The organism is Streptomyces sp. NPDC104367, assembly GCF_055583825.1.
The window spans coordinates 1-115,343 of the sequence record NZ_JBVJND010000009.1; the positions used below are offsets into that span (position 1 = coordinate 1).

General features: G+C 71.0%; 88 protein-coding genes, 3 tRNA genes and 1 pseudogene. 48 read left to right on the top strand and 44 right to left on the bottom strand.

The window, feature by feature from the left end; all coding sequences use genetic code 11:
* Positions 1–291 (top strand): annotated as a pseudogene (locus ACZ619_RS15290) (2-oxoacid:ferredoxin oxidoreductase subunit beta); the annotation flags it as partial.
* Positions 292–353: 62 nt separating this feature from the next.
* Here the strand turns inward: ACZ619_RS15290 and ACZ619_RS15295 are convergent.
* The 11 genes from ACZ619_RS15295 to ACZ619_RS15345 all read right to left on the bottom strand — a co-directional run bounded on the left by ACZ619_RS15295 (position 354) and on the right by ACZ619_RS15345 (position 19,636).
* Entirely contained in the window at positions 354–1,412 is a 1,059-nt protein-coding gene (locus tag ACZ619_RS15295) for a threonine aldolase family protein (protein WP_469598768.1), read from the bottom strand.
* A 52-nt stretch (positions 1,413–1,464) separates the two neighbouring features.
* Positions 1,465–2,745: a homoserine dehydrogenase gene (locus ACZ619_RS15300; RefSeq protein ID WP_469598770.1), complete on the bottom strand. Its 1,281-nt coding sequence runs from the start codon at positions 2,743–2,745 to the stop codon at positions 1,465–1,467.
* Positions 2,746–2,918: 173 nt separating this feature from the next.
* Positions 2,919–5,249, bottom strand: a complete 2,331-nt coding sequence (locus ACZ619_RS15305) for an amino acid adenylation domain-containing protein (RefSeq protein WP_469598772.1) — start codon at positions 5,247–5,249, stop codon at positions 2,919–2,921.
* Entirely contained in the window at positions 5,246–6,037 is a 792-nt protein-coding gene (locus ACZ619_RS15310; RefSeq protein WP_469598774.1) for a hypothetical protein, read from the bottom strand. Before ACZ619_RS15310 ends, ACZ619_RS15305 begins: the two co-directional genes overlap by 4 nt.
* Complete coding sequence (locus tag ACZ619_RS15315; protein WP_469598775.1) at positions 6,034–7,047, bottom strand: NAD-dependent epimerase/dehydratase family protein; 1,014 nt, start codon at positions 7,045–7,047, stop codon at positions 6,034–6,036. Before ACZ619_RS15315 ends, ACZ619_RS15310 begins: the two co-directional genes overlap by 4 nt.
* Before the next feature lie 2 nt (positions 7,048–7,049).
* Positions 7,050–8,333 carry a cytochrome P450 family protein gene (locus tag ACZ619_RS15320; RefSeq protein WP_469598777.1) on the bottom strand — a complete coding sequence of 428 codons (1,284 nt, stop codon included), beginning with the start codon at positions 8,331–8,333 and terminating at the stop codon, positions 7,050–7,052.
* A gap of 25 nt (positions 8,334–8,358) precedes the next feature.
* The gene (locus ACZ619_RS15325) at positions 8,359–9,630 is read right to left on the bottom strand and encodes an MFS transporter (RefSeq protein ID WP_469598779.1); all 1,272 of its coding nucleotides are present in this window, start codon (positions 9,628–9,630) and stop codon (positions 8,359–8,361) included.
* A complete protein-coding gene (locus ACZ619_RS15330) occupies positions 9,620–13,309 on the bottom strand; it encodes a type I polyketide synthase (RefSeq protein WP_469598781.1) in 3,690 nt (1,229 codons plus the stop codon). Before ACZ619_RS15330 ends, ACZ619_RS15325 begins: the two co-directional genes overlap by 11 nt.
* Entirely contained in the window at positions 13,306–16,749 is a 3,444-nt protein-coding gene (locus tag ACZ619_RS15335; protein WP_469598783.1) for a non-ribosomal peptide synthetase, read from the bottom strand. The genes ACZ619_RS15330 and ACZ619_RS15335 overlap by 4 nt, the downstream gene beginning before the upstream one ends.
* Positions 16,750–16,816: 67 nt before the next feature.
* Positions 16,817–18,469 (bottom strand): condensation domain-containing protein, encoded by a 1,653-nt coding sequence (locus tag ACZ619_RS15340; protein ID WP_469598785.1) that lies wholly within the window; start codon positions 18,467–18,469, stop codon positions 16,817–16,819.
* A gap of 36 nt (positions 18,470–18,505) precedes the next feature.
* Positions 18,506–19,636 (bottom strand): cytochrome P450, encoded by a 1,131-nt coding sequence (locus ACZ619_RS15345; RefSeq protein WP_469598787.1) that lies wholly within the window; start codon positions 19,634–19,636, stop codon positions 18,506–18,508.
* 520 nt (positions 19,637–20,156) lie between these two features.
* Here ACZ619_RS15345 and ACZ619_RS15350 point away from each other — a divergent pair.
* Genes ACZ619_RS15350 through ACZ619_RS15375 form a run of 6 tightly spaced genes read left to right on the top strand, consistent with a single transcriptional unit; the run spans position 20,157 to position 24,337 of the window.
* Positions 20,157–21,206 (top strand): aldo/keto reductase, encoded by a 1,050-nt coding sequence (locus ACZ619_RS15350; protein WP_469598789.1) that lies wholly within the window; start codon positions 20,157–20,159, stop codon positions 21,204–21,206.
* A 58-nt stretch (positions 21,207–21,264) separates the two neighbouring features.
* A complete protein-coding gene (locus ACZ619_RS15355) occupies positions 21,265–21,447 on the top strand; it encodes a hypothetical protein (protein WP_469598790.1) in 183 nt (60 codons plus the stop codon).
* 50 nt (positions 21,448–21,497) lie between these two features.
* A complete protein-coding gene (locus ACZ619_RS15360; RefSeq protein WP_469598792.1) occupies positions 21,498–21,977 on the top strand; it encodes a hypothetical protein in 480 nt (159 codons plus the stop codon).
* Between the two features lie 51 nt (positions 21,978–22,028).
* Positions 22,029–22,352, top strand: a complete 324-nt coding sequence (gene fdxA / locus ACZ619_RS15365) for a ferredoxin (protein WP_469598794.1) — start codon at positions 22,029–22,031, stop codon at positions 22,350–22,352.
* A gap of 15 nt (positions 22,353–22,367) precedes the next feature.
* Complete coding sequence (locus ACZ619_RS15370; RefSeq protein ID WP_469598796.1) at positions 22,368–23,144, top strand: thioesterase II family protein; 777 nt, start codon at positions 22,368–22,370, stop codon at positions 23,142–23,144.
* Between the two features lie 5 nt (positions 23,145–23,149).
* The gene (locus ACZ619_RS15375; RefSeq protein ID WP_469599215.1) at positions 23,150–24,337 is read left to right on the top strand and encodes an epoxide hydrolase family protein; all 1,188 of its coding nucleotides are present in this window, start codon (positions 23,150–23,152) and stop codon (positions 24,335–24,337) included.
* A gap of 193 nt (positions 24,338–24,530) precedes the next feature.
* Here the strand turns inward: ACZ619_RS15375 and ACZ619_RS15380 are convergent.
* Positions 24,531–24,614 (bottom strand) — tRNA-Leu (locus ACZ619_RS15380).
* Between the two features lie 405 nt (positions 24,615–25,019).
* On the opposite strand from ACZ619_RS15380, the gene ACZ619_RS15385 reads away from it, so the two are divergent.
* The 6 genes from ACZ619_RS15385 to pknB all read left to right on the top strand — a co-directional run bounded on the left by ACZ619_RS15385 (position 25,020) and on the right by pknB (position 33,188).
* Positions 25,020–25,901, top strand: a complete 882-nt coding sequence (locus ACZ619_RS15385) for an FhaA domain-containing protein (RefSeq protein WP_469598798.1) — start codon at positions 25,020–25,022, stop codon at positions 25,899–25,901.
* Between the two features lie 10 nt (positions 25,902–25,911).
* On the top strand, positions 25,912–26,433 hold the full coding sequence (locus ACZ619_RS15390; RefSeq protein ID WP_469598799.1) for an FHA domain-containing protein FhaB/FipA: 522 nt from the start codon (positions 25,912–25,914) through the stop codon (positions 26,431–26,433).
* A 98-nt stretch (positions 26,434–26,531) separates the two neighbouring features.
* On the top strand, positions 26,532–28,097 hold the full coding sequence (locus ACZ619_RS15395) for a Stp1/IreP family PP2C-type Ser/Thr phosphatase (RefSeq protein WP_469599217.1): 1,566 nt from the start codon (positions 26,532–26,534) through the stop codon (positions 28,095–28,097).
* A 27-nt stretch (positions 28,098–28,124) separates the two neighbouring features.
* The gene (locus tag ACZ619_RS15400) at positions 28,125–29,564 is read left to right on the top strand and encodes an FtsW/RodA/SpoVE family cell cycle protein (RefSeq protein WP_469598801.1); all 1,440 of its coding nucleotides are present in this window, start codon (positions 28,125–28,127) and stop codon (positions 29,562–29,564) included.
* Positions 29,561–31,036 (top strand): peptidoglycan D,D-transpeptidase FtsI family protein, encoded by a 1,476-nt coding sequence (locus tag ACZ619_RS15405; RefSeq protein ID WP_469598804.1) that lies wholly within the window; start codon positions 29,561–29,563, stop codon positions 31,034–31,036. Before ACZ619_RS15400 ends, ACZ619_RS15405 begins: the two co-directional genes overlap by 4 nt.
* A gap of 169 nt (positions 31,037–31,205) precedes the next feature.
* Complete coding sequence (gene pknB / locus ACZ619_RS15410) at positions 31,206–33,188, top strand: Stk1 family PASTA domain-containing Ser/Thr kinase (RefSeq protein WP_469598806.1); 1,983 nt, start codon at positions 31,206–31,208, stop codon at positions 33,186–33,188.
* Between the two features lie 116 nt (positions 33,189–33,304).
* Here the strand turns inward: pknB and ACZ619_RS15415 are convergent, their stop codons facing one another.
* From ACZ619_RS15415 to ACZ619_RS15440, 6 genes are read right to left on the bottom strand one after another with little or no spacing between them, the layout of a single operon-like run.
* The gene (locus tag ACZ619_RS15415) at positions 33,305–34,054 is read right to left on the bottom strand and encodes a class E sortase (RefSeq protein ID WP_469598807.1); all 750 of its coding nucleotides are present in this window, start codon (positions 34,052–34,054) and stop codon (positions 33,305–33,307) included.
* Positions 34,055–34,073: 19 nt separating this feature from the next.
* Complete coding sequence (locus ACZ619_RS15420; protein ID WP_469598809.1) at positions 34,074–35,189, bottom strand: class E sortase; 1,116 nt, start codon at positions 35,187–35,189, stop codon at positions 34,074–34,076.
* Positions 35,186–35,824: an aminodeoxychorismate/anthranilate synthase component II gene (locus ACZ619_RS15425; RefSeq protein ID WP_469598811.1), complete on the bottom strand. Its 639-nt coding sequence runs from the start codon at positions 35,822–35,824 to the stop codon at positions 35,186–35,188. The genes ACZ619_RS15420 and ACZ619_RS15425 overlap by 4 nt, the downstream gene beginning before the upstream one ends.
* Entirely contained in the window at positions 35,821–35,982 is a 162-nt protein-coding gene (locus ACZ619_RS15430) for a hypothetical protein (protein WP_469598813.1), read from the bottom strand. Before ACZ619_RS15430 ends, ACZ619_RS15425 begins: the two co-directional genes overlap by 4 nt.
* A 52-nt stretch (positions 35,983–36,034) precedes the next feature.
* A complete protein-coding gene (locus ACZ619_RS15435) occupies positions 36,035–36,724 on the bottom strand; it encodes a class E sortase (protein WP_469598815.1) in 690 nt (229 codons plus the stop codon).
* Positions 36,725–36,756: 32 nt separating this feature from the next.
* A complete protein-coding gene (locus tag ACZ619_RS15440; protein WP_469598816.1) occupies positions 36,757–37,545 on the bottom strand; it encodes a DUF881 domain-containing protein in 789 nt (262 codons plus the stop codon).
* A 151-nt stretch (positions 37,546–37,696) separates the two neighbouring features.
* On the opposite strand from ACZ619_RS15440, the gene crgA reads away from it, so the two are divergent.
* Positions 37,697–37,951, top strand: coding sequence for a cell division protein CrgA (gene crgA, locus ACZ619_RS15445; protein WP_469598818.1), 255 nt, complete (start codon positions 37,697–37,699; stop codon positions 37,949–37,951).
* A 264-nt stretch (positions 37,952–38,215) separates the two neighbouring features.
* Here crgA and ACZ619_RS15450 read toward each other — a convergent pair whose 3' ends face one another.
* Both ACZ619_RS15450 and ACZ619_RS15455 read right to left on the bottom strand, forming a co-directional pair.
* Positions 38,216–39,115, bottom strand: a complete 900-nt coding sequence (locus ACZ619_RS15450; protein WP_469598820.1) for a rhomboid family intramembrane serine protease — start codon at positions 39,113–39,115, stop codon at positions 38,216–38,218.
* Positions 39,116–39,211: 96 nt separating this feature from the next.
* On the bottom strand, positions 39,212–39,745 hold the full coding sequence (locus tag ACZ619_RS15455; RefSeq protein WP_469598822.1) for a peptidylprolyl isomerase: 534 nt from the start codon (positions 39,743–39,745) through the stop codon (positions 39,212–39,214).
* A 300-nt stretch (positions 39,746–40,045) separates the two neighbouring features.
* On the opposite strand from ACZ619_RS15455, the gene ACZ619_RS15460 reads away from it, so the two are divergent.
* From ACZ619_RS15460 to pglX, 7 genes are all read left to right on the top strand, one after another.
* Entirely contained in the window at positions 40,046–40,741 is a 696-nt protein-coding gene (locus tag ACZ619_RS15460) for a DUF5324 family protein (RefSeq protein WP_469598824.1), read from the top strand.
* Between the two features lie 433 nt (positions 40,742–41,174).
* Complete coding sequence (locus ACZ619_RS15465; protein ID WP_469598826.1) at positions 41,175–43,574, top strand: 2OG-Fe(II) oxygenase; 2,400 nt, start codon at positions 41,175–41,177, stop codon at positions 43,572–43,574.
* A gap of 217 nt (positions 43,575–43,791) precedes the next feature.
* On the top strand, positions 43,792–48,255 hold the full coding sequence (gene pglW, locus ACZ619_RS15470; RefSeq protein ID WP_469598828.1) for a BREX system serine/threonine kinase PglW: 4,464 nt from the start codon (positions 43,792–43,794) through the stop codon (positions 48,253–48,255).
* Positions 48,256–48,332: 77 nt separating this feature from the next.
* Entirely contained in the window at positions 48,333–48,827 is a 495-nt protein-coding gene (locus ACZ619_RS15475) for a hypothetical protein (protein ID WP_403367919.1), read from the top strand.
* The gene (locus ACZ619_RS15480) at positions 48,824–50,266 is read left to right on the top strand and encodes a KGGVGR-motif variant AAA ATPase (RefSeq protein WP_469598830.1); all 1,443 of its coding nucleotides are present in this window, start codon (positions 48,824–48,826) and stop codon (positions 50,264–50,266) included. The genes ACZ619_RS15475 and ACZ619_RS15480 overlap by 4 nt, the downstream gene beginning before the upstream one ends.
* Positions 50,263–51,747: a hypothetical protein gene (locus ACZ619_RS15485; protein ID WP_403367916.1), complete on the top strand. Its 1,485-nt coding sequence runs from the start codon at positions 50,263–50,265 to the stop codon at positions 51,745–51,747. Before ACZ619_RS15480 ends, ACZ619_RS15485 begins: the two co-directional genes overlap by 4 nt.
* 141 nt (positions 51,748–51,888) lie before the next feature.
* Complete coding sequence (pglX, locus tag ACZ619_RS15490; RefSeq protein WP_469598832.1) at positions 51,889–55,674, top strand: BREX-2 system adenine-specific DNA-methyltransferase PglX; 3,786 nt, start codon at positions 51,889–51,891, stop codon at positions 55,672–55,674.
* A 50-nt stretch (positions 55,675–55,724) separates the two neighbouring features.
* Here the strand turns inward: pglX and ACZ619_RS15495 are convergent, their stop codons facing one another.
* Positions 55,725–55,982, bottom strand: a complete 258-nt coding sequence (locus ACZ619_RS15495) for a winged helix-turn-helix domain-containing protein (RefSeq protein WP_469598834.1) — start codon at positions 55,980–55,982, stop codon at positions 55,725–55,727.
* A gap of 152 nt (positions 55,983–56,134) precedes the next feature.
* On the opposite strand from ACZ619_RS15495, the gene ACZ619_RS15500 reads away from it, so the two are divergent.
* The 8 genes from ACZ619_RS15500 (at position 56,135) to ACZ619_RS15535 (ending at position 68,195) form a co-directional block, all read left to right on the top strand.
* On the top strand, positions 56,135–56,503 hold the full coding sequence (locus tag ACZ619_RS15500) for a hypothetical protein (RefSeq protein WP_469598836.1): 369 nt from the start codon (positions 56,135–56,137) through the stop codon (positions 56,501–56,503).
* Positions 56,500–56,889, top strand: a complete 390-nt coding sequence (locus tag ACZ619_RS15505; protein WP_469598838.1) for a hypothetical protein — start codon at positions 56,500–56,502, stop codon at positions 56,887–56,889. Before ACZ619_RS15500 ends, ACZ619_RS15505 begins: the two co-directional genes overlap by 4 nt.
* A 29-nt stretch (positions 56,890–56,918) precedes the next feature.
* Positions 56,919–57,266 carry a DUF6247 family protein gene (locus tag ACZ619_RS15510; RefSeq protein ID WP_403367907.1) on the top strand — a complete coding sequence of 116 codons (348 nt, stop codon included), beginning with the start codon at positions 56,919–56,921 and terminating at the stop codon, positions 57,264–57,266.
* Complete coding sequence (locus ACZ619_RS15515; protein WP_403367906.1) at positions 57,263–57,589, top strand: hypothetical protein; 327 nt, start codon at positions 57,263–57,265, stop codon at positions 57,587–57,589. The genes ACZ619_RS15510 and ACZ619_RS15515 overlap by 4 nt, the downstream gene beginning before the upstream one ends.
* A 205-nt stretch (positions 57,590–57,794) precedes the next feature.
* Positions 57,795–61,841, top strand: a complete 4,047-nt coding sequence (locus tag ACZ619_RS15520; protein ID WP_469598840.1) for a BREX-2 system ATPase PglY family protein — start codon at positions 57,795–57,797, stop codon at positions 61,839–61,841.
* Complete coding sequence (pglZ, locus tag ACZ619_RS15525; RefSeq protein WP_469598842.1) at positions 61,841–64,654, top strand: BREX-2 system phosphatase PglZ; 2,814 nt, start codon at positions 61,841–61,843, stop codon at positions 64,652–64,654. The genes ACZ619_RS15520 and pglZ overlap by 1 nt, the downstream gene beginning before the upstream one ends.
* On the top strand, positions 64,651–66,042 hold the full coding sequence (gene brxD / locus ACZ619_RS15530; protein ID WP_469598844.1) for a BREX system ATP-binding protein BrxD: 1,392 nt from the start codon (positions 64,651–64,653) through the stop codon (positions 66,040–66,042). The genes pglZ and brxD overlap by 4 nt, the downstream gene beginning before the upstream one ends.
* Positions 66,039–68,195 carry a DEAD/DEAH box helicase gene (locus tag ACZ619_RS15535; protein WP_469598846.1) on the top strand — a complete coding sequence of 719 codons (2,157 nt, stop codon included), beginning with the start codon at positions 66,039–66,041 and terminating at the stop codon, positions 68,193–68,195. Before brxD ends, ACZ619_RS15535 begins: the two co-directional genes overlap by 4 nt.
* 278 nt (positions 68,196–68,473) lie before the next feature.
* Here ACZ619_RS15535 and ACZ619_RS15540 read toward each other — a convergent pair.
* A tRNA-Ala gene (locus ACZ619_RS15540) sits at positions 68,474–68,546 on the bottom strand.
* Between the two features lie 142 nt (positions 68,547–68,688).
* Here ACZ619_RS15540 and ACZ619_RS15545 point away from each other — a divergent pair.
* Positions 68,689–69,237 (top strand): helix-turn-helix domain-containing protein, encoded by a 549-nt coding sequence (locus ACZ619_RS15545; RefSeq protein WP_189262866.1) that lies wholly within the window; start codon positions 68,689–68,691, stop codon positions 69,235–69,237.
* A gap of 165 nt (positions 69,238–69,402) precedes the next feature.
* Complete coding sequence (locus ACZ619_RS15550; protein WP_469598848.1) at positions 69,403–70,902, top strand: serine/threonine-protein kinase; 1,500 nt, start codon at positions 69,403–69,405, stop codon at positions 70,900–70,902.
* Here the strand turns inward: ACZ619_RS15550 and ACZ619_RS15555 are convergent.
* Together ACZ619_RS15555 and ACZ619_RS15560 are read right to left on the bottom strand one after the other, a co-directional pair.
* Complete coding sequence (locus ACZ619_RS15555; protein ID WP_469598850.1) at positions 70,866–72,137, bottom strand: hypothetical protein; 1,272 nt, start codon at positions 72,135–72,137, stop codon at positions 70,866–70,868. The two genes, ACZ619_RS15550 and ACZ619_RS15555, sit on opposite strands and share 37 nt — an antisense overlap.
* A gap of 286 nt (positions 72,138–72,423) precedes the next feature.
* A complete protein-coding gene (locus tag ACZ619_RS15560; RefSeq protein WP_003999697.1) occupies positions 72,424–72,552 on the bottom strand; it encodes a DLW-39 family protein in 129 nt (42 codons plus the stop codon).
* A gap of 350 nt (positions 72,553–72,902) precedes the next feature.
* Between ACZ619_RS15560 and ACZ619_RS15565 the strand changes: the two genes are divergently transcribed.
* The 3 genes from ACZ619_RS15565 to ACZ619_RS15575 all read left to right on the top strand — a co-directional run bounded on the left by ACZ619_RS15565 (position 72,903) and on the right by ACZ619_RS15575 (position 74,980).
* Positions 72,903–73,244, top strand: a complete 342-nt coding sequence (locus tag ACZ619_RS15565; RefSeq protein WP_469598852.1) for a DUF6344 domain-containing protein — start codon at positions 72,903–72,905, stop codon at positions 73,242–73,244.
* A gap of 180 nt (positions 73,245–73,424) precedes the next feature.
* The gene (locus tag ACZ619_RS15570) at positions 73,425–74,213 is read left to right on the top strand and encodes a GntR family transcriptional regulator (RefSeq protein WP_469598854.1); all 789 of its coding nucleotides are present in this window, start codon (positions 73,425–73,427) and stop codon (positions 74,211–74,213) included.
* 8 nt (positions 74,214–74,221) lie between these two features.
* Positions 74,222–74,980 (top strand): glycosyltransferase family 2 protein, encoded by a 759-nt coding sequence (locus ACZ619_RS15575; RefSeq protein WP_469598856.1) that lies wholly within the window; start codon positions 74,222–74,224, stop codon positions 74,978–74,980.
* A 44-nt stretch (positions 74,981–75,024) separates the two neighbouring features.
* Here the strand turns inward: ACZ619_RS15575 and ACZ619_RS15580 are convergent, their stop codons facing one another.
* Complete coding sequence (locus tag ACZ619_RS15580) at positions 75,025–76,056, bottom strand: FkbM family methyltransferase (RefSeq protein ID WP_469598857.1); 1,032 nt, start codon at positions 76,054–76,056, stop codon at positions 75,025–75,027.
* 3 nt (positions 76,057–76,059) lie between these two features.
* Positions 76,060–76,263: a ferredoxin gene (locus ACZ619_RS15585; protein ID WP_469598859.1), complete on the bottom strand. Its 204-nt coding sequence runs from the start codon at positions 76,261–76,263 to the stop codon at positions 76,060–76,062.
* Positions 76,264–76,479: 216 nt separating this feature from the next.
* On the opposite strand from ACZ619_RS15585, the gene ACZ619_RS15590 reads away from it, so the two are divergent.
* On the top strand, positions 76,480–77,085 hold the full coding sequence (locus ACZ619_RS15590) for a helix-turn-helix transcriptional regulator (RefSeq protein WP_469599219.1): 606 nt from the start codon (positions 76,480–76,482) through the stop codon (positions 77,083–77,085).
* 37 nt (positions 77,086–77,122) lie between these two features.
* On the top strand, positions 77,123–77,596 hold the full coding sequence (locus ACZ619_RS15595; RefSeq protein WP_469598861.1) for a DUF3291 domain-containing protein: 474 nt from the start codon (positions 77,123–77,125) through the stop codon (positions 77,594–77,596).
* 63 nt (positions 77,597–77,659) lie between these two features.
* On the opposite strand, the gene ACZ619_RS15600 is transcribed toward ACZ619_RS15595, so the two are convergent.
* Positions 77,660–78,895: an amidohydrolase family protein gene (locus ACZ619_RS15600; protein ID WP_469598863.1), complete on the bottom strand. Its 1,236-nt coding sequence runs from the start codon at positions 78,893–78,895 to the stop codon at positions 77,660–77,662.
* Positions 78,896–79,121: 226 nt separating this feature from the next.
* Between ACZ619_RS15600 and ACZ619_RS15605 the strand changes: the two genes are divergently transcribed.
* The 3 genes from ACZ619_RS15605 to ACZ619_RS15615 all read left to right on the top strand — a co-directional run bounded on the left by ACZ619_RS15605 (position 79,122) and on the right by ACZ619_RS15615 (position 84,555).
* Positions 79,122–79,571, top strand: a complete 450-nt coding sequence (locus ACZ619_RS15605) for a DoxX family membrane protein (protein ID WP_469598865.1) — start codon at positions 79,122–79,124, stop codon at positions 79,569–79,571.
* A 91-nt stretch (positions 79,572–79,662) separates the two neighbouring features.
* Positions 79,663–80,130, top strand: coding sequence for a hypothetical protein (locus ACZ619_RS15610; protein ID WP_469598866.1), 468 nt, complete (start codon positions 79,663–79,665; stop codon positions 80,128–80,130).
* 414 nt (positions 80,131–80,544) lie between these two features.
* A complete protein-coding gene (locus tag ACZ619_RS15615; RefSeq protein ID WP_469598868.1) occupies positions 80,545–84,555 on the top strand; it encodes an nSTAND1 domain-containing NTPase in 4,011 nt (1,336 codons plus the stop codon).
* Positions 84,556–84,689: 134 nt separating this feature from the next.
* On the opposite strand, the gene ACZ619_RS15620 is transcribed toward ACZ619_RS15615, so the two are convergent.
* The 10 genes from ACZ619_RS15620 to dnaA form a co-directional block, all read right to left on the bottom strand.
* Positions 84,690–84,848 (bottom strand): hypothetical protein, encoded by a 159-nt coding sequence (locus ACZ619_RS15620; RefSeq protein ID WP_469598870.1) that lies wholly within the window; start codon positions 84,846–84,848, stop codon positions 84,690–84,692.
* 65 nt (positions 84,849–84,913) lie between these two features.
* Positions 84,914–84,990 (bottom strand) — tRNA-Ile (locus ACZ619_RS15625).
* 111 nt (positions 84,991–85,101) lie between these two features.
* Positions 85,102–85,866 carry a DUF3566 domain-containing protein gene (locus tag ACZ619_RS15630; RefSeq protein WP_469598872.1) on the bottom strand — a complete coding sequence of 255 codons (765 nt, stop codon included), beginning with the start codon at positions 85,864–85,866 and terminating at the stop codon, positions 85,102–85,104.
* Between the two features lie 19 nt (positions 85,867–85,885).
* Positions 85,886–88,480, bottom strand: a complete 2,595-nt coding sequence (gyrA, locus tag ACZ619_RS15635; protein WP_469598873.1) for a DNA gyrase subunit A — start codon at positions 88,478–88,480, stop codon at positions 85,886–85,888.
* A 42-nt stretch (positions 88,481–88,522) separates the two neighbouring features.
* On the bottom strand, positions 88,523–90,586 hold the full coding sequence (gene gyrB, locus ACZ619_RS15640; protein ID WP_469598875.1) for a DNA topoisomerase (ATP-hydrolyzing) subunit B: 2,064 nt from the start codon (positions 90,584–90,586) through the stop codon (positions 88,523–88,525).
* Positions 90,587–90,960: 374 nt separating this feature from the next.
* The gene (locus ACZ619_RS15645) at positions 90,961–91,500 is read right to left on the bottom strand and encodes a DciA family protein (protein ID WP_469598877.1); all 540 of its coding nucleotides are present in this window, start codon (positions 91,498–91,500) and stop codon (positions 90,961–90,963) included.
* Complete coding sequence (gene recF, locus ACZ619_RS15650) at positions 91,497–92,618, bottom strand: DNA replication/repair protein RecF (RefSeq protein WP_469598879.1); 1,122 nt, start codon at positions 92,616–92,618, stop codon at positions 91,497–91,499. Before recF ends, ACZ619_RS15645 begins: the two co-directional genes overlap by 4 nt.
* A gap of 42 nt (positions 92,619–92,660) precedes the next feature.
* Positions 92,661–93,542, bottom strand: a complete 882-nt coding sequence (gene gnd, locus ACZ619_RS15655) for a phosphogluconate dehydrogenase (NAD(+)-dependent, decarboxylating) (RefSeq protein WP_469598881.1) — start codon at positions 93,540–93,542, stop codon at positions 92,661–92,663.
* A gap of 180 nt (positions 93,543–93,722) precedes the next feature.
* Positions 93,723–94,853, bottom strand: coding sequence for a DNA polymerase III subunit beta (gene dnaN, locus ACZ619_RS15660; RefSeq protein ID WP_469598883.1), 1,131 nt, complete (start codon positions 94,851–94,853; stop codon positions 93,723–93,725).
* Between the two features lie 1,021 nt (positions 94,854–95,874).
* A complete protein-coding gene (gene dnaA / locus ACZ619_RS15665; RefSeq protein ID WP_469598885.1) occupies positions 95,875–97,776 on the bottom strand; it encodes a chromosomal replication initiator protein DnaA in 1,902 nt (633 codons plus the stop codon).
* Positions 97,777–98,150: 374 nt separating this feature from the next.
* Between dnaA and rpmH the strand changes: the two genes are divergently transcribed.
* The 9 genes from rpmH (at position 98,151) to ACZ619_RS15710 (ending at position 105,167) form a co-directional block, all read left to right on the top strand.
* On the top strand, positions 98,151–98,288 hold the full coding sequence (rpmH, locus tag ACZ619_RS15670) for a 50S ribosomal protein L34 (RefSeq protein WP_015659252.1): 138 nt from the start codon (positions 98,151–98,153) through the stop codon (positions 98,286–98,288).
* 21 nt (positions 98,289–98,309) lie between these two features.
* Positions 98,310–98,681, top strand: a complete 372-nt coding sequence (rnpA, locus tag ACZ619_RS15675) for a ribonuclease P protein component (protein WP_469598887.1) — start codon at positions 98,310–98,312, stop codon at positions 98,679–98,681.
* Complete coding sequence (gene yidD, locus ACZ619_RS15680; RefSeq protein WP_469598889.1) at positions 98,678–99,043, top strand: membrane protein insertion efficiency factor YidD; 366 nt, start codon at positions 98,678–98,680, stop codon at positions 99,041–99,043. Before rnpA ends, yidD begins: the two co-directional genes overlap by 4 nt.
* 3 nt (positions 99,044–99,046) lie before the next feature.
* Positions 99,047–100,330 carry a membrane protein insertase YidC gene (gene yidC, locus ACZ619_RS15685; RefSeq protein WP_469598891.1) on the top strand — a complete coding sequence of 428 codons (1,284 nt, stop codon included), beginning with the start codon at positions 99,047–99,049 and terminating at the stop codon, positions 100,328–100,330.
* A gap of 15 nt (positions 100,331–100,345) precedes the next feature.
* A complete protein-coding gene (locus tag ACZ619_RS15690; protein WP_469598893.1) occupies positions 100,346–100,861 on the top strand; it encodes a Jag family protein in 516 nt (171 codons plus the stop codon).
* 116 nt (positions 100,862–100,977) lie between these two features.
* On the top strand, positions 100,978–101,694 hold the full coding sequence (gene rsmG, locus ACZ619_RS15695) for a 16S rRNA (guanine(527)-N(7))-methyltransferase RsmG (protein WP_469598895.1): 717 nt from the start codon (positions 100,978–100,980) through the stop codon (positions 101,692–101,694).
* Between the two features lie 338 nt (positions 101,695–102,032).
* On the top strand, positions 102,033–103,106 hold the full coding sequence (locus ACZ619_RS15700; protein WP_469599221.1) for a ParA family protein: 1,074 nt from the start codon (positions 102,033–102,035) through the stop codon (positions 103,104–103,106).
* Positions 103,103–104,215 (top strand): ParB/RepB/Spo0J family partition protein, encoded by a 1,113-nt coding sequence (locus tag ACZ619_RS15705; RefSeq protein ID WP_469598897.1) that lies wholly within the window; start codon positions 103,103–103,105, stop codon positions 104,213–104,215. The genes ACZ619_RS15700 and ACZ619_RS15705 overlap by 4 nt, the downstream gene beginning before the upstream one ends.
* A gap of 334 nt (positions 104,216–104,549) precedes the next feature.
* Complete coding sequence (locus ACZ619_RS15710; RefSeq protein ID WP_469598899.1) at positions 104,550–105,167, top strand: GNAT family N-acetyltransferase; 618 nt, start codon at positions 104,550–104,552, stop codon at positions 105,165–105,167.
* Positions 105,168–105,264: 97 nt separating this feature from the next.
* On the opposite strand, the gene trxA is transcribed toward ACZ619_RS15710, so the two are convergent.
* The 7 genes from trxA to ACZ619_RS15745 form a co-directional block, all read right to left on the bottom strand.
* Positions 105,265–105,597 carry a thioredoxin gene (gene trxA, locus ACZ619_RS15715; RefSeq protein WP_089100462.1) on the bottom strand — a complete coding sequence of 111 codons (333 nt, stop codon included), beginning with the start codon at positions 105,595–105,597 and terminating at the stop codon, positions 105,265–105,267.
* Between the two features lie 46 nt (positions 105,598–105,643).
* Positions 105,644–106,612, bottom strand: coding sequence for a thioredoxin-disulfide reductase (gene trxB / locus ACZ619_RS15720; protein ID WP_469598901.1), 969 nt, complete (start codon positions 106,610–106,612; stop codon positions 105,644–105,646).
* A 193-nt stretch (positions 106,613–106,805) separates the two neighbouring features.
* A complete protein-coding gene (locus tag ACZ619_RS15725; protein ID WP_469598903.1) occupies positions 106,806–107,705 on the bottom strand; it encodes an anti-sigma factor family protein in 900 nt (299 codons plus the stop codon).
* Positions 107,702–108,427, bottom strand: coding sequence for an RNA polymerase sigma factor SigM (sigM, locus tag ACZ619_RS15730; RefSeq protein ID WP_469598905.1), 726 nt, complete (start codon positions 108,425–108,427; stop codon positions 107,702–107,704). Before sigM ends, ACZ619_RS15725 begins: the two co-directional genes overlap by 4 nt.
* 25 nt (positions 108,428–108,452) lie before the next feature.
* Positions 108,453–110,174: a protein kinase family protein gene (locus ACZ619_RS15735; RefSeq protein ID WP_469598907.1), complete on the bottom strand. Its 1,722-nt coding sequence runs from the start codon at positions 110,172–110,174 to the stop codon at positions 108,453–108,455.
* A 119-nt stretch (positions 110,175–110,293) separates the two neighbouring features.
* Entirely contained in the window at positions 110,294–112,615 is a 2,322-nt protein-coding gene (gene murJ, locus ACZ619_RS15740) for a murein biosynthesis integral membrane protein MurJ (RefSeq protein ID WP_469598908.1), read from the bottom strand.
* A 46-nt stretch (positions 112,616–112,661) separates the two neighbouring features.
* Positions 112,662–115,079 carry a DUF6049 family protein gene (locus ACZ619_RS15745; protein ID WP_469598910.1) on the bottom strand — a complete coding sequence of 806 codons (2,418 nt, stop codon included), beginning with the start codon at positions 115,077–115,079 and terminating at the stop codon, positions 112,662–112,664.
* Between the last annotated feature and the right edge of the window lie 264 nt (positions 115,080–115,343).

The window sequence follows — 115,343 nt, forward strand, 5'->3', positions numbered from 1 at the left end:
CGCGACCCGCAGACCGGCGACCTGACAGTGGTCGACGTCACCCCGGACAACGAGGCACAGATCGTGGTCCACGACGCCCACACCGCCTCCCCCACGACCGCGTTCGCCCTGTCCCGGCTCGCCGACCCCGACACCCTGCACCACACCCCGCTCGGTGTGTTCCGCTCGGTCCGACGGCCCGTCTACGACACGGAGATGGCCGAGCAGCTCGACACCGCCGTCGAACAGCACGGCAAGGGCGACCTGACCGCACTCCTCGCCGGCAAGGACACCTGGACCGTCGTCGGCTGAACCCGAGCGGAAGGCGGCGGCACCACCGGCCGAACCGGTGGTGCCGCCGCCTTCTGTTCGCCTCAGCCGGCCGCGAGTTCCTCCCCGACGGCGGCCGCGAACGTGTCCACGTCCTCCTCGGTGGTGTCGAAGGCGGTCACCCAGCGGACCTCACCGGTGCGCTCGTTCCAGACGTGGAACGGGAAGCGTTTCAGCAGCCGTCGCGTGGCGTCCGGCGGCAGGACGGCGAAGACGTGGTTGGTCTGGACGGGGCGGGTGACGGTGAGGCCCGGCAGCCCGCGCACCGCCCTGTGGAGCCGGTCGGCCATGGCGTTGGCGCGGGCCGCCGAGCGCAGCCACAGGTCGCCGTCGAGCAGCGCGTCCAACTGGGCCGAGACGAAGCGGGTCTTGGAAGCCAGCTGCATGACGGACTTCTGGATGAGTCCGACGCTTCGTACGGCCCGCGGCTCAAGGACGATCACCGCGTCCCCGAGGAGCAGCCCGTTCTTGGAGCCGCCGAACGACAGCACGTCCACGCCGGCGCCCGTCGTCATGTCGTACAGGGACACGCCGAGGTGGGCGGCCGCGTTGGCGATGCGGGCGCCGTCCATGTGCACCAGCAGGCCCAGGCCGTGGGCCTGCTCGCAGAGGGCGCGGATCTCGTCGGCGGTGTAGCAGAGCCCGGTCTCGGTGCACTGGGTGAGGGAGACGACCCTGGGCTGTGCCCGGTGCCGGTTGCCGAGATCCGCCGCGCGGCGGGCCACCAGTTCGGGGGTGAGCCTGCCGTCCGGGGTGGGCACGGGCAGCAGCTTGATGCCGCCCACCCGCTCCGGTGCGCCGCACTCGTCCACGTTGATGTGTGCCGACTCGGCGCAGATGACGGCCTGGCAGACGTCGAGCATGGCCTGGAGCGCCACCACGTTGGCCCCGGTGCCGTTCAGGACCGGGTGGACGTCCGCCGCGGGACCGAAGTGGCGCCGGACGGTCCGCCGCAGGCGTTCGGTGTGGACGTCACCGCCGTAGCTCGGCTGGTGGCCGCCGTTGGCGCGGGCGATCGCCACCAGCACCTCGGGATGGACCCCGGCGTGGTTGTCGCTGGCGAAACCACGCCGGGTGGGATCGTGGAGGGGGGCTGTCGTCATCGTGCGGCCCTTCCGGCCGGGAGCGTGCGGGTGGTGGTCGAAGGCCCCGCGGTCAGAGGGCCTCGGCGCGCATGGTGCGCGGTACGCCCCGCACCTGGCTCAGGCCGCGCAGTGCCGCCACGGCCGCGGAGAGCGCCCCGTCCAGGGCGCGCTGGGTGGACAGGAACAGCCGGGCGCCGCCGTCGGCACGCGTCTGCCGGAAGTCCTCGACGGACACCCCGTGGCGTTCGAGTACGGCGACCACGGCGCCGACGACGCCCGGCTCGTCCGTCACGTCCAGGGCGATGTGGTAGCGGGTGACCACGTCCCCGATCGGCCGGACCCGCAGTCGCGCGTACGCCGTGTCGTCGGACCCCGTGACCCCGGCGAGCCGGTTGCGGCAGGCGGCGACGAGGTCGCCGAGCACGGAGGCGGCCGTGGGCGCCCCGCCCGCGCCGGGGCCGTAGAACATCAGCTGCCCCGAGGCGTCGGCCTCCACGAACACCGCGTTGAACGCGTCGCGCACCGAGGCCAGCGGATGGCCGGCGGGCAGCATCGCCGGGTGGACCCGGACGGTGATGCCGCCGTCCGGGGCGCGGTCGCAGACGGCGAGGAGTTTGACCACGCGGCCCGCGGACCGGGCGGCGGCCATGTCCGCCGCGGTGATGTCGGTGATGCCCTCACGGTGCACCTGGTCGAGGCGGACCCGGGTGTTGAACGCGAGCCCGGCGAGGATGGCCGCCTTGGCGGCCGCGTCGTGGCCCTCGACGTCGGCGGTCGGATCGGCCTCCGCGTAGCCGAGGGCCATGGCTTCCTTCAGCGCCCTCGGGTACTCCCAGCCGGCGGTGTCCATGCGGTCGAGGATGAAGTTGGTGGTGCCGTTGACGATGCCGAGCACCCGGGTGACCCGGTCGCCGGCCAGCGACTCGCGCAACGGCCTCAGCAGGGGGACGGCACCGGCCACCGCGGCCTCGTAGAACAGGTCGACGCCGCTGTCGCGGGCGGCGGCGTGCAGTGCGGCGCCCTCGGTGGCGATCAGGGCCTTGTTGGCGCTGACGACGGAGGCGCCGTGCGCGAACGCCTTCGTGATCAGGTCGTACGGGCGGTCGATGCCGCCGATGACCTCGATCGCGACGTCGATGTCGCCCCGGGTCACCAGGGCGTCCGCGTCGGTGGTGACGAGGGGGGAGGGGATGCCGGGGCGCGGCAGGTCCGCGCGGCGGACCGCGACCCCGGCGAGCTCCACCCGGGCGCCGATGCGTGCGGTGAGGTCGGCTTCGTGAGCCGCCAGATACCGTGCGACATCGCTGCCGACGACGCCGCAACCCAGCAAGGCTACTTTCAGAGTGCGCATGTCGGACTGCTCCGTTTCCGAGACCGAGATGAGAGGGCCGTGGTCGGCCGGGGAGAGGAAAGGGCGTGGACGTCCGGCGGGCGGTCCCGCGTCCACGGTGGCGAGCCCGGGCGGTGCCGACAGGGATGTGCCGGCACCGCCGCGAGCGAGGCCCACGGGGTGATGTGGGCGGTCTACGGGGTGATGAGGCCGGCGATCGCGCCGACCGTGGGATCGTCGAAGAGCTGCCTGATCCGCAGGCGCACACCCGAGCGCTCGTGGATGTCGTTGATCAGCCGGCTGGCCAGCAGGGAGTTGCCGCCCGAGCTGAAGAAGTGCTGCCCGACGCCGACGTCCGGGATGCCGAGCAGCTCGGTGAACAGCTCGGCCACCAGGATCTCCCCCGTCGTGGCCGGTTCACGTCCCGCGCGGGCCACCTGGGACTCGGGCCGGGGCAGGGCTGCCCGGTCCAGCTTCTCGTTGGCGGTGAGCGGCAGCCGCTCCAGGACGACGAACGCGCTCGGCACCATGTAGTCGGGCAGCACCGACTCGGCCTGCGCGCGCAGCTTGTCCAGGTCGGGGGCCGTGTCGTGCGCGGAGACCACGTACGCCACCAGTCTCTGGTCGCCCGGAGTGTCCTCGCGCACGAGGCAGACCGCCTGGCCGAGCTGCCCGTTGCGCAGCAGGACGGACTCGATCTCCCCCAGCTCGACCCGGAACCCCCGGATCTTGACCTGGTGGTCGAGCCGGCCGAAGAACTCGATCACGCCGTCGGCCCGCCAGCGTGCCGCGTCCCCGGACCGGTACATGCGGGCGCCGGGCCCGCCGTACGGGTCGTCGACGAAGCGCTCGGCGGTCAGGTCCGGCCGGCCCAGGTATCCCTCGGCCAGCTGGACACCGGCGAGGTACAGCTCGCCGGTCGCCCCGGGCGGCAGTTGGCGGCGCTGCTCGTCGAGCACGTAGAGGCGGGTGTTCCACACCGGCCGGCCGATCAGCACCGGGCCGGGCTCGGGCTTCTTCGGGCACAGCATCGAGGTCACGTCCACGGCCGCCTCGGTGGGGCCGTAGACGTTGAACAGGTCGGCGTCGAGGACCGAGGAGAACCAGGCCTGCAGTTCGGCGGGCAGGGCCTCGCCACCGCACACCACACGGCGCAGGCTCGTGCAGGCGGCGGCGCCCGGCTCCGCCAGGAACACCTTCAGGCCGGAGGGCACGAAGTGCGTGATGGTGATGTTCTCGGTGACGATCGTCTCGGCCAGGTACGCGGGGTCGCGGTGCCCCTCGGGCTCGGCGACCACGATCGACGCCCCGGCGAGCAGCGGCCAGAACACCTCGCGCACGGTCACGTCGAACCCGGCCGGCGTCTTCTGCAGCAGCCGGTCGTCCGGGCCCAGCGGAATCTGGTGCTGCATGTGGTGCAGCCGGTTGGTGATGGCGCGGTGGGCGACCACCACGCCCTTGGGGCGTCCCGTCGAACCCGAGGTGTAGAGCACGTACGCCGGGGAGTCGGGGGTGAGCGGTGCGCGCCGGTCGGCGTCCGTGGGCGGGGCCGGGGTGGCCGCCGCGAGCCGGGCCACGGCGTCGGGGGTGTCCAGGACCAGCTGGCGCGCGGGCACCAGGACCGAGTCCGTCAGTTCCCGCACGGTCACCACATGGGTGACCTGGGCGTCGGCGAGGACCTGGTTGACGCGTTCCACCGGGTAGCTCGTGTCCACCGGCAGATAGGCGGCGCCCGTCTTGACGATGGCGAGGGCCGTGACGACGTAGTCGGCCGACCGGGGCAGCACCATGGCGACGATGTCCCCGTGGCCGGCGCCGTCGGCGATCAGCAGCCGGGCGATCCGGCTGGCGCGCCCGTCCAGTTCGGCGTAGCTGAGCCGCTGGTCGCGGTGGCTGAGGGCGGTCCGCTCCGGGTGCGCCGCGGCGTTCGCCTCGACCAGCTCGGGAAGCGTCAGGGTCGGCACCTGGTGCGCGGTGTCGTTCCACACGTGCATGATCTGGTGGTGCTCGGCAGGCGTGAGCAGCTCGACGCCGCCCACCTCGGCCGTCGGGCCGGCGTCCAGGAGGCGCCGGGTGAAGTGGCCGAGACGGTCGGTGTGCGCCGCCACCTCCTCGTCGCTGTGGCGCTCCGGGTTGCCCCGCGCCCGGGCGTCGAGGCGGCCGTCCGCGTCGAGGGTGAGGACGAAGGCGAGGTCGTCCACCGCCACCAGGCCCGCGTCGAGGAGCACCTGTGTGCCGCCGGACACGGCGCCGGCCCCGGCCGCCACCGGCGAGGTGCGCGCCGCGCGGACCCGCTCCACCAGCTCGGCCAGGGTCGTCGTGGGCTCGACACGGATCCTGAGCGGCCCGGCCAGGCCGGCCACCCTGAGCTCCACGTCCCTGTCCGAGGTCAGCCGGTGGCGGTAGGCCGCGGCGCAGGCGAGGGCGTGGTCGGCCCAGTCGGCGTCCGGCTCCGCGGTGCCGTCGTCGAGGACGGTCCCGCTCGCGGACGTGGTCCGCGACGCTTGTGTGTCGTACACGGTCATGCGCCACGCTCCAGCAGGAATCGGTGGACGGCCTCGGCCACGCCCGGGGTGTCGAGCAGCGCCGCGGTGTCCACGGGGAAGCGCCGTGCGGCGTGTGCGTGCACGGCACCCGGACCGCCGTGCGCGGAGGTCAGGGCGAGCGCCTCGGCCCAGCCCTCCTCCGGGTCCAGTTGCAGGGCCGCGTGCAGGTAGGAGACGTAGGACCGAAACAGGCCGAGCAGGTCCTCGGTGGTCTCCTCGTCAAGGCCGAGCAGGTCGAAGGCGCTGCCCGCGACGGTCTCGTAGACCTTGACGACCTGCGCCGCGACGACGGTGAAGTCGTCCTCGCCGGCCGTCACGCGGACGACCTCGGCGATGGCGCCGGCGCGCTCCTCCTCGGGGACCACCGTGAGGGTGTCGACGGCCTTGCGGAAGTCGCGGTACAGGCTCAGCCGGTCCACCGGCTCGGGGTCGAGCAGCAGCAGGGCCGGCCGCTCCCCCTGCTCCTCGGCGATCTCGTCGGCGAGGGCCGCGGCGAACACGGCGCCCACGCAGTAGCCCATGACGGTGTCGATCCGCCGCCGGCCCTCCGGGAGCCTGCGCCACCGGGTCAGGTAGTCGGCTGCCGACAGCAACTCGCGCTCGGACTCCAGGGGTTGGGTGGTGTGCCAGATCTCCCGGCGCGGTGTCAGACGCGCGGCGAGTCGGCGGAAGTCGGCCTCTGGCCTGCCGGTGGAGTCGAAGTCCACCGCGAGGACCGTACGGGACGGGTCGCCCTCGCCGATCCTGCGCCAGCTGTCTGTGCTCATCGCGGTTCGCCTTCCACATTCTTCAGCAGCTCGGCCTCCTCGGCCGGGGTGAGCCCCGCCTCGCGCTCGCGGTCGAGGCCGAGGTGGCGCTCGTGGGCGAGGACGTCGGCGACGACGTCCTCGATCGGGCGGTGGGTGAGGCCGGCGGCGACGGCCCGGGTGTGGTCGTGGGCCATGAAGCCGCGGTCCTCCGGGGGCACCCACAGCGGCAGCGACTTGGGTCCCCGCCACACCTGCACCCCGGCCCGGTCCAGATGCTGCTCGGCGACCGGGACGAGTTCGGTGTCCGGTGCGCCGACCGCCTTGACGATCAGGTCGAGCAGATCGCCGAAGGGCAGACTCGGGCCGACGCCGTTGAAGGTGCCTCCGACACGTTGTTCCCCCGCGTCGACGATCCACGCCGCGAGATCGCGTACGTCGACCGCCTGCGTGGGCTGCTCGGGGACGTCCGGTACGGCGACGCGGCCGCCGCGGGAGATCCGCGCGGGCCAGTAGCCGAAGCGGTCGGAGACGTCGCCGGGGCCCACGATGAGCCCGGAGCGCACGATCAGCGCCCGCTTGCCCAGGGCGGCGCGCACCGCGTTCTCGCAGGCGACCTTGATGGCGCCGTAGAGATGCGGGTGCTCGATGCGTTCCAGTGCCGCCGCACCGGACTCGGCGGGCTCGTGGAGGACCGCGTCCTCGTTCTGCCCGACGGTGACGGCGTCGGCGTACACGTTGATGGAGGACACGAACGTCCAGTGCCGGGCGCGCGTGCCGAGCACCCGCAGCGCCTCCTGGACCCACGGGTACGACATGGTGGCCACGTCCACCACCGCGTCGAAGTCGAGGCCCGCCAGCGGGGCGAGACCGTCGGGGGCGTCCCGGTCGACCTTGACCAGCGTGGCGCCGTCCGGGACGTTCCCGGAGGTGCCGCGCGCCGCGCAGCTGACCTCGTGCCCCCGGCGTACGGCTTCGGTGGCGACGGCGTGCGACAGGAACGCCGTACCGCCCAGTACGAGGATCCGCATGGTCAGGAACCCCCGTGGGCGACGGGGCAGCCGGTCATGGCCGGCTCCTCGGAGGTGTCGGCGGCGGAGCGGGGCCGCAGACGCTCGTACGACACCGGCAGCTTCGCCAGTCCGCGGCTGACCGAGTTGTCGTACACCCACTCGGTGCTCGCGGGGTCGACGGCCAGCGTCAGGCCCTCGAGCCGGCGGAGCAGCGTGGGGAAGACGACATGGCCCTCCAGGCGGGACAGCGGGGCGCCCGGGCAGAAGTGCGGACCGTGACCGAAGGTGAGGTGACGGTTGTTGGTGCGGGTGATGTCCAGGCGGTCGGGGTCCTCGAAGATGTTCGGATCGCGGTTGGCGGCGGCGATCAGCAGGTGGACGAACGCCTCCTTGCCGATGGGGACGCCGTCGATCTGCATGTCCTGCGCGGCGACGCGCAGGGTGCCGCGGTAGCTCGGTGACTCGTAGCGCAGGAACTCCTCGACCGCGGAGACCACCAGGTCGGGCCGGGAGCGCAGCAGGTCGAACTGGTCGCGGTGGGTGAGCAGGGCGTGGACGCCGTTGCCGATGAGGTTGGTGGTGGTGCGCTGGCCCGCGATGATCACCAGCGACATCGTCGAGGCGATCTCGTCGACGGTGAACGTGCCCTCCTCGTCGGCCGCGCGCAGAAGCTGGCTCACCAGGTCGTCGCCCAGGTCACAGCGGCGGGCCTCGAGGAGATCGAGGATGTACTGCTCGAAGGCGGAACTCACCTGCTTGAGACGGTTGTTGGCCTCCTCGTCGGCGTACGGGGCACCGCCGAGGATCTTGGACCAGTCGTAGAGCGTCTCGCGGTCCGAGACGTCCACACGCAGGTACTCGAAGATGACCATGACGGGCAGCACCCGGGCGAACTCCATCAGGTCGATCTCGCCCGACTCCGGGAACGCGTCGATGAGGTCGTCGGCGATCTCCTGGATGCGCGGACGCATCTTCTCCATGCGGCGCGGCACGAACGACTTGCTGACCAGCTTGCGCAGCCGCGAGTGTTCCGGGGCGTCCGCGATGAGCATGTTGCGGGCCTGGACAGGGCTGTTGTCGAAGAGCTGGTCGCGGAACCACTTCGGCGCGTTGTCCAGGGACTTGGAGATACGGCTGTCCCCGAACGCCTTCAGCGCCATCTCGTAGTCCGACACGATGTACGCCTCGGCGCCCGGCGGATGGTTGATGGCGCGCACGGGGCAGGCGGACCGCAGCTGCGCGTAGGTCGCGTTCCGGTCGTCGATCGGATGGGTGAAGAACTCCGGGGGCAGCACGTCTGTCATGACAACTCCTTGGTGGTGGTTCGGTTCACGTCAGGTCCTGGACCGAGGCCAGGGTCCGGATGCCCTTGGTCAGGGTGGGCAGGGCACCGAGGGTGGCGATGGCACCGATGACGGTGAAGACCCAGACCGGGCCCGCGGCCTGGAAGACGGCGCCGATCGCGAGGACGCCGAGGGGCGAGACGACCGTGGAGCTGAAGACGATCGCTCCGAGGACCCGGCCCTGGAGCTCGTCGGGCACGACTTTGGCCGTGTAGGTGAGGAACAGCGCGTTGATGATCGGTCCGCGGATGTAGACGCAGGCGACGACGATGCCGAGCGGTACGACCCCGGGCATGGTCGCGAGGAGTACGGCGGCGGCCGGCCCGATCCAGTAGCCCGCGATGAACACGGCCGACGGCCGGACCCGCTTGATGACGAACCGCGCCATCAGCGCGCCGGCCAGCCCGCCGGAGCCGGCGATCGCGAGGGTCAGCCCGATGAACGACTCGGACGCTCCGCGCGCGGTCCCGGTGGCGATGACGGCCAGGGAGATCCCGGTCGTGTTGAACGCCAGGTTGGACAGTGTGACGCTGACGATCAGCGGACCCAGCACCGGGTGCTTCGCCAGGTAGCGGAAACCGCCGAGGAGTTCCTTCTTCCCCCCGGCCACCGCGAGCGGCCGTGGCGTCCTGCCGACGAAGAACATCAGCACGGTCGAGACCCCGAAGGAGATGCTCGCGCCGATGAACGGCAGCACCCGTGCCACCCCGTACAGGGCACCGCCGACGGACGGCCCCACCGTGATGGCGCCGAACCACCGGATCTGGTTCTGCGCGGTCGCCTGCGCGAGCTGGTCGGGCCGCACCAACTGCTTGATCATCGCCATGCCGGCGGGCATCGACAGGCCGAAGCAGGCCGCCGACACGATGGCGATGCCGAGCGTCACCACCACGTTCACCGCGTCCGCGAGGACCAGCAGGGTGAACACCCCGAGCAGGGCCGCCCGCAGCAGGCTGCAGCCGATGAGCAGCTGCTTGCGGTCCATCCGGTCGGCGAGGATGCCGCCCCAGAAGGACATCAGGCCCTGCGCGAGCAGCTGGGACGAGCCGACGAGTCCGGCGGCGGCCGCCGAACCCGTCGTGGTCAGGATGAGCAGCGGATAGGCGACACCCGCGGCCTGCTCGCCGACACCGGCGAACGCCTCGCTGCTCCACAGCGCCTGGAAGGACCGGTTGCGCAGCAGCGCCGGCCCGGCGGACGGCCCGGGTGCCGCCCCGGGTGCGTCGGCCGTGATGGCTGTCGTCCGGTCACTCGCCATCGTGCCGCTCCTCGACCGAGTCGTCGGCCAGCAGGCCGCTGAGTTTCGCGGCGAGATCGCCCACGTGGGGCTCCCGCAGCATCGACCAGTGCTCACCGGCCACCGGCACCACGGTGACGTCGGGCCCGTACAGTCCCTTCAGGCCGAGGCGCAGATGCCGGGCCTCCCGGGCTCCGACGCCCACCTTGAACACCGCGGTCGGGCAGCCGACCGGCCGGGGCCGGTAACGCGTCAAGGCGCGGAACTTGTCGACCAGCAGCCTGCGCAGTGCCGGGTTGCGCCGGGCCTGCGCCCCCGCCTCACCCACGCCGAGTGCGGCGCGGGCCATGAGCCGCAGGTGCCCCAGCACGAACGAGGGGTCGGCACCGATGCGGCGGCCCGCCCGGCCGGGCATGTACGCGTCCAGGCAGACGAGCAGGTCGACCCGTGCCCCGCGCCGCGCCAGCAGACTCGCCATCTCGTGGGCCACGACGGCGCCGAAGGACCAGCCGCCGATGGTGTACGGGCCCTCGGCCTGGAGCCCGGTCAGCGTCTCCACGTGGAACGCGGCGATCTCCTCGATCCGCGCCCCGTCGACGCCCCTGGGCTCCAGCCCCAGCACCGGGCGCGCCGTGTCCAGGCCGTCGGACAGGGCGAGGTAGCTCAGCGTGGAGTCGACCGCGTCCGCCACCAGGAACACGGGCCTGCCCGAGCCCTCGCGCAGCCGGGTGAAGCGCGGCTCGGGCGGGGCGGCCGCCCCGGTGCCGACCGCGTCGGCGCCGGCCCCCTCGGACGGGGTCTCCCCGAGAGGACCGTCGCCCAGCTGCTCCTCCGCGACCCGGCGCAGACGGCCGAAGGTCGGCTCACGCATGAACTCGGCGACGGGGACGACGACGTGGGCCTTCTCCCGTAGCTGGGTCATCAGGTTCAGCACCACCAGCGACTCACCGCCGAGGTCGAAGAAGTTGTCCGCGTCGGAGGCCGACGCCACGCCCAGCGACCGGCACCACAGCTCCTCGGCCAGGCGCCGGGCCGCGGACCCCCGGTCGGCGCCGTCGGCCCGCGCGGTGTCGGGGCGCGGTGCCTCGGTCCCGGGGTCCCGCCCGGCGAAGGGGTGGCCCGGCAGCGAGCACCGGCGGACGGTGTCCGGCGCGCCGTCGTGGACCGCCCCGGCCGCGGCCAGGACGGGGCCGGCGACGTCCAGGCCGCGCTCCCACAGCGCCCCGAGGCCGCGCAGCAGCCCGCGCTCCTCGTCCTGCTCCCGGCCCAGCAGCGGCACCACGGCGCGGGCCGGGTCCCACTGGGGGGCGAGGCGCAGCACGCCCAGCATCGTGCTGCCCGGGCCGAGTTCGACGAACGTGTCGCAGTCGGAGGCGAGCAGGGTCGCCATACCGGCGTCCAGCTGGACGGGCCTGCGCACATGCGCACCCCAGTAGTCGGGGCCCGACACGGCGTCGGGGTCGGCCCAGTCGCCGGTGACGTTCGAGACCACCCGCAGGTCGGGCAGCCGGGTGGGCATGGCCGAGATCAGCTCCACGAGACGGTCGGCCACGGGGGCCAGCAGTTCGCAGTGAGCGGCCCGGTCGACGTTGAGCGGCTTCAGGTCCAGGCCGGCCAGCGCGTCGCTCTCGATCAGCTCCGTCATGGCCTGCGCGGGGCCGGAGAGCACCACGCCGCCCCGGCTGAACATGGAGACGGTCACCTCGTCGCCCAGCCGCACCCTGCGGGCCACTTCCTCCACGGGGGCGTTGACCGCGAGCATCCGGCCGGGTGCCGTGGCCCGCAGCCCTTCGGCGCGCTCGTGGACCAGGACGGCCGCGTCGGTCGGCGACCACACTCCGGCGAGCGCGGCGGCGGCGTACTCGCCGACGCTGTTGCCGAAGAGCGCCGCCGGCTTCACCCCCCACTCCTGCAACTGCCGGGCGAGTGCGTAGCCGAGCGTGTAGAGCCCCAGTTGCTGGTGCGCCCAGTCGTCGAACCACTCCGGTGCCACGGGGGTGCCGGAGACCATCGGGGACAGGTCGACCCCGAAGCGGGCCCTGGCGAAGCCGGCGATCTCGTCGAAGTGCTCACGGAACACCGGCAGCAGCCGGTACGGGGCCGCGCCCGCCGGATGCCGCAGCACTCCGTGCCCGGGGAAGAGGAACGCCACCTGTGACAGCGACCGCCGCTGCGGTGCGCGCACGCCACGCAGCAGCCGGGCCGCCTCGGCGTGGTCGCGCGCGACGACACAGGCCCGGTGCGGATGCCGCCTGCGGTCCGCCAGCGTCCGTGCCACCGCGTCGAGCGCGGGCGCGGGTTCGGCTTCGAGCCGCTCGGCGAGCTGACGGCCGTACGGTCCGAGGGCCTCGGACGTGGCGGCGGAGAGCAGCAGTGCCCGGGCCGACGAGCCCTCGGCGGGTGCCGGGAGCGGGGGCGCCGCGGCGAGGACGACATGGGCGTTGGTGCCGCCCACACCGAAGGCGCTGACCGCGGCGACGGGGGTCCGGCCCGCGGGCCAGGGGCGGCTGTCGACGCACACCTCGAAGGGCGACGTGTCCAGGTCGAGCAGCGGGTTCGGCCTGGTGTAGTGCAGTGTCGGCACCAGTTCCCGGTGCTCGATCATCAGCACCGTCTTGATGAACCCGGCCACCCCGGCCGCCGCGCTGGTGTGGCCGATGTTGCTCTTGACGGAGCCCAGCCAGGTCGGGTGGTCCTGCGGTGCGACGCCGAACACATCGGTGAGGGCCGCCACTTCGACCGGGTCGCCCATGGGGGTGGCCGTGCCGTGGCACTCGATGTGGTCGATGTCGCCCGGCTCGATCCCGGCGACCCGCTGGGCGTGCCGGATCACCTCGCTCTGGCCGGGGATGGAGGGCGCGGTGAAACCCAGCTTGTCCGAGCCGTCGTTGTTGAGGGCCGAGCCCCGGATCACCGCGGCGATCCGGTCGCCGTCCCGCAGCGCGTCCTCCAGCCGCTTGAGGACGACCACCCCCACGCCCTCGCTGGGCACCGTGCCCGCGGCCTTCTCGTCGAAGGGGCGGCAGTGGCCGTCGGGCGAGAGGATGCTGCCCTGTTCGTGCAGATAGCCCCACTCGCCGGGCGGCGACACGGTGACACCGCCGGCCAGCGCCGCGTCGCACTCGCCGGTCAGCAGCGCCTGGCGGGCCAGGTGGATCGCCGTGAGCGACGTGGAGCACGCCGTCTGCACGGTGATCGCGGGGCCGCGCAGCCCGAGTTTGTACGCCACGCGGGTCGCCACGAAGTCCTTCTCGTGGCTCACCATGCGGACCAGCGGGCTGAGTTCGCCGGAGCTGTCGAGCAGGGTCCGGTCGGACCCGGCGTACACCCCGACGCGTCCCTCGAACCGGGCGGCGTCGAGCGCGGCGTCGTCGAGGGCGGTCGCGGCGCATTCGAGGAACACCCGCTGCTGCGGGTCGATGTGCGCCGCGTCGGCCCGGTTGTAGCGGAAGTACGTCCAGTCGAAGTTGCGCGAGCCGTCGAGCACGCCCTTGGCCGGTACGAACTCCGGGCGCCGCACGAGTGCGGGGTCCGCGCCCTTGGCGATCAGGGCGTCGACGTCGAACCGCGTGATGCCCTCACGCCCGTCGCGCAGCAGGTGCCAGAACTCGCGTACGTCGGCGGCGCCCGGGTAGCGGCACGCCATTCCGACGACGGCTATCGCCTCGGTGGGCCGGGCCACCGCCTCCGTCCCGTTCACCGGTCCGCCGCCCTTCCGAGTTCCTCCACGAGGTGGCGCACCCGGGCAGCGGTGGGGGTGAGCAGGAAGTCGCGCAGCCGCAGCGTCAGACCGAACTCCTGCTTGACCAGGCGGATCAGCTGGACCGCGCCCAGCGACGTGCCGCCCATCGCGAAGAAGTCGGTGTCGGCGTCGACCGGCCCGGCGGTCTTCCCGGAGCGGTTGCCCGTGCGCTCGACGGCCGTGGCGAACAGCTCGGCGATCCGCGTCGCCACGTCGTCGGCGGGCGGCCGGGCCGCGGGCGCCGCCGGGGCGGGCGCCCGTCCCGCGGCCGTCGCGACGGCGGCCAGGGCCTTGCGGTCGACCTTGCCGTTCGCGGTCAGGGGGATGCGCTCGACCAGCGCCCACAGCGTGGGCACCATGTAGTCCGGGAGCGAGGCGGCCAGATACCTGCGCAGCTCGTCCGTGCCCAGGGTGACACCGGGATCCGGCACCACGGCCGCCACGAGCCGCTTCTCGGCGCTGTCCGACCCGGTGACGACCACCACGCAGTCCTTGACCTGCGGGTGTCCCGCCAGCACATCGCTGATGGCGCTCAGCTCGATGCGGTAGCCGCGCAGCTTGACCTGGTCGTCGGCGCGGCCGAGGAAGGCGAGCCGGCCCCGGGTGTCGAGGCGTACGACGTCGCCGGTGCGGTAGAGCCGCTCCGGCACGTCGGGCGAGAACCATCCGAAACGCCGCCGGGTCTCGGCCTCGTCGCCGATGTATCCGTCGGCCAGTCCCTCGCCTCCGGTGTACAGCTCGCCCACGGAGCCGGGCGGAACGAGCCTGGCCCGCTCGTCGAGGACATGGACGTGGGTGCCGGGCATCGGGGTGCCGATGGGGAGCGGCCCCGACACGTCCTCGGGGCGGGTGACCGTGTGCGTGGTGGTGAACGTGGTGTTCTCGGTGGGCCCGTAGCCGTTGGTGACCACCAGGTGGGGGTGGCGTGTCAGGGCACTGGCGACATGGTCGTGCGGTACGACGTCGCCGCCGGTCAGCAGCTGCTTCAGCGCGCCGAACGAGTCCGGAGCGAACTCCTCGACCAGCCGGAACAGGCCCGCCGTCAGCCAGGCGACGGTCACCTGCCGCTCGACGAGGAAGGCGCCCAGCTCGCTCGGGGAGGGCAGCGAGTCGGCGGGGTAGATCTCCAGCGTGGCGCCGGTGAGGAGCGCGCCCCACAGTTCGAGCGTGGAGGCGTCGAAGGGCAGTGGCGACAGCCGCAACATCCGCTCGCCGGGGCCGGTACGCACGTAGTCGGCCTGGTGGACCAGCCTGATGACGGCGCGGTGGGGGACGCTGACGCCCTTGGGCTGCCCGGTGGAGCCGGAGGTGAAGGCGACGTAGGCCCGGCGTCCGTTGTCCGCCGCGGGACGCTCGGCGCCGTCCGCCGTGTCGGCGGAGGCGGCCCAGGCCGCCTCCCAGGGCGCGACGGCCGGCACGTCCCGCAGCGCGGCGTGGTCGGCCTTGTCCGCCGGGACGATCACGGCCGCCGGCGCGGCCTTGCCCACGATCAGTTCGGTGTGCGCGAGGGGCAGACCGAGGTCCACCCCGACGTAGGCGGCGCCGGCGAAGAGCACGCCGAGGACGGCCACGGCCTCGGCGACGGAGCGTTCCACCGCGACGATGACGGTGTCACCGTCGCGGACACCCGCCCGCCGCAGCAGCCGGGCCTGCCGGTCGGCCGCCCGGGTCAGCTCCGCGTAGGTCAGTTCGACGTCTGCCTCGCGGACCGCGACCGCGTCGGGCGAGCGCCGCGCCGCCCGGCGGAACAGCTCGTCCATGGAGGTGGCCGGGAACTCCTCGCGGACGTCGTTGACCGCGGCCAGCTGCGCACGGCGCTCGGCGGACAGGCAGCGCACGTCCTCCAGTGCCGAGTCCGGGGCGGTCGCCAGCGCCTCGGTGGCGGCACGGAAGTCGGCGATGAACCCGTCGGCCTCGGCCTGTGTCCATACGGCGGTGGCGTACTCGACATGGCCGGCCAGCGTCGGTTCGGCCTGTCCCACCAGCAGGGTGAGGTCGAACTGGGCGCCACCGCCGTGCCCCTCCTCGATCCGGACGTCGAGCGCGGAGGTGCCCAGACGCTGGGGGACCAGCTGGTCGTGCATGCCGAAGCAGACCTGGACCAGCGGGTGGCAGCCCACGCTGCGCTCGATGCCGAGACGGGCGACCAGTTCCTCGAACGGCACCTGTCCCGCGTCGATGCTGAGCGTCAGCGAGTGCTGCACGGAACGCAGGTAGCCGGTGACCGACGCCGAGTCGTCGATGTCGATCCGCACCGGAACGAGGTTGCCCGCCACGCCGACGAGCCCTTCGAGCTCGGAGGTGTCCCGGCCGAGCAGCGGTACGCCGACCAGCAGACTGCGCGCCCCGGTGGTGCGGCCGAGCGTCAGCGCGAACGCGCCGAGCAGCAGGGCGAACGGGGTGATGCCCAGGGCGCGGGCCGTCTCGGTGACGGCGGCGCTGGCCGGGCCGCCCAGGTCGAGGGACCGGCGGTCGCCCGCCGCGTCCTGCACGGCGGGGCGCTGCCGGTCCGCGGGCAGCTCCAGGACGGTGGGCACGGAGTCCAGGTGCCGGGTCCAGAAGTCGGCCTGCCTGTCCCACAGGCCGGCCGCCCGCTGCTCCTCCTGACGCCGGATGAGGGTGCCGAGGGGGACGCCCGGGCCGAAGTCCGCGGGGGTGCCGCCCGACAGTTCCTCGTAGTGGGCGAGGAGTTCCCTGAAGACCAGGCCCACGGCCCAGCCGTCGAGCACCATGTGATGTGCGGTCAGGACGACGGCCTGGCGGCCCGACGCGTGGGTGAAGTGCAGGAAGCGCACGGCGGGCGCGGCCTTGAGGTCGAAGGGGCGCCGCGTGTGCGCCCGGGAGGTACGGCGTACCTCGTCCTCGAAGCCGGCGGCCTCCCCGGCGCAGACGATGCCGGTGAACTCCGCGGTGTGCTCGTCCAGCACCGTGCGCACCACGGCGCCCGTGGCCTCGTCCTCGGTGAAGACGGTGCGCAGCCCCTCGTTGCGGACGACGGTGCGGGCGACGGCCTCCTTGAGGACCTCGACGTCGAGGTCCCCCTTCTCGACGAAGGCGGTGAACACCAGGTTGTAGGGGGAGCCGCCGGTGATGCTCTCGATGAGCCACATGCCCCGCTGGGTGCGGGACAGCCCGCTCTCGGCCGCCGCCGCCTCGGCGGCGGCCACGGCCTCCCGCGGCGCGGCCTCCACCTCGGCGCCCGCCAGGACGGCGGCCAGCGGCTCGCCGCCGAGCAGGGCCTTCATCGGGACTCTCACGCCCAGTTGTTCCCGGGCCAGGGCGGCGAGCCGCATGGCGCGCAGCGAGTCGCCGCCGAGTTCTATGAAGGAGCAGGCACCAAAACTCGCGCTGTCCGCGTCCGTGTCCAGGACCGCGGCAGCAAGGTCGTCAAGCGTCATTGATCAGTCTCTTCCCACGGGTACGAGGAGTGGTCGCGGTCGGCGCGGGCTGCGAAAGGGCCCGGGGTCAGCCGCGGGCGGCGCCGAGGATGCGGTCGCGGGCACCGGACCCGGCGGCGGACGCGCCGGGGCCGGCCGGAGCGGTGAGGAGTTCGGCGTGGCCGCGGACGGTTCCCGCCCGGAAGAGGTCCATGGTCCTCAGGGACTGGCCGGAGGCCTGGCTGAGCCGCTCGACGAGCATGATGAGCAGCAGGGAGTCGCCGCCGGCGTCGAAGAAGCTGACGTCGTCGCCCACCTGGTCGTCGGTCTTGAGGACCTCCTGCCACAGGGAGCGGACGAGTGCGATGCGGGCCTCGCGCGTGGACAGGTCTACGGCAGCGGACTGGTCGGTCACGGTTTCCTCCGGAGAGTCGACGAGTTGGATGGCACAGCGCTGAAGGTCGCTGAGGAGGGCGGCGACGTCGCCCCGGTCGTAGAGGGCCTCGATGAAGTCGGCGGACAGCTCCATCCGCCGGGTGCCGGACTCCTCGGTCACGGTGACGAACAGGCCCAGGTCGTACTTCATGTGCAGGGAGGGCAGGGGCTGGATGCGGCCCACCACGTCCTCGGCCAGATGCAGGTCGGCGGGCACCTCCGCCATGTTCACCAGCACCGCGGACAGCGGCGGCCAGATGACCTTCCGCTCGGGCCGCAGGCCGGCGGCTACGGCCTCGAGCGGCACGTCGGCGTCGACGAAGGCCTCCATGGCGGCGAACCGTGTGGTGCGCAGGAGCTCACGCCAGGTGGTCGCCTCGTCGACGGACACATGGATCATGGCGGTATTCATGAACATGCCAATCGCGTCGGCGTGGGCCGGATCGTCACGGCCGGGCCACCCGAAGGCGAAGAGGAACTCCCGCTGGTCACCCGTGCGCGCCAGGGAGGCGGCGAACAGGGCCGTGGCGACCATGAACGGGGTGCAGCCCTCGGCCTCGGCCACCGCCAGCAGGTCCTCGGTGAGGCCGGCGTCGAGCCGGAGGGCGGCGCTCGCCCCGGACAGCGAAGGGTCGTCGGTCCGCCGGCGGAAGGGGATCCGCACGTCGACGGGGACACCCGCGAGCCGTTCGAGGACCGCGGGCAGCCGTTCCTCCGTCTCCTCGGGTCCCGTCATGGTGACCACGCCGCTGGGGTGCGGAGGCGTGCTCAGGCGGGGTTCGGCACCGGCGAGGCCCGCCCGGTACACCTCGGCGATCTCCGCCATGAGCAGCGTGCGCGACCAGCCGTCGCAGACGATGTGGTGCACGGTGAACACCAGCAGCGTGGTCACCGCGTCGATGCGGATCACCTCGGCACGGGCGGGCGCCTCGTCGGCGAGGTCGAAGGGCGTGTAGCACAGGAGCTCCACGAGCCGGTCCAGCTCCCGCGCGGACCAGCCCTCGGCCGCGGCGTCGAGGAAGCCGGCCTCGGCGGGCGGGGCGTCCGTGCGGTACTCGATCCGCTTGTTCCAGGCGTCGAGCCGGAAACGGGAGCGCAGCGCGGGATGCCGGCCCAGGACCCGTCGTACGGAGGCCACGAGCAGGTCGTGGTCCACCGGTCCCGAGAACCGCACGACGGTGGGGATCAGGCTCGTGGGACGCAGGTGCTCCACCCGGTCCAGGACCCACAGCCCCTTCTGCGCCGCGTTGGCTTCGTACCACCGGGGCTCCGTGGCCGGCCGGGTGGGCGGGAGGTCGTCTTTCACCGTTCGGTCTTCTTCCACCGTTTCCATCGGATCCCCTCAGGAGCGCCGGCGCGCGGTGACGGGCACGTGCTTGTAGCCGGACGCGAAGTTGGAGATGAGCCGCTCGGGCTTGCCGGCCGGCTCGAAGTCCTCGTAGCGGGCGAAGAGTTCCTCGAACAGGACGCCGACGGTGATGCGGGCGACGCTGTGCCCGACGCAGTAGTGCGGGCCGATGCCGAAGGCGAGGTGTTTGTTGGGCCTGCGCCGGATGTCGAAGACCTCGCTGTTCTCGAACACCTCCTCGTCGCGGTTGGCGGAGCCGAGCCAGGCGACGACGGCGTCACCGGCGGCGATGCGCGTACCGCGCACGACCGTGTCCCGGGTGGCGTAGCGCAGGACGTGGTTGACCGGTGAGGCCCAGCGCAGCGCCTCCTCGTAGGCCGTCCCGTTGACCTCCGGGTGGGCCGCCCAGTCCGCCATCACGTCGGTGCCGGTGAACTCGGCGAGGAAGAAGGTGGGGGCGTGCGGGGTGGTGACGTTGGCGCCCAGCAGCAGGCTGTAGCAGTTCGCGACGATCTCGCTCGCGGACATGTGCCGGCCCTCGAAGCGGGTGGAGATCAGCACACTGAGCAGGTCGTCACCGAGGTGGTCGCGCCGGTGGCGCATGAGGTCCTGGAAGTAGCCGAACAGCTCGCGGTGCGCCGCCTGAAGCGTCGCATCCTTGCCGCCCGGGTCCTGGAACTCCGGGTCGTCGGCGGCGATGCACACGGTGGTCAGCCTGCTCAGCCAGGCCCAGTCCGCCTCCGGCAGCCCCATCATCGTGCCGGTGACCGACATCGGCAGCGCCAGCATGGCCGTGCCGAAGTCGAACGCCTGGCCCGAGCCGAGCGGTTCGAGTAGGTCGACCACCTTCCCCCGGATCGTCTCCCGCTGGCGGTCCACCGCCTTCACGGCGAGGGCCTTCTTCAGCCGGGCCTGCCGTTCGGTGTGCCGGGGCGGGTCCGTGACGGCCAGCTGCTGCCCGCCGGCGGGGTCGTCGGTGCCGAGCAGGTCGAGCAGGGTGCCCCGCTCGGAGGTGAACGTGGCGGAGTCGCGCAGCACCAGATCGGTGTCGGCGTACTTCACCACGGACCAGAAGCCGCGCGAGTCGTCCACCTGGTGCCAGCTGAGACCCTCTTCCTGACGCAACCGGCGCCAGATCCCGTAGGCGTCTCCGCTGCTGTAGAGGGTGGGGTCGATGAGGTCGGCTGATGCCGCATCGACGGGGCAGCCGGCGGAACGAGTTTCGTGCCTGGAGATGGCCCGACTCCTTTCACGGAAGCATCGCGGTACGGAGGGCGGACGGCCCAGGCCGGCCTGGGCGTCGGACGAAGAGAAAGCACGCCGCCCGCGCATTCGAAAAGGAGCGGGGGCGAGTCGCGAGAATCGAGCGGTTTGCCGCCCGCGACCGACATGACTGGACCGTATCCCCTGGCCTCTCGCACCGGGCAAGCGGCGACGACCCATACCCCGACTACTTGTGCAACTTGCCCATCTGGCGCCGGGCAACCGGCCATGTGCTGAACCCTGTTGCACACCGCGCGTAGGCTCCCGGTCCAGCTCGCACACCCACTTCCCCGGATACCGCCGCACAACCCGCGGGCTGCACGTTCGCATCCGGAGAAACCCCGAACCATTTCGGCAAGTCGACCTTGCAAGGAGCATGCCCATGCGTTACCGCACGCTCGGCGGGACCGGCATGGAAGTGAGCGCGTACTGCCTCGGCACCATGAATTTCGGCTACGTCGCCAATTCCGACCACGAATCCTGTATTCGCATCGTCAACACGGCCCTCGACCAGGGAATCAACTTCGTCGACACCGCGGACATGTATGCGGCGGGCGAATCGGAAACCATCGTGGGAAAGGCGCTCAAGGGGCGTCGCGACGACGTGGTGCTCGCCACGAAGGTGCACTTCCAGATGGGCGAGGGCCGTAATCGCAGTGGCAATTCACGTCGCTGGATCACCCAGGCGGTGGAGGACAGCCTCCGCCGGCTGCGGACCGACTGGATCGACCTCTACCAGGTACACCGCCCCGACTACTCCACCGATGTGGAGGAGACCCTCGGGGTCCTCACCGACCTCGTCCGCCAGGGAAAGATCCGCGCCTTCGGGTGTTCGTCCTTCCCGGTGGCGGACATCGTCGACTCACACCATGTGGCCGAGCGCCGCGGCCTGATGCGCTTCCGCACCGAGCAGCCTCCGTACTCGCTGCTCGCCCGTGGCGTCGAGGCCGATGTCCTGCCCGCCTGCCAGCGCCACCGGATGGGCGTGCTGACCTTCAGCCCGCTCGCCTTCGGGTTCCTGTCCGGCAAGTACCGCAAGGGCGACGCCATCGACCTCACCCGAGGCCGCCCCGCGATCGTGCCCGCGCGTTTCGACCCGGCGCTGGACCGGAACACGGCGAAGTTCGACGCCCTGGAGCAGTTGATCGGCCTCGCCGGCGACATCGGCTGCACGCTGCCCGAACTCGCCCTGGCCTTCGTCACCGCGCACCCCGCCGTCACCTCCGCGATCACCGGCCCGCGCACCATGGACCACCTCGACAGCGCCCTCAAGGGTGCTGCGCTCACCCTCGACGACGCGGTCCTCGACCGCATCGACGAGATCGTCCCGCCGGGGACCGACCTCTACGACCCGCTCGCCTCCTGGCCGCCGCCGGCCCTCGCGACCCCCGCGTTGCGCCGCCGGCCGCCCGGGGACCGGGCTGCGGCCTGACGCGCCACCACCGTGCCGTGTTCACCCACCACACCGACCGGAAGCCGAGGCATCCGAGATGAGTCAGAACGAGCAGCCGTCCGACGACCACGCCGTCACGCCCTCACGTACTCGCATGGACCCCATGGAGACCTTCGAACGCTCCGAGGGACGCGCGATGCAGTGCCGCCACCACACCTGGGACCACAACCCGGGCGGAGAGAACTGCCCCTTCGCCGACCCCATCTCGCTCGGACTGTGACGCGCGGCGGACCCGCACCGCGCTGAACCCCACACCAAGGAGATTCCATCGTGAGCCGGGACGAACTCTTGGCGCGCTCGGAGACCGCCGTGGTCGACGCGTACTCCCTGTACCGCATCGCCCTGGGACACACCCCACGCGGATCCGTCCTGCGAGACGCGGCTCTGACCGGTGACATCCGACTGGTCGTGCCCGCGTTCAGCTTCGGCGTCGCCTGCGCCATGCGTACCTGCTGGGACGAGGAGTGCGACGAACGGCACCCGCCCGGCGCCGGGGCGACGATCCGCCGGTTCCTCGGCGGCCGCGGCGTCGAGCCCGCCGAACCCACACCGGAGGCGACGGTGACGGCCGGGCAGCTGTACGCGGACTGCGCCCAGCACCGGGTCACGGGCGCCGAGGTCCTCGCCGCCTGCCACACGGTGGTGCTGGCCGGCGACCGCGGGACGTCCCTGCTCTCGGCGGCCCGGGCGTCGTACTGCTACCTGCCGCTGGCCGACCGCCGGCCGAGCCTGCGCATCGACTACGTCTGACACCGCGCCCCGATCCGACTCCGCCACCACCGAACGGGAGAAGCAACCCCCATGTCGTATGTGATCGCGCAGCCCTGCGCCGACGTCAAGGACAAGGCCTGCCTCGACGAGTGCCCCGTCGACTGCATCTACGAGGGTGAGCGCGCCCTCTACATCCAGCCCGACGAATGCGTCGACTGCGGCGCCTGCGAGCCGGTGTGCCCCGTGGAGGCCATCTTCTACGAGGACGACGTCCCCTCGGACTGGCAGGGCTACATCGAGGCCAACGCGGAGTTCTTCACCGAGCTCGGATCGCCGGGCGGCGCCTCGAAGCTGGGCCTGATCGAGCACGACCACCCCCTGGTCGCCGCGCAGCCCCAGCAGACCCCGGCCTGAGAGGGAATCGTGAGCATGACTGTCCCGTCCCCCTGGCTCAAGCGCATCGGGGGGCCCGCCCAGGCCGACGGCGGCACGCCCGAGGTGGTGTGCTTCCCCCACTCCGGGGGCGCCGCGAGCTGGTACCGGCCCCTCGCCGCCGAGCTCGGCGACGACATCCCGACCTTCGCGGTGCAGTACCCGGGCCGGCAGGAACGGCACGACGAGCCGGCCCTCACGGATCTGCACGAGCTGGCCGACCGCACCGCCGAGGCGCTCGGCAACGCCGGCACCGGCGTACCGCGGATCTTCTTCGGTCACAGCATGGGCGCCATCCTCGCCTACGAGGTCGCCCAGCGGCTCGGCGAGCGGGGCCCGACGGCGCTGCTCGCCTCGGGCCGCCCCGCCCCCGACCGCGTCCGGCCGACCACGTCGTACCTCCTCGACGACGCGGCGCTGGCCGAGCAGATCTCCTGGCTCGGCGGCACCACGAAGGAACTGCTCGACGACCCCGAGATGCGCTCGCTGCTGCTGCCGGTGATCCGCAGCGACTACCGGGCGAGCGAGACCTACCGCCCCCGGCCGGGCCGCGGTCCGCTGGACTGTTCCCTGATCGCGCTGGGCGGCGACGGGGACCCCGTCGCGCCGCTCGACGGCGTCCGGGCCTGGTCCCGCCACACGACCGGCCCGTTCCGCCTGGAGCTTCTGCCGGGCGGCCACTTCTACCTGCTGGACCACTGGGCGGCCGTAGCCGGCCTCGTACGGAGCTGTGTCCGACCGCTGACGGCGGTTCCTGGAATCCTGCCCGGATGAGCGACATGAACCCCCCTGACCCCGCCCAGCGCGTGGAGCCGTTCCGCCTGGACATCGCGGAGGCCGATCTGGACGATCTGCGCCGGCGGCTGGACCTCACCCGCTGGCCCGACGAACTGCCCGGCGCGGGAAGGGACTACGGGGTGCCGCTCGCACGTCTGCGGGAGCTCACCCGGTACTGGCGGCACGACTACGACTGGCGTGCCGCCGAGGCCCGGCTCAACGAGTGGCCGCAGTACACCACCGTGATCGACGGCGCGCGCGTCCACTTCGCGTACATCCGCTCTCCCGAACCGGCTGCCACACCCCTGTTGATGACCCACGGCTGGCCGGGCTCCCTGGTCGAGTTCACCCACGTCGCCGGGCCCCTCACCGACCCGGCGCGGTACGGCGGCGACCCCGACGACGCCTTCCACCTGGTGCTGCCGAGCATTCCGGGCTTCGGCCTGTCGGGTCCCACCCGTGAGCGCGGCTGGGAACTGCGCAGGGTGACCGCGGCCTTCGCCGAACTCATGCGCCGGCTCGGTCACGCACGCTACGGGGTGCAGGGCGGGGACTGGGGCGCCGCGATCTCCCGCGAACTGGGCCGTACGCGCCCCGAGGTGATCGGCGTCCACCTGAACCTTCTGCCCAACGGCTACATGGCGCACGACCCCGGCGACCTCTCCGGGCTCCCACCGCGGGAGGCCGAGAACACCCGCCGGTCCTGGGCCCGCTTCCAGGCCTGGGTACGCGACCGGCAGGGCTACGCGGACATCCAGTCCACCCGGCCGCAGACCCTGGCGTACGGCCTGACCGACTCGCCGGTCGGCCAACTCGCCTGGATCGTGGAGAAGTTCGACGAATGGGCCGAACACCCCGTCGACCGTGACCTCCTGCTCACCAACGTCATGCTGTACTGGCTGACCGCCACGGCGGGCTCCTCGGCGCGCATCTACTACGAGCGCGCGCACGCGGACTACTGGGGCACCCCGCCCGAGCTCTCCACGGCACCGACCGCCGTCGCCCACTTCCCCCACGACAACTTCGTCCTCCTGGAGCGCATCGCGCAGGAGACGAACAACGTCGTCCAGTGGACGGACCACGACCGCGGTGGCCACTTCCCCGCGCTGGAGGAGCCGGACCTGCTCGTCGACGACATCCGGAGGTTCTTCCGCACCCTGCGCCTCAAGGAGAAGCCAGAAGAAGAGTGAGACGAGCCACAGCCCCACGGATCCGCTGAACCGAAGATCAACAACCCCGGATCGCAACGGCCGGGCGGCCCACCGGCCGCCGGGCCGTCCCGCGTGTGAACACTGTCACACCCCGCTCCGCCCCGCTCTGCCCGGACATACAGAAACGGGCTGATCGTTTTCACGATCAGCCCGTTCCGTCGGTGCTCTTCTGTGCGCGAGGGGGGAGTTGAACCCCCACGCCCTTGCGGGCACTGGAACCTGAATCCAGCGCGTCTGCCTATTCCGCCACCCGCGCATTGGGTGTGTCTTCCGGCCCCGGCCCCGTTTCCTGCGGGCTGACCCCTTCCGACATCCAGAACACTAGCACGTGGGACGGGGTGGGTTCACATCCCTTGTCCCTGGGCAGCGGCCACCGGGCGGCCGCGTACCGAGCGGTCGGCGTTCACGTATCAACCTCGTACCGGTCCGGCCCATCTGCCCGGGAGAGGGATCGTGCGCACAGTCAGGTGCGGGACACTGGTCGTGGCCCACCTCTACGATCCTTGGCAGAAGAACCGCCGATCCGGGGCAGGAGAAGCACGCCGAGGAGTTCGAAGAGGGGCCGCTGGGGGAACCGGCTGATTGCCGGGCGCGTAGATACGATCAGTGAGCAGTAGCGGAACGGCAAGCAGTACGGGCAAGGCGACAGAGGAGGTGCCCTGTGGGAGTCCTGAAGAAGTTCGAGCAGCGTCTCGAAGGTCTGGTCAACGGCACCTTCGCCAAGGTGTTCAAGTCCGAGGTCCAGCCCGTGGAGATCGCCGGAGCGCTGCAGCGCGAGTGCGACAACAACGCGACCATCTGGAACCGCGACCGGACGGTCGTGCCCAACGACTTCATCGTGGAGCTGAGCGCCCCCGACTTCGAGCGCCTCAGCCCCTACTCCGGACAGCTCGGCGACGAGCTGGCCGGGATGGTCCGCGACTACGCCAAGCAGCAGCGCTACACGTTCATGGGGCCGATCAAGGTCAACCTGGAGAAGGCCGAGGACCTGGACACCGGCCTGTACCGGGTACGCAGCCGCACGCTCGCCTCCTCCAGCAACCAGCAGGCCTCCGAGCACGCCCCCGCGGGCGGCGCCCCGCAGCGTCCCGGCGGCTACGGCTACCCTCAGCAGCCCGGCGCCGCCCCGCCGATGCCGAGCGCGCCGCCGCCCGGCGCCCCGGCACGCCCCGGCGGCTACGGCTACCCACAGCCCACCCAGCCCGCCGGCCAGCGGCCCGCCGGCCCCTCCGGACCGGTCGGCGCCCCGTCGCCCGGCTCCCGAACCCGCCACTGGATCGAGATCAACGGCACCCGCCACCAGATCTCCCGCGCGACGCTGGTGCTGGGCCGCAGCACCGAGGCCGACGTGCGGATCGACGACCCCGGCGTCTCCCGCCGGCACTGCGAGATCCGGACCGGAACGCCCTCGACGATCCAGGATCTCGGGTCCACCAACGGCATCGTGGTGGACGGGCAGCACACCACCCGCGCTACGCTCCGCGACGGCTCGCGGATCGTCGTGGGCAGCACCACCATCATTTACCGGCAAGCCGAAGGGTGAAGCGGGGGCAATGTCAGAGCTGACCCTCACGGTCATGCGGCTGGGTTTCCTGGCCGTACTGTGGCTGTTCGTGATCGTGGCCGTGCAGGTCATCCGCAGCGACCTGTTCGGTACGCGCGTCACCCAGCGCGGATCGCGTAGGGAAGAAGGACGCCGGCAGCAGCCCGCCCGGCAGCAGCAGGCCGCGCCACCGCAGCAGCGCGGCCAGCAGCAGAGCGGCGGTCGCCAGCGGCGCAACGCCCCCACCAAGCTGGTCGTCAGCGAGGGCACCCTGACGGGGACGACGGTCGCGCTCCAGGGCCAGACCATCACCCTCGGCCGCGCCCACGACTCCACCATCGTGCTGGACGACGACTACGCCTCCAGCCGCCATGCCAGGATCTACCCGGACCGCGACGGCCAGTGGATCGTCGAGGACCTCGGTTCCACGAACGGCACGTACCTGGACCGGTCACGGCTGACGACCCCCACACCGGTCCCGCTGGGCGCACCGATCCGCATCGGCAAAACCGTCATCGAACTGCGGAAGTAGTGCTACGTCATGAATAGGCGCGAGCGGAGCGAGCACGCGGCGGCGGACCGGACGCCGGTCCCCGGCGCGCTCCCGACCGGAGGGTGGGCACCGTGCGGATGTACCCGGAGCCGACGGGCGAGGTGCGCATGAGTCTGTCACTGCGCTTCGCCGCCGGATCGCACAAAGGCATGATCCGCGAGGGCAACGAGGACTCCGGTTACGCCGGTCCCCGCCTGCTCGCCATCGCCGACGGCATGGGCGGCCAGGCCGCCGGCGAGGTCGCCTCCTCCGAGGTGATCTCCACCCTGGTCACGCTCGACGACGACGTGCCCGGCTCCGACATCCTCACCTCGCTCGGCCACGCCGTGCAGCGCGCCAACGACCAGCTGCGCTCCATGGTCGAGGAGGACCCGCAGCTGGAGGGCATGGGGACCACCCTGACCGCCCTGCTGTGGACCGGACAGCGGCTCGGCCTGGTGCACGTCGGCGACTCGCGCGCGTACCTGCTGCGTGACGGCGTGCTCACCCAGATCACCCAGGACCACACCTGGGTGCAGCGGCTCGTCGACGAGGGCCGCATCACCGAGGAGGAAGCCACCACCCACCCGCAGCGCTCGCTCCTCATGCGCGCGCTCGGCAGCGGCGACCACGTCGAACCCGACCTCTCCATCCGCGAGGTCCGCGCCGGCGACCGCTACCTGATCTGCTCCGACGGGCTCTCCGGGGTCGTCTCCCACCAGACCCTGGAGGAGACCCTCGCCAGCTACCAGGGACCGCAGGAGACCGTGCAGGAGCTGATCCAGCTCGCGCTGCGCGGCGGCGGCCCCGACAACATCACGGTCATCATCGCCGACGTCCTCGACCTGGACACCGGGGACACCCTCGCCGGGCAGCTCTCCGACACCCCCATCGTGGTCGGCGCCGTCGCCGAGAACCAGCACCACCTGCACGACAACGGCATCATGCAGACCCCGGCGGGCCGCGCCGCCAACCTCGGCCGCCAGGTCCCCGGCCAGGGCGGCGGCGAGTTCGGCCCGCCCGGCTCCGGCGACACCACCGGCTACGACCCCTCCGGCAGCTTCGGCGACTACACCGACGACGACTTCGTCAAGCCCCGCAAGGGCCGCAGGTGGCTGAAGAGATCCTTCTGCACCGTGCTCGCCCTCGCCGTGATCGGCGGCGGCGTGTACGGCGGCTGGCGCTGGACGCAGACCCAGTACTACGTCGGCGCCAACGGCGAGCACGTCGCGCTGTACCAGGGCATCAGCCAGGACCTGGCCTGGGTCTCGTTGTCGAAGGTGGAGAAGGACCACCCCGAGATCGAACTCAAGTACCTGCCGTCCTACCAGCAGAAGCAGGTCAGGGCCACCATCGCCGAGGGCGGTCTGCAGGACGCCCAGACGAAGGTCCAGGAACTGGCCGTGCAGGCCTCCGCCTGCAAGAAGGAGGCGGAGCGCACCGCCGCCGAGGCCAAGACCGCCAAGACGGACAAGGGCAAGACCGCCGACACCACGGGAACCACGAAGACCTCGCTCACGTCCAAGGCCTCGCCCAGCCCCTCGAACTCGGCGTCCCCCACGGCGTCACCGTCCCCGTCCACCTCAGCGACCGCCACCCCCAGCCCCGGCCCCACTCTCTCGGAGGATGAGCAGAAGGTCGTCTCGCTGTGCGGTAAGCAGTAGGCAAGCCGTGAGAGGCCCCGTCACACGATGAGCAGTTCCACCAACTCCTCGACACATCACACGTCCACGATCGGTGCCATCGGCGCACCCAGCCGACGCAACACCGAGCTCGCGCTCCTGGTGTTCGCGGTCGTCATCCCGGTCTTCGCCTACGCCAACGTGGGCCTGGCCATCGACGACGAGGTACCGGCGGGCCTGCTGAGCTACGGCCTGGGCCTCGGCCTCATGGCCGGCGTCGCCCATCTCGCCGTACGCAAGTTCGCGCCCTACGCGGACCCGCTGCTGCTGCCGCTGGCCACGCTCCTCAACGGCATCGGACTGGTCGTCATCTGGCGGCTCGACCAGTCCAAGCGGCTCCAGCGGAGCAGCAGCTTCGTCGAGGCGGCACCACGCCAGCTGCTGTACTCCGCCATGGGCGTCGCCCTGCTGGTGGTCGTGCTGATCTTCCTCAAGGACCACCGCGCCCTCCAGCGCTACACCTACATCTCGATGTTCGGCGCGCTGTTCCTGCTGGTCCTGCCCCTCGTGCCCGGTCTCGGCGCGAACATCTACGGCGCCAAGATCTGGATCAAGATCCCCGGCCTCGGCACGCTCCAGCCCGGTGAGTTCGCCAAGATCGTGCTGGCGATCTTCTTCGCCGGCTACCTCATGGTGAAGAGAGACGCCCTGGCCCTGGCCAGCCGTCGCTTCATGGGCCTGTACCTGCCCCGCGGCCGCGACCTGGGTCCGATCCTCATCGTCTGGGTGATCTCGATCCTCATCCTGGTGTTCGAGACCGACCTCGGTACCTCGCTGCTGTTCTTCGGAATGTTCATCATCATGCTGTACGTGGCGACGGAACGGACCAGCTGGATCGTCTTCGGTCTGCTGATGTCCGCGGCCGGCGCCGTGGGCGTCGCCTCCTTCGAACCGCACGTCCAGCAGCGCGTCCAGGCATGGCTCGACCCCATGCGCGAGTTCACGCTCAGCAGGCAGGGCGTCCTCGGCCACACCGAGCAGTCCATGCAGGCGCTGTGGGCGTTCGGCTCCGGCGGCACCCTCGGCACCGGCCTGGGCCAGGGCAACTCCGACCTCATCGGCTTCGCCGCCAACTCGGACTTCATCCTCGCCACCTTCGGCGAGGAACTGGGCCTGGCCGGCGTCATGGCGATCCTGCTGCTCTACGGCCTGATCGTGGAGCGCGGTATCCGCACCTCGCTCGCGGCCCGCGACCCGTTCGGCAAGCTGCTGGCCGTCGGCCTGTCCGGCGCCTTCGCCCTTCAGGTCTTCGTCGTGGCCGGCGGTGTCATGGGCCTCATCCCGCTGACCGGCATGACGCTGCCGTTCGTGGCCTACGGCGGTTCGTCCGTCATCGCCAACTGGGCCCTGATCGGCATCCTGCTGCGCATCAGCGACACCGCCCGCCGCCCCGCTCCCGCCCCCGCACCGAACCCCGACGCCGAGATGACCCAGGTGGTCCGACCGTGAACAAGCCCCTACGCCGCATCGCGATCTTCTGCGGGCTGCTTGTCATGGCGCTGCTCGTCCGTGACAACTGGCTCCAGTACGTCCAGGCGAACGAGCTCAACACCAACACCGACAACCGCCGCGTGGCCATCGAGCGTTACGCCGCTCCGCGGGGCGACATCATCGTCGACGGCGACGCCATCACCGGGCACACGGAGTCGAAGACGGGCGACTTCAAGTACAAGCGCACGTACAAGAACGGCTCCATGTGGGCCCCGGTCACCGGCTACGCCTCCCAGGCCTTCGGCGCCAACCAGCTGGAGTCCCTGGAAGACGGCATCCTCACCGGCAACGACAACCGGCTCTTCTTCCGCAACACCCTCGACATGGTCACGGGCAAGCAGAAGTCGGGCGGCAACGTCGTCACCACGCTCAACGCGGCCGCGCAGAAGGCCGCGTACAACGGCCTCAAGGCGCAGGGCGGCAAGGGCGCGGTCGTCGCCCTGGAGCCCTCCACGGGCAAGATCCTGGCCCTCGCGTCCTACCCGTCGTACGACCCCTCGGCCTTCGCCGGCAACACCGACACCGACGCGGCGGCCTGGAAGAAGCTCCAGAAGAAGTACGACCCCAACGACCCGATGCTGAACCGGGCGCTGCGCGAGACCTACCCGCCGGGCTCCACCTTCAAGGTGGTCACCGCCGCGGCCGCGCTGGAGAACGGGCTGTACACCTCCGCCGACGAGGCCACCAAGTCGCCGCTGCCGTGGGTCATGCCGGGCACCACCACCGAGCTGAAGAACGAGGGCAGCATCCCCTGCAAGAACGCGACCATGCGGATCGCGCTGCGCTACTCCTGCAACACCGTCTTCGGCAAGATCGGCGCCGACCTCGGCAACGACAAGATGCTCTCCGAGGCCAAGAAGTTCGGCTTCGACGCCGAGCAGTTCACCCCGGTCCGCTCCAGCGCCTCGGTCTTCTCCAAGGACATGAACCAGTCGCAGACCGCGCTGTCCTCGATCGGCCAGTACAACACCGCCGCGACCCCGCTCCAGATGGCCATGGTCGCCTCCGCGGTCGCCAACGACGGCAAGCTGATGAAGCCGTACATGATCGACAAGCTGCAGTCGTCGAACCTCGACACCATCTCGCAGACCGACCCCGAGGAGCTGAGCCAGCCGCTCTCCTCCGCGAACGCCCAGGTCCTCCAGTCGATGATGGAGACGGTCGTCAAGGAGGGCACCGGCACCAACGCGCAGATCAGCGGCGTGACCGTCGGTGGCAAGACCGGTACCGCCCAGCACGGTGTGGAGAACAGCGAGAACCCCTACGCCTGGTTCATCTCCTACGCCAAGCTGCCCGACGGCAGCAAGCCCGTCGCCATCGCCGTGGTGATCGAGGACGACCAGGCCAACCGTGACGACATCTCCGGCGGCGGCCTCGCGGCCCCGATCGCGAAGAGCGTGATGGAGGCAGTCATCAACTCCAAGAAGTGACCCCGCTCACGTTCCCTTCACATCGGTGCACGTTGCGATACCGGTCCTGTATCGGGTTACGGGCTTGGCCAGGTCACACAAACACAGCCGGGTACGGTAGGCCCGGACGGCAGCCTCCGGCCACACACCCGTGGCGGCCGGGACCGACGGAGAGGGCTGGTAGGTAGCTATGGAAGAGCCGCGTCGCCTCGGCGGCCGGTACGAGCTGGGCCACGTGCTCGGCCGTGGTGGCATGGCGGAGGTCTACCTCGCGCATGACACGCGGCTCGGCCGCGCGGTGGCGGTGAAGACGCTGCGCGTGGACCTCGCGCGCGATCCGTCCTTCCAGGCCCGGTTCCGCCGGGAGGCCCAGTCGGCCGCCTCGCTCAACCATCCCGCGATCGTCGCGGTCTACGACACGGGCGAGGACTACATCGACGGGGTCTCGATCCCGTACATCGTCATGGAGTACGTGGAGGGCTCGACCCTGCGCGAGCTGCTGCACTCCGGCCGCAAGCTCCTGCCCGAGCGCGCGATGGAGATGACCATCGGCATCCTCCAGGGCCTGGAGTACGCGCACCGCAGCGGCATCGTCCACCGTGACATCAAGCCGGCGAACGTCATGCTGACGCGCAACGGCCAGGTCAAGGTGATGGACTTCGGCATCGCCCGCGCCATGGGCGACGCCGGCATGACCATGACCCAGACGGCGGCCGTCATCGGCACCGCCCAGTACCTGTCCCCCGAGCAGGCCAAGGGCGAACAGGTCGACGCCCGCTCGGACCTCTACTCGACGGGCTGCCTCCTCTACGAGCTGCTGACGGTACGGCCCCCCTTCGTCGGGGACTCCCCGGTCGCCGTCGCCTACCAGCACGTACGCGAGGAACCGCAGCCCCCGTCGGTCTTCGACCCGGAGATCACGCCCGAGATGGACGCGATCGTCCTGCGGGCCCTGGTCAAGGACCCGAACTACCGCTACCAGTCGGCCGACGAGATGCGTGCCGACATCGAGGCGTGCCTGGACGGCCAGCCGGTCGCGGCCACGGCCGCCATGGGCTCCGTCGGCTACGGCTACCCGGACGACCAGGCGACCACCGCGCTGCGCACGGACGCCGGCGCGACCACCATGCTGCCGCCGATGAACCCGGACGACGGCGGCTTCGGCTACGACGACCGCCCCGACCGCCGCCGTCAGCAGAAGAAGAACAACACCTCCACGATCCTGCTCGTGGTGGCGGGCGTCCTGGTGCTGGTCGGCTCGATCCTGATCGGCAAGTGGGTGGTCAGCGGGAACGGCGCGGACAAACCCTTCGCCGCCCCGAACTTCGTCGGCTCGACCTACTCCGACGCGCAGAAGATGGCCGACAACTCCGGCCTCGAACTGGCGACCCCCACCAAGAAGGCCTGCGAGAACGCCCCCAAGGGCAGCGTCTGCTCCCAGGACCCGGCCGCCGGCTCCGACGTGAACAAGGGCGACACGATCAGCCTGGTGGTGTCGACGGGCTCGCCGAAGGTCACGGTCCCCGACGTCCAGGGTCTGACCTACGACAAGGCCGAGGAGCAGCTCACGGCCAAGGGCTTCAAGGTCGAGAAGAAGACCCAGGTCTCCGAGCAGACCGCGGGCGTCGTCATCGGCCAGGACCCCTCCGGCGACACGGAGGTCGAGAAGGGCTCCGTGATCACCCTGACGGTCGCCAAGGCCGAGGAGAAGTCCACGGTCCCCGACGTCAGCGGCAAGAGCTGCGACGACGCCAAGGCGCAGATGTCGGCGAACAACCTGACCGGCAACTGCACCGAGGTGGAGACGGACGACTCCAACCTGGTCGGCAAGGTGGTCTCCACCAACCCGCAGGCCGGGTCCCAGGTCGACAAGAACTCCACGGTGACCATCCAGATCGGCAAGGCCAAGGAGCAGACGGCCGTACCGAGCGTGGTCGGCCAGACCGTCAAGCAGGCCAAGCAGACCCTGCAGCAGGCCGGGTTCAACAACATCCAGTTCAACGGCGACTCCGGCGACAACGCCATCGTCACCAACCAGGACCCGAGCGCCAACACCGGCGTCGACGACCCGGGCGGCCAGACGGTCACCCTCACCACGGTGAGCGTCGGCAACGGCAACAACAACGGCAACAACAACGGTGGCACGAACTTCTTCGGCGGCACCGACGGCTGACGGCCTCACCCGGCAACGACGGAGCCCCGGTCCCTTCCTGGAGGAAGGGACCGGGGCTCTCTCTTCTGCCCACACCCCGCGGAGCCGCCGGCGGCTCCGCGGTCGCCAGGGGACCGTCAGCGCAGTTCCTTGGGGAGGGTGCGTTTGCTGTCGACCTTCTGGACCCGGACCAGTTCGCCCCAGACCACGTACCGGTAGCGGCTCGTGTAGACCGGGGTGCAGGTGGTGAGGGTGATGTAGTGGCCCGGCTTGGTCTTCCCGGACTCCGTGGGGATCTGGGAGAGGACCTTGACGTTGTACTTCGAGGTCTCGGGGAGGACCGAGTACGTCTTGTAGACGTACCAGTCGTCCCGTGTCTCGAAGACGATGGGGTCGCCGACCTTCACCTTGTCGATGTTGTGGAACTTCGCGCCGTGGCCGTCACGGTGGGCGGCGAGGGTGAAGTTGCCGGTCTTGCCGGTGGTGGGCAGCACGGCCTTGGCCGGGTCCGTGTAGTAGCCGGCCACACCGTCGTTGAGGACCTCCGTCGACGTGCCCTTCTCGACCAGCACCTCGCCGTTCCTCATGGACGGCACATGCAGGAAGCCGATGCCGTTCTTGGTGTCCAGCGCACCCGGCCCGGTGTCCTGCTGGGCCCAGTCGTCCCGGACCTTGTCGCCCTCGCTGTCCGCCTTGCGGTCCGCGAGGACGTTCGTCCACCAGAGCGAGTACACGACGAACAGGCCGAGCACCAGCCCCGCGGTGATCAGGAGTTCGCCGAAGACGCTCACCGCCGTCGCGATCGGCCCGATCGGCCGACGGCCGGGGACGGGCACCGCATCCGGCGCGTCGGTCTGCTCTTCGGTGTCGTCGGCGGTCGCTGCCACTGTTCCTCTGCCTCTGCCCTTACTCGACGAGCGCGTCCGGCTTGCCCTTGCTGCGCGGGCGTTCCTCGACCATCTTGCCCCAGACGATCAACCGGTACTTGCTGGTGAACTCCGGAGTACAGGTGGTCAGGGTGATGTAACGGCCCGCCTTGGTGAAGCCCGACCCCTTCGGGATCGCGTCCAGCACACTCACGTTGCTGGGCGACGTCACCGGCAGCATCGACGTCACCTTGTACACGAAGTACTCGTCCTGCGTCTCGACCACCACCGCGTCACCGGCCACCAGCCTGTTGATGTACCGGAACGGCTCGCCGTGCGTGTTGCGGTGGGCGGCCAGCCCGAAGTTGCCGGACTTGTCCTCGGGCATCGCGGTCTTCAGCGCACCCCCGCCGTAGTGCCCGACCATGCCCTTGTCGAGGACCTTCTTGTTGCTGACGCCCTCGGCGATCGGCACCACCACGTCCAGCTTCGGGATGTGCAGGATGGCGAAACCCTGACCGGGCGCGAACACACCGGGCGCCCGCTTTCCGTCCGCCCAGTCCTGCTGGAGCGTGCTCGCCTCCTGGCCGGCCTGCGCATGGGCCCGCACGTTCGTCCACCACAGCTGGTAGGTGACGAACAGCAGCATCAGCACACCGGTGGTGATGAACACCTCGCCTATGGCCCGGCTCGCCAGCACCGCCGGGCTCGGCTTGCGCAGCCTGGCCTGCCGACGGGCCTCGACCCGGGAGAGCGGCCGCCCCGACGCCCTGCCCTCCCGGCCCTCCTGGCCCAGGGACGGCGACAGCGCCTCAGGTGCCCCGCCATGACGCCCGCCACGGCGCTTGGCGGCCTTCCTGCGGGCCGCACGGCCCCCCAGCGGGGATCCGGAAGCGGAGCGTCCTGCCGTGCCCGCAGAAGCCGACATGGGCGGCGGATCGATGACCCGCAGCGCGACCGTCTCCTCGTCGATCCGCGGCAACGGCGCACCGGCCGGGGCGGACGCGACGGGCGGGACCGGCAAAACCGGCGGAAGGTAGGCCGTCGGCTCCTCGACCGGCGGCAGGTACGCCGTGTCCCCGAGCGCGCTCGACCCCCCGTACGACTGATCCCCGTACGAGGTATCGGTCTCGCGCTCGGGGCGCAGCGCGGTCACGCCGTGGCCCTGCCCACCACCGGGGCGAGCCCCGCCGACCTCGCCACGGCCCCCTCGTACCCGCACTCCGCCAGCCAGTTGGCCAGCATCCGGTGCCCGTGCTCGGTCAGCACCGACTCGGGGTGGAACTGGACACCCTCCACCGGGAGTTCACGGTGCCTGAGCCCCATGATGATCCCGTCGTGGGTACGGGCGGTCACCTCCAGCTCGGCCGGCACCGTGTCCGGCTCGGCCGCCAGCGAGTGGTAGCGGGTCGCGGTGAACGGCGTCGGCAGCCCGGCGAAGACACCCTTGCCCTCGTGCTCCACCAGCGAGGTCTTGCCGTGCAGCAGCTCCGGCGCGCGGTCCACGACCCCGCCGTACGCCACCTGCATCGACTGCATGCCGAGGCAGACGCCGAAGACCGGCACACCGGTGGCCGCGCAGTGGCGGACCATGTCCACACAGACCCCGGCCTCCTCCGGCGTACCGGGGCCCGGCGACAGCAGCACGCCGTCGAAGCCGTCCTGGGCGTGCGCCGTCGACACCTCGTCGTTGCGCAGCACCTCGCACTCGGCGCCCAGCTGGTACAGGTACTGGACCAGGTTGAAGACGAAGCTGTCGTAGTTGTCGACGACGAGAATCCGCGCACTCACTGGTTGTCCACCGTCACATCGTTGAAGGGCAGCAGCGGCTCGGCCCAGGGGAAGACGTACTGGAAGAGGACGTAGACCACCGCCAGGACCAGCAGGAGTGAGATCAGCGCCTTCACCCACACACCGCCCGGCAGATGCCGCCAGATCCAGCCGTACATGCCGTCCCTTCCGTTCCACCACGGCACCAGAATCCCGCCGTACTGCACCAGACTAACGGCGCAACGCCGCGGGTCTGCCTGCCTCCACAGGCTGTGTGGAGTCCAAGTGCGCCCAGACGATCAGCCGATGGCTGTGCCCCCATTCCGGATCGCACGTGGTCAGCGTGAGATAACGCCCGGGACGCGTGTACCCCGACTTACGTGGCACAGGGTCGATCACTTCAACGTCCGTCGGAACTGTTTTGTAAGGGCCTTTGTCGATCCGATACGTGAACCAGGTCGTGCCGTCCGTCAGCACGACCGCGTCGCCCTTGCGCAGCTCCGGGAAGTCCAGGAACGGATCGCCGTAGGTGCGCCGGTGGCCGGCGACCGCGAAGTTGCCCACCTGGCCCAGGCGCGCGGTCCGGGCGTAGTGGGCGAGGCCCCTCTTCAGCACCTCGGTCCCGGTGCCCTCCAGGACCGGCTTGTTCCACGTGGAACCGAACCGCGGGATGTACATGATCGCGAAAGGCCTGCCGTAGTGGTACGCGGCGGGCTCGGCGGGCGCCGCCGTGGACGACGCCGTGGCCCTCGGACGCACCGTGGCACTGTCCGACCACTGCTTGTGCAGCTGGTCGATCTGGTGGTGCATCTCGCTGTCGGCCTTCACGCCGGTCCAGAACAGCACATACGCGACGAACAGCACGATGAGCGTGCCGACGGTGATGCAGAGCTCGCTGACGGTCCTGACGATCACGCGCACCGGCGGCTCCAGGAAGGATCCGGGAAGAACGGCTACTGCACGGGCTTCGCGTAGTGCAGATCCACTGTGCCCGAGTAGCCCGGAAGAGTCACCGTCCCGTCCTCGGTGACTTTCCACCCGAGGCCGTACACATCGACGTACACCATGTAGTTCTGGATCGCCTCGGAGTCCGTGAGCGCCTGCCGCAGCTTCGCCGGGTCCCCGACCGCCTGGATCTTGTACGGCGGCGAGTAGACCCGGCCCTGGAGGATCAGGGTGTTGCCGACACAGCGCACGGCGCTCGTGGAGATCAGCCGCTGGTCCATGACCTTGACGCCCTGGGCGCCGCCCTGCCACAGCGCGTTCACCACGGCCTGGAGGTCCTGCTGGTGGATGACCAGGTAGTCCGGCTGCGGCTCGGGGTAGCCGGGCAGCTTGGCGGTGGCGTTCGGCGGGGCGTCGTTGAGGGTGACGGTGATCGCCTCGCCGGTGAGCTTGCGGGTGCCGGCGGTCTTCTCCAGCCCGGTGAGCTTGTCGTCCTGGGCCTTGGTGGAGCCGTCGTCGCGCTCCGCGAGCTTCTCGTTCTGGTCACGCGTGCTCGCGTTCGACTCGTCCAGCTCCTTGTTCTTGCGGCTGCGCTCCTGGATCAGGTCGGAGAGCTTGAGCAGGTTGTCGTCCGAGCGGATGTCGGTGCCCTTGGCCGTGTTGAAGCTGGTGAAGAAGAGAAGACCGGCGAGGGCGAAGACGCCCACGGTGAGAATCCGCACCGGCCGGAAGCCGCTCTTGCGGATCGGGCCGGAACCCGTTGATCCGGTCGCGTTGGAGTCGGCAGAATTGCTCAACGTACCCTTATCTCCTTCGGCGGCGCGGAAGCACTACGCTAACGGACGCCCGGGGGAGCGCTCAGTGAGCCCTTACTGTCCCCTTGTACGCTGCCCCGACCCGACCCAGTTACCTGCGCGGCCACGCAGCGCATCGACAGGAGAGACCCTCGTGCCGAAGTCACGTATCCGCAAGAAGGCCGACTACACGCCGCCGCCGGCGAAGCAGGCGACCGCCCTGAAGCTGAACAACCGGGCCTGGGTCGCACCGGTGATGCTGGCCATGTTCCTCATCGGACTGGCTTGGATCGTCGTCTTCTATGTGACCGACGGTTCACTGCCCATCGACAGCCTCGGCAACTGGAACATCGTCGTGGGCTTCGGGTTCATCGCCGCCGGCTTCGGCGTCTCCACACAGTGGAAGTAGCTCTACCCACGGTTATCCGCTGAGTTATCCACAGGCCTGTGCATGGACCTGGGGAAAAGACGACGATCTGTGGATAACCCATCGGGTGTTGACGCCGGTACGACTACCACAACACCCACAGCAAGGCGCTGCGCCCCCTCCCTCACCTGCGAGAACGCAAGTGAGTGGCAGGGGGCGCAGGTGTGCGCGCACGTTGTGCACAAGATCCGCGACCGACTGTGGACAACGGTTCGGTATCGGTGCGGTGAGCCGCCGTGATCGGGCTCAGGTGAGCTGCGCGGTCCGGATCACCGTGAGCACGACGACCACGACCAGGACCAGCGCGCAGGTGCCGTACTGGACGAGGTTCCGCCGCTCGCGGGGTGCGTGCACCATCGCGTACCCGGTGATCACACCGGCGATCAGCCCACCGATGTGGGCCTGCCAGGCGATGCCGCCGCTGAACGTGAAGATCAGGTTGATGACCAGCAGCGCGATGATCGGCCGCATGTCGTAGTTGAGCCGCCGGATGAGCACCGCGGTCGCGCCGAAGAGGCCGAAGATCGCGCCGGACGCGCCGAGCGAGGGCTGGTTCTGGGCGGCGAGCAGATAGCTGAGCGCGCTGCCGGCCAGGCCGGAGACGAAGTACAGGGTGAGGTAGCGGGCCCGGCCGAGCGCGGTCTCCAGGGGGCCGCCGATCCACCACAGGCTGAGCATGTTGAACGCGATGTGCATGTAGTTCGAGCTGTCGTGCAGGAACATCGCGGTCAGCATGCGGTAGTACTGCCCCTGCGCGACGCCCTCGACGGCGCCGTACTGCGGGAACCAGGCCTGGCCGATGAGGTCGAAGCGGTTGGTGAAGCTGTCGCCCACCGAGAGCTGGACCAGGAACACCGCCAGGTTGATCCCGATCAGGATCTTGGTGACCAGCCGGGGGTCCGCGGTGACCGTGCCGCCCGCGATGGTGCGGGGGCGGGACGCGGCCGGCGGCGGGCCGGTGCGGCCCTCCGTGGTGCCGCGGACGCAGTCGGGGCACTGGAAGCCCACGGAGGCGCTGACCATGCACTCGGGGCAGATGGGGCGCTCGCACCGGGTGCAGCGCACGCCGGTCTCCCGGTCCGGGTGCCGGTAGCACATGGGCAGGCTGTGGGCGTCGCGCGCGCTGCCTGCCGCCTGGTCCTCCATGGGGTCCCCTCGCTCGTCGTGGGCACCATTCTGCCCCGCACATCCTTACGGACGAGCGGGGCGTTTGGTTCCCTGCGGGGCCTCGCGCGGGACGGCTCAGCCGACACGCCGGTCGACGGTGACCGCCTCGATGACGACGTCCTTCTCGGGCCGCTTGTTCGGGCCGCTGACGGCGACGGCGGCGATCTTGTCCACGACCTTCTGGCTGCCCGCGTCGACGACCTCGCCGAAGATGGTGTGCTTGCGGTTGAGGTGCGGGGCGGGGTTGACCGTGATGAAGAACTGCGAGCCGTTGGTGCGGGGGCCGGCGTTGGCCATGGCGAGCAGGTAGGGGCGGTCGAAGCGCAGGTCGGGGTGGAACTCGTCCTCGAACTTGTAGCCGGGGCCGCCGATGCCGGTGCCCAGGGGGTCGCCGCCCTGGATCATGAAGCCGCTGATGACGCGGTGGAAGACGGTGCCGTCGTAGAGGGGGTCGGTGGAGACCTCGCCGGTGGCGGGGTGGGTCCACTGGCGTTCGCCCGTCGCCAGCTCGACGAAGTTCTTGACCGTCTTCGGCGCGTGGTTCGGGAAGAGTCGGACCTCGATGTCGCCGAGGCTGGTCCTCAGGGTGGCGTACAGCTGCTCGGCCACGATCCGCCTTCCGTCGTGCTCGTTGTGCTCGGGTGCAGTGTGCAGATCCTCGCACGGTCCGGCGGGCCGATCGGCCGCCCGGGGGTCACGGCCCCGGATCCTCACGAATCGCTTGCGGAACCCCTTCCGTCATGCGGGGGCGCGAGGCACCGATCCGTGGCATTGTCGTCGACAAGCCCCTCTTGGCTCCGCTTGCACCCGTATGCCCGTCCTCGCGCGCCGCCCGGCCCGTTGGCAGGCATGATCCATAAAAGGGTGGAAAGTCGAATTACCGTACGCCACCGAGGAGGAGGAAAACCCGTGACCCGCAATGACAGCGTGCGCGCCGCGACCAGCTCGGCGAAGGACAGCGTGCGGCACGCCGCGGACGTGGTGGCGCCCTACGCCGACACGGCCAAGGAGCGTGCCGCGTACTACGCGCAGGAGGCACGCGTACGGCTCGCGCCCGTGGTGTCGCAGGCCGCTGAGCAGGCCCGCGTCCAGTACGACGCCCGTCTCGTGCCGCGCCTGGAACAGGCGCGGGCGCATGTGCCGCCGATGGTGGACCAGGCCGCGCACGACGCGGCCGACCTGACCCGCAAGGCCGCCCGGCAGGCGGCCGACTACTCGCGTCCGAGGATCGAGCACGCCGTGGCGGCGGCGGTGCCGGTCCGTGACGAGGCCACGGCGCGGGGTGCCGCCGCGCTGGCGGCGCTGCGCGGCAACGTCTCGGCCGAGGACATCCACAGGCTGGCGCGCAGGAACGAGCGGCGGTCGCGGTGCGGCCGGGCGTTCAAGGGTCTCGTCGTGTTCGGTGTGCTGGCCGGTGCCGCTTTCGCCGCCTGGAAGTGGTGGGACCAGCAGGCCAACCCCGACTGGCTGGTGGAGCCCCCGGCCGCCACGGAGGTGCCGGACGCGGGCCGTCTGGACGCGGTGGACGGGAGCTCACCGCTGGACCCGGAGGTGCGGGCCAAGGAGGCGGAGGAGCAGGCGAACCGGGACGGCAAGAAGCACTGACAACAAAAAAAGACAACCCCTCTGACCACATTTGTGCTGGTCAGAGGGGTTTGTTGTGGAGCCTAGGGGAGTCGAACCCGAAATCGTTACCTTCCTGACCTGCAAAAGCGCGGGAGAATCGGACATTGCCCCCTGATTCGATCCCTCTGGATCCTGCTCGATCCCCATTCGCTCCGACTCTGGTGTTGACACGTCAACACGTTCTCAAGCGGCATTGCCGACGCGAACACAGGCCGACCCCACGTCCCGGCACCCTGTCACTCGCCGCCTTTTGCCGACCAGGTACACCTGCACCGGGGCTGTGGGCGCAGGTCGAACCTTCCCGATCCCGAGAGCGCGGGCTTCCCCATCGCTAGGGTTCGCAGGACAAGCGGAATGACATGCTGCCGAACCAGGGGAACGAAGCACCATGCGACACCGGGCACGGAAGCGCTTGGCAGAGCTGCTGGAAGACGCGGAGCGAAGCGGGGACTTCAGTACCCGCTTCGAGATGCCCGCCCACGTGCTGCGCATCAAGGTCGACGGAGTCGGTGAGCTGCCCCTGCCGTTGCGTGCCCCGGTCACCAGGAAGCTGATCGCCCAGGCCCGGCAGGCCAGTTTCGGCCGCGGTGAGCGCACGCTGTCCGACACCGGCGTGCGCGACACCTGGGAGATCACCCCGGAGCGGATCACGCTCGGCGGCCCCGGCTGGGACCTCACCCTGAGCGCAGTCCTCGACGGCGTCCGTCGCGCGCTCGGCCTGCCGCCCACCACCGCTCTGCGGGCCGAACCACACGCCCTCCTCGTCTACGGCAAGGGCCAGTTCTTCCTCCCCCACCAGGACTCCGAGAAGGACGACTCCATGGTGGGCACCCTGGTCGTCTCGCTGCCCTCGCACCACTCCGGCGGCGAACTCGTCGTGGAACACGCGGGCCGCAGCATCACACACCGGGCGTCCCGGGAGCAGCTCACGTTCGTCGCCTTCTACGCGGACTGCCGCCACGAGGTCAGACCCGTCACCACCGGATACCGCACCACCCTCACCATGAACCTGCTCGCCGAGCGCGTCCGGCCGGCCGACGAAAGCACCGGCGGCCCCCTCGCCGACCTGGCCGCCTGCCTGACCGAGCACTTCACCACCCCGGCTGAGGAGCGCTACCCATACGGCAGCCCGAAGACCGCACCGCCCAACCGGCTCGTCTACCTCCTCGACCACGAGTACACCCAGCGAGGCCTGGACTGGGACCGCCTCAAGGGCGCCGACGCCACCCGCGCGTCCCGGCTCCGCCAGGCCGCCGGGCAAGCGGACTGCGAGGCGGTTCTGGCGCTGGCCGAGGTGAAGGAGACTTGGGACGCCGTTCCACCCCATGACCGCTACGACTACTACGGCGAGGCCGAGCACTTCGACGACTGCGAGGACGAGGAATGCGACGGCGAGTGCCTCCTCGACCCCGACGGGGAGCCCGGCGCCGAACGCCGCCGCAGCGGTGACTTCTCCGACTACGAGCTCAACGACCTGATCGACGAAGAGATCACCCTCGGCTGGTGGACCCGCCCGGACGGCACCGGCGGCGAAAAGATCTCCCTGCCCGTCTCGTACGCCGAGGTGTGCGCCACCACCGAGAGCAGGTACCTCACGCCCTACCAGTCCGAATACGAGGGCTACATGGGCAACTACGGCAACACCCTGGACCGCTGGTACCGGCGGGCCGCGGTGGTGCTCTGGCCCCGGCAGCGCTCTTTCGCTGCCCGCGCCGAGGCCGGCTCCGAGCAGGCTTTGCACGAACTCCAGGGCCACCTCGCCGCCGGCGAACTCGACCACGCGCGCACGCTCGCCCGGTCACTCAGCCCCTTCTGGCAGCATCACGGGCCGGGCGAGGCATCCGCTCCGCTCTTCGCCGCCGCTCTGCGGGTCGCGGTGGGGCTGCGGGACGCGGACACCGCCGCGATGCTGCTGGCGCCTTTCGGAGTGGAGACCCTGCGCGAGGAGCACGGAGCCGACCTCGCGGAAGCAGCCGCACGGTACGGACGGGAGTGGGCACGCAAGGCCGTCGGCAACTGGTACGGGCCGGCCGGCGCGTACACCGGGGCCGACCGCGCGGCCTGGCTGGAATCGCTGCCCGGTCTCTGTACCACGCTGCGGGGTGCCGACGGCGACGGGGAAGCCGTGGTGACACCGCTGACCGAATGCGCCTGGCAGGGCGTCAGGCAGCAGCTCGCCCGGTGGCTCGACGTGGGCCGGGAGGCGGAGCGCCGCGCGGGCCTGGAACGGCTGGGTGCGCCGCTGGCCCACGTGCTGTGCGCAGGTGACCCGAGGACCGCCGACACCGTCGCCACCGCACTGCGCGAGCTGCCGGACACCGTTCTGGAATGCCTGCTCCCCGCCCTTCGCCACAGCGGACACAGCGGACACAGCACGACGACCGTACCCGGCGAGGCCGCCCGCGCCTTCCAGACCCTCGCCGGCCACTGCGAGGAACGGCTCACCGCCGCCGTCGCCCGCCCCGTGCGCGCGGCGGACGACTGGTCGCTCCCCCCGGCCGGGTCCTGCCGCTCGGGTTGCGACCTCTGCCCGGACCTCGACGCCTTCCTGGCCTCTCGCGACCGCCGGGTGATGGAGTGGCCGCTCGCCCAGGACAAGCGCCGCCACATCCACAGTCGGCTCGACATGGCCGGTCTGCCCGTGTCGCACACCACCCGGCGGCAGGGTCGCCCCTACACCCTGGTCCTGACCAAGACGGACGAGGTCTTCACCCGCGAGCGGACGGCCCGCGTACGTGCCACGACCGACCTGGCGTGGCTGCGGGAGAACCAGCCCCGGACCCCCGGCCGGGACACTCGGCCCGAGAGATGACGGACGCCGGGTTCCGACCGTTCTCGAAGCACCCGCGACCTGTGGACGTGCCGGAACCGGGACGCGAAGCGGTTCCGGCACGACCGGACGTTCCCGGAACGGCGACCACGGGGTACGACGGGGAGGCATCCCCGCCGCGCCCCCTCCGTCGGTGTCACCGAGTACTGTTTCTTGTCCTGCCCCACCGCACCCGACGTCAGTTCCAGGAGGTCTCCCGGTGGCATCTGCCGAGCGGCCGTCCCACCCGAAGCCGGGCCCGCCGCCCCGCCGGGTCCGCTGGTTCCAGCCCCGGCGCTCCGGTTTCTCGTGGGAACAGGAGGGCCTGGACCACGTTCGGAACCTGATGCCGGACGCCGAGCCGTACCGTGCGTGGGCGACGTTCCAGTTCACCGGCCCGTCCGGCCGGGTCAACGAGTGCGACCTGCTGATCGCCGTGCCCGGCGGGCTGTACCTGCTGGAGCTGAAGGGCCACCCCGGGCGGCTGGTGAACCACAGCGACACCTGGCAGTTCCACGCGGAGCGGGTCCGCACGATCAAGAACCCTCTGCATCTGACCGATCTCAAGGCCAAGGAACTCAAGGGCCAACTGGAGCGGGCCGCCCGCGCGATGGACGCGGACCCCCGCCGGGTGCCCTTCATCAGGCCGGCGGTGTTCCTGCACAGTCCCGATCTCGTGAGCGGGCTCGACGACATCCAGCGGACCTCGGTCTTCGGACGCAACGACGGCGGCAGCGGACTGCCGGGGGTCTGGGACGCCCTGCTGGCCCTGCCCCCCGAGCGCGAGGGCTGGCGCGTCACCCAGGAGAAGGTGCAGTTCCTCGAAACGCTCATGAAGCGGATCGGCGTCAGCCACTCGACGGCGCACCTGCGCTTCGGCGACGGCTGGCACCTTGAACCGCGGGCGCTGGACGCCGGCCCCGGTTGGGAGGACCGCCTCGCCGAACGGGACGACAGCCTGGCCCGGGAACACGGCCGCGTACGGATCTACCTGGTCAGCGAGGCCGCCTCGGTACAACAGCGACGGGCGGTGGACCGGGCCGCACTGCGCGAGTACCAGGTCCTCCAGGGCATCAACCACCGCGGCATCGTGCAGGCCGTCCAGATCAGCGAGCATGTCAGCGGCCCGGCCATCCTGTTCCGCCACCGCGCCTCGGACCTGCGGCTGGACGCCTACCTCGACGCGTACGGCGGCCGGCTGACCCCGGAGATCCGCCTGGACCTGGTGCGGCAGCTCGCCGAAGCCGTCCGCTACGCCCACGACCGCTCCCTCTACCACCGTGCCCTGTCCGCCCGCTCGGTCTACGTCTCGACGCGGGAGGACGGCTCCTCACCGGTGCTGCGGATCGCCGACTGGCAGACCGCCGCCCGGGACTTCGAGACCAGCCTGCACCGCTCGCTGGGAGACACCCCCCTCGACGCCGGCCTGATCGCCGATGTGGCCCAGGTGTACCTCGCGCCCGAAACGGACCAGGAGTTCGCCGACCCGGTCGACCTGGACGTGTTCGGTCTGGGCAGTCTCGCCTACCTCCTCCTCACCGGGCGCCCGCCGGCCGACCGGCGCAGCGCCCTGGTCGACCGGCTGGCCGCCGAACAGGGACTGCACCCGTACGCGGTGACGGACGGCGTTTCGGCCGCCCTGGACGACCTGGTCTTCCAGGCCACGCGGACCGACCCCCAGTACCGGCTGCCGTCGGCCGAGGAGTTCCTGCGCCTCCTCGACGCGGCGGAGGCCGACGCCGCGGCCCCGGAGCCGGCCGGCGCGGCGGTCCCGGACCCGCTCACGGTCCAGCCGGGCCAGTCGCTCGGTGACACCTGGTCGGTCGCCCGGGTGCTGGGCACCGGCGCGACCGCCCGCGCGCTCCTGGTCCGGCACACCGGGGAGGAACCGGACGGGGGAGCGGACTCCTCCCCGCGTGTCTTCAAGATCGCTCTGGACCACGAGAAGGACGCCCGCCTGTACGCGGAGGCGAGGGCGCTGCGGGAGGTCGGCGGCGGGCACGTCGTGAAGCTGCTGGCCGAGCCGCGGGAGCTGGGCGGCCGCACGGTTCTGGAGATCGAGTACGCGGGTGGTTTCCGATCGCCCGCGGACCGGGACCCGGTCAGCCTGGGCTCCCGGCTGCGCGGGGTGGGCGCGCTGGGATACGGCCAGCTGGAGCGCTTCGGCAACGACCTCTTCGCCGCCCTGGACAGCCTCGCCGCACGCGGCGTACGGCACCGCGACATCAAGCCGGACAACCTGGGCCTGTTCAAGCGCAGCGACGGGTCCTGGCAGCTGATGCTGTTCGACTTCTCCCTGGCCGACGCACCGGACCAGGACCTGCACGCCGGCACGCGCGGCTACCTCGACCCGTTCCTCGGCGGCAGCCGCCGCGAGCGCTACGACGACCATGCCGAGTGGTACGCCGCCGCGGTCACCCTGCACGAGATGGCCTCCGGGGTCCGTCCTGTGTGGGGTGACGGACAACAGGACCCGCGCACCGTCCCGGACGCCAAGCTGTACGTCGCCGAGGAGCTGTTCGAGGCGTCGCTGAGCGAGGGCCTGACCGCTTTCTTCGAGCGTGCGCTGCACCGTGACGTGGAGCAGCGCTACGACAGCCTGCGCGACCTGCAGGAGGCATGGCGCGGGGTCTTCCGCAAGGCTGACAAGGCCCCCCCGGCCACCACGCCCGCCACCGTCGGCCTGACCGCGGAGGACATCGAGGACGCCCGTGATCAGGCGGCCGGCGCCGCGGACCTGGACACCCCGCTGGAGGCGGCGGGTCTGTCGCCGCGTGCCGTGTCCGTGGCGGCCGGGCTCGGCGCGTCGGACGTGAAGGCCCTGCTGGAGATTCCGCCGCACACGATCTCCCGGGCGCGGGGGGCCGGCAACCTGATCCGCAAGGAGCTCAACCGGCGTCACCGCCAGTGGAGCCGGGCGCTGCGCGAGCGCTCCGCCGTGCGCAGGCCGGTGGTGGTGCCTGCGGACGCTCCCGAGGAGGTGCTGGAGTCGGTGGAGGTGCTCGCCGCCCGGCTCGCCCCCGCCGACGGCAAGCGTCGTACGCCGCGCCCCGACGTCGTGCGCACCACGCTCCAGCTGCCCGACGGTGTGCCTCTGGAGCCGTGGCCCGCCCAGCCCGCGATCGCGGGGGCGCTCGGCGTCACCCAGACCACCGTCTCCAAGCACCACGCGGCCGCGGTCGAACAGTGGGCGGCGCTGCCCTGGCTGACCCGGATCCGCAGCGAGCTGGTCGCCATACTGTCCGAGCAGGGCAGGGTGATGACCGCGCGGGAACTGGCCGGCGAGCTGCGCGCCCGGCACGGCGCGGCGGACGAGGACGAGGCCGCCGACAGTCTGGCCCAGGCGCTCGCCGTGGTGCGGGCGGCGGCGGACACCGAGGCGCGCAAGCGGGATGAGGACACCGCCGGCGACGAACCCCCCGCCCGGCTCGGCATCCTGCGCCGCGGCGGCCGGGTGGTGTTGGCCCTGGAGGACCAGCCCGGCTCCCATGATCCGACGCCCGCCGAACTCGCCGACTACGCCGCCTCCCTGGGAGCGGCGGCCACGAGGCTGGCCGACCGTGACCCGCTGCCGGGCCGGGCGACGGTGCTGCGCGAGCTGCGCGCGGTGCCCGTGCCCGACGGCATGGCGTCGATGGCGGACACCAGGCTCGTGGACCTGGCGGCGGAGATGGCGGGCGGCGTGGGGGTCTCGCCACGTCTGGAGCTGTTCCCGCTCGGTCTCGGTCTGGACCGCGCGCTGCGCATCTCGCAGGCCCCGGCGGGGGTGCGCGCGGACAGCGGGGTGAGCGCCGAGGACCTGGTGTCCCGGGTCCGGTCGCGCTTCCCCGGTCTGACGGTTCTGGCGGACACCACGTATGTGGAGCTGGAAGAGGCCCTGGCGCGGACCGACTTCACGCTGGACTACGACCACGAACGCAGACGGTTCGTACCCCGGCCTCGCGAGGAGGACGGCACCCGGGTCACCCGGCCGGCGGTGTCGGCGCTGACCAGCACCGGCGGTCTGATCGCGGCGGCGCAGAGCGAGCTGGCGCTCGGCCGTGACCCTCGCCGGCTGCTCGCCGCCCGTCTGACGGCAGCGCGCCGGCGCGGCGGGTTCGTCGCCCTCACCGTCAAGGGGACCGCACTGCCCGGTGTGGCGGAGCGGCTGGCGGAGCGCTTCGAGGTCGTACCGGTGTCGCTGGACGGGCTGTTCCTGGACGTGCTGCGGGGACTGGCCGCGGAACAGGGCGTCCCCTGGCAGGCGTTGTTGCGGGCGGACGCCTCGCTGACCGACTCCGGCACGATCGGGACGGGCCTCGCGTCCTACACGCGGGCGGCGTCCGAGCGGGTCGTCGCCCGGGCCGCGGAGCTGGCGGAGCGGGCCGGGCCGCGGACGGTGCTCCTGGCCCACGAGAGCACGCTGGTGGCCCGCTACTGGACGTCCGGGGGCCGTGAGGCCCTGGTCGCGCTCCAGGAGGCCGCCCGGCTGCCGTCGAGCGCCCCGCACGGCCTGTGGCTGCTCGTGCCCATGGAGGATCCGGAGGTCTCACCGACGCTGGACGGCCGTACGGTGGACATTCCGGACCGGGCGAGCGAGTGGGTGTTCCTGGGCGGGCTGTTCCTGAAGGAACTGGAGGGGCAGGACGGCCGCACACCGGCTGAATTCCGCGGCGGAGGAGCCGGCTTGAAGGTGACAGGCTGACAACGGCCGCCCGCGAAGCCCGCCTTGGCCCACGGGTTTCCCTACCCCCCTCCGGTGAACCGTCTTAGGATCACCGCGTGCCGCAGCTCACCCAGGAAGACCACTTCGCCTCCGCCGCCCAGCGGCACTTCCGCGACGCGGACTTCCTCCGGGACGACGGCCGGCTGCCCGCGGCGGACCACCTGTACGGCTTCGCGGCGGAGTGCGCGACGAAGTGCCTGCTGCTGCACTTCACCGAGGTGAGCATGGGTCCCAGACCGGGTGAGGCGAAGCCGTCGTCCAAGCCGTGGGCCGAGCATCCGGACCACCCGGGGGACCCCGACCGGATCATCGAGTTCGGCCATGTCAACGAGCTGATCAGGGACATCTCCCTGCTCGCGCACGGCCGCCTCGGGGCACAGTTGCAGGCGGTGATCGAGAACGACCTGAAGGTCTTCAAGAGGTGGCACGTGAAGTTCCGCTACTTCGACGGCGGTTACGCCCAGTCCGACGTGGTGGACAAGCGCCGGACGGCCGCGCGCAACATACTCGTCAGGCACCAGAACGCCCTGCTCGACGGAAAGCTCACATGACGCCCTCCCCCGATGTCCCGGTCCGCTTCGACGAGGCACGCGACCACGCGGTCCGGGCCGCCCGCGCCGTCACCGGACACGGCTTCGACGTGGTCCTGGTCCGGGACGTACGCGGCCGTTTCTCCCTCGTAGTCGACGACACCGGCAGGGAGCGGGAGGCGGACCGCCTCCTGGACTCCTGGGAGGCGGAGTTCACCGGTGGCCTCGGCCGGTACCGGTCGGAGCAGCCGGTGGTGCGGGCGTCGCGGATGTTCTCCGCCGAGGCCGTCCTGCACTCCCGCCGCGCGGTGCCCGACGTCACCGGGCCGGCGGCCGGGGGCGCGGGCTCGGTCCGTGTCCTGGACAACACCGTGGTCGGCGAGGACTGGACCAGGGTGAGCGCGCCCGACCCCGGTGCGGGCCGGAGCCGCAGCCACCGCACCGCGGTGTACGGCTTCAAGGGCGGGGTCGGCCGGACGACGGCCACCGCGGTCCTGGCCCGGCACCTCGCCGACCGGGGCCATGCCGTCCTGGTGGTCGACCTCGACCTGGAGTCACCGGGCGCCGGCCCTCTGCTCGCGGGCCGCCACCTGTCCCGCCACGGCGTCGTGGACCACCTGGTGGAATCCGCGGTGGGCAACGCCGAGGGTCTGGAGTGCGTGACCCGCGCCGCCTACAGTCCGCGTGGCCGTTACGGCGAACTGTGGGTGGCGCCCGCCCGCGGACAGGGCACGCCGGGCACGCCCTACACGTACGTCGACAAGCTGAACCGGGTCTACGCCGAGCTGCCCGACGCCACCTTCGGGCAGCGCCTGGACCAGGCGATCGGCGCCTGCGAGGACATGATCGAACGGGACGGCGACTCGGGACGGCGGCCCGATGTCGTCCTGCTGGACAGCCGGGCCGGAATCCACGACATCGCCGCCGTGACGATCTCCCAACTGTGCGACAACGCACTGCTGTTCGGGGCGGACAACCAGCAGACCTGGGACGGCTACGGCGATCTGTTCACCGCCTGGCAGTCCGCCGGCCAGGCGTCCCGGATCCGCGAGAAGCTCCGCATGGTGGCGTCGATGGTCCCCGACTCGGTGCACTTCCCGATGGACGGCTACCTGAGGTCGTTCCGCGAGCACGCGTTCGCCGTCTGCTCCCTGCTCTACGACGAGGTGGCGCCGGGCGAGGTCGGCGGACCGGACGGCACGGACGACGACACGGCTTACGGGGCGTCCCCGTTCGCGCCCTCCCTGCACGACGTCTGGGCCCCGCACTCGCCCGTGCCGATCCTCTTCGACCAGGGCCTGGTGGGCATGGACTCGGTGAACGCGCCGGACTGGTGGGACCGGGCGTTCGTGCACGCCGCGTACCGTGACTTCCTGGCCGCCGTCACCCCGATGATCGAGGACGCCGTGTCCGGCCACGGGGAGCGGTCCGGCCACGGGCGGCAGGAGGGAACGCGATGACCGAGGTCCTGTCGGCGCACGACTACCGGGATCTGCTGTCGGCGGCACTGGGGCAGGCCATCGCGGCCGACACCCGCCGCCCCACCGCCCACACCCTCTTCACGCCCGACTCGCACCGGGACGCCCTCTACGTGGACAACGTGGTGGTGCGGGGCGGCCGGGGCGTCGGCAAGACGTTCTGGTACTGGTCCCTGCTCGACGAGGACCTGCGGGCCGTCGCCGCCCGGGAGTACCGCATCAACCGGCTGAACCGGCTCCGCGTCCACCCCGGCTACGGCCTGGAGCTGCGTTCCGAGGCGTACCCCGGCCCGATGGTCCTGGGCAGTCTGCTGGCGGCGGGCGAGGACCCGTACGACATCTGGTACACGGTCCTGCTGGCCGCGCTCGGCCTGCCGGACCTGCGCGAGCTGACCGAGTGGTCGGACCGGATCGCCTGGGTGCGCGCGCATCCCGGCCCGGCCGAGCGCACTCTCGAACAGGCCGACCGCGAGGCGTACGCCGAGAACGTCGTCCACCTGCTCCTCTTCGACGCCCTGGAGCACCTGCACCGCGACCGCCGCCAGGCTGACCGGCTGGTCGGCGGCATCCTGCGGCTGGCCCTGCGGATGCGGTTCGCCACCCGCAACATCCGGCTGAAGGTGTTCGTACGCCCCGACATGTTCGAGGCGGCCGGCCACCACTTCTCCGACGCCTCGAAGCTCTCCGCCTACGACGCCCGCCTGGAGTGGACCCACACCGACCTGTACGGCCTGCTCTTCCACTACCTGGGCAACGAGGACGAGGAGGGCAGCGAGGCGGCCCGCACCTTCCGCGAGCGGGTCACGGGCGGCTGGCTGCCGGAGGCCGGCGGCACCCGCCACGCCCCGCCACCGCTGTTGGTGGGCGACGCGGAGACGCAGCGGTCCGTCTTCGAGCAGATCGCGGACCCGCTCATGGGCAACAACGTCCGCAAGGGCAGGACCTACGACTGGCTGCCGAACCATCTCATGGACGGCCGCGGCCAGGTCAGCCCCCGGAGCTTCCTGGAGGCCCTGGCCACCGCGGCCCGCACCACCCGGGCGTCGTACCCGGCCCACGGGCGGGCCCTGCACCACGAGGCGATCCGCACAGGCGTCCAGCGAGCGTCGGTACGGCGCGTGGACGAGGTCAAGGACGACACCCCCTGGGTGCGGCTGGCCATAGAGCCGCTCGCCGAACAGCAGGTGCCGATCGCGGAGGCGACCGTGCTCAGCCTGTGGAAGAAGGCGGACCTGTCGGCCGCCCTGGCCCGGGAGAACGCGGAGTACGCCCAGGCCGACACCCCCGACCGGGTCCGCACCGGTCCGCGCGACCCCGACGACCTGCCTCGGCTGGTCACCGAACTGATCGAGCTGGGCGTGATGACGACGCCGCGCAGCGACGGCCGCCTGGACCTCCCGGACGTGTACCGGATCGCCTTCGGCCTGGGCCGCAAGGGGGGCGTACCGCGGGCGAAGGGGTAGGCGGGGACGCGCAGGGCGCTCTCTGTTCCGGGTGACGGGCTGGCAGGATGGCGATACGGGTGTGTAGCTGCACGCCTTACCGCCGTGGGGCTGCACGCAACTGGTCACGGCAGGTTCGTCGGGGATGGAGAGGTTCCGCCGGTGTCGTCTGAGGAAGCCCCTGAGGTACGGGGTGCGTCGCTGACCCGCGAGAAGTGGGAGGCGCTGCGCAAGGACCTCCAGAAGCAGGTCGCGCTGCTGGTGGACGACCTGCGGGAGCAGTCGGCGCGGGAGAGGTTCGACGCGCCTCTGCGCGGGGAGTACCAGGAGGCTCTGGAGTCGGAGCGGACCGCCGCGCACTACGAGAGCTGGCTGGAGGACCGCCTGGTCCAGATCGCCGCCGCGTGGGTGCTGGGGTGCGTGTTCGTGCGGTTCAGCGAGGACAACGACCTGATCCCCGAACCGTGGCTGTCCGGTCCCGGCCGGCGGCTGTCCGAGGCCCAGGACCGCCATGACGACCACTTCCGCGTCAACCCGGAGCACAACGACCGCGACTGGCTGCTGGCGTCCTTCAAGGCCCTCGCCGACGCCCACCCCACCGCCGGAGCCCTCTTCGACGAGCGGTACAACCCGCTGGGCGAGGTCGAACCCTCGTACACCGCCGCCCGGCGGCTGCTCGCCTTCTGGCGGGAGCGCGGCGCGGACGGCGAGGTCCGCTACGACTTCACCGACCCCGAACTGGACACCCGCTTCCTCGGCGACCTCTACCAGCACCTGTCCGAGTACGCCCGCAAGACCTACGCGCTCCTCCAGACCCCGGTCTTCGTCGAGGAGTTCATCCTTGACCTGACCCTGAACCCGGCACTGGAGGAGTTCGGCCTCGACCCGGTCTGGAAGCACCAGCCGGCCGGTTGGCGGGGCGAGGTGGACGACGAGGGCCAGGTCCGCGGTCTGCGCTGCATCGACCCCGCCTGCGGTTCCGGGCACTTCCTGCTGGGCATGTTCGAGCGGCTGCTGAAGCGGTGGCGGAAACTGGAGCCCGGCGCGGAGCCGTGGCAGCTCATCCGCCGTGCCTTGGAGTCCGTCCACGGTGCCGACAAGAACCCCTACGCGGTCTCCATCGCCCGCTTCCGCCTGCTGGTGGCCGCGCTGAAGGAGGGCGGCGAACGGGACCTGCGGCGCGCGCCGGGCTTGCCGGTACGGGTGGCGGTGGCGGACTCGCTGCTGCACGGGCGGGAGGCCGGACAGGGGGCGGGAGAGACCCTGGACGACGCCATACGGGGTGAGTCGTTCACCTACCGCACGGAAGACGTCAAGCAGTACGCGAACGAGGTGGACCTGCTGGGGAAGGGGTCGTACCACGTGGTGGTGGGGAACCCGCCTTACATCACGGTCAGGGACGATCAGGAGAACAAGAACTATCGGTTGGCCTACTGGGCCTGTTCGGGTAAGTACGCACTGTCGGTGCCATTCGCTCAACGTATCTTCGAGCTTGCGGTCAGGGCGGGCGGCAGCCACCGGGATGGCGGCTTCACAGGACAGATCACGGCCAATTCCTTCATGAAGCGAGAATTCGGCAAGGTCCTTATCGAATCATTCTTCCATGGCGGCCCATACAAGGATCCACAAACAAAACGGAAGGACAATTTCACAGGCGTCGACTTGACCCACGTAATTGACACATCGGGAGCCTACATCCCGGGTCACGGGACTCCGACCGTCATTCTGATAGGGCGACACCAGATGGCACGGCAGGCGGAACCAATCCGGGCCGTGCTGGGAATTCGAGGCGAAGCCAGCATTCCGGAGGAAGACGCGTTGGGTCCGGTGTGGGGGGCCATCACCGATCAGGTGAGCAAGCCCGGCAGCGAGTCGGAGTGGGTGAGCGTCGAGGATGCACAGCGGTCGAGGTTCGCCTCGTTTCCCTGGTCGCTCAGCGGCGGTGGCGCAGGGGCCGTGGTGGAAGCCATGGAAAGCCGAAGCGTGAGACCTCTCATGGACGTTATCAGCTCCACCGGTTTTCATGACATTCTCGGCGAGGACGACGTATTCGGCGCCACACGTCTGCCCACCCTCTGGAAGCGCCACGAGGTACAAAGCAAGACACTCGTGACGGGTGATGCGCTCAGGGATTGGAACACCAGCGCAGAAGCTGTAGTGATGTGGCCATATCGCGGCGAAATCGCCGACATCTCTCTGCAAAAAGGTGCACTCTTCTGGCCTTATCGAAGCAATTTGAGGGCAGGGCTTACTTTCGGCAAGACACGTGAGGCCCGAGGCATGGCCTGGCATGAACACATTATGCTGTCATGGGAGCGAACAAAGGCCTCTGCCCTCATTTCTTTCGCCTTCGTCACCACGCACAACCACTTCGTGCTGGACCGGGGCGGAAAGGTGTTCAACCGTTCCGCGCCGGTGATCAAATTGCCGGAGGGGGCGGGTGAGGAGCGGCATCTTGAGTTGCTGGGGGTGCTGAACTCTTCGTCGGCGTGTTTCTGGTTGAAGCAGGTCAGCCAGGGCAAAGGCGGCAGCGGCCTGGGACGCGGTGTACAGGACGAGGAGTGGGAGGAACGCTACGAGTTCACCGGCACCAAGCTCCAGGAGTTCCCCCTCCCCAAGGACCTCCCCCTCGCCCACGCCCGCGAACTGGACCACCTTGCACAGGAGTTGGCCCAGCACGACCCCTCCGCCGTCACCACAGCCGGAATCCCCACCCGCGCCGCCCTCGACGAGGCCGAGGCCGCCCAGGAGCGCATCCGCTCCCGCATGATCCTGCTCCAGGAGGAGTTGGACTGGACCGTCTACGGCGCCTACGGGCTGCTCACCGCCAAGGAGGTCGCCCGGACCACTCTGCCCGGTGACCCGGCCGCGCTGAGCGACGCCGACGTGCCGCCGGAACTACGGCTCGGGCAAAGGGCCTTCGAGATGGTGTTGAAGAGGAAGGTGGATGCCGGCGAGGCGGAGACCGCCTGGTTCGAGCGGCACGGGTCCACCGGGACCGCCGTGGCTGACGTTCCGGAAAAGTGGCCCGGCGCCTACCGGGAGGTCGTGCAGGCCCGGCTCGACATCATCGGGTCCAACAAGGACATCCGCCTCCTCGAACGCCCCGAGTACAAGCGCCGCTGGTCCACCGAGCCCTGGAAGAAGCGCGAGGCCGCCGCCCTGCGCGCCCGGCTGCTGGACGCCGCCGAGCGCGAGGAGCTGTGGTTCGAGGAGCGCGGCGAGTACACGTCGCCCCGCGCGCTCACCGTCTTCCAGCTCGCCGACGCCCTGCGCCACGACGAGGACGTGGAGGCGGTCCGGTCCCTCTACGCCACCGACCACCTCGGCAAGAGCGACGCCTCCCTGGCCACCGTCCTCACGGCTGTCATCGAGCCCGAGCACGTCCCCTGCCTCTCCGCCCTCCGCTACAAGGAGTCCGGCCTGCGCAAGCGCGCCCAGTGGGAGCGGGTGTGGGACGAGCAGCGGGAGGAGGACAAGACCGGTGAGCGCCTGGACATCAAGGTTCCTCCGAAGTACACGGGCGCGGACTTCGTGAAGCACTCGTACTGGTCCCACCGCGGCAAACTCGACGTGCCGAAGGAGCGGTTCATCTCCTACCCCGGCGCCTCCCCGGACGGCGACCCGTCCCTGCTGCTCGGCTGGGCCGGCTGGAACCACCGCGACCAGGCCGAGGCCCTGGTCAATCTCGTCAACGACCGCGAGAACGTGGACGGCTGGCCCAGGGCGGACCCACGGTTCGTCCCGCTGCTGGCCGGACTGCTGGAGGTCATGCCCTGGGTCCGCCAGTGGTACGACGAGTACGACGAGGAGTGGGGCGACAACCCCGCCCAGGAGTTCCAGTCCGCCCTGAACCGCGGCTTCGTCAACCACCACCTCTCGGAGTCCGACCTCCGCGACTGGCGCCCCGAGAGAAAGGGCGGGCGCAAGGCAACTGCCGCAGAGTAGTCGAGGCGACGCAACAGCACTGAGGGGGCCGCGCGGATCACGCGGCCCCCTCACGCATCCGGTTCGCCCTCTTCGGTGCCGCCATCGGATGGCAGTGCGTCGACCACGAAGGACCCCTTGTGCGGCAGGGTCTCGATGAGCCCGCGCTCCCTCAGGTCCTGCAACGCACGCCGAACGGTTCGGTCAGCGACGCCATAGACCTCCGCCAGCCTCGTGATGCTGGACAGTCCACCGCCAGGTGGAATGCGTCCCGATCTGATGTCTTCTTCGACAGCGCGTGCGATCCGCTGCCATTCGTACTCGGCCATGTCTACAGCTTGGCCTGGCACACCAGAGGCCGTTTCGGCAGACCATGGTGCACCGATGGCGTCCATGGCATACCGTGGTACACCGAAATGAGACCCCCGCGACGGGTGGAAGCCGTCCGGGGGCACGGCCAACGCTTCGAAGGAGCGTCGACATGCCCGACCTTATCCGCCGCCTCGCCCTCTGGCTGCGCCTCCTCCTCACCCCCGGCACCGGAAAACGCCGCCGCACCCGGCACCGCCCGCGCCCCACCGCCGTACCCCTCACCCTGACCGCACCAGCCTCCGAACCGCCCCCCGCGCGCCTCCCCCGCCACCGCTCCCCGTACGGCCTGGCCACCCCCCTCGACGGCACCGCCTCCCGCCTCGTCCGCCCCTACCTCCTCGCCCACGAACGTCACCTGGCCCACGAGCGGGAAACCGCCCTCCAGAAGCGCCGCCGACTCGCCCTCGTCCTCGCCGCCGACTACGGCATCGACCTCGACCGGCACCTCGTCGGCGCACCGGTGGGGGCCGCCGCATGACCACGCACCCGGCGCACCGCGCCCCCGTATCCCCCACCACCCTGCGCCTGCTGCCCTGGGCCTCTCCGGACGGCAAGCCCTGCTACCTGTCCACGGACGACGACGGCGGCTACCTCTCCCGCCTCGCCGACGACATGGAGGCCATGCAACTCTCCACCGCCGAGGACGTCCTCAGGCTCGCCCGCCCGATCCTGGACGACCCAGCCTCCCCGGACACCGAGATCCGCCGCGCCGCACTCCGCCTCGCCGAGTGCCTGACCGACGCCCTGCGCGTCGCCGAGTCCCGCCGCCGGCGACTGCCCACGCCCCGCACCACCGACCCCGACGACGGTGACCCCGTACAGGAACAGCCCGTACGGACCCCGGGGAGCGGACTATGGTCGTAAGCACGACGCGTCGAAGGAGCCCATCGGCCATGACCGCCCACGCCGCCGAACCGACACCGGCCGTCCCCCCCATGCCCGAGCGGAACCCGAAGGCGTTGCGGGAGGCGATCGTCCAGCACGCCCCGCAGCTCCTCCCCGGCTTCGACGAGCACTGGAGGTGGGCCGTCGCGGACGCGTACGACATCAGCACCGTGCCCGCGTTCCTGGCCCGCTGGTGGGGCGAGTACGCGATCGCACGTGACGCGGAACTCGACGCCCACATGAAGGATCTCTACCGTCGGGCGTCGGAGTCCACCGACATCGAAAAGGCGAAGGCGCTCCTCGAAGAGGTCTCCCACATCCGGCACCAGGTACGACGGCTGGAGCCGGGGCAGTGACAGACGAAGGATTCATGGGGCCGCCGTGGCAGATGGACTGGACCCTCAAGGCTCAGGCAGCCCGTGACTCGCTCCCCGAGCAGACGCGGAAGATCGTCGACGCCGCCCGGGCCGAACTGGTCACGGCCGATGATCCCTACTTCCGGGGTGTCGACAGGGACATCCATCTGCCCGAGGGAATGAAGGTTCAGCCTGTACGGTCCGACGAACCGAGAGGGCCCCGTGTCTTCCTCTTCGACGGCGGCCATGGATGGATGATCTACAGCTTCATCAGGCGCGTCGAGGACCCACAGATCATCGTGGACGAACTCTTCTGGCAGTGACGGGGAGCCGGTTCGCCGCCGCTGCTGAGTTCCCCTGCCCTCGGCCGTCCGCTCCGGCCCCGCACACCACCCCACCCGCCCCGCCCGAGCTGGCAGGATGGAGGGTGGCGTGCGGGGCCCGGTCGAGTGACCGGCCGGCTCCGCCGGGTAGCCGGCCGGACGGGCCGGGCGGGACTGCGGGACTCACGGGGAGCTGGAGCGACGGATGGCCAGGGGCGGCGGCAAGGTCGTACTGAGGGACGTTCTCGACATCAAGGAGGACGCCCACGCCGGCGACTTCAAGATCGCCCTGTCCCAGGGGTTCGGCGCCGACTCGGCCGGGTCGGTGGCGGACTACGTCGTCACCGAACAGCTCGCCAAGGAGTTCGACAAGGCGCTGCGGCTGGTCCGCGCCGCCGTGCGGAAGAACACCTCCTACGCCGCCTACCTGCACGGATCGTTCGGCGCCGGTAAGAGCCACTTCCTGACCGTGCTGCACGCCGTCCTCAACGGCGACACCGCGGTCCGCGGCAAGCCCCGGCTGCGCGAGGTGATCGCCGACCACCAGGACTGGCTGCCCGGCCGGAAGTTCCTCATGGTGCCCTACCACCTGGTGGGCGCCGCCAACCTGGAGTCCGCGCTGCTCGGCGGCTACGTCCGGACCGTCCGCGAGCTGGAGCCGGCCGCGTCCACCCCCTCGGTGTTCAAGTCGGACGCCCTGCTCGCCGACGCCCGCGCGCTGCGGGAGTCACTGGGCGACGAGGCGTTCGTACGGCTGCTGCCGTCCGCGCAGGTCACGCCCGCTGCCCCGGGCGACGGACTCGCCCCCATCGCCGCCGCGCCCGCGAGCGGCGACGGGCTGGCGCCCATCGGCGCCGTCGCCGCCACCCCGTGGACGAAGGAGGAGCTGGACCGCGCGTTCTCCGCCCCCGCCGGGGACGGCACCCGCGAGCGCCTGGTCACCGCGCTCATCAGCGGCCCCATGAAGGCGTACGCGGCCGGCGCGGCCGGCGGCGCCGACGCGTACGTGTCGCTGGACGACGGCCTCAGCGAGATCAGCAGGCACGCCCGCAGCATCGGCTACGACGGGGTGGTCCTCTTCCTCGACGAGCTGATCCTCTGGCTCCAGGCCCGGATGCGGGAGCGTACCTGGGTCAACGAGGAGATCCAGAAGCTCGTCAAACTGATCGAGTCCGGCAACGCCGACCGGCCCGTGCCGATCGTCTCCTTCATCTCCCGCCAGCGCGACCTGTCCCAGCTCGTCGGCAAGGACATCCTCGGCTCCGACGTGCAGAACATGGAACACGCGCTGGAGTACCTGAAGGAGCGCTTCACCGTCATCAACCTGGAGGACCGCAACCTCCCCGAGATCATCACGGAACGGGTGCTCAAGCCGAGGGAGGGGCAGGAAGACGTCCTGCGCGCCGCCTTCCGCGGCGTCGACACCTCCAACCAGCAGGTCAAGGACATCCTGCTGGACGACGCGGGGGCCACCCAGGCCGACTGGGACGACTTCCGCGCCGTCTACCCCCTCTCGCCCGCCCTGCTGAACGTCCTGGTGGCGCTCTCCGGGGCGCTCCAGCGCGAACGCAGCGGCCTGAAACTCGTCCAGCAGCTGCTGGAGAGGAACGCCGACACCCCGCTCGGCAAGCTGATCCCGCTCGGCGACCTGTGGGACGTCCTCGTCGACGGCACCGGCGCCGCCTTCACCGACCAGCTCGCCCACGAGTCCGACGCGGCCGAGAAGTTCTACACCAAGGCACGCGAGGTCCTGCTGAAGAAATACGGCCGCGACGAGACCCACGCGGACTTCCTCGCCGACGACCGCTTCGTGAAGACGCTGCTGCTCGCCGCGCTCGCCCCCGACGTGCCGGCGCTGCGACGGCTCACCGGCGCCCGCCTCGCCGCCCTCAACCACGGCTCCGTGCACTCGCGGACCGTGCCCGTCGGCCACAAGGTCGTCGAACGCATGAAGGCCCTCCAGGGCGAGTTCCCCACCGAGGTGCGCAGCGAGGGCGACACCGACCCCGTCTTCTCCCTGCACCTGTCCGACCTGGACATCGAGCCGCTGCTGAAGGCCGTGGAGGGCGAGGACAAGGACGGGCCCCGCCGGATGTGGGTGAAGGACCGGATGTGGGAACTCCTCGGCGTCACCGAGGGGGGGTTCGTCGACCGGCGGGACATCGTCTGGCGGGGTACCAAGCGGACCGTCGAGTTCGTCTTCGGCAATGTGGCCGACGCCCGCCGACTCCCCGACGAGCAGTTCGTCCCCAGCACCCAGGGCACCGTCCGGTTCGTCGTCGACTACCCCTTCGACGAGGACCACAACCGCTACCCCACCTTCGACTACCAGCGGTTCCAGAAACTGAAGGAGAACGTCACCGCCCCCACCCTGGTGTGGCTGCCCGACTTCTTCTCCGAACAGCGCAAGGCCCAGCTCGGACAGCTCGTCCGGATCACCTTCCTGCTGGAACGCAACCGGCTCGACGAGTTCACCGGCAACTACGGCCCCGACGACCGGGCCAGGATCCGGCGCCAGCTGGAGGTCGGCCGCGACACCCTGACCGGCACCCTCGCCGACGCGCTCGGCGAGGTGTACGGCATCGCCGCGCCGACCGAGGGCACCCTCTCCGCCGGAGTGGTCGACGGCCGCCATGTGCTCTCCCTCCAGCCGGAGTTCGCCCGGCCGGAACCCGAGGGCGGCAAGACCTTCTCGGACAACGTCCAGCATCTGGCCGACGGCGTGTTCGGCGCGCTGTACGACAAGCACCCCGACTTCGGCCCCGACCGTGCCGGCCGGCGCACGGCCGTCACCACGACCGAACTGCGCACCACCCTGGAGTGGATCACCCGCGCCATGGACGAGGAGGGCCGCGTCGAGGTCGACGACCGCCATCTGTTCACGGTCAAGCGGATCGTGGAACCGCTGGAACTCGGCACCGTCCACGACGGCCCGCTGGTGCTGCGCGCCGACTGGCGCACCCGCATCAACCAGGCCGCCGCCCAGAACGGCCAACGCGACCTGCTGAGTGTCGAGGACATCCGCCGCTGGATCACCCAGAAACCCCTGGAGTACGCCGGCCTCGACACCCACGTCGTCAACCTCCTCATCGCCGCCTACGCCCTCCTCGACGACCGTGCCTGGGTCAACGTCGCGGGACAGGAGGTCCCGGCACCCGACCTGGCGGCGATCGGACCGGGCTGGTCCCTGCGCGCCCAGCCACTGCCCGACAAGGACGTGTACGAGACCGCCCGCGACCAGGCCGCACGCCTCTTCGGCGTCCCCTCCAAACCGCACCCGTACGCGCGCAACGTCAACAGCCTCGCCGCCGGCGTGAACGCCAAGGTCGCCCGGGGGGAGGAGCACGTCCCGGCACTGCGGACCACGCTGGAACGCCACAAGGACCTGCTCGGACTGGACGGCGACGCGCCCCGCGCGGTGGTGCTGCGCGAGGCCGCCAAACTGCTGGAGCGGCTGAGCCGGCACGACAAGGACGCGACCGCCCTGGTCGAGGAGCTGGCCCGGGTGTCGCACGAGACCCCCGCCCGGGAACTGGCCCACGCCATCGACGGCGCCGAGGGCGTCCTGGAAGCCCTGGATGCCACCGACTGGCGGCTGCTGACCAGCGTCCACGGGCTGCGGGACCGCGACGACAGCGTGGGCGACCGCGCCGGACGCCTCCTCGACCGGATCGCCGAGACGGCCCGCGCCTCCGAGTTCGAACGGGCCCTGGCGCCCGTACTGGAAGCGGTACCGGAGACCGCCATGGCCATCCTCGACGCGGCGCTGCGCACCGAGCGGTCGGCGCCGCTTCCTCCGCAGCAGCCCGCGCCCGGCCCGGAACAGATCCCGCTCTCCCAGCACGGCACTCCGCCCGTGCCGTCACGGCCCGGCACCGAACCCGGACCGGGCGGGGAGGGCGAACCCGCCACCAGGCCGGGAACACGGCAGACACCGGGCTCCGAACCGTCCGGCGGCGCGACGGAAGCGGTCACGCCGGCCGCGCCCCCCACCCGCAGGCTCATCGAGGTGGGAGGCGGCGGACTGGAAGCACTGCTCAGCACCGAGCTGGCGGCCGTACGGCGGGAGATCGAGGAATTCCGCGCCCAGCATCCTCACACGGCGGTGGAGATCTTCTGGCGTGCCGTCGACGGCACAGGCGCAGACACCGGCCGGAACCCGGCCGACGAGGACGACCGCCCGGCGACCGGGAGCGCGCACCCGGCCGACAGCGACGGCCGCGCGGGCGGCGCACCCGGGGGTGAGCGCTGATGGCCGCGCGCAGCGTCACCGGCCGTCGTCCCGTCGTCGGCCGGCGCGCCGTCGAGGTGCTGCTCCAGACCCATCTGCCGAAAGCGAAGGGCAAGCGCCTCGTCCTGGTCGACGCCGCCTACGAGGACCGGGGCCGGGAATCCGAGTTCACCGTCCGGGTCGAGGGCACGAGCCACCGGGTCCGGATCTCCGACCACGACTCACTGCTCGGCGTCACGGACGCCTGGCGCCGACATCGCGGCGACACCGGCCCGGACGACGCGACCGTTCTGGTGATCACCGGGCAGGTGCCCGCCGAACAGTACGGCTGGGACCTGCGCGCCCACGCCGTGCAGTGCCGCCCGCTGTCCGTCGACCGGGCCGACATCGTCAAGCAACTGTTCGGCGCGACCGACCTGGACAGCCGCATGTCCGGCGAACGCTGGCTGCTCGACGCGCTGCTGGAGGCCGAACCGGTGGACGGCGGCTGGCCGCGTGCCGGTGCCGTCCTGACCCGCGACCGCGCGGTACGGGCCCTGCTGGCGCGCCGGCTCCGGCTCGGCGACACCACCTCCGACACCCTGGACCTCGACGCCGACACGCTCTTCACCTGGTCCCGTACACCCCACGGCCCCGCGTCCTACGCCGCGCTGCCCGCCGCCGAGCGGGACGGGATCGCCGCATGGCTCACCCGGGCCGTGGGGCCCGCCGCCCCCACCCTGATGGCCCTGGCCGCCGACGGCCGCGGCCGGGACGCGCTGCCGCTCGGAGCACTCGCGTCCGCGACGCTGTCCGCCACCGCCCCCGAAGCCGCGGGTTTCGCACTGGGCACCCTCTTCGGCCCTGCCCTGGCCTCCTTCGAGGCGCTGCGGCCCTTCGCCGACGCCGCGACCGGAGTGCTCAGCCGCTGGATCGCGCAGGCCGAAAGCAGTGGTTCCCAGCGCGACGACGCGAGCCAACGGGTGCTCGCCGTGCTCGACGACGCCGACCGGCTCGCCGACGACGCGCGGCTCGGCCCCCTGCTCGGCGCCGACCGGCTGCTCCCCTCCGGCTACCGGGCCAGGCTGCGCACCCTCGCCGGCCTCCTCGACGGACCGGTGGGCCCCGCCGACGCCGCCCTGCGGGAGCTGATCGAGCATCAGCTCCGCTCCGTCAAGGCCGATTCCACCGAGACGGCCCGCACCGCCGTACGCCTCGTGCGCTGGCTGCACACCCCTCTGCCGCCGACCGGGTCCGTGGACCGGGCCGTTCGGTCCCACATGGCGTCGTCCGGGTGGACCGACCTCGCGGTGGCCGTGCTGGCCGAAGGCGAGGACTCGCGGGACCCGGTGGTCGCCGGTGCCTACGAGCGGCTCATAAGGGTCGTACGAGCCCGCCGGGCCCAGCTGGACGAGGCCTTCGCCCGGCGGCTGGCGGTATGGGCAGAAGGCGCCTCCCAGCAGGCTCCCGGCGGGGCCCTGCTCATCGAGGACGTCCTCGCGGAAGCGGTCGCGCCCTTCGCCCGGGGCGGCGGCCGGCCACTGCTGCTCGTCCTGGACGGGATGAGCGCGGACGTGGCGGTCCAGCTCGCCGGTCAGCTCGACCCGCGTGCCTGGACCGAGGTGGTGCCCCGGCCCCGGGCGGGAGAGGAGCCCGTGCGGCAGGCCGCTGTGGCGATGCTGCCGTCGGTGACGAAGATCAGCCGTACTTCGCTGCTGTGCGGCCGGCCCGAGGAAGGCGGGCAGGACAAGGAACGCGCCGGGTTCACCGCCTTCTGGAAGAAGCGACTGCGTGACCGCGACGCCCAGCTCTTCCACAAGGGCGGATACGAAGGGCCTCCCGGTCACCGGCTGGCCCCCGAGCTGCTGCGGGCCCTGGCGTCCGACGACATCGTCGCCGTCGTCGTCAACACCATCGACGACCTCCTGGACGACGGCCGTGAGGGCATCGCCCAGGGACGCTGGCGGCTCGACGACATCGCGAAACTGCCGTACCTGCTGAACGCCGCCCGCGACTACGGCAGGCCCGTCGTCCTCGTCTCCGACCACGGGCACGTCCTCGACCGCACCCCTCGCGGACACCAGCAGACCGTCGCCGAAGACGTGCAGGGCGCGCGGTGGCGCACCGGGACCCCCGCAGACGGCGAGATCGCCGTCCACGGCCCCCGGGTGCGCCCGCGCGGCGCCCGGATCGTCCTGCCCTGGCGGGAGGACATCCGTTACAAGGCCCGGCAGGCCGGATACCACGGCGGCGCCTCGCTGGCCGAGGTCACCGTTCCGGTGATCACGCTGGTCCCGTCCGGCGACCTGGTCCCCGAAGGCTGGACTCTGCTGCCGGCCGAGGGTGTGGCACCGCCCTGGTGGCACGGCGACCCTGACACGACCACGGCGAAACCCGCGGCCAACGAGGCCGCGGCACCCACCCCCGTGATCTCGCGGACCCCCCCACCGCCCCCTGCCGGGCCGCCCGCGCCCGCCGTCGGGGAGGACGAGACCCCTGTCCCGTCGGCAGGGCCGGCCCCGGAGGGCCTCGGCAGCCGGATCGTCGGCTCCGACCCGTACAAGGCGCAGCGGGAGTTCGTCCGCGGCATCCAGGACGCCAAGGGCGACCGCGCCGTCGCCGCCGCGCTCGACGCGCTGGTGACGGCGGGCGGGAAACTGTCCCCCGGCGCGGTCGCCGCCGCGGCACAGGCTGCGACCGGCCGGTCGCAGCGCAATCCCGAGCGCTTCGCCACCGTTCTGGAACGCCTCCTCAACATCGACGGCTACCCGGTGGTCCAGCTCGTGGAGTCCGGTCGCACCGTCCAGCTCAACAGGGCGCTCCTCGAAGAACAGTTCCTGGGAGACGGCACATGAGCACGCCGGCCTCGGCCGTGAGCACGGCACGACGGCGCGACGTCATCGACGCGTTGCGCCGCGGCACCGTCCCGCAAGCCGGGCTGGGCCTGCTCGCCGTGGGCCTCGACCGCTTCGAGACCGCTCTCGACGACGATCTGGCCACGGTCATCCGGGGCGGGGCGGCCTTCCACGCGCTGCGCGGTGAGTACGGCTCCGGTAAGACCTTCTTCGCCCGCTGGCTCGCCGAGCGCGCCAAGCGACGCGGCCTCGCCGTCAGCGAGGTACAGATCTCCGAGACCGAGACACCCCTGCACCGGCTGGAGACGGTCTACCGCAGACTCGTCGAACGCCTCGCCACAGCCACGCACCAGCCGTCCGCGCTCCGCGCCGTGGTCGACTCCTGGTTCTACGCCCTGGAGGAGGAGGTCCTCGCGGCCGGCGACATCGCCGACGACGACGAGGCGGCCCTCGCTCAGGCCGTGGACGACCTTCTGGAACAGCGGCTCACCGCCGTCGCCCGGACCACACCGGCGTTCTCCGCCGCCCTGCGCGGCTACCGGAAGGCCGTGGCACGGGGGGACGGCGCACAGGCCGAGGCATTGATCGCCTGGCTCGGCGGACAGCGCTCCGTGGCAGCCTCGGCCAAACGCGCCGCAGGCCTTCGGGGCGACCTCGACCATTTCGCCGCCCTCGGGTTCCTCCAGGGCCTGCTGACCGTACTGCGGGACTGCGGACACCCTGGGCTGCTGCTCGTCCTGGACGAGGTGGAGACCCTTCAGCGGGTGCGCTCCGACGTGCGGGAGAAGTCACTCAACGCCCTGCGCCAGCTCCTCGACGAGATCGACGCCGGCCGGTTCCCCGGCCTGTTCCTCGTCATCACCGGCACCCCCGCCTTCTACGACGGCCCGCAGGGCGTCCAGCGCCTCGCGCCGCTCGCCCAGCGACTGGCCACCGACTTCACCACCGCCCCCCGCTTCGACTCCCCCCGCGCGGTCCAGCTGCGCCTGCCCGGCTTCGACCTTCCGGCCCTCGGTGAACTGGGACGCAGGACAAGGGACCTGTACGCCGGTACCGCCCGCAACCCCGAACGCGTCACCGCGCGCGTCTGCGACACCTACCTCGACGAGCTGGCCCGCGCGGTCACCGGATCGCTCGGCGGCAAGGTCGGTATCGCCCCTCGTCTGTACCTGCGCAAGCTGGTCGCCGACGTCCTGGACCGGGTCGAGGAGTTCCCGGACTTCGATCCCCGGGCCCACTACGCCCTCACCGTGAGCGGTGCCGAACTCACCGAGACCGAGCGGAGCGCCGCGGCAGGCGCGGAGGGCATCGAGCTGGACCTGGACATCGACGACGACACCTACGACCGGGACGGCCCGGACGCCCCGCACGCCCGGGACAATTCATGACGGAGCCGGAGAGCCGGACGGACCAGCTCGACGTCCTCGACACCCTGGACCCGGTCCTCGGGCACCACATCGTGAACTCCCTCGGCTGGCGCTCCCTGCGTCCGCTCCAGGAAGCCGCCGTAGAACCCCTCCTCGGAGGCGAGGACGCCCTGCTGCTCGCCCCCACAGCCGGCGGGAAGACCGAGGCAGCCGTCTTTCCCCTGCTGACCCGCATGAACCGGCACGGCTGGAAGGGGACCAGCGTCCTCTACGTGTGCCCCCTCAAGGCCTTGCTCAACAACCTGGCGCCCAGGCTGCGCACCTACACGGAGTGGCTCGGCCGTACCGCCGAGCTGTGGCACGGGGACGTCACCACGCCGCGGCGGCGCCGCATCCTCGCCGACCGTCCCGATGTCGTCCTCACCACGCCCGAGTCCCTGGAATCCATGCTGGTGAGCACCCACGTCGACCACCGCGCCTTCTTCTCCGGGCTGCGTGCCGTGGTGGTCGACGAGGTGCACGCCTTCGCGGGCGACGACCGGGGCTGGCACCTCCTGGCCGTTCTGGAGCGCCTGAGCCGTGTCGCAGGACGCCCGCTGCAACGGGTTGGCCTGTCGGCCACCGTCGGCAATCCCGGCGAACTCCTGGCCTGGCTCCAGGGCTCCGGGCGCGGTCGCCGGGCCGGACGAGTGCTCGCACCGCCCACCGCAGGAACCGTGTCCACACCACCGCCCACGTCCACCGCGGACGTCGAGCTGGACTACGTGGGCTCGGTCTCCAATGCGGCCACGGTCATCGCCGCCCTGCACCGGGGCGAGAAGCGCCTGGTCTTCTGCGAGAGCCGTCGACTGGTCGAGGAACTGGGAGAGCAACTACGCCTCAGAGGGGTGACGACCTTCCTCTCCCACGCCTCCCTCTCCGTGGACGAGCGACGCAGGGCGGAGGAAGCCTTCGCCCAGGCCCGTGACTGCGTGATCGTCTCCACCAGCACTCTGGAACTCGGCATCGACGTGGGTGATCTGGACCGGGTCGTCCAAATCGACGCGCCGTCGACCGTGGCCTCGTTCCTCCAGCGTCTGGGCCGCACCGGACGCCGTCCCGGCACCACGCGCAACTGTCTCTTCCTCGCCCTCGACGACGCCGGGCTGCTTTCCTCTGCCGCCCTGCTCCTGCAGTGGTCCCGCGGCTGGGTGGAACCCGTCCTGGCCCCGCCCGAGCCCCGGCACCTGGTGGCGCAACAGCTGCTCGCCCTGTGCCTTCAGGAACACCGGGTGGGGCAGAACCTGTGGCAGGAATGGTGGGGAGGCGTGGGCCCGTTCGGAGCGGGCGCGGAGCCGGTCGTACGGCATCTCGTGGAAGAGGGATATCTGGAACAGGACGGAGATCTGCTCTTCATCGGCCCTGAGGCCGAACGCCGTTACGGCCGACGTCACTTCATGAACCTCACCGCGGTGTTCACCGCTCCGCCCGAGTTCACCGTGATGGCCGGCCGCACCGAAATCGGACGCACGGACCCGGACCTCCTCACCGAAGAGATCGCCGGTCCGCGCAAGCTGCTGCTGGCCGGACGCAGCTGGCTGGTGACGTACATCGACTGGCGTCGTCGACGCTGCTATGTGGAACCCGCCGACAGGGGCGGACGGGCCCGGTGGAACGGGTTCGGCGGTGAACGCCTGCGCTCGTTCGCCCTGACCCGCGCGGCCCGCGACATCCTGCTGGGCGACGCCCCTCCCGTACGGCTGACCACGCGGGCCACCGTCAGGCTCGCCGAGACCCGCGAGAAGCATGTGCACACCGTCCACCCGGGGGGAACGGTCGTCACCCGCCTCTCGGACGGCGACATCCGCTGGTGGACCTGGGCCGGGCACCGCGCCAACGCCACGCTGGCCGCCTCCCTGCCCTCCGTCGCGACCCCGCAGCGCCGCCTCGCGGACCACTGGATCCGCCTGCGCGACGATCTCACCCCCGCCCGCTGGAAAGCCGCTGTCGCGGACGCCTCGGCACGGCTGTGCCTTCCGGAGGTCGACGGGCGAGCGGTACGCGGCCTGAAGTTCGCCGAGGCGCTCCCTGCCAGGCTGGCCGAGGCCACACTCGCCGCACGCGCGGCGGATGAAGCCGGAGCACGCACGATGCTTGCCGAGCCGGTACGTCTGACCTCCCTCAACGCACTGTGATCCACGCCACCCGGCTGATCAACCGATGTCTGTGCAGCCGCCGTGACTTCAGCGCCTTGTGGGGTGCGTGGGTTCCGCCCACTGCGCCGACCAGCGCGAGGATCGGTGAACATCCGTCGTGTCAGGGGATCCGCGGGGGAGAGCGCCCCCTCACGAAACCCGACCGGCACAGGCCTTCACAGGCGTTCGTCCACACCGGCGTGTTGAGACGTCCACACGGAAAATCAGGACAAAAACACCCCCCTGACAGCGTTTGCGCAGGTCAGAGGGGTTTGTTGTGGAGCCTAGGGGAGTCGAACCCCTGACATCTGCCATGCAAAGACAGCGCTCTACCAACTGAGCTAAGGCCCCGGCGCTGACCAGAGTACCGGGTCACCCCCCGTACCTCGCAAAAAGATTGGGGGTCCCCGCGGATGACCACGCTCCGTAAGATGCTCGACGGGGTTCGCTGTAGCGAACCGTGGATTTTTTGGGGAAGCGATGGGGAGACGCAATGGACGCCGCACAGCAGGAAGCCACCGCCAGAGCGCGGGAGCTGCAGCGGAACTGGTACGGAGAGCCGTTGGGGGCGCTCTTCCGTAAGCTCATCGACGACCTGGGGCTCAACCAGGCGCGTCTGGCGGCGGTCCTCGGACTGTCCGCGCCCATGCTGTCGCAGCTGATGAGCGGACAGCGGGCGAAGATCGGCAACCCGGCCGTGGTCCAGCGGGTGCAGCTGCTCCAGGACCTGGCGGCGCAGGTCGCGGACGGCAGTGTGAGCGCGGCCGAGGCGACCGAGCGCATGGACGAGATCAAGAAGTCCCAGGGGGGCTCGGTGCTCAGCAACACCACGCAGACGACCAGCGGTTCGGGGGCGCCCACGGTCAAGCGGGTGGTCCGCGAGATCCAGTCGCTGCTGCGCTCGGTGGCCGCCGCGGGCGACATCATCGACGCGGCCGACACGCTGGCTCCGTCCCATCCGGAGCTGGCCGAGTTCCTCCGGGTGTACGGCGCCGGCCGTACCTCGGACGCGGTCACGCACTACCAGTCCCACCAGAGCTGAGCCACGCGGCCCGGTACGCCGGAGGGGGTCCGGTGGGCCGGGCGGGGCAGAAGCTCTGACCGAGGGGTCGCGAGAGGGGTCGTATCGCTCATCCGGGGGAAGCAACGGGGGGACAGGGCAACGGGGGTGGCCTACGGGACTCCAGGGGGAGGGCTACGGGCAGTCATGGGTGAGGTCTTCGCCGGCCGGTACGAACTGGCCGACCCGATCGGGCACGGCGGTGTGGGCGCCGTCTGGCGTGCCTGGGACCACCGGCGCAGGCGCTATGTGGCCGCCAAGGTGCTCCAGCAGAGCGACGCCCACGCGCTGCTGCGGTTCGTGCGGGAGCAGGCGCTGCGCATCGACCACCCCCATGTCCTGGCCCCGGCCAGCTGGGCCGCCGACGACGACAAGGTCCTGTTCACGATGGACCTGGTCGCCGGCGGTTCCCTGGTCCGTCTCGTCGGGGACTACGGTCCCCTTCCCCCGTCGTTCGTCTGCACGCTGCTCGACCAGTTGCTGTCCGGCCTCGCCGCGGTGCACGCGGAGGGGGTGGTGCACCGGGACGTCAAGCCCGCGAACATCCTTCTGGAGGCCACCGGTACGGGCCGTCCGCGCCTGCGGCTCTCCGACTTCGGCATCGCCATGCGGTTCGGCGAGGCCCGGCTGACCGAGACCAACCTCGTCGTGGGAACGCCGGGTTACATCGCTCCCGAACAACTCCTGGGCGCGGAGCCCGACTTCACGGCGGACCTGTTCGCCGTGGGGCTGGTGGCCCTGTATCTGCTGGAGGGCGCCAAGCCCGACGCCAAGGCGTTGGTCCAGTACTTCGCCGAGCACGGCACGCCGGGCGCCCCCAAAGGCGTTCCCGAGCCGCTCTGGCAGATCGTCGCCGATCTCCTCCAGCCCGATCCCCAGCACCGCTTCCGTACGGCCACGGGAGCGCGCAAGGCCCTCGCCCAGGCCAGGGAACTCCTTCCGGAGTCCGAGGCCGACGACGAGTCGATCGAGATCTTCGACCAGCTGGGTCCGCTGCCGCCGGGCTTCGGCCCGAAGGGCCCGCTGCGCCCGGCGTCGGGGGTCGACCCGGCGAGGGCGACCGCGGGCCCGGACACCGCCACCGGCACGGACGCGGGCGCGGGGCCGGGGCCGGGTGGTCCGGGGGGCGGCGCGGCCGGTTCCGGGACCGGCTCGACCGAGGTCCCCCCGGGCGGCGTCCGCGACCGCTCCGGCGCCGAGGCCTCCTCCGGCACCCCGGGCATGTCCGAGACCGGCAGTTTCCGGCTCCCCCCACCCCGGTCGGCGGTGCCCCCCGCACCGCACCCGCCGTACGCCCGGCCGCAATCGCCGTCCCCGGCCCCCTCCTCATCCCCGGCCCCGGTCCCGGCCCAACCGCAGCCCCAGGCCCGGCCGGAGTCGCTGCCGTGGCCCCCCGCGCAGCCCCTCCCCCCGGCCCAGCCGGTCGCCGATCCCACCACCGCCACCTACACCGCCCGCGACCCGCGCGACCAGCGGGACCAGCGGGACCAGCGGGACGGACAGGGCCCGCGGCCGGCCGCCCGTACCCACGGCCGGCGCAGGCGGCGGGTGCGGCGGGCCGGTCCGCCGGCCAGGGCGGCGGTGCCGATCCTGCTGCTCGCGCTGGCCTGTTACGCCGTGGGTTTCTGGGCGTTGGCCCGGGTCTGAGAGCGCCGGGCGGTCAGGGTCCACCCGCCCAGGAGCAGGAGCAGCGCGGTGCCCGTGCCGATGCCGCCCACGGCGAGCGCCCGCATCACCGTGCCGTCGTGACCGGCCTGGCCGGTCACGAGGCTCCCCGGGGCCGCCACCGACGCCACGTCGAAGACGCCCTCGGGGACGGAGGAACCGGCGTACCGGGGGCCGGAGTTCGGGGTGCCGTCGACGCGGATCCGGAGTGTCACGCCGTACGGCCCCCGCCCGAACGTGTCCGCGGTCTGTCCGGCGAGGTGGACGACGAGGTAGTAGGCGCCGGCGAAGCGGAGCGCGTTCTGGGTGCCGGGGACGGCGTTGCGGTTGGTGTAGGCGACGGGTGGCAGCGGGTCGAGGGAGGACGACTTCTGGGTGCCGTCGTAGCCGAGGGAGAGGTCGTCGACGTAGCCGCGGACCGGGTTGTAGAGGGAGAGGTTGAGTGCGGCGCTGACGTACCCGTGGGCGTCGCCGCCGGTGCTGCCCAGGTCGACGGTGGCGTGGAGTTGCCGGCCCCAGTCGAGGGGGACGGCGTAGTAGAGGGTCTGGCCGGGGGTGAGGTCGGTCTGCCAGACGCCCTGGCCGAGGGTGGCGGCCGTGCTGAAGCCGGCGCCTCCGGTGCGGCGGCGGGGGTCGCCGGTGAGCGGTTCGGGCGAGGCGGAGTTCCAGGTGCCGGGCGCGGTGGTGGCGCCCGCCCTGGCGAGGCCGGGTTCGAGGACGGGGGCGATCTCCAGGTCCCAGCTGCCGTGCGACGTGGTCGTCGAGCCGGACACCGCCCGTTCGACGACCACGTAGTAGGTGCCGGCCTGCGCGCACAGCGCCTTGCCGGGGTCGCGCCGGCCCAGGGCGGTGACCGGCCGGGGGCTCAGTCCGGCGCCGAAGCGGGCGCTGTCGTAGTCGCAGGGGGCGCCGTTGGCGTCCTGGACCGACACCGAGACGCCGTCGCTGGCGGAGACGGTGGCGTCGGTGGGCGGGACGGCGGTGACGGGGACGTAGGCGGTGGCCGTGGCGGTGAGTTCGAGGCGGAAGTACCGGGCGCCCTTCTCCGGGAGGGTGCTGCGGTAGGTGGTGCCGGGTTCCAGCGGTACGGCGTCGGCGGTGCCGGTCGCCGCGCCGATCCGTTGGGCGCCCGGGGCGAAGGCGTATCCGCCGCTCCCGTCCGCCGCGGCCGGGCCGGCCGCCGCCGCCAGTGCCGTCAGGGCGAGGGCGGCCGTCACGCCGGTCCCCCGCCACCACGCCGTACGCCACCGCCGTATCACGCGCGCCCCCAGCCGTCGCTCGCCCGCCGTACAGGTCCCGGACCGGCCCCCATACTGCCCCGAGCGTCCGCGCGCCACCCGGCAATCCGTGCGACCGGCCGAAAGACCGTCGCCGCCACCTTCGTCGTCGGGCGGGCGCGCGGCCCGGACAGCACACACGCCCCGGACGACGCGCGCGGCCCGGACAACGCAAAACCCCGACCGCGAAGGCGGCCGGGGTCTCAGTGTCGTCTTGTGTCGGTACTCACGAACCCGTGGGCACGGAGTCAGTCGCCTCCGTCCACAGATCCTGCTCGGCGCGATCCGCCTGGATCTGGCGGTACACGAGGAGCCCGCCGATGGCGGCCAGTGCGACCAGGAGAAGCTTCTTCACCGCGCGACCTCGTCTCTTCCTTGACGTAGGGGACCTCTGGCGCCCGACTATACACACCGACCGATACCGATCGGTGACCTGGCGTCCGGGCTCGCATCCGGCCCCAACTCCCGCCTGCGGCAAGGCGTTGCGCGTGGCCGGGGTGTTGCGATCCGAGGGTGATCACATCCCCACGGACGGTTACTTTGCGCCCTCTCGCCTCCTTTTAGGAGTTTTCCGACCTTCCTGCACCCATCCGAGTGGTGTTCATCTGAACATCGACGCGCCACGGGTCGACGTCCCCCACTTCGCGATCCCCATACACATCATGAGGAAAGTACGCAAATCGCCCAACCTGAAAGTGAGGGGCCATGGCCCGGAACGCCAAGGTCACGAAGCTGTGGACCGCCATCGTCACCGCCTTCCTCGCGCTGTTCACGGCGCTCGGACTCGTCACCGCCACCACCGCCTCCGCGGTACCGCACAGCGAGACCCCGCGCAACAGCAGCGTCGACGAGCACGGCGCCGAACAGCTACTGGTCCCGGCGAGCGGTCTCTGGCTCCGGCCCCACGCCAGGTCCCTGCCCCCCACGATGAAGCAGCGCATCAGGGCCGAGGCCCACGGCAAGACCCCCGGCTGCCGCCGGCGCCCGCTGGACACGAACGAGGCCGAGAACCCGGCGGAACCCCCTGAGGCACCGCTCGACTGCTGATCCCTGACGTACAGCTCGGACGCAACGGCGCAAGGGCGACTTGCGTACGTACCAGCGCCTACTGCGACAGAGACCCGTGGCCGGCTCCCGGCCGCGGGTCTCCGCATGTCCCGCACCCGCCCGGCCGGTGCGGTACCGCTCGACCCGTCGACTCCTCCTGAGGAGTCGTAACCTGATCTCGTGCCCAAGGCGTACGAGGAGATCGCCGACGACCTGCGCCGTTCCATCAGGTGCGGGGACCGCAAGCCCGGCGACCGGCTGCCCTCCGAGGCGGAACTGGCCCGGTGCTACGGCCGGAGCGTGCCCACGGTCCAGAACGCGCTGCGGCTGCTCGGCGCGGAGGGACTGATCGACAGGCGGCACGGCAGCGGCACCTTCGTGCGCCGCGGGCGCACCCGCGCGGTCCGCGACAACCAGCGCTACCAGTGGGAGAAGAACCGCGCCCGGATGCCGGAGGCCACCCGGGCCCGGACCGGGGCGACCGAGCACGACACCGGCCTGGTCGTCGGCGACCTCGTCTTCTTCGCCCGCTACCGGGAACTGACCGCGCCCAGCGACCTCGCGGACGCCTTCGGGGTGCCGGAGGGCACCGTGCTCCTGGAGCGCACCTACCGGACCCGCTGCTCGGCGGAGACCGCCCCCTTCAACCTGATCACCTCCTACCTGGTCAGGGACATGATCGCGGCCAACCCGGCCCTCCTGGACGAGACCAGGGAGCCCTGGCCCGGCGGCACCCAGAACCAGCTGCACACCGTCGGCATCGAGGTCGACCGCGTCGAGGAGCGGTTCACCGCGCGCCCGCCGACGCCCGAGGAGGCCCGCGCGCTGGACCTGGCGGCCGGCACCTCGGTGATCCTGCTGCGCAAGAAGTCGTACGACATCCGCGACCGCGTCGTGGACATCTCCCTCGTCACGCTCCCGGGCGACCGCACGGAGCTGCTCTTCACCACACACCTGGAAAGGTGGTGAGCCCCGTAGTGAGCGGGCGTATCACCGTCGTCACCGCGGTCCACGCGCCGTCGGCCCGGTTCCTGCCCGAGGCGTACGGCTCGCTGTGCGAACAGCGGCTGCCGGACGGCTGGGAGTGGCGGTGGCTCGTCCAGGAGGACGGCTACGGCGACGAGGTCCGGCGCCACGTCCCCGACGACGCCCGGGTGTCGTTCCGGCAGGGGCGCGGCGGCGGTCCCGGGGTCACCCGCACCATCGCGCTGGCCCGGGCCGACGGGGCCTACGTCAGGACCCTGGACGCCGACGACCGGCTCACGCCGGGCGCGCTGGCCCGCGACCTGGCGGTGCTGGAGGCCCGTCCCGACATCGGCTGGGCCACCTCCCGCGTCCTCGACCTGCTGCCCGACGGCTCCACGGCCGGCTTCCCCGGCGACCCGCTAGAGGGCCCGATCGAGCGCGGGACGGTGCTCGGCCTGTGGGCGGCGAACGACTTCCGCGCCCCGGTGCACCCGGCGTCCCTGTTCGTCCGCCGCGAGCTGCTGCTGGCCGTCGGCGGCTGGATGGCGCTGCCCGCCTCCGAGGACACCGGGCTGCTGCTCGCGCTCGACGCAGTGAGCCGGGGCTGGTTCTCGGCGCGGACCGGGCTGCTCTACCGCAAGTGGGACGGCCAGGTCACCGGCCAGTCCGCGCACACGGACCCGGCGGAACGCGAGGCCCGGATGACGGTCGTGGCGGCCCGGGCCCGGGCCCTGGCGGCCCAGGGCTGGCGCTACCCGGCCCCCTCGTAGGCCGCGCCCCCCCGCCCCCGTGTGGTGCCGCGTCCGTCGCGCGGCTACGGCAGGGTGCGCGCGTCGACGCGGGAGAAGACCAGGTCGCTCTCCTCGGTCACCGGGCCGTCCCAGCGGACCGGGACCACCGGTTCGCCGTACAGGGCGCGGGGGTAGCTGTCGGCCGCGTAGCTGTTGGCGAGGCGGTAGACGTGGTAGCCGGCGTCGGTCATGGTGCGCAGCAGGTCGTCGGCGGAGTCGCCGAGCCGGGCCATGCGGTCGGGGGTGACCTCGACGGTGATCTCGGCGTCCGGGCGCAGCCTCTCCAGCAGCGGGGCGAGTCCGCGCACCACCGCGCCCTCGGCGCCCTCCACGTCGATCTTGACGACCCGCGCGGTCCCGGTCTCCTCCGGCAGCAGCAGTTCGGGCAGCGGCACGGCCTCGATGTCGAAGGTGGACTCGGCCGGTCCGTCCCACGGGACGATGCTGTTGGCGCCCATGTTGCGGGAGCTGGCGAGCACGAAGGTCAGGGTGCGGTGGGTGTCGGAGACGGCCGCGTTGAGCGCCCGGATGTTCCGGCAGCCGTTGAGCGCGCCCTGCTGTTCGAGCCGCTGGTGGAAGGCGGGGGAGGCCTCGACGGCCACGACCCGGCCCTGCGGTCCGACCAGCCGCGAGGCGAGGACGCTGAAGACGCCGATGTTGGCGCCGACGTCGACGAAGCAGTCCCCCGGTGCCAGCCGGCGGCTCAGCCAGCGGGTCATGTGCGGCTCCCACACCCCGAAGAGGTAGAGGTAGCGCTGGATGAGGTCCTGGGTGTCGACCGCGAACCGGGCGCCGGTGAGCGTCTCGACGACGCGCCGCCGGGGGTGGTCGCGCAGGTAGGGGTTGAGCGCGCGGACGGCGAGGGCCTTGCCCCAGGGGCCGGGGGCGTCACGGACGTAACGGCGGCCGAGGGTGGCCAGCACTCCGGTGGCCCCGCCCGCTCCGGTGAGCCCGCCCGCTCCGGTGAGCCCTGTCGGTCCGTCCGCTCCGGTGGGTCCCGTCGGTCCGTCCGGTCCGGGGAGGTGTTCGGTCGATCGCGTGCCGGTGTCGCTCATCCGCTAGTCCGTGACCCTCTTGCCGTCGATCCGTATCGCCTGGGACGGGCAGCGCTCGGCGAGGTCGCGGATCAGCTCGTCGTCCCCGGACTCCGCCCGCCCGGGCAGGACGAAACCGTACCCGGCCTCGAACCCGAACACGGCGGGGGCCCGGAAGGCGCATTCACCGGATCCGTAGCAGACGTCGGCGTCGACGGAGACCTTCATGGGCAGTCCCCTGCCCACCGGGCGGCCCGCTGAACCGGCCGGGACCGGGACGGGTCGCGAAGCCCCGGCCCGAGACCCTCACACTGTTTTGAGTACATCCGTTAGTCATAGAATCCACGGGTGAACGCTGAAGACACGACCGCCGGGGACACGACCGACGGGGACACGACCGACGAGGACACGGCCGGGGCGACGGCCGAGGACGCCTCGTTCGCGGTGCTGGGCGCGCTGGGTGATCCCGTGCGCCGCCGGCTCTACCGGCACGTCGCCGCCGCCCCGGACGAGGTGGGGCGCGACGCGGCCGCGGAGGCGGCCGGGGTCTCCCGGTCGCTGGCCGCCTTCCACCTGGACAAGCTGGTCGAGGCGGGGCTGCTGGCCGTGTCCTTCCGGCGGCTGTCCGGGCGCACCGGCCCCGGGGCGGGGCGGCCGGCGAAGGTGTACCGGCGGGCCGAGGGCGAGCACACCGTGTCCGTCCCGCCGCGGTCCTACGACGCGGCCGGCCGGCTGCTCGCCGAGGTGGTGGAGAACGCCGGCCTGGACCGGGAACTCCAGGCCGCGGCGCGGGCCGCGGGCGCGGCGCATCCGGACGCGGCCGCCGGTGACCTGGCCGAGGCGCTGCGGGCCCGCGGCTACCAGCCGTTCCGGGACGGGGAGAGGCTCCGGCTGCGCAACTGCCCCTTCCACGCGCTGGCCGAGGAGTTCCCGGCCCTGGTCTGCGGGATGAACCTCGCGCTGCTCCAGGGCCTGGCACCGAAGGAGTGGGCTCCGGCGATGGACCCGTGTGCGGGCGGGTGCTGTGTGAGCTTCTCTAAAAACAATTAGCATTGACGATAGAGCCGGGCCGGGTCATGCTGGGCCCATGACTGGCTTTCACCTCGCTCAGGTCAACATCGGCCGCATCGTCGCCCCGCTGGACGGACCCGAGCTGGCCGACTTCGTGGCCCAGCTGCCCGAGATCAACGCGCTCGCCGAGGGCAGCCCCGGGTTCGTGTGGCGCATGGTCGACGCCGAGGGCGAGGACGCGACCGGCGTCCGCGCCGACGCGGACGACGACCTGCTCCTGATCAACTGCTCGCTCTGGGAGTCGGTCGAGGCGCTGCGCGACTTCGTCTACCGCTCGGACCACCTGCGGGTGCTGAGCCGCCGCCGGGAGTGGTTCCACCGCTCCGTCGAGGCGCACCAGGCCCTGTGGTGGGTCCCGGCCGGCCACCGCCCGGACATCGCCGAGGCGATGGAGCGGGTCGCGAAGGTGCGCGCGCACGGCCCGGGCCCGCTCGCGTTCACCTTCCGCACCCCCTTCCCGGCGCCGGCCGCCGAGGCCGCGCGGATCTAGCCGGCGCCGGCCGCCGAGGCCGCGCGGGTCTAGCCGGCGCCGGCGCGGGTCCGGCCGCGGACGTCACCCGGTGGCGCGCCGCAGGTCCTGGTCGAACGGCAGCTGGAGCATCCGGATCGCGTTGCCGCGCAGCAGCTTGTAGGCCACCTCCGGCGCCAGCCCGCCCACGTGCTCCTGGGCGACGCGCTTGGTCTCCGGCCAGGTCGAGTCGACGTGCGGGTAGTCCGTCTCGAAGGTCGCGTTGTCCACGCCGACGGTCTCGATCGCCTCGATGCCGTGCTTGTCGCGGAAGAAGCAGCAGAAGATCTGCCGGTAGTAGTACGTCGACGGGGGCTCCGGGATCAGGTCCTTCACCCCGCCCCAGGCGCGGTGCTCCTCCCAGACGTCGTCGGCGCGCTCCAGGGCGTACGGGATCCAGCCCATCTGGCCCTCGCTGTACGCCAGTTTGAGCCGGGGGAAGCGGACCAGGACCCCGGAGAAGAGGAAGTCCATCATCGAGGCCATGGCGTTGTTGAAGCTGAGCGAGGCCTGGACGGCGGGCGGGGCGTCGGGGGAGGCGGCGGGCATCTGCGAGCTGCTGCCGATGTGCATGTTGACGACCGTGCCGGTCTCCTCGCAGGCCGCGAAGAACGGGTCCCAGTAGCCGGAGTGGATCGACGGCAGGCCCAGGTAGGTCGGGATCTCGCTGAAGGTGACCGCGCGGACGCCGCGCTCGGCGTTGCGCCGGATCTCGGCGACGGCCAGGTCGATGTCCCACAGCGGGATCAGGCACAGCGGGATCAGCCGGCCGCCGCTGTCCCCGCACCACTCCTCGACCATCCAGTCGTTGTAGGCGCGGACACAGGCCAGCGCGACCTCCTTGTCCTTGGCCTCGGCGAAGGTCTGCCCGCAGAAGCGCGGGAAGGTCGGGAAGCAGAGCGAGGCCTCGACATGGTTCATCTCCATGTCCTCCAGCCGGGCCTTGGGGTCCCAGCAGCCGCGCCGCATCTGCTCGCGGGTGATGCCGTCGAGCGTCATCTCGTCGCGGGAGAAACCGACGGCCGCGATGATGCGCTTGTACGGGAAGAGCTCACCCTCGTACTCCCACCAGTCGGTGATCTGGCCCTCGGGGTCGGTGGTGAACCGGTACTTGCCGCCGACGTAGGCGAGTTCGCCGATGCCGGCGGTGAAGGGCTTGGGGCCCCGGTCACGGTACTTGCCCGGCAACCACTTCTCGAAGAGGTGCGCGGGCTCGATCACGTGGTCGTCCACGCTGATGACCCTGGGCAGATCCTGGGTACCGGTCGCGTGCTCTGCCATGCCTACCCCCTGCTGCCTGCGAAGATTCCAACTTATCTGACGACCCATCAGATTTGACCACCCATCAGGCTAGGCCCGGGGGCCGCCACCAGCAAGGGTCAGGGCCGCACCCCGGCCGCCCTTTCCGGCCGAAGCCCGCGCCCTCCCGCCCCTTGCGGCCCGCGGCGGGTTCCGCTGAACTGACGGTCCGTCAGTTCTGTTGGAGATGGCTCCGGGAGGGTGCGGGATGCGATCAGCCTTGCTGGACGGTGCCGAATGGTTCGCGGTGCTCCGCATCGGGCTCGGGCTGTGGTGGCTGGAGAGCTGGCGGCACAAGGACAAGAAGCAGTGGTTCGCCGGCGGCGGCATCCGCTGGGCCGCCGGTGTCGCGGAGAAGCACCGCTGGCCCGTGGTCCGGCGGGGCTTCGACGCCGTCGTCGCCCCGCGCCCCCGTCTGATGGCCTACGTCGTGGCGTACGCGGAGCTGGCCCTGGGCCTCGGCCTGATCGCCGGCTTCCTCACACCCCTCGCCCTGGTGGCCGGGTTCCTGCTCAACCTGGTCTACCTGGTCCTGATGATCCACGACTGGGCGGAGCAGGGGCAGAACCTGATGATGGCGCTGATCTCCGCGGTCGGCCTGTTCGCGGTGTGCTGGCAGAGCTGGTCCCTGGACACGGCGCTGGGGCTGTTCGGATAGCCGCCGCGGCCGGCCCGCCGTCCGGCACGGCTATGGCCTCTTGGACGTCCGCGTGGCACCCTGCCCGCGCCCGGGAACGAGGAGGCCAGGAATGGACGGAGCCGGCGCCGTACCGACACGGACGCTCAGGAAGCTGCACTCGGCGCGGGCGCGCAGCGCGTACGAGCGCGCGGTGGCCGCCTGCCGCCACGCGGGGATCGACCCGGACGGGGCCCAGACCGTCCCGACGAGCCCGGTCGGCCGGGCCGCGAACGCGCTCCGGCTGTCGGCCCAGTCGCTCGCCGCGCTGACCGGCACCGCCCCTGACCCCGCGGCGGACGCCCGCTGCGCCCGCAACGCCGCCGCCACCGCGGCGCTGGCCGCACAGGTGGCCGTGTCCCTGGACGACCGCCCCGAGACCGCCACGGCCCTGCGAGCGGCCCTCACCGCGTCCCAGGCGGCGGCCAAGGCGGCCGGCGGAACGGCGGCGGGACAGGACGCGGCGCTGAACGCGGCGGCGGACGAGGCGGAGGAACACGCGGTCGAGTCCGCGCGCGCGGCGGGCTGGACCCGGCGCTGAAGAACGCTCCGCCGGTACGGCGGTGAGCGCTGACCCGTGCCGTTCGGCACCGGTCCCTCCCCACGTGGGGACCGGTGCCGAACGGCGCGGGTGGCGTGGGACCGCGCCCCTGGGGCGGATGACCGACTCGGTCGGTGAGAGTGGCTGCCGCAGTCGCGCCCCTCCGACGAGGAGCCGCCGGTGGAAGCTGGCCGAGAACGTGCGGTGCGGTGAGCTGTCTCTTCGGACGCTGAGCTGGTCGGCCTGTCCGGGCGATGCCCGACTACCGCGTTGGTGCATCGAAATCCTGCCAGTCGAGGTGCGCATATGAGGAGGCCGGGGCATCCGGTCCAGGGCTTCGCCGCAGGTCAGCCGTATAAAGTGAGTTTTCCGGTCCGGATGCCCAGCAGCGGGGTCAGTTAGGGGTGGAGAGCCTTGGGTCCCGACGCAGGGGCACGCACAGCCTTCGCGGAGCGCCTCGCGTTGCTGTACAAGGAGGCCGGCAATCCTCCGCTCAAACGCGTCGCCGAGGCGGTCGACCGGCTGCATCGCGTCGACGAGCGGGGCCGCCCGGTACGGGTCTCGGCCCAGCGGATCAGTGACTGGCGGCGGGCCAAGAACGTACCCGCGCAGTTCGTCGCCCTCTCCGCCGTCCTCCAGGTCCTCATCCCCCAGGCCCGCCGCTCCCAGCCGGCCCCGGTGTCCGGCGGACTGTACGACATGGCCCAGTGGCAGAAGCTGTGGGAGCGGGCCGTGGCCGACCCGGTGGGCGAGAACCCCGCCCCGGAGACGGCGGAGGAGACGGAGCAGCCGCCGCCGGTCGACAGCGTCTGCCCGTACCGGGGTCTGGCCTCCTACCGCCGTGAGGACGCCCGCTGGTTCTTCGGCCGCGAGCGCAGCACCGACGCCCTGGTCGCCCAGCTCCGGGCGGCGGAACCGGACGGCGGTCTGGTCATGCTCGTCGGCGCCTCGGGTGCCGGAAAGTCCTCCCTGCTGAACGCCGGCCTGGTCACCGCCCTGCAGAACGGCGCGCTGGCGGAAGCGCGCCCGCACAGGATCCTCCAGCTGGTCCCGGGGGCGGACCCGGTCAAGGAGATGACCCGCCGGATACCCGAGCTGGCCGATCTGGCGGACCTGGCGGATCCCGCCGCCGTCAGGGAAGCGGTCAGCGCCTGGGCCCGGCGTGAGGACGGCGATGTTTCACGTGAAACACGGTCGCCGGAAGGAGCCGGGTCCCGCTCCGGGCCACCCCGTCCGATCCTGATCGTGGACCAGTTCGAGGAGACCTTCACCCTCTCCTCCGACGAGGCGGACCGGCACACCTTCGTCCAGCTCCTGCACGCGGTCAGCACCTCGGCCGGCCCGGGAGAGCCCGCCCCCGCCCTGGTCGTCCTCGGTATCCGCGCCGACTTCTACGAGCAGTGCCTCGGCTACCCCGAACTCGCCGACGCGCTCCAGCACCGGCACATGGTGCTCGGCCCGCTGACCACCGCCGAGCTGCGTGAGGCGGTGACCGGCCCCGCCAAGGCGGTGGGCCTGGAACTGGAGCCGGGCCTCGCCGAGCTGATCGTCCGCGAGGTGAGCGCCGACGGCCCGCGCGGCGCCCATGACGCCGGCGTCCTCCCGCTCCTCTCCCACGCCCTGCTGGCCACCTGGCAGCGCCGCAAGGCGGGCCGGCTGACGCTGGCCGGCTACCGGGCGGCCGGCGGCATCCAGGGCGCCGTCGCCGCCACCGCCGAACGCGCCTGGTCCAGCCTGGACCCGGCCGCCCGCACCGCCGCCCGGCTGCTGCTGCTGCGTCTGGTCCGGCTCGGCGAGGACACCCAGGCGACCCGCAGACGCGGCGCCCGGCGCCAGCTGGCCGCCGAGTCCACCGACCCGAACAAGACGGAGGAGTCCCTCGAAGCCCTGGTCCGGGCCCGGCTGGTCACCCTCGACGCGGACACGGTCGAGATCACCCACGAGGCACTGCTGCACGCCTGGCCCCGGCTGCGCGAGTGGCTGGACGAGGACCGCAACGGCAATCTGCTGCGCCAGCGCCTGGAGGAGGACGGCCGGTCCTGGGACGGCTCGGGCCACGACTCCGCCCTGCTCTACCGCGGCTCACGGCTCGAACAGGCCCACACCTGGGCGAAGTCGGCCGGTGACACCTTCCTGACCCGCAGCGCGGTGGAGTTCCTCGCGGCCTCCGTGCGGCTGCGCCGGCGGACGCTGTGGATCAGCAGGGCCGCCGTGTCGGCGCTGGTGGTGCTGGCGGTCCTGGCCGGAGGTTCCGCGGTGATCGCCCGCCAGCAGCGGGACGACGCGGTCTTCGAGCAGGTCGTCGCGGAGGCCGACCGGTTCCAGTACTCGGACCCGTCGCTGTCCGCCCAGCTCGACCTGGTCGCCCACGGGCTGCGCCCGGACGACGAGGGGGCCGGGAACCGTCTGATATCGATCGTCAACGCGCCGCTGGCCACACCGCTCCTGGGCCACACCGGCGCCGTCTACCTCACCACGTTCAGCCCGGACGGCAGGGTGCTGGCGACCGCCGCCTACGACCGCACGGTCCGGCTCTGGAACGTGAGCGACCCGACCCGCCCCAAGGCCCTGGGCAAGCCCCTGACCGGCCACACCAGCTGGGTGTCCAGCGCGGTCTTCAGCCCCGACGGCAAGACCCTGGCCAGCGCCGGCGACGACGGCACCGTACGGCTGTGGGACGTGTCCGACCCGGCCCACCCGGCGTCCCTGGGCGCCCCGGTCACCGGCGACGACGGCACGATCTACCTGGTCGCCTTCAGCCCGGACGGCAAGACCCTGGCCACCGCCGACGAGGACCACACCGTACGGCTGTGGGACGTGCACGACCCCCGCCACCCGGTCTCCCTGACCACCCTCACCGGCCACACCGAGGCCGTGCGCTCGATCGCGTTCAGCCCCGACGGCCACACCCTCGCGGCCGGCAGCGACGACAACTCGATCCTCCTGTACGACGTCTCCGACCCTCGCCACACCCGGCGCGTCGGACCCGCGCTCAGCGGGCACTCCGCGACCGTGCACTCCGTGGCGTTCAGCCCCGACGGCCACACCCTCGCCAGCGGCAGCGCGGACGACACCGTACGGCTGTGGGACGTCACGGACCGGGCGCACGCCGAGGCCCTCGGAGCCCCGCTCACCGGCCACACCGGCGCCGTCTGGTCGGTGGCCTTCAGCCCCGACGGCTCCATGCTCGCCGCGGGCAGCGCGGACTCCACGGCCAGCCTGTGGAACGTCGGCAACCCGGCCTTCCCCTCCCAGGTGGGCGAGCCGCTCGCGGGCAGCAGCGGCGAGATGTACGCGCTCGGCTGGAGCCCCGACGGGCACACCCTGGCGACCGGCAGCGGCGACGGCAAGGTGCGGCTGTGGTCGGTCCCGGGGTCCGACATGATCGGCAGGGCGGGTGCGTTCAGCCCGGACGGCCGCATCCTGGCGACCGGCGGCGGCGACAGCCGGATGCGGCTGTGGAACATCATGGACCCGGCCCGGCCGACGGCCCTCGGCGAGCCGTTCACGACCGGCTGGCGGGACCTGCGCTCGATGGCGTTCACCCGCGACGGCCGCACCCTGGTCGTGCTGACCGGCGAGAACAACGTCAACTGGGTCCAGCTGTGGGACGTCTCCGACCCCGCGCACCCCACCCGGTACAGCAGGCCGGTCCGGCTGAAAACCCGGTACGCGGGCGCCGACGCGCTGACGCTCAGCCCCGACGGGCGCACCCTGGCCGCCGACTACGACGACCGCACGGTCCAGCTCCTCGACATCTCCGACCCGGCCCGCCCCAAGCGCCTCGGCAAGCCCCTCACGGGCCACACCGGCTACGTCAACGCGCTCGTCTTCAGTCCCGACGGCCACACCCTCGCCAGCGGCAGCGCGGACGGCACGGTCCGTCTCTGGAACGTCACCGACCGGACCGCGGCCACGTCCCTGGGCGCCCCGCTCACCGGCCATCTGGGGCCCGTCAACACCCTCGCCTACAGCCCCGACGGCCACACCCTCGCCAGCGGCAGCGACGACGACACCGTCCGCCTCTGGAACGTCACCGACCCGGCCCACGCAAGCCGCCTGGGCAAGGCCCTCACCGGTCACACCGAGGCCGTCGTCTCCCTGACCTTCAGCCGGGACGGGCGCACCCTGGCCAGCGGCGGCAACGACAACACGGTCCGCCTCTGGAACGTCTCGGCGCCCGCCTCCGCCCACCCCATCGGCCAGTCCATGAGCCCCAACGCCAAGACCGGCAACTTCCTCTCCTTCGGTCCGCAGAGCACCATGCTGGGCGTCTCCAGCGGCGCCGACACCGTCCGCCTGTGGAGCCTGGACGTCGGCAAGGCGGTCACCCGCGTCTGCGCGGCCACCCGCAATGTCCTGACCCGGGCCAAGTGGCAGGAGTACCTCCCCCGCCTCGCCTACGACCCGCCCTGCGACGGCTGACCGCACTTGAGTGATCCCGATCACAACTGCTCATTACGGCCGAGAAGTTGACTCCCCCCACCCGACGCACCTTGTTACGCTGGCCACAGCCCGATCGCTGGTGCATCCCCCGTCGCCAGCGGTCGGGTTCTTCGCTATTCCTGGCCGATCAGCACACCGAGCACGCAGAGCGCGAACGCGAGCCCCAGCAGGCTCTTCCGCCCACCGCGGCCGACGGCCCGCCGCTGCGCCTCCCGAGCGCCGAGCACCGCACCCCCGAGCAGCAGAGCGCCGGCGACACCACGTCTGATCATCCCTGTGCCCCTCTCGCTCAACATGCCAAAGACCCCCGGCCCATCAGGACCGGGGGTCTTTGTGCTGGTGGGGCTAACAGGATTTGAACCTGTGGCCTCATCCTTATCAGGGATGCGCTCTAACCAACTGAGCTATAGCCCCGCCGCGCTGTGCGGTGTGTGTCCCGCGCGCTGACTCCTGAAGATTAGCGCACGACCGGGGCAGTCCCAAAATCGGTTGTCGGGGGACCGACAGGAGAGGTTCGGACCCCGGTTACTCGTCCTCGGCCAAGGTCAGCTCGATGCCGCCGACGAAGCCCGCCGAGAGGTTGTAGATGAACGCGCCGAGGGTCGCCAGCGCCGTCGCGAGGACGACGTCGATGACCGCGATGATCGACGCGAACGTCAGGACGTGGGGGAGCGAGAGGAACGACTGGAGGTCGAAGCCGTTCGACTCGTTGGAGCCGGTCGCCTCCGAGATCGTGCCGCCGACCGTCGAGAACACGCCCATCGCGTCCAGCACCATCCACAGCACCGCGGCCGCCACGATCGAGCAGATGCCCAGCGCGATGGAGAGCAGGAAGCTGACCTTCATCACCGACCACGGGTCGGCCTTGGCGACCCGCAGACGGGCCTTGCGGGTGCGCGGGGCGGTGCGGGCCCCGGCACCGGTCCGCGGCCGCCGTACGGCCGCGGCGGGCGCCTGCGCGGCCGCCGCCGGGTAGGCCTGCGGCGGGTGGTACGGCCCGGCCGGCTGCTCCGGCCGCCGCTCCCCGGGCAGCGGGGAGGCCGCCTGCTGCGCGGGGGCCGGCTGGCCCGCGGCCTGGCCTCGGGTGTCGGTCACGTTTCCCCCCTGGGATCCCTGCGCGTCCGGCGTGCGCCCCTTCACGGGCGCCTTGACCGCCTTCAGCTGGGTCGTGTGCGTGTCCGCCTGCTGCGGCGAACCGCTCCCGTCGGACGCGGCGGAGCCACGGCCGCCGCCGTCCGCCTCCGTACCCGTCGAGGTACCGGCCGATCCGGCGCCCGTGGCTCCGCTCACGATGACTCACTCCTCGTGCCTACTCGGCCGAGGGCGCCTCACCCTCGTCCGTGCCGGTGGTCTCGACACCCTCGGCGATCTCGTCCACGGCGTCCTCGCCGTCGACGTCGTCCACCTCGCTGCCGGCCTCGGCGTTACGTGCGATACCGACTACGGCATCGCGCTTGCCCAGGTTGATCAGTTGGACGCCCATGGTGTCACGGCCCGTCTCCCTGACCTCGCTGACTCGCGTACGAATCACACCGCCGGACAGGGTGATGGCGAGGATCTCGTCGTTCTCCTCGACGATCAGCGCGCCGACCAGCGAACCGCGGTCCTCCACGATCTTGGCGGCCTTGATGCCGAGGCCGCCGCGGCCCTGGACGCGGTACTCGTCGACACGGGTCCGCTTCGCGTACCCCCCGTCGGTGGCAGTGAACACGAACGTACCGGGTCGAACAACATTCATCGACAGAAGTTCATCGCCCTCGCGGAAACTCATGCCCTTGACACCCGAGGTGGCACGGCCCATGGGGCGCAGCGTGTCGTCCGAGGCGGTGAACCTGATCGACTGTGCCTTCTTGCTGATCAGCAGCAGATCGTCGTCGGCCGAGACCAGCTCGGCACCGATCAGCTCGTCGTCGGATCCGTCCTCGCGCTCACGCAGGTTGATCGCGATGACACCGCCGGTGCGGGGCGAATCGTAATCCTTCAGAGGCGTCTTCTTGACCAGCCCGCCCTTGGTGGCCAGCACCAGGTAGGAGGCCGCGTCGTAGTCGCGGATCGCGAGGATCTCGGCGATCGCCTCGTCCGGCTGGAAGGCCAGCAGGTTCGCCACGTGCTGACCGCGCGCGTCCCGGCCGGCGTCCGGCAGCTCGTACGCCTTCGCCCGGTACACCCGGCCCTTGTTGGTGAAGAACAGCAGCCAGTGGTGCGTGGTGGAGACGAAGAAGTGGTCGACGATGTCGTCTTCCTTGAGCTTCGTGCCGCGCACGCCCTTGCCGCCGCGCTTCTGCGCCCGGTAGTCGACCGTCTTGGTCCGCTTGACGTAACCGCCCCGCGAGACCGTGACGACGATGTCCTCCTCGGCGATCAGGTCCTCGATGGACATGTCACCGTCGTAGGGCACCAGCATGGTCTTGCGGTCGTCGCCGAACTTCTCCACGATCGCGGCGAGCTCGGCGCTGACGATCTCGCGCTGGCGCTCCGGCGAGGCCAGGATCGCGTTGTACTCGGTGATCTTCGCCTGGAGCTCGTCGTGCTCCTGGATGATCTTCTGGCGCTCCAGGGCGGCCAGTCGGCGCAGCTGCATCTCGAGGATGGCGTTGGCCTGGATCTCGTCGATCTCCAGGAGCTCCATCAACCCGGTCCGCGCGATCTCGACCGTGTCGCTGGCCCGGATCAGCGCGATGACCTCATCGATCGCGTCCAGCGCCTTGAGCAGACCGCGCAGGATGTGCGCCCGCTCCTCGGCCTTGCGCAGCCGGAACTTCGTCCGCCGGACGATGACCTCGATCTGGTGCGTCACCCAGTGCCGGATGAACGCGTCCAGGGAGAGGGTGCGCGGCACACCGTCGACCAGCGCCAGCATGTTGGCGCCGAAGTTGGTCTGGAGGTCGGTGTGCTTGTACAGGTTGTTGAGGACGACCTTGGCGACCGCGTCCCGCTTCAGCACGATGACCAGGCGCTGGCCCGTACGCGAGGAGGTCTCGTCACGGACGTCCGCGATACCGCCGACCTTGCCGTCCTTGACCAGGTCGGCGATCTTCTGCGCGAGGTTGTCGGGGTTGACCTGGTACGGCAGCTCCGTGACCACCAGGCACTGGCGGTTCTGGATCTCCTCGACCTCGACCACCGCGCGCATGGTGATCGAGCCGCGGCCGGTGCGGTAGGCCTCCTCGATGCCCTTGCGGCCGACGACGAGCGCGCCGGTCGGGAAGTCGGGGCCCTTGATCCGCTCGATCAGCGCGTCCAGGAGCTCCTCGTGCGAGGCCTCCGGGTTCTCCAGGCACCACTGGGCGCCGGCCGCGACCTCGCGCAGGTTGTGCGAGGGGATGTTGGTCGCCATGCCGACCGCGATACCCGCCGAGCCGTTGATCAGCAGGTTCGGGAAGCGCGACGGCAGGACGGTCGGCTCCTGGGAGCGGCCGTCGTAGTTGTCCGTGAAGTCGACGGTCTCCTCGTCGATGTCGCGGACCATCTCCATCGACAGCGGCGCCATCTTGCACTCGGTGTACCGCATGGCGGCCGCCGGGTCGTTGCCCGGGGAACCGAAGTTGCCGTTGGAGTCGACGAGCGGCATCCGCATCGACCACGGCTGGGCCAGACGGACCAGGGCGTCGTAGATGGAGGAGTCGCCGTGCGGGTGGTAGTTGCCCATGACGTCGCCGACGACACGGGCGCACTTGTAGAAGCCGCGCTCCGGGCGGTAGCCGCCGTCGTACATCGCGTACAGCACACGGCGGTGGACGGGCTTGAGGCCGTCCCGGACGTCGGGCAGCGCGCGGGACACGATGACGGACATCGCGTAGTCGAGGTACGAGCGCTGCATCTCCGTCTCGAGCCCGACGGGCTCGATCCGCATCACGACGTCGCCGCCCTCTTCAGGGGTGACAGGGGTGTTCTCGTCGGCCATTGCTGGTGAAGGTCCTTCCTGGTGCGGTCAGCTGAGACCGACTCAGATGTCGAGGAAGCGGACGTCCTTGGCGTTGCGCTGGATGAACTGGCGGCGGGCCTCGACGTCCTCGCCCATCAGGACCGAGAACAGGTCGTCGGCCTGGGCGGCGTCGTCGAGGGTGACCTGGCCGAGGACCCGGTGGTCGACGTCCATGGTCGTCACGCGCAGCTCCTCGGCGTTCATCTCGCCGAGACCCTTGAAGCGCTGGATGGAGTCCTCGCGGACGCGCTTGCCGCGCTGCCGGCCCATCTCCAGGAGCGCGTCGCGCTCACGGTCGGAGTACGCGTACTCGACGTCGTCCCGGCCCCACTTGATCTTGTAGAGCGGGGGACGGGACAGGAACACGTGCCCGGCCTCGACCAGCGGCCGCATGAAGCGGAACAGGAAGGTCAGCAGCAGGGTGTTGATGTGCTGGCCGTCGACGTCGGCGTCCGCCATCAGGATGATCTTGTGATAGCGGAGCTTCGAGATGTCGAAGTCCTCATGCACACCCGTGCCGAACGCGGAGATCAGCGCCTGGATCTCCTGGTTCTGCAGGATCTTGTCGATCCGCGCCTTCTCGACGTTGAGGATCTTGCCCCGGATCGGGAGGATCGCCTGGTACTGCGGGTTGCGGCCGGACTTGGCCGAACCGCCGGCGGAGTCACCCTCGACGATGAAGATCTCGCACTTGGTGGGGTCGTTCGACTGGCAGTCCGAGAGCTTGCCCGGCAGCGAGGCGCTCTCCAGCAGGCCCTTGCGACGGGTCAGGTCACGCGCCTTGCGGGCCGCCACGCGCGCGGTGGCCGCCTGGATGCCCTTGCGGACGATGTCCGCGGCCTCCACCGGGTTGCGGTCCAGCCAGTCGTTGAGGTGCTCGTAGACCGCCTTCTGCACGAAGGTCTTGGCCTCCGTGTTCCCCAGCTTGGTCTTCGTCTGGCCCTCGAACTGCGGCTCGCTCAGCTTCACCGAGATGATCGCCGTCAGACCCTCACGGATGTCGTCACCGGTGAGGTTGTCGTCCTTCTCGCGGAGCAGCTTCTTGTCGCGCGCGTACTTGTTGATCAGCGAGGTCAGCGCCGCACGGAAGCCCTCCTCGTGCGTACCGCCCTCGTGCGTGTGGATGATGTTGGCGAACGAGTACACACCCTCGCTGTAGCCGCTGTTCCACTGCATGGCGACCTCGAGGGACAGGCTCTTGTCCTTGTCCTCGGCCTCCAGGTCGATCACCGTCTGGTGCACCACGTCCCCCTTGCGGGAGTTGAGGTACTTCACGAAGTCGACGATGCCGCCCTCGTAGTGGTACGTGACCGTCTTGACCTCGGACTTCTCGTCCGCGCCGGCCTCGTCCGCCCCGGCGACCGCCTTCGCCGACTCGCGCTCGTCGGTGAGCCGGATCGTCAGGCCCTTGTTGAGGAACGCCATCTCCTGGAAACGCCGCGACAGCGTCTCGAAGGAGTACTCGGTGGTCTCGAAGATGTCCGGGTCCGCCCAGAACGTGACCGAGGTGCCGGTCTCGCCCGTCTCCTCGTGCTGCGCCAGCGGAGCCGTCGGAACGCCCAGCTTGTAGTCCTGCGTCCAGCGGTGGCCGTCCGTCCTGATCTCGACGGACACCCTGGACGACAGTGCGTTCACGACGGACACGCCCACACCGTGCAGACCGCCGGAGACCGCGTAACCGCCGCCGCCGAACTTGCCGCCCGCGTGCAGCACGGTCAGCACGACCTCGACGGCCGGCTTGCCCTCGGACGCCACGATGCCGACCGGGATGCCACGGCCGTTGTCGACGACGCGCACGCCGCCGTCGGCCAGGACCGTCACGTCGATCGTGTCCGCGTGGCCCGCCAGAGCCTCGTCGACGGAGTTGTCCACGACCTCGTACACGAGGTGGTGCAGACCGCGCTCGCCGGTGGAGCCGATGTACATACCGGGTCGCTTGCGGACCGCGTCCAGCCCTTCGAGGACGGTGATGGCGCTGGCGTCGTAGGAGGCGGTGACCTCACCGTTCGAGCCGGCTTCGGTGGACGGGATGTTCTCGTTGGGGTTGCCGGAATCGGCCACGAAGCGCCCTTTCTGGCACAGCACGAGCCGGGCTCGTCGGCGGGTTGCCGGAGCGGCTGCGGCATGTTGCGTTGGTAAGCCTTGATCAGCGTTGCTCAGCTTTTCCCGGACGGTCCCCACGTTTGGGGCGGGATTGGCTTCCAGTCTACCGGTAGCGCCGACAGTGATGGGGGTTTGCCGGTACCTGAGTCCGCATGTGCCGCCCTGAACCCGCCTCCGCCGACTCCCGATATGCGGAAGGGGGCTCCAAGAGGCTCACGGAGCCACTCAGCGCTTCGAGCTGTCAACCCTTGGCTACTCCGGGGTCACGTAGCGATTCGCAACCGCGTGCGGTGGTACGACGACCGGCCGAGGGGGCCCCGGAACGGCTCCGCGCTCGGCTCGTCGCGTGATGTAAGTCACCCGTAGGTATCGCCGGGACCGGTGCTCCCGGGGGCCCGCAACGGGCCGTAGCGCCGGGCCGGACCGCCCGGATTGAGCACCTTGATCAGGCGCACGGTGCCGTGCCCCAGGTCCTCGTTCAGCCGGGCCACCAGCGCCGGCGCGAGGTGCCGCAGCTGGGTCGCCCAGGCCGTCGAGTCGCAGCTCACGACCAGCACCCGCTCGTCCTCGTCGTACCGCTGCGGCACACAGTGCTTGGCCAGGTCCTCGCCGACGATCTGCGGCCAGCGCCCCATCACCCCGCCGACCGCCGCCGGCGTCTCCCAGCCGCGCTCGGTGATCAGCCGGTTGATGGCCGACCCGAGCGCCATGGGGTCACGCCCGTCGGCGCGCGCGCCGGAGCGCAGGCCGCCGCGCCGCGCCTGCTTCCGCTGCTGCGCCGCGTCCCCGCGCGCGCGTGCCGCCTCCTTCGCCGCGCGCAGCGCCACGCGCGCGAGGTCGACACCGGAAGGCTCCTTCGCGTCCTTCTTCCCGGGGGCCGGTCCGTCGTCGCTCATACGCGCTCCACCGTCCCGTCCGCCACCGCGTACCGCGTGCCGGTGAGCACGTGCGGCACGTCGTCGTCCACGGCGGCCGTCACCAGCACCTGCTCCCCGGGCGCGACCAGCTCCGCCAGCCGCTCCCGGCGCCGGGCGTCCAGCTCCGCGAAGACGTCGTCGAGCACCAGCACCGGCTCGTTGCCCTCGGCCCGCAGCAGGTCGTACGAGGCCAGGCGCAGCGCCAGCGCGTACGACCAGGACTCGCCGTGCGAGGCGTACCCCTTGGCCGGCAGCTGCCCGAGCTTGAGCACGAGGTCGTCGCGGTGCGGCCCGACGAGCGTCACACCCCGCTCGATCTCCTGCTTCCGGGCGTCCGCCAGGGCCGCCATCAGCTGGCCGTACAGATCCTCGCGGGTGTGGGCGTCGCCGGGCGCGGACGGCCTGTACTCCAGCGCGACCGGACCGCCGCCCGGCGCCAGCTGCTCGTACGCCTTGTCCGCGAGCGGCTGGATCGCGGCGACCAGGTCGAGCCGCTGAGCGAGCAGCTCGGCACCGGCCCGCGCGAGGTGCTGGTCCCACACGTCGAGCGTCGACAGGTCCATGGACCGCCCGCCGTGGCGCCGCGCGAGGGCGGCGCTCTTCAGCAACGTGTTCCGCTGCTTGAGCACCCGCTCGTAGTCGGACCGCACACCCGCCATCCGCGGCACCCGCGCGGTGATCAGCTCGTCGAGGAACCGGCGCCGCTCACCCGGATCGCCCTTCACCAGCGCGAGGTCCTCGGGCGCGAACAGCACGGTCCGTACGATCCCCAGTACGTCCCGCGGCCTGACCTGCGAGGACCTGTTGATACGGGCGCGGTTGGACTTGCCGGGGTTCAGCTCCAGCTCGACCAGCTGCTGCCGGTCGCCCTGGCGGACCTGGGCCCGGATGACCGCGCGCTCGGCGCCCATGCGGACCAGGGGGGCGTCGGAGGCGACCCGGTGGCTGCCGAGGGTGGCGAGATAGCCGACGGCCTCGACGAGGTTGGTCTTGCCCTGGCCGTTGGGTCCGACGAAGGCGGTGACGCCCGGGTCGAGCGGGACCTCGACCCGGGCGTAGGAGCGGAAGTCGGCCAGCGACAGATGCGTGACGTGCATGGTCGTTCGCCGACCTCCCCGTGAAGTGCTACTGCTCGGTCTCTACGGCTGCCTGGTCTCTACGGCGTGGCCGCCGAACTGGTTGCGCAGCGCCGCGATCATCTTCATCTGCGGCGAGTCCTCCTGCCGGGAGGCGAACCGCGCGAACAGCGAGGCGGTGATCGCGGGCAGCGGCACCGCGTTGTCTATCGCGGCCTCCACGGTCCACCGGCCCTCGCCGGAGTCCTGCGCGAACCCCTTCAGCCGGTCCAGGTGCTCGTCGTCGTCGAGGGCGTTCACCGCCAGGTCGAGCAGCCAGGAACGGATGACCGTGCCCTCCTGCCAGGACCGGAAGACCTCACGCACGTCCGTGACGGAGTCGACCTTCTCCAGGAGCTCCCAGCCCTCGGCGTAGGCCTGCATCATGGCGTACTCGATGCCGTTGTGGACCATCTTCGCGAAGTGGCCCGCGCCGACCTTGCCGGCGTGCACCGAACCGAAGTCGCCCTCGGGCTTCAGCGCGTCGAAGACCGGCCGCACCTTCGCCACGTGCTCGGCGTCGCCGCCGTACATCAGCGCGTAGCCGTTCTCCAGGCCCCAGACACCGCCGGAGACACCGCAGTCCACGAAACCGATGCCCTTGGCCGCCAGTTCCCCGGCGTGCCGCTCGTCGTCCGTCCAGCGGGAGTTGCCGCCGTCGACGACCACGTCACCGGGCTCCAGGAGCTCGGCCAGCTCGTCGATCGTGGACTGGGTCGGCGCCCCGGCCGGGACCATCACCCACACCACCCGGGGCCCGCTGAGCTTGCCCACGAGCTCTTCCAGGCTGTGGACATCGGCGAGGTCCGGGTTGCGGTCGTATCCGACGACGGTGTGGCCCGCGCGGCGGATCCGCTCGCGCATGTTGCCGCCCATCTTGCCGAGGCCGACGAGACCGAGATCCATCAGTTGGTTCCTTAGGTAGCGGTGTGGCAGGAGGGGCACTCTCGTACCCACGTCCGAGCCTAATCCCGACCCCTTGCGCACAGTTGTGGGCATAGCCGCTCACCTGGGGAAACCCCCTCAGCCGCGGTGCCGGGCGTCCACAGGGGACCCCCGGCACCGTGCACAGCTGTGGACAGACGGTCAGCCGCTGAGGCGCACCGGCATGATCAGGTACTTGTAGGCCTCGTCCGCCTCCGCGTCCAGCGCCGGCTTGCCGCTGAGCAGCGCGGGCTTGGTGGAGGTGGTGAACGACAGCTGCGCCACCGGCGAGTCGATCGCGCTCAGGCCGTCGAGCAGGAAGGTCGGGTTGAAGGCGATCGAGATGTCGTCGCCCTCCAGCTGCGCGTCGACCCTCTCCACAGCCTGTGCGTCGTCGCTGGAACCGGCCTCCAGGATCAGCACGCCCTGCTCGAAGCTGAGCCGCACCGGGGTGTTCCGCTCGGCGACCAGGGCGACACGCTTGACGGCCTCCACGAAGGGGGCGGTCTCGATCACGGCGACGGAGTTGAACTCGGTCGGGAACAGCGTGCGGTACTTCGGCAGGTCGCCTTCGAGCAGACGCGTGGTCGTCCGGCGGCCGGCGCCCTCGAAACCGATGAGCCCCTCGCCCGCACCCGAGCCGGACAGGGCCAGCGTGACGCTGTCGCCGCTCGTGAGGGCCTTGGCGGTGTCCAGGAGCGTCTTGGCGGGCACCAGGGCGACCGCGGAGGCCTCCGGGTTCTCCGGCTTCCACAGGAACTCACGGACCGCGAAGCGGTAGCGGTCGGTGGAGGCCAGGGTGACGGTGTCGCCCTCGATCTCGATGCGCACACCGGTGAGCACCGGCAGCGTGTCGTCACGGCCGGCGGCGATGGCCACCTGGGAGACGGCGGAGGCGAAGACCTCGCCGGGGACCGTGCCCGTCGCGTTCGGCATCTGCGGCAGGGAGGGGTACTCCTCCACAGGCAGTGTGTGCAGCGTGAAGCGGGACGACCCGCAGACCACGGTCGCCCGTACACCGTCCGTGGAAATCTCGACCGGCCGGTTGGGCAGGGCGCGGCAGATGTCGGCGAGCAGCCGGCCGGAGACGAGGACCGTGCCCTCCTCGTCGACCTCGGTCTCGACGCTGACCCGCGCGGAGACCTCGTAGTCGAAGCTGGAGAGGCTCAGCTGCCCGTCCTCGGCCTTCAGCAGCAGGCCTGCGAGGACCGGCGCCGGCGGACGGGCCGGGAGGCTGCGTGCCGCCCAGGCCACTGCCTCCGCGAGTACGTCGCGTTCCACCCGGATCTTCACCGTAAGCCCGCCTCCTGCTGTTGCCGGGGCTTCTCGCCCTGCTGCGTCTTCGTCGTCTGTCTCGGTGTCGTCGGCCCCTGGGAGGGGAAGAACACCGGGGACCAGTCTGACGCACCGCACTGACAGCTGGTGCCCGTCGGGGTCAAGTCGTGACGAGGCGCGGTCAGAGGCCGAAGAGCGAGTTGTGCACAGGGCCCTCTTCGAAACGGATTCCCAGCTCTCTCTAGTTGTCAGTAGTAGTAGGGGCTGTGGATACCGTGGATAACCTCGTTTGCGCAGCTCAGGGCCAAGATTTTGTCCACTGCCCCTGTGGGTGGGACCGGTGGACAACCTGGGGTCTCTGTGGAGAACAGAAAGTTCTGCACACGCCATGCACAGCCCGAGCGGACTTCTCCCCAGCGCCGTCCCCAGCTTTACCCGCCTTTCCCACAGCCCAACCCGGCACCTTCGTGTGACGCCTTTCACTCGACTCGGTGAGCGGGCGCGTCACGTTGCCGAACAGTGGACAGCGGTGTGGAGAAGCTGGGGATCGCTGGGGACAACCGCCCCTCAGCCTGTGGGCTACCGGTGGACAACTTCGTGCACACCCTGTGGATCATTTCTTCGTCCACAGTCTGTGGAGAACCTTCGTCCACGATTCCACAGCCGCTTGAGCTGCCCTGATGCTCTCTCAACCCCCAGCCTGTGGACGGCGTTCGGGACAACTTCACAGTCCCCAGGGTGTGGACGCAAGAAAGTCGGCAAATCTGTGGAGGACGCCCGTAACCAGGCCGGTAATCGAACAGCGAGGCCGGTCTCGCTCGCGGCCCCGTTCGCCGGAGCACCCCCCGAGGGACGGCGGGACCGTGCCGATACGCGGCTCCGCCGCGTGGGCGCGACCGGCCCCACCGGACCCGTGACGACTGCCTGCCCGGTCCCCTGCCGCCCACCGGCCGACCCGCCCCGGGAACCCGCCCCAGGACGCCAGAAGGCGCCCCCGGGATCTCTCCCGAGGGCGCCCAGAACGCCGTGGAACCCTTGCCTACCCGTTCTTGATCCGGTTCGTCAGCTCCGTCACCTGGTTGTAGATCGACCGCCGCTCGGCCATCAGCGCCCGGATCTTCCGGTCGGCGTGCATCACCGTCGTGTGGTCCCGGTTGCCGAACTGGGCCCCGATCTTCGGCAGCGACAGGTCCGTCAGCTCCCGGCACAGGTACATCGCGATCTGCCGCGCCGTGACCAGCTGCCGCCCGCGCGAGCTCCCGCACAGGTCCTCGACCGTGAGCCCGAAGTAGTCCGCGGTCGCCGCCATGATCGCCGTGGCGCTGATCTCCGGCGTCGAGTCCTGGCCCCCGGGGATCAGGTCCTTGAGGACGATCTCCGTCAGCCCCAGGTCCACCGGCTGCCGGTTGAGCGACGCGAACGCCGTCACCCGGATCAGCGCGCCCTCCAGCTCCCGGATGTTGCGGGAGATGCGGGAGGCGATGAACTCGAGGACCTCCGGCGGGGCGTTCAGCTGCTCCTGCACCGCCTTCTTGCGCAGGATCGCGATCCGCGTCTCCAGCTCCGGCGGCTGGACGTCGGTGATCAGGCCCCACTCGAACCGGTTCCGCAGCCGGTCCTCCAGGGTGACCAGCTGTTTGGGCGGCCGGTCGCTGGAGAGCACGATCTGCTTGTTGGCGTTGTGGAGCGTGTTGAAGGTGTGGAAGAACTCCTCCTGCGTCGACTCCTTGTCCGCGAGGAACTGGATGTCGTCGACGAGCAGGATGTCCATCTCGCGGTAGCGCTTGCGGAAGCTGTCGCCCTTGCCGTCGCGGATCGAGTTGATGAACTCGTTGGTGAACTCCTCGGAGCTCACGTAGCGCACGCGCGTGCCCGGGTAGAGGCTCCGCGCGTAGTGTCCGATCGCGTGCAGCAGGTGCGTCTTGCCGAGTCCCGACTCCCCGTAGATGAACAGGGGGTTGTACGCCTTCGCCGGCGCCTCGGCGACGGCGACCGCGGCCGCGTGCGCGAAGCGGTTGGACGCGCCGATGACGAACGTGTCGAAGAGGTACTTCGGGTTCAGCCGCGCGGTCGGTTCGGCGGGCCCGCCGGCCGGCGGCCCCGGCTTCGCGCCCATCGAACCGGGCCCGCCGGAACCCGGCAGGTCCGGTCGCCCGTGGCCGCCCCGGTGGCCCTGGCCGGCTCCGCCCGGGGGCTCGGACAGCTCACGGCGGCCGACGTCGCGCTGGTCGTAGTCGGACCGGTCGTAGTCGGGCCGCTTGTCGTACTCCGCGCGCTTGTCGTAGTCGGGGCGCTGCTGCTCGTAAGGGGGGCGGTCCATCGGCTGCTGCGGGCGGTAGTCCTGGGAGTAGGAGTCGCCGTAGCCGTCTGAGCGGTAGGAGTCCTGGGGCGGCGAGGCATAGGGGTCGCGCTCGGGGAAGCCGAGCCGCGGCTGCTGCCAGCCGTACTCGTCCTGCCCGGGGCGCGGCCAGGCGCCGGGTTCGGGGCGCTGGTACTCGGAGGGGTAGGCCGGGCGGGCGGTGGGGAGCTGGTCGCGGCCGCCCTGGTCGGGCAGCTGTTCGGCGCGGTGCCGGCCGTAGCCGCCGTCGTACGGTGACGGCGGGGTCTCGGGGCTCTCGTAGCGCTGGGGCTGCACGGGGGGTGCCGGCGGGGCCGGGGGCTCGCCCGCGGAGTCGTCCACGGTGATCGCGATCCGGATCGGGCGGCCGCACTCGCGGCTCAGGGTCTCGCTGACGATCGGTGCGAGACGGCCCTCCAGTACGTTCTTCGCGAATTCGTTCGGCACGGCGAGCAGGGCGGTGTCCGCGACCAGCGCGAGCGGCTGACAGCGGCGGATCCAGTGTTCGTCCTTGGTCTCCACACCCTGACCGCGCCCCTCACCGAGGAGCTGCTCCAGTACGCGTGGCCACACTGCGGCAAGATCGGCAGGTACGTCAGCCACAGGGCACGCTCTCTCGCAGGTCCCACGAACGTGTGGTTCGAGGACGGGTCGGGATGAATATCAGGTCGGGCGGGGAGAAAGGAACGAATCGGAGTTCAGCCACGGTAGTCAGCGTGGCGGGTGCGGTTCAAGTTGTTGTCCCCAGCCTGTGGATAGTGTCTCTCCGTCACCGCTGGTTTGACCGAATGGCGTAGCCCCGCGTACCGTAACCAGGTCGAGTTGTCGATGGCTGCTGCCGCCTGCCTCCGATGGGCACAGATCGCTGAAGGTGATCGGGAAGCGGTGCACTCGGGCGTGATGCGAGCTACTCGTGGGCGCACGGTGACAGCCAGGACGGCACCCGCCAACACCGATTTGATCTCTGGAGCCCCCGAGTGAGCAAGCGCACCTTCCAGCCGAACAACCGTCGTCGCGCGAAGACCCACGGCTTCCGCCTGCGGATGCGCACCCGTGCCGGCCGCGCGATTCTCGCGAACCGTCGTGCCAAGGGTCGCGCCAGCCTTTCCGCCTGATCCCGATCAGGTCATGACGTCGTGCTGCCTACCGAGCATCGGCTGAGGCGGCGCGAGGACTTCGCGACCGCGGTACGACGGGGTCGCCGGGCCGGCCGCCCGTCCCTCGTCGTCCACTTTCGTAGCGGTGCCACGGACCCGCACGCGCCTGGGGAGAGCGCTCCCCCGACGCGTGCGGGTTTCGTCGTGAGCAAAGCCGTGGGCGGAGCGGTCGTACGCAACTCGGTGAAGCGCAGACTGCGTCATCTGATGCGTGAGCGGGTCGCCCTGTTCCCCCCCGGTAGCCTGGTAGTCGTACGAGCGCTGCCCGGAGCGGGCGACGCCGACCACGGACAGCTGGCCCGAGACCTGGACGCCGCCATCGAGCGGCTGCTGGGAGGGGGCGCGCGATGAAGTACCCGCTGCTGGCTCTGATCAAGCTGTACCAGTGGACGATCAGTCCGCTGCTCGGGCCGGTGTGCAAGTACTACCCGTCGTGTTCCCACTACGGCTACACGGCCATCGACCGGCACGGTGCGATCAAGGGAACGGCACTCACGGCCTGGCGCATCCTGCGGTGCAATCCGTGGTCGCTGGGCGGTGTGGACCATGTCCCGCCGCGCAAGCGCCCGCGGTGGCACGAAATGTTGCGTGACGCCTGGCGTGCACGCAGGGGCGGGCCCTCCGCCGCCGACTCGGCCACCGAAGTGAAGTCTCCCGGCGAGCTTTCTTCGAGCCCGGCCGCAGAGACCTCGTCCCATGCCCAAGGAGCATGATTAGTGGACACGATTGCCAGTCTTTTCAGCTTCATCACGACACCCGTCTCATGGGTCATCGTCCAGTTCCACTCGGTGTACGGCGCGATCTTCGGGCCTGATACCGGCTGGGCCTGGGGCCTGTCCATCGTGTCCCTCGTGATCCTGATCCGTATCTGCCTGATCCCGCTCTTCGTGAAGCAGATCAAGGCGACCCGGGCCATGCAGACGCTGCAGCCCGAGATGAAGAAGATCCAGGAGCGCTACAAGAACGACAAGCAGCGCCAGTCCGAAGAGATGATGAAGCTGTACAAGGAGTCGGGTACCAACCCGCTCTCCTCGTGCCTTCCCATCCTGGCGCAGTCCCCGTTCTTCTTCGCCCTGTACCACGTGCTCAACGGCATCGCCTCGGGCACGACGATCGGCGTGATCAACCAGAGCCTGCTGGAGAGCGCGCAGAAGGCGCACATCTTCGGTGCTCCGCTGGCCGCCAAGTTCTTCAGCACCGAGGCCCAGGTCACCGCGCTCGACGCCACGCTCACCAACGTGCGCATCGTCACCGCGATCATGATCGTGCTGATGTCGGCGTCGCAGTTCTACACGCAGCGCCAGCTGATGACGAAGAACGTCGACACCACGGTGAAGACGCCGTTCATGCAGCAGCAGAAGATGCTGATGTACGTCTTCCCGGTCATGTTCGCCGTCTTCGGTGTGAACTTCCCGGTCGGTGTCCTCGTCTACTGGCTGACCACCAACGTGTGGACCATGGGCCAGCAGATGTACGTCATCCACAACAACCCGACCCCGGGTTCCAAGGCCCAGGCCGCCTACCTGGAGCGGCTCGCCAAGCACGTTGCCCAGCACGGCAAGACCCGTCGCCGCAGCGAGAAGACCATCGTGAAGGCGATCGTCACCAAGGGCCGTGACCGCAACGAGTTCGAGCGCAAGTTCATCAACGCGCTGACCAAGGCGGGGCTCGCGGCCCAGGCCGACGGCACCGTGGTGAAGAGCGAGGCCCAGGCCGCCGTGCAGGCCGAGGACGGCGGCACGACCGCTGCTTCCGCCGCCAGGCGCCAGCAGCCCAAGCGCCAGAGCAAGGCCCAGCGGCAGTCCGGTGGCCCGAAGACGGCCGACGACACCACGTCGGCTGCCGAGGAGACCACCTCCCTGGAGAAGTCCGACGAGCCGCAGGACGCCAAGCCGGCCGCTCCGCAGCCCCCGAAGGGCGGCTCCAACGGCCGCAGCAGGGCGCAGTCCGGTCAGCGCAAGGGCGGTCAGCAGCGCCCCAAGTCCCCGTCCAAGAAGTAAGAAGGAGCCCATCCCGTGACGGAAGGCACCACCACCTCCGCCGCTGCCGAGGGTGCAGACACCCTGACCCGCCTGGAGCAGGAGGGCGAGATCGCGGCGGACTACCTCGAGGGTCTCCTGGACATCGCCGACCTCGACGGTGACATCGACATGGATGTCGAGGCCGACCGTGCCTCGGTGTCGATCATCAGCGACTCGGGCGGCCGTGACCTACAGAAGCTGGTCGGCCGTGACGGTGAGGTGCTGGAGGCGCTCCAGGAGCTGACCCGCCTGGCCGTGCACCGGGAGACCGGTGACCGCAGCCGTCTGATGCTCGACATCGGGGGCTACCGGGCCAAGAAGCGTGCCGAGCTCTCCGAGCTGGGCGCCAAGGCCGCGGCCGAGGTCAAGAGCACCGGTGAGCCCGTGAAGCTCAAGCCGATGACCCCGTTCGAGCGCAAGGTCGTGCACGACGCGGTCAAGTCCGCCGGACTGCGCAGCGAGTCGGAGGGCGAGGAGCCGCAGCGGTTCGTCGTCGTGCTGCCTGCCTGATCGGTCTCCACGCGTTACCGGCCCCGTCTGTCCGCAGGCGGGGCCGATCTTTGTCAGCCTGGTAGTTCTGGTGGCCGGTGCGCGGAGCGCCGGCGCTGTACGGAAGGACGGTCCCCGTGACGGAGGCTGCGGAGCTCCCCCCGGCGCCCGAGCAGGCGCGGGAAGTCTTCGGCGAGCGCTTCGCCGATGCGGTCCGCTACGCGGAGCTGCTTGCCGAGGCAGGTGTGCAGCGTGGGCTGATCGGCCCACGGGAGGTGCCCCGCCTGTGGGAGCGGCATCTACTGAACTGCGCGGTGCTCTCGGAGGCCGTTCCCGAGGGGGTGACGGTGTGCGATGTGGGTTCCGGAGCCGGCCTGCCGGGCATTCCGCTCGCGCTGGTCCGGGAGGACCTCAACATCACCCTGCTGGAGCCGCTGCTGCGGCGCACCAACTTTCTGACCGAGGTCGTCGAGCTGCTCGGCCTGAACCATGTCACCGTCGTGCGCGGCCGCGCCGAGGAGGTCATGGGGAAGCTGCCCCCGGTCCATGTGGTGACGGCGCGAGCGGTGGCTCCGCTGGATCGGCTGGCCACCTGGGGCATCCCGCTGCTGCGTCCCTACGGCGAGATGCTCGCCCTCAAGGGGGATACGGCGGAGGAGGAGCTGAAGGCCGCCTCCACCGCCCTGAGCAAGCTCGGAGCGGTCTCCACGTCCATCCTCCAGGTGGGCGAGGGCGTGGTGGACCCGCTGTCGACCGTGGTCCGGGTGGAGGTCGGGGAGAGCCCGGGCGGTGTGCGCTTCGCGGCCAAGCGGGCGAAGGCGGCCCGCACCGGCCGGGTACGCCGCCGCCGCTGACCGGCGTACGGGCGCCCACCTCACGGTGGGCGCCTGTTTGATCTTCACAAGAACCGATCTTGAGTCCCGAGGGGGGTGTAAAGCCGCGTACGGCGGTGTGTCACCCGCATTAGGGACAAATTGTTGTCATCGTGTTTCACGTGAAACGTCGCTCACTGCTGCACGGCATCATCAGCCGGGGCCGCGCTGCGGCCGAACCGCGCGATCGCAAGCCCCTCGGTTCCCTCAAGGAGGGCGCCTCCGGTGACACTCCGTCCTTCTTGCGGGGCAGGGAGTTGTCCACAGAGGTGGATTTCTCCACAGAACAACAGGCCTCACTGGTTCATGACCCTGAAGACATGGGAGGCTCTGTTCATTGCGAGCCTGAAGTCGAGGAGAGTGAATCCTTGCGGTCCGACGCCAACATCGCGGGACCGATGACCGATCCGGTCCCCGGTCCCCGTACCGAGTCGATGGGGGCGGATGTTTCACGTGAAACACCGCCTCCGATGGACGACACTCCCATCGGTCGTGCTGCCCAACTCGCGGTAGAGGCTCTGGGGCGCGCCGGCGAAGGCCTTCCGCGTCCGGAGCAGACCAGAATCATCGTGGTCGCCAACCAGAAGGGCGGCGTGGGCAAGACGACGACCACCGTCAACCTCGCCGCGTCGCTCGCCCTGCACGGCGGTCGCGTTCTGGTCGTCGACCTCGACCCGCAGGGCAACGCATCCACCGCGCTGGGGATCGACCACCACGCCGAAGTCCCGTCCATCTACGACGTGTTGGTCGAGAGCAAGCCCCTGGCCGAGGTCGTCCAGCCGGTCGTGGACGTCGAAGGTCTGTTCTGCGCCCCCGCCACGATCGATCTCGCCGGTGCGGAGATCGAGTTGGTGTCGCTGGTGGCCCGCGAAAGCCGGCTCCAGCGGGCGATCCAGGCGTATGAGCAGCCGCTGGACTACATCCTCATCGACTGCCCGCCCTCGCTGGGCCTGCTGACGGTCAACGCGCTCGTCGCGGGCGCCGAGGTACTCATCCCGATCCAGTGCGAGTACTACGCGCTGGAGGGTCTCGGTCAGCTGCTGCGCAACGTCGACCTGGTGCGGGGGCACCTCAACCCCGCCCTGCATGTGTCGACCATCCTGCTCACCATGTACGACGGCCGGACGCGTCTCGCCTCCCAGGTCGCGGAAGAGGTGCGCACCCACTTCGTGGACGAGGTGCTGCGGACGAGCATTCCCCGCTCGGTCCGTATCTCCGAGGCCCCGAGTTACGGGCAGACGGTATTGACCTACGATCCTGGATCGAGCGGTGCCCTCTCCTATCTTGAGGCGGCCCGAGAAATCGCGCTGAGGGGCCTCGGTGTCAGCTACGACCCGACGCAGGCCCACATCGGCGCCCAGACCAACCCGAGCATGGTGGAGGGGATCCAGTGAGCGACCGACGGAGGATTGGCCTGGGCCGTGGACTCGGCGCGCTGATCCCGGCTGCGCCGACGGAGCGGACCCCGGCGCAGACCGCTGTGGAAGGTCCCACGGGTGCCGCTCCCGTGGTGGCCCCGCAGCTGACCGACCGCGGGGTCGCCGCGGCCAAGGTGACAACGCTGCCGCCTGTTTCACAGGAGCCCGAGGAGCCGTCGGTATTCGGCGGAGGGGTGGAGACGCCCGCTGCGCCGATGGGAGCCCACTTCGCGGAGATCCCCCTCGACGACATCGCGCCCAACCCTCGTCAGCCCCGTGAGGTCTTCGACGAGGACGCTCTTCAGGAGCTGGTCACCTCCATCCAGGAGGTCGGTCTGCTCCAGCCCGTGGTCGTACGGCAGTTGGGTCCGGCGCGCTACGAGCTCATCATGGGCGAGCGGCGCTGGCGGGCCTGCCGAGAGGCCGGCCTGGAGGCGATCCCGGCGATCGTCCGGGCGACGGACGACGAGAAGCTTCTCCTGGACGCCCTCCTGGAGAACCTGCACCGGGCGCAGCTGAACCCGCTGGAAGAGGCCGCCGCCTACGACCAGTTGCTGAAGGACTTCAACTGCACGCACGACCAGCTGGCCGACCGTATCGGGCGCTCCCGCCCGCAGGTCTCCAACACGCTGCGACTGCTGAAGCTCTCGCCGGCGGTCCAGCGCAGGGTCGCCGCCGGGGTCCTGTCGGCCGGGCACGCCCGGGCGCTGCTCTCCGTCGACGACTCGGAGGAGCAGGACCGGCTGGCCCACCGGATCGTCGCCGAGGGGCTGTCGGTGCGCGCCGTCGAGGAGATCGTGACCCTCATGGGCTCACGGCCCCAGACGACAGCACGTGCCAAGGGACCGTGGGCCGGTGCCCGGCTCTCCCCGGCGCTGACCGACCTCGCCGGCCGGCTCTCGGACCGCTTCGAGACCCGGGTGAAGGTCGACCTCGGGCAGAAGAAGGGCAAGATCACCGTCGAGTTCGCCTCGATGGAAGACCTGGAGCGGATCCTCGGCACGCTGGCCCCGGGTGAGGGCCCGGTCCTGCACCAGGGGCTCCACGACGGCGACATTGCCGATCCGGAGGAGTCCGAGGACTGACCATGCGGGGTTTCCCGCCCGGTCTGCAGCCCGTCACCCAGAGAGCGGATCGTGCCCGGTACACACCGGACACGATCCGCTCTTTGCTTTCAGGCGGTATCGACGGAATCCCTGTGTGGATACGATGCGTTCGGGTAGGGCGCATCCACCTGGCAGCTGGCAGCACCTCTGAGTGGGAGGCGGGGGCCATGCGATCGATGAGCCGCACCGGACTGGTGAGCGCGGCCCTGGGCGTGGGCGCTGCCGTCGGATTCGTCGGCAGCCTGCTCAGGGAACGCAGCGCCCTGACAGCCGCTCGCGACGCTGCGGGCGAAGGAAGCGAGGAACAGCCTTCATGGGGCGTCGGCTCGTACCGCTCACGCTGGACAACCTCCAGGACCTTCCCACGCGCTGTCGCTCGTGTGTCTTCTGGGAACTGGACCCCGTCAGCGGCGAAGCAGCGGTAAGAGCCGGTACGTCCGCGGTGGAGAAGGAGTCCTGGATCTCCGCCGTCCTGCTCGACTGGGGATCGTGCGGCCGGGTGGTCTATGTCGACGACGTTCCGGTGGGCTTCGTGCTCTACGCCCCGCCCGCCTATGTCCCGCGCTCCACGGCGTTCCCGACGAGCCCCGTCTCCCCGGACGCCGTCCAGCTCATGACCGGGTTCATCATGCCCGGCTATCAGGGGCAGGGACTGGGGCGTGTGATGGTCCAGACGGTCGCCAAGGATCTGCTGCGACGGGGCTTCAAGGCGATCGAGGCGTTCGGTGACGCCCGCTACAGGGAGCCGGCCTGTCTGCTGCCCGCAGACCATCTGCTGGCCGTGGGCTTCAAGACGGTCCGGCAGCACCCTGCACACCCCCGGTTGCGGCTGGAGCTGCGGACGACGCTCTCCTGGAAGGAAGACGTGGAGCTGGCGCTCGACCGGCTCCTGGGGGCCGTACAGAAGGAGCCGGTGCTGCGGCCGCTGTGAGCGGTTCCGCGCAGCCGGTCCCGCCCGACGAAGGTGGTCCGTCAAAGCGAATGGGCCAACCCCGAGGGGTTGGCCCATTCGTGTTTCACGTGAAACATCACTCGGCGATGAAGTCCTCGAGGTCGCGGACGAGCGCGGCCTTCGGCTTGGCACCGACGATGGTCTTGGCGACCTCGCCACCCTGGTACACGTTCAGGGTCGGGATCGACATGACGCCGTACTTGGCCGCCGTGTTCGGGTTCTCGTCGATGTTCAGCTTGACGATCTCGATCTTCTCGCCGTGCTCAGCGGCGATGGCCTCCAGCGACGGGGCGATCTGGCGGCACGGGCCGCACCACTCGGCCCAGAAGTCCACCAGGACGGGCTTGTCGCTCTTGAGGACGACCTCTTCGAAGTCGGCGTCGGTCACATGCTTCAGAGTGCCGGCCACGGCGGGCTCCTTTACTTGATGGTGCGGTGGGGCGGAAGGGGGAGGGTCAGACGGAGGTCTTCTCGGGCTCGGCCTTCTCCTCGTCCGCGAGGGCGGAGAGGAAACGCTCGGCGTCGAGAGCGGCGGAGCAGCCGGTACCGGCCGCGGTGATGGCCTGGCGGTAGGTGTGGTCCACCACGTCACCGGCGGCGAACACGCCCGTCAGGTTGGTGCGCGTCGAGGGGGAGGCGACCTTCAGGTAGCCCTCCTCGTCGAGGTCCAGCTGGCCCTTGAACAGCTCGGTGCGCGGGTCGTGGCCGATCGCGATGAACAACCCGGTCACCGGCAGGTCGGAGAGCTCGCCGGTCTTGACGTTGCGCAGCTTCAGACCGGCCAGCTTCTGCTCGCCCTGGACCTCGGCGACCTCGCTGTCCCAGGCGAACTTGATCTTCGGGTCGGCGAAGGCGCGCTCCTGCATCGCCTTGGAGGCGCGCAGGGTGTTCCGGCGGTGGACGATCGTCACGGACTTGGCGAACCGGGAGAGGAAGGTGGCCTCCTCCATCGCGGTGTCGCCACCGCCGATCACGGCGATGTCCTGGTCCTTGAAGAAGAACCCGTCACAGGTGGCGCACCAGGAGACACCGCGGCCGGAGAGGACGTCCTCGTTCGGCAGCCCGAGCTTGCGGTGCTGGGAGCCGGTGGTGACGATGACGGCCTTCGCCTTGTGCACGGTGCCGGCGGTGTCGGTGACGGTCTTGATCTCACCGGTCAGGTCGACGGAGACGATGTCGTCGGGAACGAGCTCGGCACCGAAGCGCTCGGCCTGCGCCCGCATGTTGTCCATAAGGTCGGGGCCCATGATGCCGTCGCGGAAGCCCGGGAAGTTCTCCACCTCGGTGGTGTTCATCAGGGCACCGCCGGCGGTGACGGCACCCTCGAACACGAGGGGCTTCAGCGACGCGCGCGCGGTGTAAAGCGCCGCCGTGTAGCCGGCGGGCCCGGAGCCGATGATGATCACGTTACGGACGTCGCTCACGGCTTGTTTCCTCGTCTCTGGTCTACGTCATTCGACCGGTGGGAGTTCTTGTCAGAAGCTCTCACCCCACCCAACGGATCCTACGGGGCGCGCATTCCCGGTGTGTCCGGGCACACGGGCTTCCCACACCGTACGGATTTCCACGTCTGGACGAGACGATGCGCATCGCGAGCCGGGGCCTCGCCGATGGGGCTCAGGAGCGCGCCAGGGACTCCCGCAGCAGCACCTTGCCGGGGGAGGCGGAGGACTGGCCGGTGCAGGTGGCGTCGACGACGAAGGCCGTCACCCGGGAGGTGTCGGAGGAGTCGGGGAGCACGACGAGGTAGGCGTGCTTTCCCTCGTACGTCCCTTCCTTCGCCCCGATGACGTCACCGCTCTGGCTGATGCCGTTGCGGACGCACTGCGGCACCGGCACCGAGGTCTGGATCAGGGTGTTCGGGCTGTCCGTCGCGCTGGGCACGGTGGACTGGCCTTCGACATGGAAGGGCTTCTGGGAGCCTCGCTGCAGGCTCTTCTTCGTGCTGAGGAGCTCCTGCACCTGGCTCTGGAGGGTGCTCTCGGAGAAGGTCCCGGCGGCGGTCGTCGGCTTGCCCTGTGCCGTCGTCGGCCCGTTGCCGCCGAGCGACTGGAGGAGGAACGAGCCGGCTCCCAGAACGGCGGCGGTGAAGACGGCGCCGAGGACGACGGTCCGGCGGCGTCGGCCGCGGTCGCGTCCGCGGTCCTGCCGGCGGTCCTTGCGGCCGGGGCCGGTCGCAGCGCTCGGCCGGCCGGCGGGACGGTCTGCGGAAGCCGAGGGCGGGGACGATGTTTCACGTGAAACATGCGTCTCCGGTGCCGTCGCGCTCAGCAGAGCCTCGGCGGCGAGAGCGGCATCGATCCGGCCCGCGACCTCGGCGGGCATGGACGGCGGACCGGGCAGCGCACCCAGCAGGCCCCGGATCTCCTCCAGGGAGCTGTGGACGTCGGCGCAGAGCTCGCATCCGTCCAGGTGCTGTCGTACTTCTTCGGTCCGGGCGGCTGGGAGCAGGCCTTCGGTGAGGTCGGAGATCTCCGCGACATCCGGGTGCCCGGTCGTGTCCGTCGTGGAAGTCACGCTCGCCCACCTCCGCCCTTCACTGCGGCTGAATCGCTCGGCCCGGTGTCCTGTGGGCCCCCTTCCCGGGACCCCGCTGCCGGTGGGACGGATGTCCCCTCCGCCCGGTTCCGTGCCGGGTCCGGGTCATCGCCCTCACCGGTGTTTTCCGGCCGCAGATGGGTGAGCAGAGGCAGGAGTCTGGCCCGGCCGCGAGCGCAGCGGCTCTTCACCGTCCCGGTGGGGACGTCCAGGATCCGGGCCGCCTCGGCGACGGGATAGCCCTGCATGTCGACCAGGACGAGAGCGGCTCGCTGGTCGTGCGGCAGGGTGCCGAGGGCTTCGAGGAGCTGGCGGTGCAGATCGTTGCGCTCGGCCGGAGCGGAGGCCGATTCATGGGGCTCCAGGAGCTGCTCCAGCCGCTCGGTGTCGTCGACGGGAGAGGTCTTCCGGGAGGCCACCTTGCGGGCACGGTCGAGACAGGCGTTCACCGTGATCCGGTGGAGCCAGGTGGTGACGGCCGACTGGCCCCGGAAGGTGTGGGCGGCCCGGTAGGCGGACACCAGGGCGTCCTGGACCGCGTCAGCGGCCTCCTCGCGGTCCCCCAGCGTCCGCAGCGCGACCGCCCAGAGCCGGTCCCGGTGCCGCCGCACGATCTCACCGAAGGCATCGGGGTCGCCTTCCACATGGCGGGCGAGCAGGTCTTGGTCGCTCACTCCGTCGTATCCGGCGCCTTCCGCCATCTGCCCCCTCCGCCTCGGCGAGACCTCAGCCCGTGAACTTCACTTCCGTGATGGCCTGCTTGTAACCGGCTCCCGAGTACGCGGCGGGGTCCGCGCCCGACTTCGGTACGGCGGTCATCCACACGAGGACGTACCGACTCTTCACCTTCTTGCTGACCTTGACCGTGGCGGTGTCTCCGGTGGTGGTGACATCGCCGATCTTGGTCATGGAGCTGACCGACCCCGGGTTCAGCGAGTCGGCGGCGTACAGAGCGATCGTCGTGTGATCGCCAGAGTAGCGAAGGGAGATGGTTCCCGTGGCGAGATCCCTGGCGGAGCCGAGGTCGTAGACGATTCCCACACCCGGCTTGTAGGGCGCCAGCTCGGGGCCCTCCAGGAAGGTGTTGGTCCTCCAGTACGTCGAGGTGCTGCCGTCGTACGTCTTCGTGACGTCGTTCGGATGCTGGGCCTCGCCCTCGGCGACGTACTCCTGGGCGTCCAGGATCTTTATCGCGGCGGCGGCCGAGGGGCTGGGGCTGCTCTTGTCCCCGTCGTCCGACGTCTGGGTGTTGTTGGTGTCGCCGGAGTTGTCGCCCTGGTCCATCAGGGCGTCCGCGAGCTGCCAGCTGCCCAGGCCCAGGGCGGCGATGAGGAGGGCCGAGACGGCCCACTTCAGTGCCTTGCCCGTACGGCTCTGCAGCGGGGGCGGCGGGGCCTGGACGGGCTGCGTGACGCCGGGAGGCGCGGGGCGGCCGTAGGTGCCCTGCTGGTAGGTGGTGCGCTGGTACTCGGGGGGCGCCGTGAACGAGGGCTCCGGCGGGCGGATGCGGGGCATCTCGCCGATCGCCTTCACCAGCTCCTCCGGCGTGGTGCACGCGGACTCGTGGCGCGAGGCGGTGGCGCCGTCGTTGACCAGAGCCCGCATGGCGAGCTCCGACAGACCCCGGTGGACGCCGGCCCGCACCTGGTCGGGTGCGATCAGACCGATGTCCTTGGGCAGCCCCGGCAGACCGTAGGCGTCGCTCTGGTACGGCCAGCGCTGGGTCAGCGCCGCGTACAGCAGGGCGCCGATCGCCTCGGTGTCGGTGCGCTGCGGGGTGTCGGAACTGATGCCGCGCAGCGCCGCGTTCACCGCGAGACCGCGGATGCGCCACTGGCCGCTGGAGGTACGCAGCACGGCGTTCGGGTTCAGGCGCAGATGGGCCAGGCCCTCGCGATGGGCCGCGGCCATGGCGGAGGCGATCTGACTGACCATCTGGTAGGCGTCGTGCGGCTCCAGCGGACCGGTCGCCAGCAGCGTGGTCAGTTCGGTGGCGTCGGGCAGCCACTCGTGGACGACATAGACGAGGTCGTTCTCCTCGACGGCGTCCAGGACCTGGACGAACCTCGGGTCGCCGAGCAGCGCCGCCGAACGGGCCGCCGCCAGCACCGCGCGGGTGCGCGCGTGGTCTGAGGGCAGGATGTGGACACCTACGGCACGCCGCAGTTTCTCGTCGACCGCCCGCCAGCTGCTGAACCCGTCCAGACGGGTGACGCACTCTTCGAGACGGTAGCGTCTGGCGAGTTTGTGACCGCTGTGCAGTTCGGGTGGTGAGGCCTTCTTTCCGGGGTCCGCGGCTGTGCCGCTCCCCTGTGCCCCGTCGCTGTCCGTGTCCCGCTCCGGGTTCTGTGCCACCCCGTCGGCCGTGGACTGCCCCGCCTTGGCGGTCAGCGGCTCGTCACCGCTGTTGTCTGCCACGTCGACGGCAGCCGTGCTCCGTTCCGCCACCGTCGTTCCCTGCCTCCCCATCCGTTGCACGCTGTCCGACGCCGAATCCAATTGTGCCCACAGTCCCCCGCCATGCACGACACACGGGGGCGGACGATGGTTGTGCGCTTACCCCCGCCTCAGCGCCCCAGACGCCCCCGCACCATACCCACGAGGGAGTTGAGCTCCTCGATGCGCATGCGGCGGGCGGCGATGTAGAAGACGCCGAGCAGTACGACTCCGCCGGCCAGCAGCGCGGCGAAGGAACCGATCACACCCTGCCCCAGAGTGTGGCCGATGCCGTAGCAGGCCGCACCACTGAGGGCGGCCGCCGGCACCGAGGCGATGCACAGCCGGGCGTAGGTCCGGATGACCCGGGAGCCGTCCAGATCGCCGCCGAGGCGCTTGCGCAGCCGCTTCCAGGCGACACCGACCCCGATCGCGTAGGCGACGCCGTAGGAGGCGGCCATGCCGGCCACCGCCCAGCGGGCCGGGAGCAGGAAGTAACAGGCGAGCGAGGCGCCCGCGTTGACGGCCGCGACGATGACCGTGTTGTAGAAGGGGGTGCGGGTGTCCTCGTAGGCGTAGAAGGCGCGCAGGACGACGTACTGCACCGAGTAGGGGATCAGGCCGAGGGCGAAGGCCATCAGCATGAAGCCCATGTTGGTGGCCTCGCTGGTGCCCGAGGAGCCGAAGATCAGCGTGCACATCGGGATGCCGAGGGACAGGAAGCCGAAGGAGATGGGGACGATCGCGACGGCGGTCGTCCTGAGGCCCTGGGAGATGTCGTCGCGGACGGCACCCGTGTCGTCCTCGGCGGCCGAACGGGAGATCCGCGGCAGCAGGGCCGCCATCAGCGAGACCGTGATGATGGCCTGCGGCAGGCCCCAGATCAGCTGGGCGTTGGCGTAGGCGGCGAAGCCGGTGCCGTCGACCGGGGAGTGTTTGCCGGCCGAGGTCGACAGTTGGGAGACGACGATCGCGCCCGCCTGGTTGGCGAGGACGAACAGCACGGTCCACTTGGCGAGGGTGGCGGCCTTGCCCAGGCCGTGGCCCTTCCAGTCGAAGCGCAGCCGCAGCCGGAAGCCGGTCTCGCGCAGGTAGGGGATCATCGCCAGGGACTGGACCACCAGGCCGAGCAGCACGCCGAGGCCGAGCAGTCGCTGGCCCTCCGGCGGGATGTTCGTGACCTTCATGCCGGAGTGCGCGGCGGTGCCGTACACCCAGATGAACAGGCCGAGGGTGACGATGATGACGATGTTGTTGAGGACCGGGGTCCACATCATCGCGCCGAACTTGCCCCGCGCGTTGAGGATCTGCCCCATCACCACGTGGATGCCCATGAAGAAGATCGAGGGCAGGAAGTAGCGGACGAAGGTGACGCCGACCTCGTTGGCGGCCGGGTCGCCGGCGACCGAGTCGGACAGCAGGCGGATGAGGACGGGCGCGGCCACGACGGTGGCGGCGGTGAGCAGGCCCAGCGCCACCATCACCAGGGTCAGCAGACGGTTGGCGAACGCCTCGCCGCCGTCGTCGTCCTCCTTCATGGCGCGCACCAGCTGCGGCACGAAGACGGAGTTGAGGCCGCCGCCGACGGTCAGGATGTAGATCATCGTGGGCAGCTGGTAGGCGACCTGGAAGGTGTCGCCGAGCAGGCCGACGCCCAGCGCGGAGACGATCAGCGCGGAGCGGACGAAGCCGGTGAGGCGGGAGACCATCGTGCCCGCGGCCATCACGGCACTGGACTTCAGCAGCCCCGCGGCCTTCCCGCCCTTCTTCGCGGGCGCGGCGGCGGAGGCCGCCGGGGCCGCGGTGGCGGCGGGCGCGGGGGGGACGGCCGATCCGGCGCCGAGGTCCAGGGTCTGGTCGGTCGCGGGCGGGGGGCCCGACGGGGTCCGGTACTGCGGTGTCAGGGACGGCCCGGCCGGGGCGGCCGCGGGTCCGGGTACCGAGGGGGGCTCCTGCCGGGGGTGCCCGGTGCCCTGCTGCGGCTCGCGGTAGCCGCCCTGCTGCTGGTCCCTGAAGAGGTGTGCGAAGGCGTCCGGCTCGTGGTGCTCCTCGCCGGAGTGCGAGACGAGGTCGTCCACGCCCACGAACTGGGTCGTGCGCGGGTTGTCGCCGTACGGAAGGTACTGGGTCGGGCCCTCCGGCTCCGGCGCCGGGGTCTGGGCCCACACCTGCGGGTCGGGGGCGTGCGGCGACTGGGCGGGCTGCCCGTACAGCGGCTGCTGCGGGTGGCTGCCCGGGGGCGGCGGGGGGTGCGCGGCGCGGTCGTAGAGCGCCTCGGCGACCGGGTCCTGGGCGGAGAGGTCCCGCGCCCGGTAGGGGTCCTGGTCGTAGGCGTCCTGGAGGTACATGTCAGCCGCGGGCTGCGGCGGGACCTGGCCGGGCTCCGGCGGCGGCTCGGGGTAGCCCGAACCGGCCGCGCCCTGGCCGCGTTCACCGTCGTACGGCGCGTTCATGGTTACCCCACCTCATCGTCCCGGGCCACACCGGCCACGACATCGCTCAACGGTCCACTCTCTCACCCGTCCCGGACGGGTCGGCGCTTTCCGGTGCGGTGTCCGGTGTCGGGTCACTCGGCTGCTCCGGGTCGTCTGCCCCGGGCCGGCCGGCGGACTCCTCCAGGGGACGATCCTCACCCGCGCCGGGGTTCCCCGGGCTGTCGCTGTCGCTGTCGCTGTCGCCGTCGCCGGAGACCTCCGCCTCCGGTCCGTCGCTCTCGGCGTGCTCGCTGTCCGGAGCGTCCGCGGCGTCCTCGGCCTGACGGGCGGCGGCCCGCTTGCGGTGGGTGTACATCCGGAAGCCGGCCAGCACCAGCAGCAGCACACCGCCGCCGATGACCAGCATCACGGTGGGCGTGACCTCGGTGACCTTCACGTCGAACCGGACGGGCGCGCCGTACTCCTGGCCGTCCTCGGTGTAGAGCTGGGCGGTGACCTCGACCCGGCCGTTGGCGTTGGCCGAGGTGGAGAACTTCACGGACTGGCTGTGGCCGCCGGAGACCTGGACGCGCTGCTCGTAGTACGGCTTGCCGCCGATCTCCAGCCGCGTCGGCATCGTCGAGGTGAGCCGCAGGACGAGGTGGTCGACGCCCTGCACCAGGTTGTTCTGGACGGTCACCGGGATGACGGCGCTGCGTCCGGAGAGCTTGGTCTCGGACTTGTCGATCAGCTTGACCTGGCCGATGAGGTCGTCGAGCCAGGACTCCACGCTGGTGCGGAAGGTGTCCGCCTCACTGCCCCGGCCCCGCCACGACGTGGACATCTCGCGGTTTATGGCCCGCCCGAAGGGGGTCACCACCCGGGACTCGTCGGTGAGGATCACCTGGAAGTTGTCGAGCTTGTCCTGGGTCCGCGCGATCTGCTCGTAGGCCGTCCGGGGCAGCTCCTGCTTACGCAGCGAGGACGGGTAGGCGGAGGACGAGGGGATCTTCGTGGTCGCGCCGGCGTCGGGCTTGGCCTTGGCGGCCGCGGTGAGGTCCTGGGACTGCGACCAGTTGCTGCTCTGCAACGCGCCGAACGCCGTCGCCATCGCCTGCGCCTGGCTCGCCGAGGGCATCCGCTGCGGGGCGACGACGATGCTGCGCTGCTTGTCGGTCTGGGTGTTCAGCGTCAGGCTCTGGGCGAGGAACTCCTGGATCGACAGGACCGCCGAGTCGGCCTTCGTCAGATCGCCGTCGAACGCCGTGGACATCCGGGCGTCCGCGACCACGGCCGTGGTGCCGCCGCCGACCGGACGCGCCGCGGAGGGCGTGTAGCTCAGCCCGCCGGTCTCCTGGAGGCTGTCGCTGCGGGCGATCACCTTGTCGGCGCCCGCCGAGGTGGCGACCTTGATGATCGAGGGGTCTACGGCGCCGTTCACGGGCCAGGCGAAGTCGGTGCTCGGTGTGACGTGGAGCACGGTCTTCACAGTGGTGGCGGCGACGTCGGTGGCGTCCTTGAGGTGGCTCAGCGAGCCGGTCACGCTGGTGCCGTTGTGGGCGAGGGAGGCGAGGTCCGGATCGGCGAAGGGGAGGGCCACGACCTCCTTGTCCGCCACCGCCTCCTGGAGGTCGGCCAGGAACTGCTTGGCCACCGCCTGGTGGGTGCCGGCCGTGGTGGTGTCGCCGGAGCCCTGGATCCGGTAGTTGCGGGTCATCGCGTCCACGGAGGCCAGCAGGTCCGGGTCGATCACCCAGGTGACGTCGAGGTCCTTGCCGAGCGCCAGCATCTGGGCCAGCCGGCCGCCGGACGAGATCTCCTCGGCGAGGTCGTCGTTCTGGAAGACCGGCGTCTGCAGCTCGCCCGCCCCCGTCTTCGCCGTCACGTGGACGGTGGAGATCAGCGGCCACAGGTACGTCGTCTTCGTCCTGGTGTCGGCCTCGGAGGACTGCCACGGCAGGAACGTGTGCTGGATGCCCAGCACCTGGTCCCACTGCTGCGAGGACGTCCTGCCGGTCAGTGAGACCCCGAACTGGTACACGCCGTCCTGGCCGAGGTCGAGCTTGTCGACCGGCACGGAGATGCTGAAGTGCTCGGTGACGCCCGCGGAGAGCGAGTCGAAGTCCTCGGTGTACTTGCCGCCGACCGCGGTGCCGAGGTCCGACTGGAGATCGTCGGAGTGCTGGGCGGCCGAGTCGACGGCGGAGCGCGTGCTGAGCAGCGAGCCCACCCGCAGATCCACCTGGGCGTCCGTGACGGCCTGCTTGCCGTTGTTCGTCACCGTGCCCGAGACCGTCAGCGTGTCCCCGTCGCTGGGGGCGCTCGGGGTCAGCGAGTCCAGGGCGACGGATACCGTGTTCGAGTCTGCCGCCTGCGCCGGTGCCGCGGCGGACAGCTGTACCAGTGCGGCCAGCAGGGGCGCACTCGCGAGCAGTGCCCCGGTGCGCCGCAGCCAGCGGCGGGCAGGTGAGGGCGTCCCCTGGAAGTCTGCCGCCTCGGCCACGCGCTCGTCCGTCCCTCGTCGTCGTCAGTGGTCGTCGGAATGTGCGTCCACGCATGGTAACGAGGTGCGCTGAGGGGAAGTGCCGCGGTCCGCCTCACAAGATCGGTTCGAGGCATCGGCCTGTCCCCTATGTGTCAGTATCGTGCGGAGACTCTGTTAAGCCGTGAGAGCTGCGCTTGTGCGGGTATGCAGTGAGCTGTCCCACTCCTCTGTGCGGAGGGTCTGCCGGAATATGGCGGCGCCTCGGGGCGCCCGGGCCACGTA

What these genes read in the sequence shown, in the direction of transcription:
- ACZ619_RS15295 (WP_469598768.1), bottom strand. Translation starts at nt 1,412, where the DNA reads ATGACGACAGCCCCCCTCCACGATCCCACCCGGCGTGGTTTCGCCAGC.
- ACZ619_RS15300 (WP_469598770.1), bottom strand. Translation starts at nt 2,745, where the DNA reads ATGCGCACTCTGAAAGTAGCCTTGCTGGGTTGCGGCGTCGTCGGCAGC.
- ACZ619_RS15305 (WP_469598772.1), bottom strand. Translation starts at nt 5,249, where the DNA reads ATGACCGTGTACGACACACAAGCGTCGCGGACCACGTCCGCGAGCGGG.
- ACZ619_RS15310 (WP_469598774.1), bottom strand. Translation starts at nt 6,037, where the DNA reads ATGAGCACAGACAGCTGGCGCAGGATCGGCGAGGGCGACCCGTCCCGT.
- ACZ619_RS15315 (WP_469598775.1), bottom strand. Translation starts at nt 7,047, where the DNA reads ATGCGGATCCTCGTACTGGGCGGTACGGCGTTCCTGTCGCACGCCGTC.
- ACZ619_RS15320 (WP_469598777.1), bottom strand. Translation starts at nt 8,333, where the DNA reads ATGACAGACGTGCTGCCCCCGGAGTTCTTCACCCATCCGATCGACGAC.
- ACZ619_RS15325 (WP_469598779.1), bottom strand. Translation starts at nt 9,630, where the DNA reads ATGGCGAGTGACCGGACGACAGCCATCACGGCCGACGCACCCGGGGCG.
- ACZ619_RS15335 (WP_469598783.1), bottom strand. Translation starts at nt 16,749, where the DNA reads ATGACGCTTGACGACCTTGCTGCCGCGGTCCTGGACACGGACGCGGAC.
- ACZ619_RS15350 (WP_469598789.1), top strand. Translation starts at nt 20,157, where the DNA reads ATGCGTTACCGCACGCTCGGCGGGACCGGCATGGAAGTGAGCGCGTAC.
- ACZ619_RS15355 (WP_469598790.1), top strand. Translation starts at nt 21,265, where the DNA reads ATGAGTCAGAACGAGCAGCCGTCCGACGACCACGCCGTCACGCCCTCA.
- fdxA (WP_469598794.1), top strand. Translation starts at nt 22,029, where the DNA reads ATGTCGTATGTGATCGCGCAGCCCTGCGCCGACGTCAAGGACAAGGCC.
- ACZ619_RS15370 (WP_469598796.1), top strand. Translation starts at nt 22,368, where the DNA reads ATGACTGTCCCGTCCCCCTGGCTCAAGCGCATCGGGGGGCCCGCCCAG.
- ACZ619_RS15375 (WP_469599215.1), top strand. Translation starts at nt 23,150, where the DNA reads ATGAACCCCCCTGACCCCGCCCAGCGCGTGGAGCCGTTCCGCCTGGAC.
- ACZ619_RS15390 (WP_469598799.1), top strand. Translation starts at nt 25,912, where the DNA reads ATGTCAGAGCTGACCCTCACGGTCATGCGGCTGGGTTTCCTGGCCGTA.
- ACZ619_RS15395 (WP_469599217.1), top strand. Translation starts at nt 26,532, where the DNA reads ATGTACCCGGAGCCGACGGGCGAGGTGCGCATGAGTCTGTCACTGCGC.
- ACZ619_RS15400 (WP_469598801.1), top strand. Translation starts at nt 28,125, where the DNA reads ATGAGCAGTTCCACCAACTCCTCGACACATCACACGTCCACGATCGGT.
- pknB (WP_469598806.1), top strand. Translation starts at nt 31,206, where the DNA reads ATGGAAGAGCCGCGTCGCCTCGGCGGCCGGTACGAGCTGGGCCACGTG.
- ACZ619_RS15430 (WP_469598813.1), bottom strand. Translation starts at nt 35,982, where the DNA reads ATGTACGGCTGGATCTGGCGGCATCTGCCGGGCGGTGTGTGGGTGAAG.
- ACZ619_RS15450 (WP_469598820.1), bottom strand. Translation starts at nt 39,115, where the DNA reads ATGGAGGACCAGGCGGCAGGCAGCGCGCGCGACGCCCACAGCCTGCCC.
- ACZ619_RS15480 (WP_469598830.1), top strand. Translation starts at nt 48,824, where the DNA reads ATGACGCCCTCCCCCGATGTCCCGGTCCGCTTCGACGAGGCACGCGAC.
- ACZ619_RS15485 (WP_403367916.1), top strand. Translation starts at nt 50,263, where the DNA reads ATGACCGAGGTCCTGTCGGCGCACGACTACCGGGATCTGCTGTCGGCG.
- ACZ619_RS15495 (WP_469598834.1), bottom strand. Translation starts at nt 55,982, where the DNA reads ATGGCCGAGTACGAATGGCAGCGGATCGCACGCGCTGTCGAAGAAGAC.
- ACZ619_RS15500 (WP_469598836.1), top strand. Translation starts at nt 56,135, where the DNA reads ATGCCCGACCTTATCCGCCGCCTCGCCCTCTGGCTGCGCCTCCTCCTC.
- ACZ619_RS15505 (WP_469598838.1), top strand. Translation starts at nt 56,500, where the DNA reads ATGACCACGCACCCGGCGCACCGCGCCCCCGTATCCCCCACCACCCTG.
- ACZ619_RS15510 (WP_403367907.1), top strand. Translation starts at nt 56,919, where the DNA reads ATGACCGCCCACGCCGCCGAACCGACACCGGCCGTCCCCCCCATGCCC.
- ACZ619_RS15520 (WP_469598840.1), top strand. Translation starts at nt 57,795, where the DNA reads ATGGCCAGGGGCGGCGGCAAGGTCGTACTGAGGGACGTTCTCGACATC.
- pglZ (WP_469598842.1), top strand. Translation starts at nt 61,841, where the DNA reads ATGGCCGCGCGCAGCGTCACCGGCCGTCGTCCCGTCGTCGGCCGGCGC.
- brxD (WP_469598844.1), top strand. Translation starts at nt 64,651, where the DNA reads ATGAGCACGCCGGCCTCGGCCGTGAGCACGGCACGACGGCGCGACGTC.
- ACZ619_RS15535 (WP_469598846.1), top strand. Translation starts at nt 66,039, where the DNA reads ATGACGGAGCCGGAGAGCCGGACGGACCAGCTCGACGTCCTCGACACC.
- ACZ619_RS15545 (WP_189262866.1), top strand. Translation starts at nt 68,689, where the DNA reads ATGGACGCCGCACAGCAGGAAGCCACCGCCAGAGCGCGGGAGCTGCAG.
- ACZ619_RS15550 (WP_469598848.1), top strand. Translation starts at nt 69,403, where the DNA reads ATGGGTGAGGTCTTCGCCGGCCGGTACGAACTGGCCGACCCGATCGGG.
- ACZ619_RS15565 (WP_469598852.1), top strand. Translation starts at nt 72,903, where the DNA reads ATGGCCCGGAACGCCAAGGTCACGAAGCTGTGGACCGCCATCGTCACC.
- ACZ619_RS15580 (WP_469598857.1), bottom strand. Translation starts at nt 76,056, where the DNA reads ATGAGCGACACCGGCACGCGATCGACCGAACACCTCCCCGGACCGGAC.
- ACZ619_RS15585 (WP_469598859.1), bottom strand. Translation starts at nt 76,263, where the DNA reads ATGAAGGTCTCCGTCGACGCCGACGTCTGCTACGGATCCGGTGAATGC.
- ACZ619_RS15595 (WP_469598861.1), top strand. Translation starts at nt 77,123, where the DNA reads ATGACTGGCTTTCACCTCGCTCAGGTCAACATCGGCCGCATCGTCGCC.
- ACZ619_RS15600 (WP_469598863.1), bottom strand. Translation starts at nt 78,895, where the DNA reads ATGGCAGAGCACGCGACCGGTACCCAGGATCTGCCCAGGGTCATCAGC.
- ACZ619_RS15605 (WP_469598865.1), top strand. Translation starts at nt 79,122, where the DNA reads ATGCGATCAGCCTTGCTGGACGGTGCCGAATGGTTCGCGGTGCTCCGC.
- ACZ619_RS15610 (WP_469598866.1), top strand. Translation starts at nt 79,663, where the DNA reads ATGGACGGAGCCGGCGCCGTACCGACACGGACGCTCAGGAAGCTGCAC.
- ACZ619_RS15620 (WP_469598870.1), bottom strand. Translation starts at nt 84,848, where the DNA reads ATGATCAGACGTGGTGTCGCCGGCGCTCTGCTGCTCGGGGGTGCGGTG.
- gyrA (WP_469598873.1), bottom strand. Translation starts at nt 88,480, where the DNA reads ATGGCCGACGAGAACACCCCTGTCACCCCTGAAGAGGGCGGCGACGTC.
- ACZ619_RS15645 (WP_469598877.1), bottom strand. Translation starts at nt 91,500, where the DNA reads ATGAGCGACGACGGACCGGCCCCCGGGAAGAAGGACGCGAAGGAGCCT.
- recF (WP_469598879.1), bottom strand. Translation starts at nt 92,618, where the DNA reads ATGCACGTCACGCATCTGTCGCTGGCCGACTTCCGCTCCTACGCCCGG.
- gnd (WP_469598881.1), bottom strand. Translation starts at nt 93,542, where the DNA reads ATGGATCTCGGTCTCGTCGGCCTCGGCAAGATGGGCGGCAACATGCGC.
- yidD (WP_469598889.1), top strand. Translation starts at nt 98,678, where the DNA reads ATGAAGTACCCGCTGCTGGCTCTGATCAAGCTGTACCAGTGGACGATC.
- ACZ619_RS15700 (WP_469599221.1), top strand. Translation starts at nt 102,033, where the DNA reads ATGGGAGGCTCTGTTCATTGCGAGCCTGAAGTCGAGGAGAGTGAATCC.
- ACZ619_RS15710 (WP_469598899.1), top strand. Translation starts at nt 104,550, where the DNA reads ATGGGGCGTCGGCTCGTACCGCTCACGCTGGACAACCTCCAGGACCTT.
- sigM (WP_469598905.1), bottom strand. Translation starts at nt 108,427, where the DNA reads ATGGCGGAAGGCGCCGGATACGACGGAGTGAGCGACCAAGACCTGCTC.
- murJ (WP_469598908.1), bottom strand. Translation starts at nt 112,615, where the DNA reads ATGAACGCGCCGTACGACGGTGAACGCGGCCAGGGCGCGGCCGGTTCG.